101 protein-coding genes (1 of these 101 running past the window's edge) are annotated in these 115,343 nt (G+C 57.7%); 72 read left to right on the top strand and 29 right to left on the bottom strand.

Annotated features, from left to right (window positions below):
- Positions 1-205: 205 nt before the first annotated feature.
- Positions 206-658 (top strand): DUF4385 domain-containing protein, encoded by a 453-nt coding sequence (locus IM291_RS06250; protein ID WP_041908646.1) that lies wholly within the window; start codon positions 206-208, stop codon positions 656-658.
- Between the two features lie 151 nt (positions 659-809).
- On the top strand, positions 810-2,117 hold the full coding sequence (locus IM291_RS06255; RefSeq protein WP_041908648.1) for an MFS transporter: 1,308 nt from the start codon (positions 810-812) through the stop codon (positions 2,115-2,117).
- Here IM291_RS06255 and IM291_RS06260 read toward each other — a convergent pair.
- From IM291_RS06260 to trxC, 5 genes are all read right to left on the bottom strand, one after another.
- On the bottom strand, positions 2,114-2,437 hold the full coding sequence (locus IM291_RS06260) for a YfiM family lipoprotein (protein ID WP_192986386.1): 324 nt from the start codon (positions 2,435-2,437) through the stop codon (positions 2,114-2,116). The genes IM291_RS06255 and IM291_RS06260 overlap by 4 nt on opposite strands.
- A gap of 45 nt (positions 2,438-2,482) precedes the next feature.
- On the bottom strand, positions 2,483-3,838 hold the full coding sequence (pssA, locus tag IM291_RS06265; protein ID WP_023331103.1) for a CDP-diacylglycerol--serine O-phosphatidyltransferase: 1,356 nt from the start codon (positions 3,836-3,838) through the stop codon (positions 2,483-2,485).
- A 110-nt stretch (positions 3,839-3,948) separates the two neighbouring features.
- A complete protein-coding gene (pat, locus tag IM291_RS06270) occupies positions 3,949-6,612 on the bottom strand; it encodes a protein lysine acetyltransferase (RefSeq protein ID WP_041908654.1) in 2,664 nt (887 codons plus the stop codon).
- Between the two features lie 35 nt (positions 6,613-6,647).
- Entirely contained in the window at positions 6,648-7,346 is a 699-nt protein-coding gene (gene tapT, locus IM291_RS06275) for a tRNA-uridine aminocarboxypropyltransferase (protein WP_045260163.1), read from the bottom strand.
- 69 nt (positions 7,347-7,415) lie between these two features.
- Complete coding sequence (gene trxC, locus IM291_RS06280) at positions 7,416-7,835, bottom strand: thioredoxin TrxC (RefSeq protein WP_192986388.1); 420 nt, start codon at positions 7,833-7,835, stop codon at positions 7,416-7,418.
- Between the two features lie 204 nt (positions 7,836-8,039).
- On the opposite strand from trxC, the gene IM291_RS06285 reads away from it, so the two are divergent.
- On the top strand, positions 8,040-9,140 hold the full coding sequence (locus tag IM291_RS06285) for a tRNA/rRNA methyltransferase (RefSeq protein WP_041908658.1): 1,101 nt from the start codon (positions 8,040-8,042) through the stop codon (positions 9,138-9,140).
- A 39-nt stretch (positions 9,141-9,179) separates the two neighbouring features.
- Here the strand turns inward: IM291_RS06285 and ung are convergent, their stop codons facing one another.
- Positions 9,180-9,869: a uracil-DNA glycosylase gene (gene ung / locus IM291_RS06290; protein WP_023333064.1), complete on the bottom strand. Its 690-nt coding sequence runs from the start codon at positions 9,867-9,869 to the stop codon at positions 9,180-9,182.
- A gap of 314 nt (positions 9,870-10,183) precedes the next feature.
- Between ung and grcA the strand changes: the two genes are divergently transcribed.
- Positions 10,184-10,567 (top strand): autonomous glycyl radical cofactor GrcA, encoded by a 384-nt coding sequence (gene grcA / locus IM291_RS06295; protein ID WP_006176733.1) that lies wholly within the window; start codon positions 10,184-10,186, stop codon positions 10,565-10,567.
- Between the two features lie 52 nt (positions 10,568-10,619).
- Here the strand turns inward: grcA and srmB are convergent, their stop codons facing one another.
- Positions 10,620-11,948, bottom strand: a complete 1,329-nt coding sequence (srmB, locus tag IM291_RS06300) for an ATP-dependent RNA helicase SrmB (RefSeq protein WP_192986390.1) — start codon at positions 11,946-11,948, stop codon at positions 10,620-10,622.
- Between the two features lie 132 nt (positions 11,949-12,080).
- On the opposite strand from srmB, the gene IM291_RS06305 reads away from it, so the two are divergent.
- Positions 12,081-12,818 carry a tRNA1(Val) (adenine(37)-N6)-methyltransferase gene (locus IM291_RS06305; RefSeq protein ID WP_192986392.1) on the top strand — a complete coding sequence of 246 codons (738 nt, stop codon included), beginning with the start codon at positions 12,081-12,083 and terminating at the stop codon, positions 12,816-12,818.
- Here the strand turns inward: IM291_RS06305 and nadB are convergent.
- A complete protein-coding gene (gene nadB, locus IM291_RS06310) occupies positions 12,803-14,422 on the bottom strand; it encodes an L-aspartate oxidase (protein ID WP_045260165.1) in 1,620 nt (539 codons plus the stop codon). The genes IM291_RS06305 and nadB overlap by 16 nt on opposite strands.
- A gap of 343 nt (positions 14,423-14,765) precedes the next feature.
- Here nadB and rseD point away from each other — a divergent pair, with 343 nt between their 5' ends.
- From rseD to acpS, 12 genes are all read left to right on the top strand, one after another.
- Positions 14,766-14,849, top strand: coding sequence for a rpoE leader peptide RseD (gene rseD / locus IM291_RS22085; protein WP_231940818.1), 84 nt, complete (start codon positions 14,766-14,768; stop codon positions 14,847-14,849).
- On the top strand, positions 14,846-15,421 hold the full coding sequence (gene rpoE, locus IM291_RS06320) for an RNA polymerase sigma factor RpoE (RefSeq protein WP_028014102.1): 576 nt from the start codon (positions 14,846-14,848) through the stop codon (positions 15,419-15,421). Before rseD ends, rpoE begins: the two co-directional genes overlap by 4 nt.
- 31 nt (positions 15,422-15,452) lie before the next feature.
- On the top strand, positions 15,453-16,103 hold the full coding sequence (gene rseA / locus IM291_RS06325; RefSeq protein ID WP_048960043.1) for an anti-sigma-E factor RseA: 651 nt from the start codon (positions 15,453-15,455) through the stop codon (positions 16,101-16,103).
- Positions 16,103-17,056, top strand: a complete 954-nt coding sequence (gene rseB / locus IM291_RS06330) for a sigma-E factor regulatory protein RseB (RefSeq protein WP_048999422.1) — start codon at positions 16,103-16,105, stop codon at positions 17,054-17,056. The genes rseA and rseB overlap by 1 nt, the downstream gene beginning before the upstream one ends.
- Positions 17,053-17,529, top strand: coding sequence for a SoxR-reducing system protein RseC (rseC, locus tag IM291_RS06335; RefSeq protein ID WP_045260167.1), 477 nt, complete (start codon positions 17,053-17,055; stop codon positions 17,527-17,529). Before rseB ends, rseC begins: the two co-directional genes overlap by 4 nt.
- Before the next feature lie 185 nt (positions 17,530-17,714).
- Complete coding sequence (gene lepA / locus IM291_RS06340; protein ID WP_028014099.1) at positions 17,715-19,514, top strand: translation elongation factor 4; 1,800 nt, start codon at positions 17,715-17,717, stop codon at positions 19,512-19,514.
- A 16-nt stretch (positions 19,515-19,530) separates the two neighbouring features.
- The gene (gene lepB, locus IM291_RS06345) at positions 19,531-20,505 is read left to right on the top strand and encodes a signal peptidase I (RefSeq protein WP_047364182.1); all 975 of its coding nucleotides are present in this window, start codon (positions 19,531-19,533) and stop codon (positions 20,503-20,505) included.
- A gap of 222 nt (positions 20,506-20,727) precedes the next feature.
- On the top strand, positions 20,728-21,408 hold the full coding sequence (gene rnc / locus IM291_RS06350; protein WP_003860711.1) for a ribonuclease III: 681 nt from the start codon (positions 20,728-20,730) through the stop codon (positions 21,406-21,408).
- The gene (gene era / locus IM291_RS06355; RefSeq protein ID WP_028014097.1) at positions 21,405-22,310 is read left to right on the top strand and encodes a GTPase Era; all 906 of its coding nucleotides are present in this window, start codon (positions 21,405-21,407) and stop codon (positions 22,308-22,310) included. The genes rnc and era overlap by 4 nt, the downstream gene beginning before the upstream one ends.
- Positions 22,311-22,328: 18 nt before the next feature.
- Positions 22,329-23,036 carry a DNA repair protein RecO gene (recO, locus tag IM291_RS06360; protein ID WP_048999421.1) on the top strand — a complete coding sequence of 236 codons (708 nt, stop codon included), beginning with the start codon at positions 22,329-22,331 and terminating at the stop codon, positions 23,034-23,036.
- A gap of 33 nt (positions 23,037-23,069) precedes the next feature.
- Positions 23,070-23,801, top strand: a complete 732-nt coding sequence (pdxJ, locus tag IM291_RS06365; RefSeq protein ID WP_041908673.1) for a pyridoxine 5'-phosphate synthase — start codon at positions 23,070-23,072, stop codon at positions 23,799-23,801.
- Entirely contained in the window at positions 23,801-24,181 is a 381-nt protein-coding gene (gene acpS, locus IM291_RS06370; protein WP_129995175.1) for a holo-ACP synthase, read from the top strand. Before pdxJ ends, acpS begins: the two co-directional genes overlap by 1 nt.
- On the opposite strand, the gene IM291_RS06375 is transcribed toward acpS, so the two are convergent.
- Positions 24,178-24,438 carry a YfhL family 4Fe-4S dicluster ferredoxin gene (locus tag IM291_RS06375; RefSeq protein ID WP_028014093.1) on the bottom strand — a complete coding sequence of 87 codons (261 nt, stop codon included), beginning with the start codon at positions 24,436-24,438 and terminating at the stop codon, positions 24,178-24,180. The two genes, acpS and IM291_RS06375, sit on opposite strands and share 4 nt — an antisense overlap.
- Before the next feature lie 46 nt (positions 24,439-24,484).
- On the bottom strand, positions 24,485-25,333 hold the full coding sequence (locus IM291_RS06380) for a MurR/RpiR family transcriptional regulator (RefSeq protein WP_028014092.1): 849 nt from the start codon (positions 25,331-25,333) through the stop codon (positions 24,485-24,487).
- A 118-nt stretch (positions 25,334-25,451) separates the two neighbouring features.
- On the opposite strand from IM291_RS06380, the gene murQ reads away from it, so the two are divergent.
- The 4 genes from murQ to tadA are packed head-to-tail and all read left to right on the top strand — an operon-like array spanning position 25,452 to position 28,921.
- A complete protein-coding gene (gene murQ / locus IM291_RS06385; RefSeq protein ID WP_192986394.1) occupies positions 25,452-26,345 on the top strand; it encodes an N-acetylmuramic acid 6-phosphate etherase in 894 nt (297 codons plus the stop codon).
- Positions 26,346-26,356: 11 nt separating this feature from the next.
- On the top strand, positions 26,357-27,718 hold the full coding sequence (locus IM291_RS06390) for a PTS transporter subunit EIIC (protein ID WP_192986396.1): 1,362 nt from the start codon (positions 26,357-26,359) through the stop codon (positions 27,716-27,718).
- Positions 27,719-27,721: 3 nt separating this feature from the next.
- The gene (yfhb, locus tag IM291_RS06395; RefSeq protein WP_192986398.1) at positions 27,722-28,357 is read left to right on the top strand and encodes a phosphatidylglycerophosphatase C; all 636 of its coding nucleotides are present in this window, start codon (positions 27,722-27,724) and stop codon (positions 28,355-28,357) included.
- A gap of 24 nt (positions 28,358-28,381) precedes the next feature.
- A complete protein-coding gene (gene tadA / locus IM291_RS06400; protein ID WP_048338854.1) occupies positions 28,382-28,921 on the top strand; it encodes a tRNA adenosine(34) deaminase TadA in 540 nt (179 codons plus the stop codon).
- On the opposite strand, the gene mltF is transcribed toward tadA, so the two are convergent.
- Positions 28,809-30,359, bottom strand: a complete 1,551-nt coding sequence (mltF, locus tag IM291_RS06405; RefSeq protein ID WP_028014088.1) for a membrane-bound lytic murein transglycosylase MltF — start codon at positions 30,357-30,359, stop codon at positions 28,809-28,811. The two genes, tadA and mltF, sit on opposite strands and share 113 nt — an antisense overlap.
- 267 nt (positions 30,360-30,626) lie before the next feature.
- On the opposite strand from mltF, the gene purL reads away from it, so the two are divergent.
- From purL to glnB, 5 genes are all read left to right on the top strand, one after another.
- Complete coding sequence (gene purL, locus IM291_RS06410) at positions 30,627-34,514, top strand: phosphoribosylformylglycinamidine synthase (protein ID WP_048999415.1); 3,888 nt, start codon at positions 30,627-30,629, stop codon at positions 34,512-34,514.
- Between the two features lie 533 nt (positions 34,515-35,047).
- Positions 35,048-36,472, top strand: coding sequence for a two component system sensor histidine kinase QseE/GlrK (gene qseE / locus IM291_RS06415; protein WP_127334645.1), 1,425 nt, complete (start codon positions 35,048-35,050; stop codon positions 36,470-36,472).
- 4 nt (positions 36,473-36,476) lie between these two features.
- Complete coding sequence (qseG, locus tag IM291_RS06420) at positions 36,477-37,214, top strand: two-component system QseEF-associated lipoprotein QseG (protein ID WP_028014085.1); 738 nt, start codon at positions 36,477-36,479, stop codon at positions 37,212-37,214.
- Complete coding sequence (gene glrR, locus IM291_RS06425) at positions 37,201-38,538, top strand: two-component system response regulator GlrR (RefSeq protein ID WP_028014084.1); 1,338 nt, start codon at positions 37,201-37,203, stop codon at positions 38,536-38,538. The genes qseG and glrR overlap by 14 nt, the downstream gene beginning before the upstream one ends.
- Positions 38,539-38,603: 65 nt before the next feature.
- Positions 38,604-38,942 (top strand): nitrogen regulatory protein P-II, encoded by a 339-nt coding sequence (glnB, locus tag IM291_RS06430; RefSeq protein ID WP_003860685.1) that lies wholly within the window; start codon positions 38,604-38,606, stop codon positions 38,940-38,942.
- A 50-nt stretch (positions 38,943-38,992) separates the two neighbouring features.
- On the opposite strand, the gene hmpA is transcribed toward glnB, so the two are convergent.
- Complete coding sequence (gene hmpA, locus IM291_RS06435; protein WP_192986400.1) at positions 38,993-40,183, bottom strand: NO-inducible flavohemoprotein; 1,191 nt, start codon at positions 40,181-40,183, stop codon at positions 38,993-38,995.
- 303 nt (positions 40,184-40,486) lie between these two features.
- Here hmpA and glyA point away from each other — a divergent pair, with 303 nt between their 5' ends.
- The gene (gene glyA, locus IM291_RS06440; RefSeq protein WP_025757663.1) at positions 40,487-41,740 is read left to right on the top strand and encodes a serine hydroxymethyltransferase; all 1,254 of its coding nucleotides are present in this window, start codon (positions 40,487-40,489) and stop codon (positions 41,738-41,740) included.
- A 53-nt stretch (positions 41,741-41,793) separates the two neighbouring features.
- On the opposite strand, the gene IM291_RS06445 is transcribed toward glyA, so the two are convergent.
- The gene (locus IM291_RS06445) at positions 41,794-42,216 is read right to left on the bottom strand and encodes a DoxX family protein (RefSeq protein WP_028014082.1); all 423 of its coding nucleotides are present in this window, start codon (positions 42,214-42,216) and stop codon (positions 41,794-41,796) included.
- A gap of 172 nt (positions 42,217-42,388) precedes the next feature.
- Here IM291_RS06445 and IM291_RS06450 point away from each other — a divergent pair, with 172 nt between their 5' ends.
- Complete coding sequence (locus tag IM291_RS06450; protein WP_048960048.1) at positions 42,389-43,528, top strand: 3-phenylpropionate MFS transporter; 1,140 nt, start codon at positions 42,389-42,391, stop codon at positions 43,526-43,528.
- Here IM291_RS06450 and csiE read toward each other — a convergent pair whose 3' ends face one another.
- Positions 43,529-44,806, bottom strand: a complete 1,278-nt coding sequence (gene csiE, locus IM291_RS06455; protein ID WP_192986402.1) for a stationary phase inducible protein CsiE — start codon at positions 44,804-44,806, stop codon at positions 43,529-43,531. It lies immediately after the preceding gene.
- 125 nt (positions 44,807-44,931) lie between these two features.
- On the opposite strand from csiE, the gene IM291_RS06460 reads away from it, so the two are divergent.
- Both IM291_RS06460 and IM291_RS06465 read left to right on the top strand, forming a co-directional pair.
- Positions 44,932-45,570: a DUF1007 family protein gene (locus IM291_RS06460; RefSeq protein WP_192986403.1), complete on the top strand. Its 639-nt coding sequence runs from the start codon at positions 44,932-44,934 to the stop codon at positions 45,568-45,570.
- Positions 45,561-46,553 carry a nickel/cobalt transporter gene (locus tag IM291_RS06465; protein ID WP_028014078.1) on the top strand — a complete coding sequence of 331 codons (993 nt, stop codon included), beginning with the start codon at positions 45,561-45,563 and terminating at the stop codon, positions 46,551-46,553. The genes IM291_RS06460 and IM291_RS06465 overlap by 10 nt, the downstream gene beginning before the upstream one ends.
- Before the next feature lie 5 nt (positions 46,554-46,558).
- Here IM291_RS06465 and suhB read toward each other — a convergent pair whose 3' ends face one another.
- Complete coding sequence (gene suhB / locus IM291_RS06470) at positions 46,559-47,362, bottom strand: inositol-1-monophosphatase (protein ID WP_028014077.1); 804 nt, start codon at positions 47,360-47,362, stop codon at positions 46,559-46,561.
- 132 nt (positions 47,363-47,494) lie between these two features.
- On the opposite strand from suhB, the gene trmJ reads away from it, so the two are divergent.
- The 11 genes from trmJ (at position 47,495) to sseB (ending at position 56,217) form a co-directional block, all read left to right on the top strand.
- On the top strand, positions 47,495-48,220 hold the full coding sequence (trmJ, locus tag IM291_RS06475) for a tRNA (cytosine(32)/uridine(32)-2'-O)-methyltransferase TrmJ (protein ID WP_028014076.1): 726 nt from the start codon (positions 47,495-47,497) through the stop codon (positions 48,218-48,220).
- Positions 48,221-48,436: 216 nt separating this feature from the next.
- Positions 48,437-48,928 carry a Fe-S cluster assembly transcriptional regulator IscR gene (iscR, locus tag IM291_RS06480; protein WP_008502158.1) on the top strand — a complete coding sequence of 164 codons (492 nt, stop codon included), beginning with the start codon at positions 48,437-48,439 and terminating at the stop codon, positions 48,926-48,928.
- A gap of 117 nt (positions 48,929-49,045) precedes the next feature.
- Entirely contained in the window at positions 49,046-50,260 is a 1,215-nt protein-coding gene (gene iscS / locus IM291_RS06485; RefSeq protein ID WP_003860663.1) for a cysteine desulfurase, read from the top strand.
- A gap of 24 nt (positions 50,261-50,284) precedes the next feature.
- Positions 50,285-50,671: a Fe-S cluster assembly scaffold IscU gene (gene iscU / locus IM291_RS06490; protein WP_003860661.1), complete on the top strand. Its 387-nt coding sequence runs from the start codon at positions 50,285-50,287 to the stop codon at positions 50,669-50,671.
- Positions 50,672-50,684: 13 nt separating this feature from the next.
- A complete protein-coding gene (gene iscA, locus IM291_RS06495) occupies positions 50,685-51,008 on the top strand; it encodes an iron-sulfur cluster assembly protein IscA (protein WP_003860659.1) in 324 nt (107 codons plus the stop codon).
- 76 nt (positions 51,009-51,084) lie between these two features.
- Complete coding sequence (gene hscB, locus IM291_RS06500; protein ID WP_045260178.1) at positions 51,085-51,600, top strand: co-chaperone HscB; 516 nt, start codon at positions 51,085-51,087, stop codon at positions 51,598-51,600.
- A 14-nt stretch (positions 51,601-51,614) separates the two neighbouring features.
- The gene (hscA, locus tag IM291_RS06505; RefSeq protein ID WP_192986405.1) at positions 51,615-53,465 is read left to right on the top strand and encodes a Fe-S protein assembly chaperone HscA; all 1,851 of its coding nucleotides are present in this window, start codon (positions 51,615-51,617) and stop codon (positions 53,463-53,465) included.
- 1 nt (position 53,466) lies between these two features.
- Positions 53,467-53,802, top strand: coding sequence for an ISC system 2Fe-2S type ferredoxin (fdx, locus tag IM291_RS06510; protein ID WP_003860652.1), 336 nt, complete (start codon positions 53,467-53,469; stop codon positions 53,800-53,802).
- A gap of 1 nt (position 53,803) precedes the next feature.
- On the top strand, positions 53,804-54,004 hold the full coding sequence (gene iscX, locus IM291_RS06515; RefSeq protein WP_003860650.1) for a Fe-S cluster assembly protein IscX: 201 nt from the start codon (positions 53,804-53,806) through the stop codon (positions 54,002-54,004).
- Between the two features lie 53 nt (positions 54,005-54,057).
- Complete coding sequence (gene pepB, locus IM291_RS06520) at positions 54,058-55,344, top strand: aminopeptidase PepB (RefSeq protein WP_048960050.1); 1,287 nt, start codon at positions 54,058-54,060, stop codon at positions 55,342-55,344.
- 96 nt (positions 55,345-55,440) lie between these two features.
- Positions 55,441-56,217 (top strand): enhanced serine sensitivity protein SseB, encoded by a 777-nt coding sequence (sseB, locus tag IM291_RS06525; protein WP_032648693.1) that lies wholly within the window; start codon positions 55,441-55,443, stop codon positions 56,215-56,217.
- Between the two features lie 17 nt (positions 56,218-56,234).
- Here the strand turns inward: sseB and IM291_RS06530 are convergent, their stop codons facing one another.
- From IM291_RS06530 to IM291_RS06545, 4 genes are all read right to left on the bottom strand, one after another.
- Complete coding sequence (locus IM291_RS06530) at positions 56,235-57,005, bottom strand: MurR/RpiR family transcriptional regulator (protein WP_126327205.1); 771 nt, start codon at positions 57,003-57,005, stop codon at positions 56,235-56,237.
- A complete protein-coding gene (gene sseA, locus IM291_RS06535; protein WP_049001515.1) occupies positions 57,005-57,850 on the bottom strand; it encodes a 3-mercaptopyruvate sulfurtransferase in 846 nt (281 codons plus the stop codon). Before sseA ends, IM291_RS06530 begins: the two co-directional genes overlap by 1 nt.
- Before the next feature lie 90 nt (positions 57,851-57,940).
- Positions 57,941-59,308 carry a 6-phospho-alpha-glucosidase gene (locus IM291_RS06540; RefSeq protein ID WP_049001512.1) on the bottom strand — a complete coding sequence of 456 codons (1,368 nt, stop codon included), beginning with the start codon at positions 59,306-59,308 and terminating at the stop codon, positions 57,941-57,943.
- A 12-nt stretch (positions 59,309-59,320) separates the two neighbouring features.
- Positions 59,321-60,865 (bottom strand): PTS transporter subunit EIIC, encoded by a 1,545-nt coding sequence (locus IM291_RS06545; RefSeq protein WP_192986407.1) that lies wholly within the window; start codon positions 60,863-60,865, stop codon positions 59,321-59,323.
- Between the two features lie 287 nt (positions 60,866-61,152).
- On the opposite strand from IM291_RS06545, the gene IM291_RS06550 reads away from it, so the two are divergent.
- The 17 genes from IM291_RS06550 to IM291_RS06630 all read left to right on the top strand — a co-directional run bounded on the left by IM291_RS06550 (position 61,153) and on the right by IM291_RS06630 (position 85,468).
- Positions 61,153-66,105 (top strand): alpha-2-macroglobulin, encoded by a 4,953-nt coding sequence (locus IM291_RS06550; protein ID WP_192986409.1) that lies wholly within the window; start codon positions 61,153-61,155, stop codon positions 66,103-66,105.
- Between the two features lies 1 nt (position 66,106).
- Complete coding sequence (gene pbpC / locus IM291_RS06555; protein WP_192971204.1) at positions 66,107-68,434, top strand: peptidoglycan glycosyltransferase PbpC; 2,328 nt, start codon at positions 66,107-66,109, stop codon at positions 68,432-68,434.
- Positions 68,435-68,522: 88 nt separating this feature from the next.
- On the top strand, positions 68,523-70,901 hold the full coding sequence (locus tag IM291_RS06560; protein WP_192986411.1) for a DMSO/selenate family reductase complex A subunit: 2,379 nt from the start codon (positions 68,523-68,525) through the stop codon (positions 70,899-70,901).
- Positions 70,898-71,527 carry a DMSO/selenate family reductase complex B subunit gene (locus IM291_RS06565; RefSeq protein WP_003860631.1) on the top strand — a complete coding sequence of 210 codons (630 nt, stop codon included), beginning with the start codon at positions 70,898-70,900 and terminating at the stop codon, positions 71,525-71,527. Before IM291_RS06560 ends, IM291_RS06565 begins: the two co-directional genes overlap by 4 nt.
- Positions 71,520-72,308: a DmsC/YnfH family molybdoenzyme membrane anchor subunit gene (locus IM291_RS06570; RefSeq protein WP_192986413.1), complete on the top strand. Its 789-nt coding sequence runs from the start codon at positions 71,520-71,522 to the stop codon at positions 72,306-72,308. Before IM291_RS06565 ends, IM291_RS06570 begins: the two co-directional genes overlap by 8 nt.
- Positions 72,308-73,183 carry a 4Fe-4S dicluster domain-containing protein gene (locus tag IM291_RS06575; RefSeq protein WP_028014063.1) on the top strand — a complete coding sequence of 292 codons (876 nt, stop codon included), beginning with the start codon at positions 72,308-72,310 and terminating at the stop codon, positions 73,181-73,183. The genes IM291_RS06570 and IM291_RS06575 overlap by 1 nt, the downstream gene beginning before the upstream one ends.
- 123 nt (positions 73,184-73,306) lie before the next feature.
- Positions 73,307-73,738, top strand: coding sequence for a nucleoside-diphosphate kinase (gene ndk, locus IM291_RS06580; RefSeq protein ID WP_003860625.1), 432 nt, complete (start codon positions 73,307-73,309; stop codon positions 73,736-73,738).
- A 147-nt stretch (positions 73,739-73,885) separates the two neighbouring features.
- Positions 73,886-75,052 (top strand): bifunctional tRNA (adenosine(37)-C2)-methyltransferase TrmG/ribosomal RNA large subunit methyltransferase RlmN, encoded by a 1,167-nt coding sequence (locus tag IM291_RS06585; RefSeq protein ID WP_028014062.1) that lies wholly within the window; start codon positions 73,886-73,888, stop codon positions 75,050-75,052.
- 291 nt (positions 75,053-75,343) lie between these two features.
- Positions 75,344-76,351, top strand: a complete 1,008-nt coding sequence (gene rodZ, locus IM291_RS06590; protein WP_192986415.1) for a cytoskeleton protein RodZ — start codon at positions 75,344-75,346, stop codon at positions 76,349-76,351.
- Between the two features lie 26 nt (positions 76,352-76,377).
- Positions 76,378-77,496 carry a flavodoxin-dependent (E)-4-hydroxy-3-methylbut-2-enyl-diphosphate synthase gene (ispG, locus tag IM291_RS06595; protein WP_025757688.1) on the top strand — a complete coding sequence of 373 codons (1,119 nt, stop codon included), beginning with the start codon at positions 76,378-76,380 and terminating at the stop codon, positions 77,494-77,496.
- Positions 77,497-77,576: 80 nt separating this feature from the next.
- Positions 77,577-78,851, top strand: coding sequence for a histidine--tRNA ligase (hisS, locus tag IM291_RS06600; protein ID WP_028014060.1), 1,275 nt, complete (start codon positions 77,577-77,579; stop codon positions 78,849-78,851).
- Between the two features lie 13 nt (positions 78,852-78,864).
- Entirely contained in the window at positions 78,865-79,485 is a 621-nt protein-coding gene (locus IM291_RS06605) for a YfgM family protein (protein ID WP_192979381.1), read from the top strand.
- Positions 79,486-79,495: 10 nt separating this feature from the next.
- Positions 79,496-80,674, top strand: coding sequence for an outer membrane protein assembly factor BamB (bamB, locus tag IM291_RS06610; protein ID WP_028014058.1), 1,179 nt, complete (start codon positions 79,496-79,498; stop codon positions 80,672-80,674).
- Positions 80,675-80,786: 112 nt separating this feature from the next.
- Entirely contained in the window at positions 80,787-82,262 is a 1,476-nt protein-coding gene (gene der / locus IM291_RS06615; RefSeq protein WP_028014057.1) for a ribosome biogenesis GTPase Der, read from the top strand.
- Between the two features lie 299 nt (positions 82,263-82,561).
- Positions 82,562-84,106, top strand: coding sequence for a peptide MFS transporter (locus tag IM291_RS06620; RefSeq protein WP_045630992.1), 1,545 nt, complete (start codon positions 82,562-82,564; stop codon positions 84,104-84,106).
- 58 nt (positions 84,107-84,164) lie between these two features.
- Positions 84,165-85,199 carry an oxidoreductase gene (locus IM291_RS06625; protein ID WP_192986417.1) on the top strand — a complete coding sequence of 345 codons (1,035 nt, stop codon included), beginning with the start codon at positions 84,165-84,167 and terminating at the stop codon, positions 85,197-85,199.
- Between the two features lie 47 nt (positions 85,200-85,246).
- On the top strand, positions 85,247-85,468 hold the full coding sequence (locus tag IM291_RS06630; protein WP_028014054.1) for a zinc ribbon domain-containing protein: 222 nt from the start codon (positions 85,247-85,249) through the stop codon (positions 85,466-85,468).
- Here the strand turns inward: IM291_RS06630 and IM291_RS06635 are convergent.
- Genes IM291_RS06635 through xseA form a run of 3 tightly spaced genes read right to left on the bottom strand, consistent with a single transcriptional unit; the run spans position 85,465 to position 88,267 of the window.
- The gene (locus tag IM291_RS06635) at positions 85,465-85,815 is read right to left on the bottom strand and encodes a protealysin inhibitor emfourin (protein WP_028014053.1); all 351 of its coding nucleotides are present in this window, start codon (positions 85,813-85,815) and stop codon (positions 85,465-85,467) included. The two genes, IM291_RS06630 and IM291_RS06635, sit on opposite strands and share 4 nt — an antisense overlap.
- The gene (locus tag IM291_RS06640) at positions 85,816-86,835 is read right to left on the bottom strand and encodes a M4 family metallopeptidase (RefSeq protein ID WP_028014052.1); all 1,020 of its coding nucleotides are present in this window, start codon (positions 86,833-86,835) and stop codon (positions 85,816-85,818) included.
- A gap of 58 nt (positions 86,836-86,893) precedes the next feature.
- Positions 86,894-88,267 carry an exodeoxyribonuclease VII large subunit gene (xseA, locus tag IM291_RS06645; RefSeq protein ID WP_048999669.1) on the bottom strand — a complete coding sequence of 458 codons (1,374 nt, stop codon included), beginning with the start codon at positions 88,265-88,267 and terminating at the stop codon, positions 86,894-86,896.
- A gap of 158 nt (positions 88,268-88,425) precedes the next feature.
- Here xseA and guaB point away from each other — a divergent pair, with 158 nt between their 5' ends.
- Both guaB and guaA read left to right on the top strand, forming a co-directional pair.
- Positions 88,426-89,892, top strand: coding sequence for an IMP dehydrogenase (gene guaB / locus IM291_RS06650; protein ID WP_014884799.1), 1,467 nt, complete (start codon positions 88,426-88,428; stop codon positions 89,890-89,892).
- A 66-nt stretch (positions 89,893-89,958) separates the two neighbouring features.
- Positions 89,959-91,536 (top strand): glutamine-hydrolyzing GMP synthase, encoded by a 1,578-nt coding sequence (gene guaA / locus IM291_RS06655; RefSeq protein ID WP_003860599.1) that lies wholly within the window; start codon positions 89,959-89,961, stop codon positions 91,534-91,536.
- Between the two features lie 56 nt (positions 91,537-91,592).
- Here the strand turns inward: guaA and IM291_RS06660 are convergent, their stop codons facing one another.
- The gene (locus IM291_RS06660) at positions 91,593-92,423 is read right to left on the bottom strand and encodes a MurR/RpiR family transcriptional regulator (RefSeq protein WP_045371069.1); all 831 of its coding nucleotides are present in this window, start codon (positions 92,421-92,423) and stop codon (positions 91,593-91,595) included.
- Positions 92,424-92,715: 292 nt separating this feature from the next.
- Between IM291_RS06660 and IM291_RS06665 the strand changes: the two genes are divergently transcribed.
- The 10 genes from IM291_RS06665 (at position 92,716) to iolB (ending at position 105,837) form a co-directional block, all read left to right on the top strand.
- Complete coding sequence (locus tag IM291_RS06665) at positions 92,716-94,221, top strand: CoA-acylating methylmalonate-semialdehyde dehydrogenase (RefSeq protein WP_045630997.1); 1,506 nt, start codon at positions 92,716-92,718, stop codon at positions 94,219-94,221.
- Between the two features lie 11 nt (positions 94,222-94,232).
- Positions 94,233-96,158: a 3D-(3,5/4)-trihydroxycyclohexane-1,2-dione acylhydrolase (decyclizing) gene (gene iolD / locus IM291_RS06670; protein ID WP_192986419.1), complete on the top strand. Its 1,926-nt coding sequence runs from the start codon at positions 94,233-94,235 to the stop codon at positions 96,156-96,158.
- Between the two features lie 300 nt (positions 96,159-96,458).
- Positions 96,459-97,445, top strand: coding sequence for an inositol 2-dehydrogenase (iolG, locus tag IM291_RS06675; protein WP_192986421.1), 987 nt, complete (start codon positions 96,459-96,461; stop codon positions 97,443-97,445).
- Positions 97,446-97,476: 31 nt separating this feature from the next.
- Entirely contained in the window at positions 97,477-98,406 is a 930-nt protein-coding gene (locus IM291_RS06680) for a sugar ABC transporter substrate-binding protein (protein ID WP_041908742.1), read from the top strand.
- 48 nt (positions 98,407-98,454) lie between these two features.
- Positions 98,455-100,002: a sugar ABC transporter ATP-binding protein gene (locus IM291_RS06685; RefSeq protein WP_126818698.1), complete on the top strand. Its 1,548-nt coding sequence runs from the start codon at positions 98,455-98,457 to the stop codon at positions 100,000-100,002.
- 11 nt (positions 100,003-100,013) lie between these two features.
- On the top strand, positions 100,014-101,042 hold the full coding sequence (locus IM291_RS06690) for an ABC transporter permease (RefSeq protein ID WP_028014045.1): 1,029 nt from the start codon (positions 100,014-100,016) through the stop codon (positions 101,040-101,042).
- An 8-nt stretch (positions 101,043-101,050) separates the two neighbouring features.
- Positions 101,051-102,184: a Gfo/Idh/MocA family protein gene (locus IM291_RS06695; protein WP_192986423.1), complete on the top strand. Its 1,134-nt coding sequence runs from the start codon at positions 101,051-101,053 to the stop codon at positions 102,182-102,184.
- Positions 102,185-102,196: 12 nt separating this feature from the next.
- Positions 102,197-104,101, top strand: a complete 1,905-nt coding sequence (iolC, locus tag IM291_RS06700) for a 5-dehydro-2-deoxygluconokinase (protein WP_192986424.1) — start codon at positions 102,197-102,199, stop codon at positions 104,099-104,101.
- A gap of 11 nt (positions 104,102-104,112) precedes the next feature.
- Positions 104,113-105,003: a myo-inosose-2 dehydratase gene (gene iolE / locus IM291_RS06705; RefSeq protein ID WP_192986426.1), complete on the top strand. Its 891-nt coding sequence runs from the start codon at positions 104,113-104,115 to the stop codon at positions 105,001-105,003.
- A gap of 9 nt (positions 105,004-105,012) precedes the next feature.
- Positions 105,013-105,837 (top strand): 5-deoxy-glucuronate isomerase, encoded by an 825-nt coding sequence (gene iolB, locus IM291_RS06710; protein ID WP_192986428.1) that lies wholly within the window; start codon positions 105,013-105,015, stop codon positions 105,835-105,837.
- 89 nt (positions 105,838-105,926) lie between these two features.
- On the opposite strand, the gene IM291_RS06715 is transcribed toward iolB, so the two are convergent.
- The 3 genes from IM291_RS06715 to IM291_RS06725 are packed head-to-tail and all read right to left on the bottom strand — an operon-like array spanning position 105,927 to position 108,428.
- On the bottom strand, positions 105,927-106,670 hold the full coding sequence (locus IM291_RS06715) for an alpha/beta fold hydrolase (RefSeq protein ID WP_192986430.1): 744 nt from the start codon (positions 106,668-106,670) through the stop codon (positions 105,927-105,929).
- 11 nt (positions 106,671-106,681) lie between these two features.
- Positions 106,682-107,149, bottom strand: a complete 468-nt coding sequence (locus tag IM291_RS06720; RefSeq protein ID WP_047368080.1) for a DUF6130 family protein — start codon at positions 107,147-107,149, stop codon at positions 106,682-106,684.
- 49 nt (positions 107,150-107,198) lie between these two features.
- Positions 107,199-108,428 carry an MFS transporter gene (locus tag IM291_RS06725; protein ID WP_192986432.1) on the bottom strand — a complete coding sequence of 410 codons (1,230 nt, stop codon included), beginning with the start codon at positions 108,426-108,428 and terminating at the stop codon, positions 107,199-107,201.
- A 97-nt stretch (positions 108,429-108,525) separates the two neighbouring features.
- On the opposite strand from IM291_RS06725, the gene IM291_RS06730 reads away from it, so the two are divergent.
- The gene (locus IM291_RS06730; protein ID WP_063943523.1) at positions 108,526-109,416 is read left to right on the top strand and encodes a LysR family transcriptional regulator; all 891 of its coding nucleotides are present in this window, start codon (positions 108,526-108,528) and stop codon (positions 109,414-109,416) included.
- On the opposite strand, the gene IM291_RS06735 is transcribed toward IM291_RS06730, so the two are convergent.
- On the bottom strand, positions 109,413-109,583 hold the full coding sequence (locus tag IM291_RS06735; protein ID WP_023337595.1) for a YfgG family protein: 171 nt from the start codon (positions 109,581-109,583) through the stop codon (positions 109,413-109,415). The two genes, IM291_RS06730 and IM291_RS06735, sit on opposite strands and share 4 nt — an antisense overlap.
- Before the next feature lie 371 nt (positions 109,584-109,954).
- Here IM291_RS06735 and IM291_RS06740 point away from each other — a divergent pair, with 371 nt between their 5' ends.
- The gene (locus tag IM291_RS06740; protein ID WP_192986434.1) at positions 109,955-112,195 is read left to right on the top strand and encodes an EAL domain-containing protein; all 2,241 of its coding nucleotides are present in this window, start codon (positions 109,955-109,957) and stop codon (positions 112,193-112,195) included.
- 4 nt (positions 112,196-112,199) lie between these two features.
- Here the strand turns inward: IM291_RS06740 and ppx are convergent, their stop codons facing one another.
- Positions 112,200-113,738, bottom strand: a complete 1,539-nt coding sequence (ppx, locus tag IM291_RS06745) for an exopolyphosphatase (protein ID WP_028014034.1) — start codon at positions 113,736-113,738, stop codon at positions 112,200-112,202.
- Positions 113,739-113,741: 3 nt separating this feature from the next.
- Positions 113,742-115,343: the 3' portion of a polyphosphate kinase 1 gene (ppk1, locus tag IM291_RS06750; RefSeq protein WP_028014033.1), read on the bottom strand. 459 nt of this gene lie beyond the right edge of the window; only the last 1,602 of its 2,061 coding nucleotides appear in the window; its start codon lies off the right edge, out of view; the stop codon is at positions 113,742-113,744.

Here is a 115,343-nt window from a genome sequence, read left to right on the forward strand (position 1 = left end):
TGCCGAACTCAGAAGTGAAACGCCGTAGCGCCGATGGTAGTGTGGGGTCTCCCCATGTGAGAGTAGGGAACTGCCAGGCATCAATCAAGAAGAACCCCGTACCGTAAGGTGCGGGGTTTTTTGCTTTGTGCGCCGGAAATACCAGGTGGCGGCTTCGCCTGACCGTGCCTACAATTGTTAAAACGATTTTAACAATGGTGCCGCTTTGACACGTCCCTTTGATTACCAAAAAGATTTTGCCAACATTAATTTCCGTGACCATGCAGAGCTGTATCAGGTGGGGCGGGGAGAGCAGGGTGTGCTCATGGTGGAACCTTATAAAAGCGAGATCCTTCCGCACTGGCGATACAAAGATGCTGAAGTTGCAGCGCGATCGGCAAAAGAAATTTACGCCCTGTTTGAAGAATATCGTCAGCAAAACGACTTTGTGGGTATGGATATGGCGCGTAAATTCATTCAGATGGGCTATACGCGCGCCAGGCGATACGCCAATCATAAAGGCGGTAAAAAGTACGATGAGAAGCGCCAGGTAAAACCGCTGGATTGCGATCCCGTAAAAGCCGAAGCCGCCGCGGTCTTCAAAAAATGGTGGGATAAAATTCGTGCAGATGAAGATTATTTGCAGCGAAAAAAGGCGCATCAGCAGAAGTGGGGATAATTACTACGTCCGCTAATAATTCGATACCTGATCGAGTTCACAAAACGTAATGAAACATATTGGAAACATTTTATTTACCTAACGATTCGTTTTAAATCCGGTTTTACTGTTTGTGGGCAATGGCCCGCAATGTGAGACAGAGGATTTTAAAATGACAGAAACCGTAGCCAGTGCAGATACGGATAACACCAATTTGGCAGGTAAGGATACCCGTCGTCGGGTTTGGGCAATCGTTGGGGCCTCCTCGGGGAACCTCGTAGAGTGGTTTGACTTTTACGTCTATTCATTCTGTTCACTCTACTTTGCGCATATCTTTTTCCCGTCCGGGAATACCACCACTCAGCTTCTGCAAACCGCAGGCGTTTTTGCCGCCGGGTTCCTGATGCGCCCTATCGGTGGATGGCTGTTCGGCAGGATCGCAGACAGAAAAGGGCGCAAGACCTCCATGCTCATCTCCGTATGCATGATGTGCGTCGGCTCGCTGGTGATTGCCTGCCTGCCCGGATATGACACTATCGGAACATGGGCACCCGCGTTGCTGCTGCTGGCACGTCTGTTCCAGGGGCTGTCGGTCGGTGGGGAATACGGCACCAGTGCGACATACATGAGCGAAGTGGCGGTTGAAGGCCGAAAAGGTTTCTATGCATCATTCCAGTATGTGACCCTCATTGGCGGACAGCTGCTGGCATTACTGGTTGTGGTGATCCTGCAACAAATCCTTAGCGATGAAGATCTGCACGCCTGGGGCTGGCGCATCCCGTTTGCTATGGGCGCTGCCCTGGCGGTTGTCGCCCTGTGGCTACGCCGTCAGCTTGATGAAACCTCTCAACAGGAGGTCAGGGCGCTGAAAGAGGCGGGCTCGATGAAGGGGCTCTGGCGAAACCGCAAAGCATTTTTGATGGTGTTAGGTTTTACCGCCGCGGGCTCGCTAAGTTTCTATACCTTTACCACCTACATGCAAAAATATCTGGTTAACACCACGGGCATGCATGCAAACGTTGCGAGCGTCGTCATGACGGTGGCGTTACTCGTCTTTATGCTTATCCAGCCGATTGTCGGCGCGCTGTCGGACAAAATAGGTCGCCGCACCTCCATGCTGATCTTTGGCGGCATGCTCACCCTGGGTACCGTTCCGCTTTTGACTGCGCTACAGCAGACAACGTCGCCGTATGCCGCTTTCGCGCTGATCATGGTGGCACTCATTATTATCAGTTTTTACACGGCAATCAGCGGCATTTTGAAGGCGGAAATGTTTCCCGCACAGGTGAGGGCGCTGGGTGTTGGCCTCTCTTATGCGGTCGCGAATGCCTTGTTTGGCGGTTCGGCAGAGTATGTCGCGCTATCGCTTAAGTCGTGGGGCAGTGAAACGACCTTCTTCTGGTATGTCACCGTAATGGGAGCGCTGGCGTTTATTGTCTCGCTGATGCTGCATCGCAAAGGAAAAGGTATCCGCCTTTAATAATGTGCCATCTGCCAGACGGCGTAGCCGGTTGTTGCGCCGGCTACGTCCCAGGCGAAATCTTTCCAGCTCCAGCCGCTCCCTGCGGGGCGGCTATCCCAAAGTTCTTTTGATGCCCCAAGGCCCACTGAGAATATCAACCCTATCGCCGCGCTACGGTCCCGGCTGTATCCCTGATGCTGCGCGTACTCATTACCGGCTGCAGACAGCATAGCGGAAGCGAGGAAGTGTTGTGCTTTGTCCTGACCGGACCAGCTATCATTGGCCATATGACTGCAGCCAGTCAGAAAGAAAACGCTCAGTAACAGAGGAATACGCATCAACGGGCTCCATAAAAAAGCCCTGCGGGTAACAGGGCCTGGACATTACAGAATTCGGCTAATAAGTCGGTCAATACGGATACGACGCAAGCGGCGAATCAGCTTGCGAACTTTCACCGGATAATCGGCAATGCTCTGCAGCTCGCGATAATGATTAACCACCGTGGTGTGCGTGCGAATCAACTCCAGTTCACGCTCACGCTGTGCGGCTAACTCATGCTGCGGGTCATGGATCAGGATTGCGTTTTCCAGATCCAGTCTCCACGCGCGCGGGTTCAGGTTGTTACCGGTCAGCAGCATCCACTCATCGTCGACCCACATACCTTTCAGATGGTAACTGTTGTCTTCATCTTTCCACAGACGCACAACCAGCTGGTCAGTGTTGACGTAATACTGTAAACGGCTGAGGAAGCGGCGCAGGTTAATTTCATAAAGATAAGGCAGCGCACCGATGATTTTGAACGGCTGATCTTCAGGAATGAAGAAGTCGTTCGCCGTTTTATCCCCGACGATAATTTCCACTTTTTTACCATCGCGCAGCAGCTGAATGATATTACGCACCAGTACGGCAGGAAGGTTAAAGTACGGCGTGCAGATGGTGAGCTTTTGCTCCGCGCACGGCATCAGATGGAAGATCGTTTTATTCAGCAGGCTTGATTTGCCAAGCCCAACCAGCGGGGTAACGGATAACTCTTCGTTGTTAGCGTCGCCCTGAAAATGGTAAACAGCATCGCGCAGCTCCTGGCGGAAGGCGCGAACATCGTTTTTGATTTCCGGGCTCTTAGGGCGCTCGGGATCGTCAAGGCGATTAACGCCACGGCCATGTACCAGGTTTTTATCAACCCAGTTAAACATGATATCGGCCATCTGAGGATTACGAATCAGATGGTAACGGTCGTAGCGATATTTATCGAGCTGATGAAGGTAGACATCATTGAGGCTTGCGCCGCTGTAAAGCACGCTGTCATCGATGATGAATCCTTTAAAATGAAGGACGCCGAGCGCTTCGCGGGTATTCACCGGGACGCCATAAACAGGTACATCGACGCCAGGATTTTCCTGCGCCGTGCGGCAATACCAGTCTGCATTGGTGTTTGAAGCGGCCGCGCCAATACGGCCACGCTGGGCGCGATGCCAGTCAACCAGCACGCGAACATCCAGTTCCGGACGCTGACGCTTGGCTTCATAGAGCGCGTTCAGGATCGCGCGCCCGCCTTCATCTTGTTCAAGATACAGGGCCACAATGCAAATGCGTCGCGTGGCACTGGCAATCTTTTCCAGAAGCGTCTCCCGAAAATGAGCGGGAGCGTAAAAGAACTCTACATCATCAACTGACTGAGAAATCTTCGGTAGTTGAGCAAGGTGTTGTTGATGTTTATTACGCTTAAATTTTGACAACATCACAGTGCGTTTCTTCTCTGTTCATTGAAGGGTTGTCTGTACCATGCAAACAACATAAGCGGACAATGATACCACCAGTCCCGTCCAAAGTGGGTAACATTTCCAGTAGCTTACTCGGGTTTGTCTGCCGGTGTCAGGCCGAGGGATAAGGCGACAATACCTTCGTCCAGCTGAATATCAACCTCAAATCCGAGTTTTCGCGCCAGGGTCACCATACCGCGATTGTTCGGCATAGTAATGCCATTCAGGCGTAACAATCCGTGATCTCGCGTATAACTGATGAGTTTTTCCAGCAGTCGTCTGCCCAGACCCAGGCCTTTAAGATCGGAGCGCACCAGCACAGCAAATTCCGCGTCAATGTTATCCGGATCAGAAATTGCGCGCGTCACGCCGAGGATCTCATCGCCCCGATCGGAACGTCGAACGGCGACAAACGCCATCTCTCGATCGTAGTCGATCTGGGTCATATTGGCTAAATCATCGTGGGTAAATTCGTTGATTTCGCTAAAGTAGCGATAATAGAGATCTTCTTTCGTAACCTGAGAAATAAAGGCACGCAGCTGCGGTTCATCTTCCGGCAGAATAGGGCGGAACAGGGCGCGCTCCCCATTCTTCATCTCGACCCACTCCTCCAGCTGCAGAGGATACGGACGGATCGCCAGGCGGCTCTCTCTGTCCCCTTCAAATGGCGCGATATCCAGCGTTACGTCCAGCGCCGTAAACTCAGTGCCGGAGGCGAGCAGCGGATGGATATCCAGCCGCTGGATCTCCGCACAATCTACAACCAGGTTAGACACCTGCACCAGGAACTGACTCAACCCGGCAATATCGAGCGGACGCAGGGCGCTGCGGCCCCGGATCTTTTTGCTTTTAATCGCCTGAATGATCAGATAGCGCGCCAGATTCATGTTCAGCGGCGGTAGCGCCACCGCGGCCTGTTCCTCTGGACGCCACTCAACGCCGCCTTCCCCCAGCATAATGAGCGGGCCGAAGACGGGATCGTGTTCAACCACCACCCGCAGTTCCTGGGCGCCCGCGCGGTGAGCCATGCTTTGCACCAGCAGTCCGTGGATCCGAGCCTGCGGCCAGGCCATTTTGACACGATCGAAAATGGCATCGGCTGCCTGCTGCACCTCCGTTGCCGTACGCAGGTACAACATGACCCCCTGAACGTCAGACTTATGCGGGATATCGGGGGAACGAAGCTTAAGGGCGACCGGGTAGCCAATCTGTTCGGCTATATGTACGGCCTCAGCGCTGTCGCTGGCGATCCAGGTTGGCAGAGTTTGCATCCCGTAGCTGCCCAGTATGGGCTGCACTTCATGCGTATCAAGCGAGGTCGCGCCTTCTTCAATGGCCTGCTGTAACAGCCGATGAACGTCGACGGTGTTCGCCGTCAGGTTTCCGGGCAAAGCCGGTGTCTCACGCAGCTGTTTCTGGTTGCGGCGATATTCCACCATATGCATAAATGCCGTGATGGTGCCTTCCGGCGTGCGGTAGGTGGGCAGTCCGGCTTCACTGAACAAGCGTCGCGCCTCCTGAGAGGAAAACTCACCGCACCAGTTGGTCAGCAGGGTGACATATTTGCCGCGCGGATGATTTCGTACCGCCTCAATCAGCGCCCGCGCGCTTTCACTGCCCGGCGCGGCCGCACTGGGGGAGTGGATAATCATCAGCGCATCGAAATCCTGGCTGTCCAGCAAAATGGAGATTGCCCTGATATAGCGATCGCTGCTGGCATCATCGCGCAAATCAAGCGGATTGCCGGGCGTCACGCTTGCCGGAAGCGCCTCTCTGAGGCGTTGCAGCGTCTCTTCACCCAGCGTGGCCAGCTTGCCGTTACGCAGCCAAAGCTCATCCAGCGCCAGCGCGGCAGGGGCCGCGCCATTGCTGACAATCATTAACTTCTCGCCGCGCAGCGGACGCATGTGGCTCAACGTCTCAACGGCGGAAAAAAGCTCGTGTGTATCCTGCACCCGCAGCAACCCCGCGCGCTGAATGGCAGCATCCCAGGCCGGATCCATACCGGAATGAGACTGCAGCAGACGCTGCGCCGCAGGGCTACGACCGCTTTTGATAACGAGGATCGGTTTATTGCGCGATGCGCTACGCGAAGCGGAAACAAAACGACGGGCGTCGCTCAGGTGCTCAAGATAAAGGAGGATTGCGCTAGTTTTGCTGTCTCGCGCCAGGAAATCCAGCAGTTCGTCAACGTCAATATCCAGGCTGTCGCCCAGAGCAATGAAGTAGGAGAATCCCATTTCACGCTGCTGCGCCCAGTCAAGGATGGTGTTTGAGACCGCAGCCGACTGCGAGATAAATGCCAGCTTGCCTTTACGGATCGGCACCGGGGAGAAGCTGGCGTTCAGCCCCTGCCAGGGCGCGAGCAGACCCAGGCTGTTCGGCCCGAGAATACGCATCTGATAGCGGCTGGCGCAGGCCAGCAGTTCGGGCTGCTGTTCAGGCGGAGACGAGAGAATAATGCAGGTTTTACACCCTTTCTTGCCGAGTGACTCCAGCAGTTCCGGATTGCGTTTGGCGTTTGTACACAGAACGGCGAGATCCGGTACGAAAGGCAGGCTCTCCACGTCCGGCCAGGCAAGCACGCCCTGAACGGCCTTATAAGACGGCGTGACGGGCATAACGGGACCGTTAAATCCTCCGGCCAGCAGGTTGCGCATCATCAGATAGCCTGCACGATCCGGTTTCATTGATGCGCCGATGACGGCAATGGATTTAGGACGGAGTAGCGCTTCTAACCCTCTCTGGCTCATGCAGGCCTCCTGTGAATGCAAGCGACCTGATGATTTTAAACGCTTTCTGTCTCCGTTGCTGTGATGCTGCCCTTATGAACGGTTTTTCCCGCCAGATAGCGCTCCCGGAAGCATGAGAAATGGTTGCCCAGGGCACCAGCTGCAGCGGTATCTCCTGCTAAATCCAGTAGCGCAATAGCTACTTCGGCAGTGCAGTATTGCCCGTCAGCATGCGCTTCGCGCAGGCGGTAGGCCGAGACGCGGGAAAGATCGACAGAAATAACCGGCAGAGCGTCGAGGTAAGGGCTTTTGCGAAACATTTTCCGCGCTTCGGTCCAGGTACCGTCCAGCATAATAAACAGCGGTGGTTTCCCTGATGGCGGCGCGGTAAGGACCTGACGCTGTTCTCCCGCATAAGATGCCGGGAAAACCACCATCGGCTGGTAGTCCGGGCTTGCCACCAGGTCGAGCAGAGCCTGAGGTGGCTCAGTGCGCGACCACTGAAACGCGGCGGTATCCGGCAGAATATCGGCAATAAGACGCCCCGTATTGCTGGGCTTCATCGGTTCGGTATCGAACATGACCAGACAAAAGCGGCTCTCCGCAGTACTTGGGGCCAGCGTCTCGCACAGACACACCTTCAGCGGCAGCAGGCAGCGCTGACAGCGACGTATGCGATTGCCACGTGCAAGAAAGGGGCGAGTCGCGCGCGCAAGGCGTTCGGCGCGTAATTTAAGGACAGCGTTATCAGTCATGGGCGAAATGGAGGAAAAACCCTATTTTCGCAGAGGCGGGAACGGGGCACAAGGTGTGCCCCGGGAATGTTACAGCGATTCGTTTAACCAGCTATCAAAAGGTGCTTTTGGAACCGCACCGTTGAGCATATCGATCACTTCACCATTTTTGAAAATCATGATGGTCGGGATACTGCGAATACGAAAACGTGCGCTTAACTCACGTTCGGTCTCGGTATTAACCTTAACGAACCGCATTTTTCCGCTGCGCTCTTCGGCCACATCTTCGAAGATTGGCGCGAAGCTGCGGCACGGACCGCACCATGGCGCCCAGAAATCGACCACCACCGGGAGATCGTCCTTGAGGAGTTTGTCCAGCGTAGCACCCGTCGCGTTAATGACATCGCCATCAAACAATTCATGGCCACAACGTCCGCATTTCGCACCGTCATCCATCCGATTGTCCGGAATGCGGTTTAAAGCCTGACAGTTGGCACATACGGTATTCATAACTAACCTCTGATAGAGCCGTGGGACAGCGGCAGAACGCCGATAATGTTTCTGATATGTTACATATTATCAGTGAGCCTGTATGAAACGACAATGCGTTTTATTCAATGGGAACAATAGTCACAGGCTTTTGTACGAAATTATGGCTATGCGCTGGCACATCGGGTAATCTGCGCGCTTCGCGCAGCGCTGGTGGAGAAAAGCATGAACGACGAAATGAAAAACAAAAGCGGCAAGGTCAAAGTGATGTATGTCCGCAGTGATGATGACTCTGATAAACGCACCCAAAATCCGCGTACCGGAAAAGGTGGCGGGCGTCCAGCGTCCTCTCGTGCAGACGGTGGCCGTCGCCCCGCCCGCGATGACAGAAATAACCGCGGTGATGACCGCAAACGTGATGACCGCAAGCGTGACGATCGCAAGCGCGATGACCGTCCGCGTGATGACTTCTCACGTGATAACGCCTCTCCGTGGCGCACCGTTTCTCGCGCCCCAGGCGATGAGACGCCGGAAAAAGCCGATCACGGCGGTATCAGCGGTAAAAGCTTTATCGACCCGGAAGTGCTGCGTCGTCAGCGCGCGGAAGAGACCCGCGTATATGGCGAGAATGCCTGCCAGGCGCTGTTCCAGAGCCGTCCTGAGTGTATCGTCCGTGCCTGGTTTATCCAGAGCGTGACCCCGCGCTTTAAAGAAGCGCTGCGCTGGATGGCGGCGAACCGCAAAGCCTACCACGTGGTTGATGATGCTGAACTGACAAAAGCGTCCGGTACCGAGCACCACGGCGGCGTCTGCTTCCTGATTAAAAAACGTAACGGCACGACAGTTCAGCAGTGGGTCAGCCAGGCAGATGCCGATGACTGCGTGCTGGCGCTGGAAGACGTGGGCAACCCGCACAACCTGGGCGCAATGATGCGCAGCTGCGCGCATTTTGGCGTGAAGGGCGTGCTGCTGCAGGATGCCGCGCTGCTGGAATCCGGCGCCGCGATCCGTACTGCGGAAGGCGGAGCCGAGCACGTACAGCCGATCACCGGCGACAGCGTTCTGGATGCCCTCGAGCAGTTCCGTAAAGCGGGCTATTCCATCGTGACCACATCCAGCCATGCCGGTACGCCGCTGTTTAAAGCGACGCTGCCGCGCAAGATGGTGCTGGTGTTGGGTCAGGAACGCGATGGTCTGTCTGATGCGGCGCTCTCCAGTTCGGATCTGAGCGTCTCCATCGACGGGACGGGCAATGTGGAAAGTCTGAACGTATCCGTTGCGACCGGCGTGCTGCTGGCCGAGTGGTGGCGTCAGAATAAGGCATAAGTCTCTTATGTGCCGGGCCTGACCCGGCACATTCAAACCCTACTCGCTCTCTGCCGGTAACACAGGCATCCAGTCAATTGGCGTTTCGCCACGTTTTTCCAGCCATTCATTTGCCAGAACAAAATGATTACTGCCAAAGAAACCGCGATGGGCAGAAAGCGGTGACGGGTGCGGTGCCTTCAACACGTGATGACGCTGACGATCGATAATTGCCCCTTTCTTCTGCGCGTGAGAACCCCAGAGTAAAAACACGACCCCTTCACGATGCTCGTTGATAAGGCTGATAACTTTATCGGTAAAGGTTTCCCACCCTAGGCTGGCGTGCGAGTGCGCCTGGCCCGCCCGTACGGTGAGCACCGTGTTCAATAACAGCACGCCCTGGCGCGCCCAGCTTTCCAGATATCCGTGGTTGGGGCGGGTAAACCCGGGCACGGTTCCCTCAAGCTCTTTATACATGTTGAGCAGAGAAGGGGGGATCGCCACGCCTGGGCGTACGGAAAATGCCAGCCCGTGCGCCTGCCCAGGGCCGTGATAGGGATCCTGGCCCAGAATGACGACTTTCACATCGCTCAACTCGGTATAGCGAAACGCGTTGAATACATCTTTTTGCGGCGGATAAATCGTTTGCCCGGACTGACGCTCAGCGGCAACGGTACTGAGCGTATTGATAAAATAAGGCTGCTGCTTTTCTTCTGCCAGCACGTCATGCCAGGTTAAAGGTGTCGTCATGTCGCTCTCCTGCGAATCTCAATCTGTCATTAGCTTACCTGTTTAACGCTTGTGAGCAAAATTGCGCGCTGAAATGCGTGCTAAGTCGTTAAATTTATTTTGAAATGATGCAGGTTAAGTTGAGTTGATCGGGGTATGAAATTGATCTAAAGCAATAAATTCAAACCACACACTTTATGTGGTTGGTGTTTTTGTTGATTTAAATCAATAAATCGCCGTGGTGTGAATGATATATATACACACAAGAAACAATGGTTTTACCAATTGGCCGCGTAAGGCCAGCATCAGTTAATGTAGCCTAAGGGAGGCAACACATGATTACAGGTATCCAGATTACCAAAGCGGCAAATGACGATCTGCTCAACTCTTTCTGGCTGCTGGACAGCGAGAAAAATGAAGCGCGCTGTGTGGTTGCGAAAGCGGGTTTTGCTGAAGATGAAATCGTACCGGTGAATAAACTGGGCGAAATCGAATACCGTGAAATCCCAATGGAAGTGCAGCCGGAAGTGCGCGTTGAAGGGGGTCAGCACCTGAACGTTAACGTGCTGCGCCGCGAAACGCTGATGGATGCCGTTGAGCACCCGGAAAAATACCCACAGCTGACTATCCGCGTGTCTGGTTATGCGGTTCGCTTTAACTCACTGACTCCAGAACAGCAGCGCGACGTTATCGCCCGTACCTTTACTGAAAGCCTGTAAGGCTTCAGCCACGGGGGGGAACAAAAAAGCCGGGGATTACCCCGGCTTTTTCTTACTCTTCAGTCTTCATTTCCTGCGCGGCAGCGCTTGGCTTACGACGCTTACCAATGTTTTTGGTATCGCGGTGGCGCTGCTTCACGCGCGGCTTCTCTTTTTCTTTCTCTTTTCTCTCAGCACGTTTCGCGAGCGCTTTCTTGGACGGTTTACCCGTCATTTTTTCACTCGGCGCACGTGTGGTTGGGCGCAAGCCATCAATAACGCGCGCTTTCAACGGCTCGTCAACATAGCGGCCAATTTTCTGCAGCAGCAGGTAGTCATGCGCTTCAACCAGTGAAATTGCAATCCCTTTGCGGCCCGCGCGACCGGTACGGCCAATGCGGTGCAGGTAGGTATCTCCGCTGCGCGGCATATCGAAGTTAATGACGTGGCTCACGTCAGGGATGTCGATCCCGCGGGCGGCAACGTCTGTTGCGACCAGCACGTTAACGCGGCCATCGGTCAGGCGCTTAATGCCTTCGGTACGCTTGATCTGCGCCATCTCGCCTTCAAGATAGCAGTTGTTGATCCCGGCGTTGCGCAGCATTTCAGCCAGCTCGTGCACGCGCTCGCGCTTACGCACAAACACGATAGTGCGGGTGGCGTCTTCCTGCTTCAGCAGGTGCTTGAGCAGCTCAACCTTATGCTCAAGGTTGTCCGCACGGTAATACCACTGGTGGATCTTTTTACGCTCTCGCGTGGATGGCGTCGCAGAGACTTCCACCGGATCTTCCAGCAGACGCTCTGCGAAGTCTTTAATCGCATCCCCTTCAAGGGTGGCAGAAAACAGCATCGTCTGGTTACGCCAGCGCGTTTCACCTGCAATATGCTCGATATCCTGCGCAAAGCCCATGTCCAGCATGCGGTCCGCTTCGTCGAGGATCAGCGTTTCTACCGCGCGGCAGTCGAAGTTCTCTTCTTTAATATACTGCAGCAGGCGGCCCGTCGTCGCGACGACGATGTCCTGGTTTTCGCTGAACACTTCGGCGTGGTTCATATACGCAACGCCGCCGGTGATGGTGGCGATATCCAGATGCGTATTCGCCGCGAGTTCACGCGCGTGATCGGCAACCTGCATGGCCAGCTCGCGCGTAGGCGTCAGGATCAAAATACGCGGCGGGCCAGATTTTTTACGTGGAAAGTCGAGCAGGTGCTGCAACACAGGCAGCAAATAGGCTGCTGTCTTCCCCGTGCCGGTTGGCGCAGAACCGAGCACATCGCGGCCCTCAAGCGCAGGCGGAATGGCCGCTGCCTGAATGGCGGTCGGGCGTGTAAAGCCTTTGCTCTCAAGAGCATCGAGCAGGCTTTCATCGAGTTCAAGTTCGGAAAAAGTCGTTACAGTCATGTTCTACCTCTGTGTGGGGCGCTGATTATAGACGTTACGGCTGTAATCTTCATCTGTTTGTATGGATATCGCTTTGCGGCCACTTCGCTTTCCCCTATGCTACTCCAGTTTCACTTAGAAGGTTGCCCTGACATGTCTCAACTCAAAGCGCAGCTGCGCCGCGATGGTTTTACGTTTAAACAATTTTTTGTCGCTCACGATCGCTGTGCCATGAAAGTCGGTACAGACGGCATTTTACTGGGAGCATGGGCACCTGTCGCAGGTGTTAAGCGTATTCTTGATATCGGTACCGGCAGCGGGCTGGTGGCCTTGATGCTGGCGCAGCGTACTGAAGAGCATGTCACGATTGATGCCGTGGAGCTGGATGCGCAGGCCGCAGGGCAGGCGGGTGAAAACGCGGCCGAGTCCCCCTGGGCTGACCGGATAACCGTTAAGTGCGCGGACGTGCTGGCCTGGGCGCCAGAGCAGACGGCGCGTTACGATCTGATCGTCAGCAACCCCCCTTACTACGAACCCGGCGTGGAGTGCGGTACACCGGAGCGTGAACAGGCGCGCTATACCGGTTCACTCGATCACAAAGCGCTGCTCGTCAACGCGGCTGAACTTATCTCAGAAGAGGGCTTTTTCTGCGTGGTGCTGCCAGAAAGTACGGGCAACACGTTTATCGCTACCGCGCAGGAGATCGGCTGGACGTTACGTTTGCGAACTGACATCTCTGATACGGAAGGCCGATTGCCGCACCGCGTGCTGCTGGCGCTGTCGCCAAAAAAGGGTGAGTGTTTTAATGACCGTATGGTGATCCGTGGGCCAGACCAGCGTTATTCCGAAGATTACACGGCTCTGACCCAGGCGTTTTATTTATTTATGTAAACCTGCGGGGCGAGTATCGACGGGCCGGACTCAGCAAGCCGATCCGGGTAGTCGAGTGTGTAGTGCAAACCGCGGCTCTCTTTACGCATCATCGCGCAGCGAACAATCAGCTCGGCAACCTGCACCAGATTGCGCAGCTCCAGCAGATTGTTGGAGACGCGGAAATGGGCATAATATTCATCAATTTCCTGCTGCAGCATCGTAATGCGGCGCAACGCGCGTTCCAGACGTTTCGTGGTGCGCACAATCCCAACGTAGTCCCACATAAACAGCCGCAGCTCGTGCCAGTTGTGCTGGATCACCACCAGCTCGTCCGGGTTCTCCACGCGGCTTTCATCCCAGGCCGGTAAACGCTCTGTTTCACGGGCGTAAGGCATGCGCTTCGCGATGTCCTCCGCCGCTGACCAGCCGTACACCAGACATTCAAGCAGCGAGTTAGACGCCATACGGTTCGCGCCGTGTAGCCCGGTATAGCTTACCTCACCAATAGCATACAGACCGTCTACATCAGTGCGTCCGTGATCGTCAACCATCACGCCGCCGCAGGTATAGTGGGCGGCCGGGACAATGGGCACCGGATCGCGGGTTAAATCAATGCCAAGATTGAGCAGCTTTTCGTAAATCATCGGGAAATGCTGGCGAATGAATTCTGCCGGCTTATGGCTGATATCGAGATACATGCAGTCCACGCCAAGGCGCTTCATTTCGTGGTCGATGGCGCGGGCAACAATATCACGCGGTGCCAGTTCACCGCGGGCGTCAAAGTCCGGCATAAAGCGGGTACCGTCAGGGCGTTTCAGATAAGCCCCTTCGCCGCGCAGGGCTTCCGTCAGCAGGAAATTTCGCGCCTGAGGGTGGAACAGGGCGGTGGGGTGAAACTGATTAAATTCGAGATTCGCCACGCGGCAGCCGGCGCGCCAGGCCATAGCGATACCGTCCCCGGAAGCGATATCCGGATTCGTGGTGTACTGATACACCTTAGAGGCGCCACCTGTAGCCAACACCACAGCCTTCGCCTGACAGGTTTCCACCTTCTCTTTATTACGGTTCCAGACCCACGCTCCCACCACGCGACGCGTACCGGGCAGGCCTATCTTGTCGGAAATGATCAGATCAACCGCGTTGCTCCGCTCAAGGACCCGGATGTTAGGATGGTTCAGCGCTTTGCTGACCAGCGTGGTTTCCACTTCTTTTCCGGTAGCATCCGCGGCGTGCAGGATGCGGCGGTGGCTATGGCCGCCTTCACGCGTTAAGTGGTAGCTCTCTTCACCGTTGGGCTGAACCTGAGTATCGAATAAAACACCCTGATCGATAAGCCACTGAACGCAATGGCGGGCATTGCTGGCGACAAACTCTGCCGCGTGCGCATCCACGATCCCGGCCCCGGCAATCAGCGTATCTTCCACATGTGACGCAATGCTGTCGGTCTCGTCAAATACCGCGGCAATGCCGCCCTGAGCATAAAATGTGGAGCCTTCACTTATCGGGCCTTTGCTCAGAACGATAACGTTCTGATGTTCAGCCAGACGCAGCGCCAGAGAGAGACCGGCAGCGCCGCTGCCGATGATCAGTACATCACAATGAAGTTCAGGTGTTGTGTTCATGATTGTTGTTTAATTTACTAAACAGTGTTGGGGCAGAATAGCACCTGAATGCGAGATATCGCACGTTTTTTTTAATGGAAGTTGCAATGACTAAACGCACAGGCAGGGGTAAACGAAGGGTAAATAAATGAAATTATTTTGCGAAGCAGATCGTTAGCGTCAGATTTTGTGGTGAAATAAAGCCTGTGTTGCGTTACTCTTCTGGCGGGAAAAAGATGTTTCTTGTCAGAAAGTGGTGCGTATCGTGAACAGACTTATAATGAGAGAAAATGAACGGTCTGCGGCGCGATGAACAAAAACAAAGGCGTTACGGAACTTATTGAAGATCAGACACTCTAAGCTGGTGCTTGCTCAAAGTGCGGTAGTTATAGAGTGGCGTTTCGATAACGCGTGGAATTTAGGTTTGGGGAGACATTACCTCGGATGAGCGAGCAGTTAACGGACCAGGTCCTGGTTGAACGGGTCCAGAAGGGAGATCAGAAAGCCTTTAACCTACTGGTGGTACGCTACCAGCATAAGGTGGCGAGTCTGGTTTCCCGCTATGTACCGTCAGGTGATGTACCTGATGTGGTGCAAGAGTCTTTTATTAAGGCCTATCGCGCGCTGGAATCTTTCCGGGGAGATAGTGCTTTTTATACCTGGCTGTACCGTATTGCTGTCAATACGGCAAAGAATTACCTGGTTGCTCAGGGTCGTCGTCCGCCGTCCAGTGATGTAGACGCTATCGACGCCGAAAACTTCGAAAGTGGCGGTGCGCTGAAAGAAATTTCGAACCCTGAGAACTTAATGTTGTCAGAAGAACTGAGACAAATTGTTTTTCGCACGATCGAGTCACTCCCGGAAGATTTACGCATGGCAATTACGTTACGGGAGCTTGATGGTCTGAGCTATGAAGAGATAGCCGCTATCATGGATTGTCCGGTCGGCACGGTTCGTTCACGAATTTTCCGTGCGCGAGAAGCTATTGATAATAAAGTTCAACCGCTTATCAGGCGTTGACGATAGCGGGATACTGGAAAAGGTATTAGGCATGCAGAAAGAAAAACTTTCCGCTTTAATGGATGGTGAGACGCTGGATAGTGAGCTGCTCAACGAGCTGTCTCATTCTCCCGAAATGCAAGAGACCTGGGAGAGTTACCATCTCATCCGTGACACGCTGCGCGGTGATACCGGAGAGGTTCTCCATTTCGATATCTCAGCCCGCGTGATGGCGGCCATCGAGAATGAGCCTGTTCATCAGACCACTCCGCTGATTCCTGAAGCGCAACCCGCACCGCACCAGTGGCAGAAAATGCCGTTCTGGAAAAAAGTGCGTCCGTGGGCCAGCCAGCTCACCCAAATGGGGGTGGCTGCATGCGTATCGCTTGCAGTTATCGTTGGCGTCCAGCACTATAATACTCAGTCTGAAACTAATCAGCAGCCAGAAGCGCCAGTGTTTAACACACTGCCGATGATGGGCAAAGCCAGCCCGGTAAGTCTGGGCGTACCGGCTGATGCCTCCGCCAGCGGCGGTCAGCAACAGCAGGTTCAGGAGCAGCGCCGTCGCATTAATGCGATGTTGCAGGATTATGAGTTGCAGCGTCGTCTGCACTCTGAACAGCTTCAGTTTGAGCAGGCCCAAACTCAGCAAGCTGCTGTGCAGGTGCCCGGAAACCAAACTTTAGGAACGCAATCGCAGTAATGAAGCAACTTTGGTTCGCCATGTCTCTGATGGCGGGTAGCCTGTTCTTCTCTGCTAACGCCTCGGCTGATGTTTCATCCGGGGCGTTGTTGCAGCAAATGAATCTGGCCAGCCAGTCACTCAATTACGAGTTGGCATTTATCAGCATCAACAAGCAGGGCGTCGAGTCGTTACGCTATCGCCATGCCCGTCTTGATAACCAGCCGCTCGCCCAGCTTTTACAGATGGATGGCCCGCGTCGGGAAGTTGTCCAGCGTGGCAACGAAATCAGCTATTTCGAGCCCGGTCTGGAGCCTTTCACGCTGAATGGCGACTATATCGTTGATTCTCTACCGTCGCTTATCTATACCGACTTCAAACGACTTGCCCCTTACTATGATTTTATTTCGGTAGGGCGTACCCGTATTGCAGACAGGCTGTGTGAAGTGATCCGCGTGGTTGCGCGCGATGGTACGCGCTACAGCTATATCGTCTGGATTGATGCGGAAACCAAGCTGCCGATGCGCGTGGACCTGCTCGACCGCGACGGCGAGACGCTTGAACAGTTCCGCGTCATCTCCTTTAGCGTGAACAATCAGGTTGGTAACAGCATGCAGAATCTGGCGAAGGCCAGCCTGCCGCCGCTGCTTTCTGTTCCTGCAGGGGACTCCGCTAATTTCAACTGGGTTCCTTCCTGGATACCGCAAGGCTTTAGCGAAGTGTCCAGCAGCCGTCGTCAGTTGCCCACCATTGATACGCCGGTTGAATCACGCCTCTATTCCGATGGCTTGTTCAGCTTCTCGGTGAATATCAACCGCGCAACGGCAAACAGCGCTGAACAAATGCTTCGTACCGGGCGTCGTACGGTCAGCACCATGGTTCGCGATAACGCAGAAATCACGATTGTGGGGGAATTACCTCCGCAGACGGCGAAGCGCATTTCAGACAGCATTAAATTCAGGGCCGCACAATGATTAAAGAGTGGGCGACCGTCGTCTCGTGGCAGAATGGTATTGCGCTGGTCAGCTGTGATGTTAAAGCCTCATGCAATAGCTGCGCATCCCGAGCCGGTTGTGGCAGTCGCGTGCTGAATAAGTTAGGGCCACAGACATCGCATACGATCTCCGTGCCGAGCGAACAGCCGCTGGTGGCGGGTCAGAAGGTGGAACTGGGCATTACGGAAGGCAGTCTGCTGAGTTCCGCGATGCTGGTCTATCTCTCCCCGCTGGTGGGGCTGTTTGTCATGGGCGGCCTTTTTCAGATGCTGTTTGGTACCGACGTGGCCGCCATGTGCGGTGCAGCTTTGGGTGGCGTAGGGGGATTCTGGCTTGCTAAAGGCATCTCACCGAAGCTCGCCGCGCGCGATGAGTGGCAGCCCGTTATTCTGAGCGTTGCGCTGGCGCCTGACCAACTTCGCGTCGAGACGCTCTCTTCTGAGGCCCGGTGATCCACCGGGCTTTATCATTATTTACATCTCAAAAAAGAAAACGCCATTTCTTCGCGCTATGCTTGGCTCTAAGTGCATTTCCAGGTTGCGGGTATGTAGTGTAGAATGCTGCGTTTTCGCACTGAAAAACGTCAGGCTAAGAACAGCGGCCTCCAGGAATTCGTAAGGCATAATTATTTAACTATATGAAGAACATACGTAACTTTTCGATCATTGCTCACATTGACCACGGTAAGTCGACGCTGTCTGACCGTATTATCCAGATTTGCGGTGGCCTGTCTGATCGTGAAATGGCAGCCCAGGTACTGGACTCCATGGACCTGGAACGCGAACGCGGTATCACCATCAAAGCGCAGAGCGTGACGCTCGACTATAAAGCTTCTGATGGCGAAACTTATCAACTGAACTTTATCGACACCCCAGGCCACGTTGACTTCTCCTATGAAGTATCACGCTCGCTGGCGGCCTGTGAAGGTGCGCTGCTGGTGGTCGATGCCGGGCAGGGCGTTGAAGCCCAGACCCTGGCGAACTGTTACACCGCGATGGAAATGGATCTCGAGGTTGTGCCGGTTCTGAACAAAATCGACCTGCCAGCCGCCGATCCTGAGCGCGTGGCGGAAGAGATTGAAGACATTGTCGGCATTGACGCGACCGACGCCGTACGCTGCTCCGCGAAAACCGGTGTAGGTGTGACCGACGTGCTGGAACGCCTGGTACGTGATATTCCGGCCCCGGAAGGCGACCCGGATGGTCCATTGCAGGCGCTGATCATCGACTCCTGGTTCGATAACTACCTGGGCGTGGTCTCACTGGTGCGTATCAAAAACGGCACCATGCGTAAAGGCGACAAAATCAAGGTTATGAGTACCGGACAGGTCTACAACGCAGACCGTCTGGGTATCTTCACGCCAAAACAGGTTGACCGTACCGAGCTGAAATGCGGCGAGGTGGGCTGGCTGGTCTGCGCGATTAAAGACATCCTCGGCGCGCCAGTGGGCGATACCCTGACCGGCGCGCGTAACCCGGCAGACAAAGCGCTGCCTGGCTTCAAAAAGGTGAAACCGCAGGTTTACGCGGGTCTGTTCCCGGTCAGCTCTGACGACTACGAAAACTTCCGCGATGCGCTCGGCAAGCTGAGCCTGAACGATGCCTCCCTGTTCTACGAGCCAGAAAGTTCAACGGCGCTGGGCTTCGGCTTCCGCTGCGGCTTCCTCGGCCTGCTGCACATGGAGATTATTCAGGAGCGTCTGGAGCGTGAATACGATCTGGATCTGATCACCACCGCACCAACGGTAGTCTACGAAGTAGAAACCACCTCGAAAGAAGTGATCTACGTCGACAGCCCGTCCAAGCTGCCGCCGCTGAACAACATTCACGAGCTGCGCGAGCCTATTGCAGAATGTCACATGCTGCTGCCGCAGGAGTTCCTGGGGAACGTTATTACGCTCTGTATTGAGAAGCGTGGCGTGCAGACCAACATGGTTTACCACGGTAACCAGGTGGCGCTGACCTATGAAATCCCTATGGCGGAAGTGGTACTCGACTTCTTCGACCGTCTGAAGTCTACCTCCCGTGGCTATGCGTCACTGGATTACAACTTCAAGCGTTTCCAGGCCTCCAACATGGTGCGCGTGGACGTGCTGATCAACGGCGAGCGTGTGGATGCGCTGGCGCTCATCACCCACAACGACAATGCGCCGTACCGTGGCCGCGAGCTGGTTGAGAAGATGAAAGATCTGATCCCGCGTCAGCAGTTTGACATTGCGATTCAGGCGGCCATCGGTAACCACATCATTGCCCGCTCAACCGTGAAGCAGCTGCGTAAAAACGTTCTGGCGAAGTGCTATGGCGGTGACGTCAGCCGTAAGAAAAAGCTGCTGCAGAAGCAGAAAGAAGGTAAGAAGCGTATGAAGCAGGTCGGTAACGTTGAGCTGCCGCAGGAAGCATTCCTTGCCATTCTTCATGTCGGTAAAGACGGCAAATAACTTTTAAGGAGTTGGCATGGCGAACATGTTTGCCCTGATCCTGGTCATCGCTACGCTGGTGACAGGCCTGCTGTGGTGCCTGGATAAGTTTATCTTCGCCCCAAAACGCCGTGAACGTCAGGCTGCCGCGCAGGCAGCGACTGGCGATGCGCTTGACGCGAAAACCCTGAAGAAAGTTGGCCCGAAACCGGGCTGGCTGGAAACGGGCGCGTCGGTGTTCCCGGTGCTGGCGATTGTGCTGGTGGTACGTTCGTTTATTTATGAGCCGTTCCAGATCCCATCGGGATCAATGATGCCAACGCTGCTGATCGGTGATTTTATTCTGGTTGAGAAGTTTGCCTACGGCATTAAAGATCCGATTTACCAGAAAACGCTGATCGAAACGGGGCATCCGAAACGTGGCGACATCGTGGTGTTTAAATATCCGGACGATCCGCGTCTGGATTACATTAAGCGCGCGGTGGGGCTGCCGGGTGATAAAGTGACCTACGATCCGGTTGCGAAGGAAGTCACCGTTCAGCCGGGCTGCAGCTCCGGTACCGCGTGTGAAAACGCGCTGCCAATCACCTACTCAAACGTTGAGCCAAGTGATTTCGTGCAGACTTTCGCCCGTCGTAACGGCGGTGAAGCGACCAGCGGATTCTTCCAGGTGCCAAAAGGTGAAACCAAAGAGAACGGCATTCGTCTGGTTGAGCGCAAAGAGACGCTGGGCGATGTCACTCACCGCATTCTGACCGTGCCAATCGCGCAGGACCAAGTGGGGATGTATTACAAACAGCCGGGTCAGCAGCTGGCCAGCTGGATCGTACCGCCGGGACACTACTTCATGATGGGCGATAACCGCGATAACTCCGCGGACAGCCGTTACTGGGGCTTTGTGCCGGAAGCGAATCTGGTGGGTAAAGCAACCGCGATCTGGATGAGTTTTGAGAAGCAGGAAGGCGAGTGGCCGACCGGGGTGCGCCTGAATCGTATTGGCGGAATCCATTAATTCTCAGGAAAAGAACACGTAGCCGCGTTATTTCGCGGCTACGTGAATTATTTCCTCGATAAATCTCTTTGAACTAACGACATCCCCTGTCGTTGTGTATAGAATATTCCCCCGAAGTTTAAGGTTGGCCCTGCAAGGGTGCCACGGCACACGAAACCGCGTTGGTTTTCTCAGGTCGGTTTCGTGTGCTGCATTTTTGACGCATTCATTTATTGGTATCGCATGAACCCCATCGTAATTAATCGGCTTCAACGGAAGCTGGGCTACACTTTTCATCATCAGGAGTTGTTGCAACAGGCATTAACCCATCGCAGTGCCAGCAGCAAACATAATGAGCGTCTCGAGTTTCTGGGTGACTCTATTTTAAGTTTCGTGATTGCGAATGCGCTTTATCATCGTTTCCCGCGCGTGGACGAAGGTGATATGAGCCGCATGCGCGCCACGCTGGTGCGCGGCAACACCCTCGCTGAAATCGCGCGCGAATTTGAACTGGGCGAATGTCTGCGTCTTGGGCCGGGTGAACTGAAAAGCGGCGGCTTCCGTCGTGAATCTATTCTTGCCGATACGGTCGAAGCATTAATTGGTGGCGTGTTCCTGGACAGCGATATCCAGACCGTAGAAAAGCTGATCCTTAACTGGTATCAGACCCGTCTGGACGAAATTAGCCCGGGCGATAAACAAAAAGATCCGAAAACGCGCCTGCAGGAATATTTGCAGGGCCGTCATCTGCCGCTGCCATCCTATCTGGTGGTGCAGGTTCGTGGCGAAGCGCACGATCAGGAATTTACCATCCATTGCCAGGTCAGTGGCCTGAGTGAACCGGTGGTGGGCACAGGTTCGAGCCGCCGTAAGGCTGAACAGGCTGCCGCCGAACAGGCGTTAAAAATGCTGGAGCTGGAATGAGCGAAGAAAAAACCTATTGCGGATTTATTGCCATCGTCGGACGTCCGAACGTCGGCAAATCCACCCTGCTGAATAATCTGCTTGGGCAGAAGATTTCCATCACCTCGCGTAAGGCGCAGACCACGCGTCACCGCATCGTCGGCATCCATACTGAAGGCGCATATCAGGCAATCTACGTCGATACCCCTGGCCTGCACATGGAAGAGAAGCGTGCCATTAACCGTCTGATGAACAAGGCGGCGAGCAGCTCCATCGGCGACGTAGAACTGGTGATTTTCGTTGTGGAGGGCACCCGCTGGACGCCGGACGACGAAATGGTACTGAACAAGCTGCGTGACGGCAAAACGCCGGTGATCCTCGCGGTCAACAAAGTTGACAACGTGCAGGAAAAAGCTGACCTGCTGCCGCACCTGCAGTGGCTGGGCAGCCAGATGAACTTCCTCGATATCGTTCCGCTGTCTGCTGAGACCGGCCTGAACGTCGATACCATCGCGGGCATCGTACGTAAGCACTTGCCGGAAGCGATTCACCACTTCCCGGAAGATTACATCACCGATCGCTCTCAGCGCTTTATGGCGTCTGAAATCATCCGTGAAAAGCTGATGCGTTTCCTGGGCGCCGAGCTGCCGTACTCTGTGACGGTGGAGATCGAGCGTTTCCAGAGCAACGAGCGCGGTGGCTACGACATTAACGGCCTGATCCTCGTCGAGCGTGAAGGGCAGAAGAAGATGGTGATCGGCAACAAAGGCGCCAAGATCAAAACCATCGGTATCGAAGCCCGTAAGGACATGCAGGAGATGTTCGAAGCGCCAGTTCATCTGGAACTGTGGGTGAAGGTGAAATCTGGCTGGGCCGATGATGAGCGTGCTCTGCGCAGCCTCGGTTACGGCGAAGATCAGTAACTCAAGACGACGAGTATAATGGAAGGTTGGCAGCGCGCCTTCGTTCTCCATAGTCGTCCCTGGAGCGAAACCAGCCTGATGCTGGACGTCTTCACGGAAGAGTCGGGCCGCGTGCGCCTTGTTGCGAAAGGCGCACGATCCAAACGTTCTAATCTGAAGGGTGCCCTACAGCCTTTTACGCCGCTGCTGGTTCGCTTTGGCGGGCGAGGGGAAGTCAAAACCTTGCGCAGCGCTGAAGCCGTCTCTCTGGCGCTTCCCCTTTCTGGCATCACGCTCTACAGCGGTCTGTATGTCAACGAGCTCATCTCCCGCGTCCTTGAACATGAGACTCGCTTCTCGGAACTTTTCTTCGATTATCTGCACTGTATCCAGGCACTGGCGGGTGCGACCGGCACGCCCGAACCCGCCCTGCGTCGTTTCGAACTGGCGCTGCTGGGCCACCTCGGGTACGGCGTGGATTTTCTGCACTGCGCAGGCAGCGGTGATGAGGTGGAAGACACCATGACCTACCGCTACCGCGAAGAAAAAGGCTTTATTGCCAGCGTCGTCGTTGATAACAGTACTTTTACCGGACGCCAGCTCAAAGCGCTTTATGAACGCGAGTTTCCGGACGCCGATACCCTGCGCGCAGCAAAACGCTTTACCCGGATTGCCCTCAAGCCGTATCTTGGCGGCAAGCCCTTAAAGAGCCGCGAATTATTCAGGCAGTTTATGCCCAAACGTTAGACCACAGCATCAGAAAGAAAACCGAGGATTGTCATGGCTGAATTACTGTTAGGCGTCAACATCGACCACATCGCCACCCTGCGTAACGCGCGCGGCACGGCGTATCCCGATCCGGTTCAGGCGGCGTTTATCGCTGAACAGGCTGGTGCCGACGGCATTACCGTTCACCTGCGTGAAGACCGCCGCCACATTACCGACCGCGACGTGCGCATTCTTCGTCAGACGCTGGACACCCGTATGAATCTGGAGATGGCGGTCACCGAAGAGATGCTGACCATTGCCTGCGAGACCAAACCGCACTTCTGCTGCCTGGTGCCGGAAAAACGCCAGGAAGTGACCACCGAAGGTGGACTGGACGTGGCGGGGCAGCAGGACAAAATGCGCGATGCCTGCAAGCGCCTGGCGGATGCCGGTATCCTGGTTTCTCTGTTTATCGACGCCGATTTCGCGCAGATTAAAGCGGCAGCCGACGTGGGCGCGCCGTATATCGAAATTCACACCGGCTGCTATGCCGATGCTAAAAACGATGCCGAGCAGGCCAAAGAGCTGGAGCGTATCGCCAAAGCGGCCACCTACGCCGCGAGCCTGGGACTGAAGGTTAATGCCGGTCACGGCCTGACCTACCACAACGTGAAGGCCATTGCTGCTCTGCCGGAAATGCATGAGCTGAACATCGGCCACGCCATTATTGGCCGCGCGGTGATGAGCGGCCTGAAAGAGGCGGTTTCAGAGATGAAACGCCTGATGCTGGAAGCGCGTCAGTAATGGCCATTCTGGGCTTAGGCACCGATATCGTCGAAATAGCTCGCATTGAAGCGGTGATCGCCCGGAGCGGCGATCGCCTGGCAAGGCGCGTGCTGAGCGATAACGAATGGGCCATCTGGGAAGCGCACCAGCAGCCGGTGCGTTTTCTGGCAAAGCGCTTTGCGGTAAAAGAGGCGGCAGCCAAAGCGTTCGGGACCGGCATTCGTAACGGCCTGGCATTTAACCAGTTCGAAGTTTTTAATGATGAGCTGGGCAAACCGCGCCTGCGTCTGTGGGGTGAAGCGCAAAAGCTGGCGGAGAGGCTGGGGGTGAATCATATGCACGTGACGATCGCAGATGAACGCCACTATGCCAGCGCGACGGTGATTATCGAAAGCTAAATTTTGTCCGCGTGGTGCATCAGGACAAATTTATCCCACAGCTGCTCTTCGCTCTCGACGTGTGTCGGATCCTTCAGAATAGTGTTGGGGATCGGGCACACCTTCTGGCAGGTCGGTGTCTCATAGTGGCCGACGCATTCCGTGCAGCGGTCGCTGTTAATCTCGTAAATGCTGTCGCCCATCGAAATCGCCTGGTTCGGGCATTCGGGTTCGCACATATCGCAATTGATGCATTTTTTGGTAATTAACAGCGCCATCAGGAAATTCTCAGAAACAACACAAACTGGGCGGGCATTATACGCGTCAAACCAGTTTCTTTACCAGTTCTTCGCTGTGACGAATGCGCTCGGGCGCGCGCTCCAGATCCTGCTGTACCAGCGCCATAAACAGCAGGTCCGTCAGCATCATTTGTGCGCTGGTGGACGAAATTGCCGCGCTGCGCGTGGCCTGCTCTTCGGCAATGGTATACAAACAGCGCGTTGCCCGCTGCTGCAGCGCATTTGGCGTAAAGCCGGTGATCGCCAGAATTTTGCCGCCGACGCGCAGGGCTTCGTCGGTCGCCATGTTGATCTCGCGGCGCTCGCCGGAGTAGGAGATGGCCAGCAGCAGATCGTCAGGATCCATCGCCTGCACGGTCGCCAGCAGGGCGTGCATATCCTGCTCGACGATGGCGTTAAAACCGATTTTAGTCAGCTTCCAGCCAAAATTACGCGCCACCAGACCGGACGCGCCAATACCGGTCAAAATAATACGCCGCGCCGCCCGCAGCATCGCCACGCTTTCCAGTAATTTCTCTTCGGTATTCACGTCCAGCGTGGCGTGCATGGCCGCCACGTTCTCCTTGATCAGCTTTTCCCCAACCAGACGCATCGGGTCATCGCCGCGGATCTGGTTATGCACCGGCATGGACTGCGGATTCGGGTTACTCACCAGCGCTTCGCTGATTGCCAGCTTAAGAGCGGGAAAACCCTTAAACCCGATCTTCTGGGCAAATTTCACCACGCTTGACTGGCTCACTCCAGCTTCGCTTGCCAGCTGCTGTGAGCTGAGGTGGCGGGCGCGATCGGGCTGAGAAAGCAGAAAATCCGCCAGCTTTTTGTCGCTTTGAGCAAAGCCGGCGTAGCGCTGGCGAATGCGAATTAAACAGTTCATGAGTACTCCCGGCGGAAATGTGATTGTCTGCGCAAAAACGAATTCTGCTCGCCTGAATGAATTTTATATTCCATTATAGTGTGATTATTATGAATTAAAAATTCTTGAGGTACAAAAAATGAATCTTGGCTCACTTGTTTCTGAAACGCGTAACCCGCAAACCATGGATCTGGATGCGCTCTCCACCCTGGAGCTGGTTAACCGCTTTAATCAACAGGATACGCTGGTAGCGCAGGCAGTGAAAGAGACATTGCCAGAGGTGGCGAAAGCGGTCGATGCGGCGGCGGAAGCTCTTAAGGTCGGTGGTCGCATTATCTATATGGGGGCCGGTACCAGCGGGCGTCTCGGGGTGCTGGATGCCTCGGAATGTCCGCCCACCTTTGGCGTTCCGCACGGCCTGGTGGTTGGCCTGATTGCAGGTGGTCCCGGCGCGCTGCTGAAGGCCGTTGAAGGGGCGGAGGACAATAAACAGCTGGGTGAGGATGACCTGAAGGATCTGAACCTGACGGCGAACGATCTGGTGGTCGGCCTGGCGGCATCCGGGCGCACGCCGTACGTCATTGGCGGCCTGGAATACGCCAACCGGACCGGCTGCACGACGGTCGCCATCTCCTGCAACCCCGGCTCGCCGATTGCGCAGGTGGCCGCTATCGCCATCTCTCCGGTCGTTGGGCCGGAAGCGCTCACCGGCTCCACGCGCCTGAAATCCGGGACCGCGCAAAAGCTGGTGCTCAATATGATCTCCACCGGTGCGATGGTGAAGTTCGGCAAGGTCTACCAGAACCTGATGGTCGATATGCAGGCCACCAACGTCAAGCTGGTGGACAGAGCCTGCCGCATGGTGATGGAGGCGACAGGCGCGGGCCGTGAAGAGGCAGAAGCGGTGCTCAGGCAGACCGATCACGACGTAAAACCAGCCATTTTGATGATCTTAAGCGGGCTGGACGCGGCGGCTGCGCGAGCCAAACTCGACGCGCACAACGGCTTCTTACGGGCGGCTTTAGAAAACTAGCAGAGGCGTTTATGGACAAAACAGCAGCGCTCGCCAGCGATATCCTGCAGGGGATAGGCGGGGAGAAAAATATTCAGCGTCTGGAAAACTGCATGACGCGCGTGCGCGTCGAGGTGCATAACGACGATCAGCTTGACGTGCCGGGCCTGAAGAAGCTGTCCGGCGTCAGTGGCTACGTGAAACAGGGGCAGCAACACCAGTTGATCGTCGGGCCGGGCAAGGCGGCGCAGGTTGTCGACGCCATGCGCGCGCTGATGGTCGGCGGTACAAGCGTGACGGTTGACGACGCTGAACGCACCAAAGCGCAGGCGAAGGCCAAATACAAAGCTCCCATGAGCGATGCGCTGCGACAGCTGGCAAACGTCTTTATCCCGCTGATCCCGGCGTTTATAGCTTCCGGCTTGATCACCGGGATCATCAACATCCTCAAGCGGCCAGATATTGTCGGGGATTTTGCCACGCAGTATCCGAACCTGCTGGGCATTCTCGGGATCTTCGGCAGCGCGGTGTTTGCCATTATGAACATCCTGGTCGGGGTCAATACTGCGAAGGTGTTTGGCGGCTCGCTGGCAATGGGCGGCGTGATGGCAGGGATCTTGTCCAGCCCGCAGCTGGCGCAAATCACGCTGTTTGGCGAGGCGCTCCAGCCTGGTCGCGGCGGGGTGATTGCCGTGCTGCTGGTGGTTATTCTTATGTGCTGGATCGAGAAAAAGCTACGCACGGTTCTGCCTGGCTCGATTGAGCTGATCCTCAACCCGCTGCTGACCACGTTAATTACCGGTAGCGTCGCGATTGTGGTCCTTCAGCCACTAGGCGGGTGGATCTCTGACGCCATCGCCCACGGCGCGTCTCTGGCTATCGACCGCGGCGGCCTGCTGGTGGGGGCGGTGCTGTCAGGTACCTTCCTGCCGCTGGTGCTGACCGGCCTGCATCAGGGGCTGGTGCCGATCCACGTCGAGCTGGTGCAGGCGCACGGCTATAACGCGCTGCTGCCTATTCTCTCGATGGCGGGCGTCGGGCAGGTGGGGGCAGCGATTGCCGTCCTGATGAAAACCCGCAACGCGCGCCTGAAAAAAGTGATTAAAGGGGCGCTGCCGGTCGGGCTGCTCGGCATTGGCGAGCCGCTGATATTCGGCGTCACGCTGCCGCTGGGTAAACCGTTCCTTGCGGCCTGTCTGGGGGGCGCTGTAGGCGGGGCACTCATTAGCTACTGGAAAGTCGCCACCGTTATCACCTTTGGTCTCTCCGGTTTACCGCTGGCATTAACCATCGTGACCGGAAAAGTCATGCTCTATCTGTTAGGCTATTTAGTAGCGGTGATCGCCGGGTTCCTGTTTACCTGGCTGTTAGGATTCAACGACCCAGAGGAGTAAGGTTTGGCCAATCACGAGCGTCGCGTTGTCTTTTTCGATCTGGATGGAACGCTGCATCAGCAGGATATGTTTGGTACGTTTATGCGCTACCTGCTGCGGCGTCAGCCTCTGAACGCGCTGCTCGTCTTACCGCTCTTACCCCTCATTGGCATCGCGCTGCTGGTAAAAGGCCGGGCGGCGCGCTGGCCAATGAGCCTGCTGCTGTGGGGATGTACGTTTGGCCACAGCGAAGCGCGGCTCAAACAGCTCGAAAAGGAGTTCGCTCTCTGGTTCCGCGGCCACGTTGCCGCGTTTCCCGTGGTGCAGGCGCGCCTGACCAGCTATCTTGACGCCAACGATGCCGATATCTGGCTGATTACCGGCTCCCCGCAGACGCTGGTGGAGCTGGTCTACTTTGATACCCCCTGGCTGCCGCGCGTAAATCTTATCGCCACGCAAATTTCCCGCGGCTACGGCGGCTGGGTCCTGACGATGCGCTGTCTGGGGCATGAAAAAGTGATCCAGCTGGAAAAACGCATCGGCACGCCGCTGCGCCTTTACAGCGGCTACAGCGACAGCAAGCAGGACAACCCGCTGCTCTATTTTTGCCAGCATCGCTGGCGCGTTACTCCCCTCGGTGAACTTCAGCAACTCGAATAGTCTTATCTATAAGGGCTGTGTATAATGCCGCCCGCTTTTAGACTGGAGTATCAGCCCTTGTCCACCTCAGAACACAATCATGAATACTGGATGCGCCACGCGCTGGCGCTGGCTCAACGGGCCTGGGACGAGGGTGAAGTGCCCGTGGGCGCGGTGCTGGTTCATAACAACCGGGTGATTGGGGAAGGGTGGAACCGTCCTATTGGCCGCCACGATCCTACCGCGCACGCCGAAATTATGGCGCTTCGTCAGGGCGGGCTGGTGCTGCAAAACTATCGTCTGCTTGATACCACCCTGTACGTCACCCTTGAACCCTGCGTGATGTGCTCCGGGGCGATGGTGCACAGCCGAATCGGTACCCTGGTGTTTGGAGCGCGGGATGAAAAAACCGGTGCGGCCGGTTCACTGATGGACGTGCTGGGTCATCCAGGAATGAATCATCAGGTGCAGACTATCGGTGGGGTACTTGCACCAGAGTGTTCGGGGCTATTAAGCGATTTCTTTCGAATGCGCCGTCAGCAGAAAAAGCAACAAAAGGCAGAATTGAAGTTGTCGGATGATTAAGCTCGTCCGGTGCCACAACCGGATAACTTTCCGCCAGCTGTTTTGCCTCTGTTGCCTCTTTCTCTTTCTCCAGCAGATAGCCGACCAGGCTAATCTGATACTTACGTATATTTTCCACGTAGGCGTAGGCTTCATGTCCGCGCGCGTAGCCATACGTCAGCTTGTTGTACCATGGCTTCTGGCTCAGCAGCGGCAGGCGCTGTTTTACGTCTGACCAGCTGTCCGGGTTTCCCTTCGTTTTCGCCGTCAGAGCCCGCGCGTCAAGCATGTGCGCGTAGCCCATGTTGTAGGCCGCCAGCGCAAACCAGATCCGTTCCTCTTCCGGCACGGTTTCCGGGACTTTAGCCATCATATCCTGCAGGTAGCGCGCCCCGCCGCTGATGCTCTGTTCCGCATCGGTACGGTCGTTAACGCCCAGGCTCAGCGCGGTATTTTTGGTTAACATCATCAGTCCGCGTACGCCCGTTGGCGACGTGGCCTGGGTGTCCCAGTGGGACTCCTGGTACGAGATAGCCGCCAGCAGTTTCCAGTCAATCTCCTGGGCATATTTTTCGAAAAGCGGCTGCAGGTCAGGCAGGACGCTGTCAACCGCGCGCAGGAAGCTGCGGGTGTCAACGTAGTCAAAGTCATCCCCGTGGCCGAGGTACTTCTCCTCAAGTCGCGCCAGCGTGCCGTCTTCATTGATGGTGTTATAAAAATCCAGCATGGCCGCCGAGAGGGTCTGGTCATCGTCCAGATGGGTAAACCAGGTCACCGGCTGTTCGTCCGTCACGTCCAGCGCCACGGCGATTTCAGGATGCACCCGCTGGAACAGGCTGATCGCCACCGAATCGGCGATGGTGTAGGGCAGTTTCTGATCTTTGACCTGCTCCAGCAGCTCCGTCGTGCCGAGTTTAGGGTCAACCGTCCAGCTCAGATCCGGGTATTTTTTCTCCTTTAACTCACGCAGGTCGTCAATCACTACGTGGCCGGGAGCAATCGTCAGCTGTTGCGCGTTGATCGAGGCAAGCGTACGCGGGCGCAGGCTCCCGACGCGATAAACCAGCTGCTGGGAAACGGAGTAGTAGGTCGGGCCCGGCTGGTAGTTCTTGCTGCGCTCGCTGTTATAGACCAGCCCGGCAGCGAGGATATCGGCGTTGTTGTTGTCCAGGTCGTCAAACAGCTGGTTGATGTTCTGGCGGACGGTAATTTTAAGCTTCACGCCCAGATAATCGGCAAACTGCTGCGCCAGCTCATAATCCAGACCAATAATTTTGCCGTTGATGTCGCTGTAAATCAGCGGAGAGTTGAGGGTACTGACGCGCAGTTCCCCCCGCTCCTGAATGGCGGCGATACGATTTTCGGCTTTGCCGAACCAGGGGATGGAAGGCCAGAGGGCCACTGCCAGCAGCAACGTTACAATGCCGATGAGCAGATAATTAATCTTTAATTTTTTCAATTAGTTAATTCTCTGCGACGCCGGTTGCCTCAGTCTGCTGTAGCCATGTTAATCATAAGGTTTGTCATTGAATGAGCGGCATTTTGCGTAAACTTGCGCCACTTGGCAACCAATTAGAGAGACAGGTCACATCTATTGTTAAACGCTGAAGTCGATTTTATTTCGACGCAAACGGTTTCGTCGGCGCTCAGGATTCTCTATAATGACGCCCGTTTTCCCCCCTTGCGCACACTGTAAGCGCCCCGGCGCTTCGAAGACGAGAGACTTATGATGGAAATTCTGCGTGGTTCGCCTGCACTGTCTGCCTTCCGTATTACCAAACTGCTGGCACGTTTTCAGGCGGCCGACCTTCCGGTAAGCAATATTTACGCTGAGTATGTCCATTTTGCTGACCTGAATGCCCCCCTGAATGCAGAGGAGCGCGTACAGCTGGAACGCCTGCTCAAGTATGGCCCAAATCTGAGCAGCCATACGCCAACCGGCAAACTGATCCTTGCGACGCCGCGTCCGGGCACCATCTCCCCCTGGTCTTCCAAAGCCACCGACATTGCCCACAACTGCGGCCTGAGCCAGATTAACCGTCTGGAGCGCGGCGTAGCGTACTACGTCGAAGCCTCTACCCTGAGCGACGCGCAGTGGCAGGCGGTTGCGGCTGAATTGCACGACCGCATGATGGAGAGCGTGTTTGCCTCTCTTGATGACGCACAGAAGCTTTTCTCCCATCATCAGCCTGCGCCGGTACAGAGCGTGGACCTGCTGGGGCAGGGCCGCCAGGCGCTGATTGACGCCAACCTGCGTCTCGGCCTGGCGCTGGCAGAAGACGAAATTGACTACCTGCAGGACGCGTTCGTTAAGCTCAACCGCAACCCGAACGACATCGAACTCTACATGTTCGCGCAGGCCAACTCTGAGCACTGCCGCCATAAGATTTTCAATGCCGACTGGATTATCGACGGCGAACAGCAGCCGAAGTCGCTGTTCAAAATGATCAAAAACACCATGGAACAAACCCCTGACCACGTGCTGTCTGCCTATAAAGACAACGCCGCGGTGATGGAAGGTTCCGAGGTGGGCCGCTTCTTCGCCGATCGCGAAGCAGGGCGCTATGACTTCCATCAGGAGCCTGCGCATATTCTGATGAAAGTGGAAACCCACAACCACCCGACGGCCATTTCTCCGTGGCCGGGTGCGGCGACCGGCTCCGGCGGCGAAATCCGTGACGAAGGGGCGACCGGTCGTGGGGCGAAACCAAAAGCGGGTCTGGTCGGCTTTTCCGTTTCTAACCTGCGCATCCCTGGCTTTGAACAGCCGTGGGAAGAAGATTTCGGCAAGCCAGAGCGCATCGTGACCGCGCTGGATATCATGACCGAAGGTCCGCTGGGCGGCGCGGCGTTTAACAACGAATTTGGCCGTCCGGCGCTGAACGGTTACTTCCGTACCTACGAAGAGAAGGTGGACAGCCACAACGGCGAAGAGCTGCGTGGCTACCACAAACCGATCATGCTGGCGGGCGGGATCGGCAACATCCGTGCCGATCACGTGCAAAAAGGCGAGATCGTCGTCGGCGCGAAGCTGATCGTGCTGGGCGGCCCGGCGATGAACATCGGTCTGGGCGGCGGTGCGGCCTCCTCTATGGCCTCCGGCCAGTCTGATGCGGATCTCGACTTCGCGTCCGTGCAGCGTGACAACCCTGAGATGGAGCGTCGCTGCCAGGAAGTGATCGACCGCTGCTGGCAGCTGGGCGATGCTAACCCGATTCTGTTCATCCACGACGTGGGCGCGGGCGGTCTGTCCAACGCTATGCCGGAGCTGGTGAGCGACGGCGGTCGCGGTGGCCGTTTCAACCTGCGCGATATCCTGAGCGATGAGCCGGGCATGAGCCCGCTCGAAATCTGGTGTAACGAATCCCAGGAGCGCTATGTGCTGGCGGTTGCGGCCGACCAGCTGCCGCTGTTTGACGAGCTGTGCCGCCGCGAGCGCGCGCCGTATGCCGTCATCGGTGAAGCGACCGAAGAGCAGCACCTGACTCTGAGCGACACCCATTTCGACAACCAGCCTATCGATCTGCCGCTGGACGTGCTGCTCGGCAAAACGCCGAAGATGACCCGCGATGTGCAGACCCGTAAAGCGGCGGGCAAAGCGCTGGATCGCCAGGGCATCACCGTGGCAGAAGCCGTTAATCGCGTGCTGCACCTGCCGGCTGTCGCTGAGAAAACCTTCCTGGTGACCATCGGCGATCGTACCGTGACCGGTATGGTGTCGCGCGATCAGATGGTTGGCCCGTGGCAGATCCCGGTGGCGAACTGCGCCGTGACCACCGCGAGCCTCGACAGCTACTACGGCGAAGCGATGGCGCTGGGTGAACGCACCCCGGTCGCGCTGCTGGACTTCGCCGCCTCTGCACGACTGGCGGTTGGTGAAGCGCTGACCAACATCGCGGCGACGCAGATTGGCGACATCAAACGTATCAAACTTTCCGCGAACTGGATGGCGGCAGCCGGTCACCCTGGTGAAGACGCTGGCCTGTATGAAGCCGTGAAAGCGGTGGGTGAGGAACTGTGCCCAGCCCTCGGCCTGACCATTCCGGTGGGTAAAGACTCCATGTCGATGAAAACCCGCTGGCAGGAGGGTAACGAGCAGCGCGAGATGACGTCTCCGCTGTCGCTGGTGATCACCGCGTTTGCCCGCGTGGAAGACGTGCGCCATACCGTTACGCCGCAGCTGGCGACCGAAGATAACGCCCTGCTGTTGATTGACCTGGGTAAGGGCCACAACGCGCTGGGCGCCACCGCACTGGCGCAGGTTTACCGTCAACTTGGCGACAAGCCAGCCGACGTGCGCGACGTGGCGCAGCTAAAAGGTTTCTACGACGCAATTCAGGCGCTGGTGGCACAGCGCAAGCTGCTGGCCTACCATGACCGTTCCGACGGCGGCCTGCTGGTGACCCTGGCAGAGATGGCCTTCACCGGCCACTGCGGCGTGGAAGCGAACATTGCAACGCTTGGCGAAGACCGCCTGGCGGCGCTGTTTAACGAAGAGCTGGGTGCGGTGATTCAGGTTCGCGCCGCAGACCGCGAGGCGGTGGAAGCGATTCTGGCGAAGCACGGTCTGGCAGACTGCGTCCACTATCTGGGGAAAGCCGTTCAGGGCGACCGCTTCGTCATTGAGGCCGACGGTCACGCCGTGTTCAGCGAAAGCCGCACCACGCTGCGCATGTGGTGGGCAGAAACTACATGGCAGATGCAGCGCCTGCGCGATAACCCGGAATGCGCCGATCAGGAGCATAACGCGAAAGCGAATGACCAGGATCCTGGCCTGAACGTGAAGCTCTCCTTCGACATCAACGAAGACATCGCTGCGCCGTACATTGCGACCGGCGCGCGTCCGAAAGTGGCCGTGCTGCGCGAGCAGGGCGTTAACTCCCACGTTGAGATGGCGGCAGCCTTCCACCGCGCGGGCTTTGACGCTATCGACGTCCACATGAGCGACCTGCTGGCCGGGCGTATCGGTCTGGAAGATTTCCATGCGCTGGTGGCGTGCGGCGGTTTCTCCTACGGCGACGTGCTGGGCGCAGGCGAAGGCTGGGCGAAGTCCATTCTGTTTAACAGCCGCGTGCGCGACGAGTTCGAGACCTTCTTCCATCGTCCGCAAACCCTGGCGCTGGGCGTGTGCAACGGCTGCCAGATGATGTCTAACCTGCGCGAGCTGATCCCGGGCAGCGAATCCTGGCCACGCTTTGTGCGCAACCAGTCCGACCGCTTCGAAGCGCGCTTCAGTCTGGTTGAAGTGACTCAGAGCCCGTCTCTGCTGCTGCAGGGGATGGTTGGCTCTCAGATGCCAATCGCCGTTTCCCACGGCGAAGGTCAGGTAGAAGTGCGCGATGCGGCCCATCTGGCGCAGCTCGAGAGCAAAGGCCTGGTGGCGCTGCGCTTTGTCGATAACTTCGGCAAGGTCACGGAAACCTATCCGGCGAACCCGAACGGCTCCGTCAATGGTATTACGGCGGTGACCAGCGAAAGCGGTCGCGCGACCATCATGATGCCGCACCCTGAACGCGTGTTCCGTACCGTGAGCAACTCCTGGCACCCGGAAAACTGGGGCGAGGACAGCCCGTGGATGCGTATCTTCCGCAACGCGCGTAAACAGCTGGGTTAAGATGTAAAGCAGGTACTTTGTAGGCCCGGTGAGCGTAGCGCCACCGGGTTTTTTTATGCGTGTCGCAAAATTGCGACAAAGATGGTATAGGGCTGTCTCCAATTGGAGACACTTAACCCATTGATTTATATATGGCCGGACAGGTTCCCGTTAAGGTGTTGCTTAATAGCGACACTTAGCCTGGAAATCATTCAGCGCACAATAAATAGATTAAACGAATAAAAGATATATATTTCAAAGTGTTAATATTTTGTTTTGCATTCTGGCATGGGTGTTGCATAATATCAACCAGTGGCTCATTCACCTTCTTATGTCAGCCCCTTCGGGACGTGCTACATAAACTTCGAATGACGCACAAAAAGGTGCCTGCCGTCCAACTACTGATCATAGCGATGCTTTATCAGGCCAGGGCGAAACGTCGAGTTAGGCACCGCCTTATTCCATAACAAAGCCGGGTTTTTACCCGGCTTTGTTGTATCTGAAGGGCAGACTCAGTTACGCTCTCCGTAAACCCCCATGAAGAGAGTAATGCGTTGAAACGCTGGCCCGTTTTTCCCCGCTCCCTGCGACAGCTCGTGATGATGGCCTTTCTGCTGATCCTGCTGCCGCTGCTGATCCTCGCCTGGCAGGCATGGCAGAGCCTCAACGCGCTGAGTGCCCAGGCGGCACTGACGAACCGCACCACGCTTATCGATGCCAGACGCAGTGAAGCGATGACCAACGCCGCGCTGGAGATGGAGCGTAGCTATCGTCAGTACTGCGTGCTCGACGATCGGACGCTGGAGAAGGTCTACCAGAGCCAGCGCAAGCGCTACAGCGAAATGCTGGATGCCCACGCGGGCGTGCTGCCGGACGACAGACTGTATCAGGCGTTACGTCAGGATCTGAACGATCTCGCGCAGCTGCAGTGCCAGAACAGCGGCCCGGATGCGGCTGCCGCCGCGCGCCTTGAGGCATTCGCCGCCGCCAATACCGAAATGGTGCAGTCAACGCGCACGGTCATTTTCTCTCGCGGCCAGCAACTGCAGCAGGAGATTGCCGAGCGCGGCCAGTTCTTCGGCTGGCAGGCGCTGGTGCTGTTCCTGGTGAGCCTCGGGCTGGTGCTGCTCTTTACCCGCATGATCATCGGCCCGGTGAAGGGTATTCAGCGTATGATCAACCGCCTGGGGGAGGGGAAATCGCTCGGGGATACGGTTGCCTTTAAAGGCCCGCGCGAGCTGCGATCCGTCGGGCAGCGCATTATCTGGCTATCCGAGCGCCTGGCGTGGCTGGAATCCCAGCGTCATCAGTTCCTGCGCCATATTTCCCATGAGCTGAAAACCCCGCTGGCCAGCATGCGTGAAGGAACGGAGCTGCTGGCGGACGAGGTGGCAGGGTCGCTTACTCCGGAGCAGAAAGAGATTGTCGAAATTCTGGACGCCAGCAGCCGCAACCTGCAAAAGCTGATCGAGCAGCTTCTGGATTACAACCGCAAGCTGGCTGACGGGACGGTGGTACTGGAAGAGGTGGAGATTGAGCCACTGGTGGATATGGTGATCTCCGCCCATAGCTTGCCGGCAAGAGCTAAAATGATGCATACCGGGGTGGAGCTGAATGCGCCGACATGCCTGGCTGAACCCATGCTATTAATGAGCGTTCTGGATAATCTTTACTCCAATGCGGTGCACTATGGTACTGAATCCGGTAACATTTATATCCGAAGTTATACGAAGGGCTCCCGGGTGTTTATTGACGTCGCAAACACCGGCACCCCGATCCCCGATGACGAAAAAACCATGATCTTCGAACCCTTTTTCCAGGGGAGTCATCAGCGGAAAGGCGCGGTAAAAGGAAGCGGTCTGGGATTAAGCATTGCTCGGGACTGCATACGACGCATGCAGGGTGAGCTAAACATTGCCACGGACGAACGTTCAGATGTTTGCTTCCGTATTGAACTGCCCCTGAGCCGGAAAAATTAATAAAATGAATCTATATCTGGTGAGTATGTCACACGTCTTTTTCCGCGCCATACGCGCGGTGTTTTCCAGCAAAGCGGGTCGCCTGAGTCTGCCCTGTTTAGTTCTGGCGGGGTGCGTTTCCCATGCGCCGCAAAGTGCGATAAGCGGTAAACAGGAAGACAAATGGCCCGATAACCAGCTGGCGGATTTCCTCTCTACCCGCTGTGAGGATATCTGGAATCTGTCAGGGCATGATGTCGAAAATAATCCGCTGTTCTGGCTGCGCGGAATAGATTGCGCCCAGCGGCTTGCGCCGGTAGACGCCCGCATGAAGGCGGCGATGCTGGATGAAGACACCTGGCAGGACGCTTTCAAGCGTGGGATTTTACTGGCCGATGCGAAAATTACACCCGTTGAACGTCGGGCCAACGTGACCCGTCTGGACACGTTTGTGATCAATCTTCCCGCACAGGTGCGCCCGGTATACCAGCTCTGGCGGGATGGGCAGACGTTACAGCTGCAGTTGTCTGAAGAGCGCTCCCGCTACAGCAAGCTACAGCAGTCAACTGACAGCGAGCTGGATACGCTGCGCCAACAGCAACAGCATTTACGTACTCAGCTGGATACCACGACGCGAAAGCTGGAAAACCTGACCGATATCGAAAGACAGCTCTCGTCGCGTAAATATCAGCCGGGTAGTTCATCTGCTGCACCGGACAGCGATATGCCGAAACAAGAGGATGTGAAGCATGACGAGCCGTAAACCAGCCCATCTCTTACTGGTGGATGACGATCCCGGCCTGTTAAAGCTGCTGGGGATGCGTCTGGTCAGTGAAGGCTACACCGTGGTGACCGCGGAAAGCGGGCAGGAGGGGCTTAAAGTCCTCAGCCGCGAAAAGATTGACCTGGTGATCAGCGACCTGCGGATGGACGAAATGGATGGCATGCAGCTGTTCGCCGAAATCCAGAAGCAGCAACCTGGCATGCCGGTCATTATCCTGACGGCGCACGGGTCAATCCCGGATGCCGTCGCCGCAACCCAGCAGGGCGTGTTCAGCTTCCTCACCAAGCCGGTAGATAAAGACGCGCTCTACAAAGCCATCGACAGCGCGCTGGAGCACGCCGCGCCCTCCGGAGACGACGCATGGCGTGAATCTATCGTCACCCGGAGTCCGATAATGCTGCGTCTGCTTGAGCAGGCGCGAATGGTCGCACAGTCAGACGTCAGCGTGTTGATTAACGGCCAGAGCGGAACCGGGAAAGAGATCCTGGCGCAGGCGATCCACAACGCCAGCCCGCGCAGTAAAAATGCCTTTATCGCCATTAACTGCGGTGCCTTGCCAGAGCAGCTTCTTGAGTCTGAACTTTTTGGCCATGCCCGCGGCGCATTTACCGGCGCGGTAAGCAGCCGGGAAGGGCTGTTCCAGGCCGCGGAAGGCGGCACGCTGTTCCTCGACGAAATTGGCGACATGCCTGCGCCGCTGCAGGTCAAACTGTTGCGCGTACTTCAGGAGCGCAAAGTGCGCCCGTTGGGTAGCAACCGCGATATTGATATTAACGTGCGAATCATTTCCGCTACCCACCGCGACTTGCCCAAAGTGATGGCCCGCAACGAGTTCCGTGAAGATCTCTACTACCGTCTGAACGTGGTGAACCTGAAGATCCCGGCGCTGGCGGAGCGTGCGGAAGATATTCCGCTGCTGGCGAATCACCTCCTGCGCCAGGCGGCAGATCGGCATAAACCGTTCGTGCGCGCCTTTTCGACTGATGCGATGAAACGGCTGATGGCCGCCAGCTGGCCGGGTAACGTGCGCCAGCTGGTGAACGTGATTGAGCAGTGCGTGGCGCTAACGTCCTCGCCCGTTATCAGCGACGCGCTGGTGGAACAGGCGCTGGAAGGGGAGAACACGGCCTTGCCGACGTTTGCGGAAGCGCGTAACCAGTTCGAGCTGAACTATCTGCGCAAGCTGCTGCAGATCACCAAAGGCAACGTGACCCACGCGGCGCGGATGGCCGGACGCAACCGCACCGAGTTCTATAAGCTGCTCTCACGCCACGAGCTGGAAGCAAACGATTTTAAAGAGTAATGCCGTATGGTACTGTGAGCAATCGATTACGAGGCAGCTTACAGGCAAGAGTTTAAGGACCCACCATGAAAAAGATTGATGCGATTATTAAACCTTTCAAACTGGATGATGTACGTGAAGCGCTGGCGGAAGTAGGCATCACCGGAATGACCGTGACGGAAGTGAAAGGTTTTGGTCGTCAGAAGGGCCACACCGAGCTTTATCGTGGCGCAGAGTACATGGTCGACTTTCTGCCGAAAGTGAAAATTGAAATCGTGGTCAGCGACGATATCGTCGATACCTGCGTGGATACCATTATCCGCACGGCGCAGACGGGCAAAATTGGCGACGGGAAAATCTTCGTCTTTGACGTGGCGCGCGTGATCCGTATCCGTACCGGCGAAGAAGACGACGCCGCGATTTAACCATTCGCCACCCGGCGAAAAAAAGCCCCTCGAACGAGGGGCTTTTTGCGTTACAGCACCTTATGCGGCCCGAAACATTCGTAATGAATGTTGTCTTTATTCACGCCCAGCTCAACCAGCTGCTTCGCGGCATACTGCATAAACGCCACCGGTCCACAGACGTAGAACTGCATTTCCGGCGCGCTAAACGCCCCTTCCATCTGGCTTAAATTCATCAGTCCTTCGCTGTCAAAGCGTGCGGCAGTGCGGTCTGCCTCCGTCGGCAGGCGATACCAGGTATGCGCGGTGAAACGCGGCAGGGTCGCTCCCAGCGCTTTCACTTCATCCGCAAAGGCGTGCACGTCGCCGTTCTCCGCTGCGTGGAACCAGTTAACCTGCGCGCTGTGGTTTGCTTTCGCCAGCGTATCCAGCATCGCCAGCATTGGCGTTTGGCCCACGCCCGCGGAGATCAGCGTGACCGGGGTATTGGTTTCAATGGCCATAAAGAAGTCGCCCGCCGGCGCGGCCAGATGGACCACGTAGCCCACGCTCGCTTCGTTATACAGCCAGTTGGATACCTGACCGCCTTCCTCGCGCTTCACCGCAATGCGGTAGCCTTTGCCGTTTGGTTTGCGGGTCAGAGAGTACTGGCGGATCTCCTGGTGCGGGAAGCCTTCAGGCTTCAGCCATATGCCCAGATACTGGCCCGGCTGGTAATCGGCCACCGGCTGGCCGTCAACCGGCTCAAATTCAAAACTGGTGATAAGCGCGCTGCGCGGCGTTTTCTCGACGATACGGAAGGCGCGCGTTCCTTCCCAGCCGCCGTTCTTGCTGGCGTTTTCGCTGTAGATCTGCGCTTCACGGTTGATAAACACGTTTGCCAGCACGCCGTAGGCTTTACCCCAGGCGTCCAGCACCTCCTGGCCCGGGCTGAACATTTCGTCCAGCGTTGCCAGCAGGTGAGTGCCGACGATGTTGTACTGCTCGGGTTGGATCTGGAAGCTGGTGTGCTTCTGCGCGATTTTTTCCACCGCAGGCAGCAACGCCGCCAGGTTTTCGATATTGCTGGCGTAGGCCGCGATGGCGTTGAAAAGCGCTTCACGCTGATCGCCGTTACGCTGGTTGCTCATATTGAAAATCTCTTTGAGCTCCGGATTGTGCGTGAACATGCGATCGTAGAAATGGGCGGTAAGTTTAGGGCCGGTTTCCACCAGCAGGGGAATGGTGGCTTTAACGGTAGCGATGGTTTGAGCGTCGAGCATGGCAGCTTCCTTCTGATATTACCTAATGATGTATTTTAAATGCATCTTATAAAAAATACCCATGCTTTGTAAATGGTTCTTTGCAAGATGAAAAATACGCATCACAAACCTGAAAAGAAATCCGCTGGAAATAGTGAGATCTTTATTCCTCAAACCCTTGCGTGGCGTGAAGGAAAACGTTTGCGTAAAATCGTTTGTCAAGACCTGTTATCACAGAACTATTCAGTTATACTGTTGCCCGTCGTCCAACAGGACTGCCTTTTCAGGCCAAAATTTACTTGTTAGCTGAGTCAGGAGATGCGGATGTTAAAGCGTGAAATGAACATTGCCGATTATGATGCCGAACTGTGGCAGGCTATGGAGCAGGAAAAAGTACGTCAGGAAGAGCACATCGAACTGATCGCCTCCGAAAACTACACCAGCCCGCGCGTGATGCAGGCGCAGGGCTCTCAGCTGACCAACAAATACGCTGAAGGTTACCCGGGCAAGCGCTACTACGGCGGTTGCGAGTACGTTGATATCGTTGAGCAGCTGGCTATCGACCGTGCGAAAGCACTCTTCGGCGCTGACTACGCGAACGTTCAGCCGCACTCCGGCTCTCAGGCTAACTTCGCTGTTTACACCGCGCTGCTGCAGCCGGGCGATACCGTTCTGGGTATGAACCTGGCGCAGGGCGGCCACCTGACTCACGGCTCCCCGGTTAACTTCTCCGGCAAACTGTACAACATCATTCCTTACGGTATTGATGAGTCCGGTAAAATTGACTACGAAGACATGGCGAAGCAGGCTAAAGAGCACAAGCCGAAGATGATCATCGGTGGCTTCTCTGCTTACTCCGGTATCGTTGACTGGGCAAAAATGCGTGAAATCGCAGACAGCATCGGCGCGTACCTGTTCGTTGACATGGCGCACGTTGCGGGCCTTATTGCCGCAGGCGTTTACCCGAACCCGGTTCCTCACGCTCACGTTGTGACCACCACTACTCACAAAACCCTGGCGGGTCCACGCGGTGGCCTGATCCTGGCGAAAGGCGGTGACGAAGAGCTGTACAAAAAACTGAACTCTGCCGTGTTCCCAAGCGCGCAGGGCGGCCCGCTGATGCACGTTATCGCCGCAAAAGCGGTCGCGCTGAAAGAAGCGATGGAGCCAGAGTTCAAGGTGTATCAGCAGCAGGTTGCTAAGAACGCCAAAGCGATGGTGGAAGTGTTCCTGAACCGTGGCTACAAAGTGGTATCCGGCGGGACTGAAAACCACCTGTTCCTGCTGGACCTTGTTGATAAGAACCTGACCGGTAAAGAAGCTGACGCTGCCCTGGGCCGCGCCAACATCACCGTGAACAAAAACAGCGTGCCAAACGATCCGAAGAGCCCGTTCGTGACCTCCGGTATCCGTATCGGTTCTCCGGCCGTGACGCGTCGCGGCTTTAAAGAAGCGGAAGTGAAAGAGCTGGCTGGCTGGATGTGTGACGTTCTGGACAACATCAATGACGAAGCGGTTATCGAGCGCGTCAAAGGTAAAGTTCTGGATATCTGCGCACGCTTCCCGGTATACGCATAATTCCTCTGCTTTGCAGAAATAAAAAAGGCCGCGCTTGCGGCCTTTTTTATGGCTTAACGTCGGTCCAGGGAAATGGCCCCCGGTCCCACAATCGCCAGCAAAATAAACGCGCCAGCAATACTGACGTTCTTGTAGAAATTAATCATATTCGGCACAACCGCATCTCCGGTCATATCCCAGTAGTGGTGACCAATAATCGCCGTGCCCAGCGTATAGAAGACAAAGAGCACCGCGAGGGGGCGGGTGAAAAAGCCAAGCACGATCAGGATAGCGGCGGGAACCTCCATTACTACGGCGATAATGGCCGCCAGCATCGGCATGGGGGCGCCAAGCGACGTCATATACTGAACGGTGCCGCTAAACCCCGTCAGCTTGGGATAGCCAAAAATAATAAACAGGACAACGATGGCAATACGGGCAATCAATAGCAGGAAGGAGCGTGAGGAGCCGAAATCGAAATAACGTAAGCTGTTCATGGCAAACGACCTCTTCAGGCGATGTCTTTTAAACGTAATACAATTTTGCCGCTCACGCCATACGCCGACCGGCTGTCCAGGACGTTAATTTATCGTTAATTTATAGCGCGCTAACGACTTGCTAAAGTGCAGGATAAACGCCAGACTATCGCCTCCATTTCGGGAGGGATTCATGGTCTTGCATTCCACGCGCTGGCTGGCGCTCAGCTACTTCACCTACTTCTTTAGCTACGGTATTTTTCTGCCTTTCTGGAGCGTCTGGCTCAAGGGAATTGGTTTGACGCCAGAAACCATCGGCATCCTGCTGGGCGCGGGGCTGGTGGCGCGTTTCCTCGGAAGCCTGCTGATTGCCCCCCGCGTCAGCGATCCCTCCTTACTGATTAAAGCGGTGCGCATTCTGGCCCTGCTGACGCTGGTCTTCGCGGCCTGCTTCTGGGTCAGCCATCAGTTTGCCTGGCTGATGGTGGTGATGGTTGGCTTTAATCTGTTCTTCTCCCCGCTGGTACCCCTGACGGATGCCCTGGCGAACACCTGGCAAAAGCAGATCACCATGGACTATGGTCGCGTGCGCCTCTGGGGCTCGATTGCGTTTGTGATTGGCTCTGCGCTGGTGGGGAAACTGGTCAGCCTTTACGACTACCGCGCGATTCTGGCGCTGCTGAGTATCGGTATTGCCTCGATGCTGCTGGGCATGCTGCTGCGCCCGTCGGTGATGCCGCAAGGGGAGAGTCGCCATCAGGAGAGCGCCGGCTGGCCCGCCTGGCGGAGCTTGGTGGCCCAGAGTTGGCGTTTTCTGGCGTGCGTCTGTCTGCTTCAGGGGGCGCATGCAGCGTACTATGGCTTCAGCGCCATCTACTGGCAGGGGGCGGGCTACTCGGCCTCTGCGGTCGGTTACCTGTGGTCGCTGGGGGTGGTGGCAGAAGTCATTATTTTCGCCCTGAGCAAAAAGCTGTTCCGCCGCTTCGGCGCGCGCGATCTGCTGCTGCTTTCCGCGGTCTGCGGCGTGGCGCGCTGGGGGATTATGGGCTGGACGACCGAACTGCCGTGGCTGATTGTGGCGCAGATCCTTCACTGCGGCACCTTCACCGTGTGCCACCTGGCGGCGATGCGCTATATCGCGGCGCGCGAGGGCGGGGACGTGATCCGTCTGCAGGCGGTCTACTCTGCGGTGGCGATGGGCGGCAGCATTGCGGTGATGACGGTCTTTGCGGGCTTTCTGTATCAGCATCTGGGACACGGCGTGTTCTGGGTCATGGCGCTGGTGGCGCTCCCGGCGATGTTTGTTCGACCGAAAGTGGCCGCACGGGCGTAGCTACGATTCCAGCATGGCGCGAATATGTTCCTGCTGCTGCGTGTTAAGTGATTCAACCGCGTGGATCAGCGGCGGCGAGAACAGCGGCAGCACGGTAGGATAGGGGGTGATAACCAGCGCGGCTTCGCGCGGTGCCCCCTCTTTCTGGAACGCCTGCAGCGTCAGATAGCGAATGTTGAGCGGCAGCAGGGTTAATTCGCGCAGCTGCTGTTCAATCACCTCCTCACAGGATTTATCCTCCCCGGTCAGCAGCACTACCTGTTTTTCATGCAGATCGGTCTCCTGCATCAGCCAGGCGCCGAAAATAACCGCTACCAGCGCCATCTCTTCATCGGAGAACCGCAGCCCAAATTCGGCTTCCAGCTCAAAGAGTGCCTCTTTCGTGGTGCGTAACAGCCGGGGATAGAGACGGTGAATTTCCTCGGGCAGGCTATTGTCGATGCCGATCTCAAACAGCGAGCGGTCCAGCGCCTGAGCCAGATGGATATACAGCTGATCGGTCAGCCCCTGCTCATCGCTGAAGTTCATCCCGGTCTGGGAGCGGAAACGGGCCACCATGCGCACAATGGCGCGGCGCAGGCGCTGATCCTGCTGGTGTTTATCGAGCACCGGATCGGGCGTGCGGAGCATCATAAACAGCAGCGCCAGAAACAGCTGCTCGTCCACGTGCGCGCCCTGCGGCACGCGCCGCTTCCAGTGACGAACAATCTCCTGCGCCGTAAAATACTCTCCCCGCGACTGGGTCCAGTTGCGCTGCGCGTGGGAAAACTGCGGCGTATTCCCTAAGTGGTGCTGGATGAGGCAGTATTGCAAGTAGAGCTGTAAGAACTGGACGTCCCGGCATTCAAACTGACGCTGCAGCTTGCGTGAGCAGAAGCCGATCAGCGCCCGCAGATTAGCATCGTCGTAAAGCGGCCGCGCGATGCCGTGCTGTTTAAGCGCGGTTTTTAAGGCTGGGGTAAACTGGTGCGAGACAAACTGCGGACAAAGGCGGAGCGCCCTGCGCAGCCAGTGCAGCAGACATAAACGCTGATTCAGGGCAGTGCCTTCAATTCGGTAGCTGCCGTCATGGTGCGTGACGATATCCAGCCGGTGATAGCGCTGGATTTCATCGCGCGTCTCGGCTATATCTTGCCGTGCCATGACCTCGTCCACGCCATTGGCAGCGATTATGCTCTGTGCGGTGACGGCAGCATCGGGCAGGTAAAGCATCAAAAGCACCTGGCAGCGGCGCTGCGAACTGGAAAGCACAGATGGAATTTCAAGCGTCGTCATCATCTGTCGGGTATCCAGTGTGAATGTTTGATAAGAATAGCTAAAGGATGGGCGCTGAAAAGCGCGCCGGCAGGCCTTTCACTCAGGATTGCTGGGGAACATCACAGAATTTTTGACGTGAGGAATTGATGCAGACAGTTAAACAAAATGCGATGGCGTTATTTTTGGCGGTTATCACCTTTACCGCCAGCGCACATCCTCACAGTTTTATCAGCCTGAAAACCGAGCTGGTCACCGACGGCACGCAGCTGAGCGGCCTGAAAATGCGCTGGACGATGGATGAAATCACCTCGGCGGATCTGCTTTATGATGCGGGTAACGCGAAGCCGGGCGACGAAATCTGGAAAAAGCTGGCGGCAGAAGTGATGGCCAACGTGCTCGGGCAGCACTACTTCACCGAGTTCTGGCATAACGGACAAAAGGTGAAGTTCCTCAATCGCCCGACAGAATACGGCATGTCCCGCGACGGACATCAGGCGGTGCTGACGTTCGTGCTTCCACTGGCGCATCCGCAGCCGCTGGCAGGACAAACCTATACGTTTTCTACCTTTGACCCAACGTACTACGTCGATATGAGCTACGCCGAGGACAGCGACGTGCAGCTTCCTGCGTCGTTGCAAAAAACCTGCAACATTACGGTTCACACCCCGAAGCCCAGCGAAGAGACGCTGAATTTTGCTGTCTCTCTTGATAAACAGGATGCCCCACCGGAGGACATGGAACTGGGTAAACAGTTTGCGCAGAAGGTAACGTTACAATGTCAGTGATCTCCTCTCCGGTACGAAAGCCGCGCCGCTGGCTGCACCTCTGGCCGCTGGCGCTTTTTCTACTGCTCGCCGTTTGCGGTTCGCTCTGGCTGTGGCAGGCCTGGCCGCAGGTGATGATGAAAAGCATCATCTGGCAGCGTGAGGTCAACCAGCAGATGAGCGGGCTGCTGAAGGCGGTGGCAGAGAACCCGACCAAAGCGGGCGGTTCCCTGCTGGCGTTCAGCTTTATCTATGGCGTGCTGCACGCGCTGGGGCCGGGGCACGGCAAAATCGTTATTACCACCTGGCTTGCCACCCATCCGTCGAAGCTGAAATCAAGCATTGGCCTGACGCTGGCCTCTTCGCTGCTTCAGGGGGGCGTGGCGATTGCGCTGGTGGTGGTTGTGCTTTCGCTATTACAGCTTCCCGCGCGCCAGCTGCACCTGAGCAGCTTCTGGCTGGAGAAGGGCAGCTATGCGCTGGTCGGCGTGCTGGGGCTGATCCTCTGCTGGCGGGCGCTGAAAAAGCTGCGCGCGCTGCTGCAAAAGCCCAAATTCAAAACCTTTACGCCGCACCACGTTCATGATGAACACTGCGGCTGCGGGCATCAGCATCTGCCGACGCAGGAACAATTACAGAGCGGTGACGACTGGCGCGCGCGGCTGATGATAGTTCTCTCTATGGGGATGCGCCCGTGCTCGGGGGCAATCATGGTGCTGCTGTTCAGTAAAGTGATTGGCGTGTTCGGCTGGGGCATGCTCTCGGCGCTGGCGATGGCGGCAGGAACCTCTCTCACCATTTCGTCTTTGGCGTTGCTGGTTCACAGCTTCCGTCAGCTTGCGGTAAAACTCAGCGGCAATAAAACGCCGGTACTGTGGCGGCAGGTAGGATGGACAACGCTCGCGCTGGCGGGGGGAGTGATTCTGCTGGTGGCGGCGGTAACGATGTGGATGAGCGCGGCGCCGTTTAGCACCCTCTCCCCTTTGGGGAGAGGGCTGAGATGAGGAGATTAACGCTTCAGCGCATCGCTCAGCTCGTCACGCATGTTGGCCAGCATGGCTTTAACAACGCGTGGGTTACCCGCAACGATGTTGCCGGTGGTCATGTAGTTGTGGCCGCCGGTGAAGTCGCAAACAATCGCGCCTGCTTCACGTGCGATCAGCTCGCCCGCAGCGAAGTCCCACGGCTTCAGTGACAGTTCGAAGTAACCGTCAACGCGGCCGGTTGCCACGTAGGCCAGATCCAGTGCAGCAGAGCCGGTGCGACGGAAGTCAGCGCATTCGGTGAACAGCTTGCCCAGGATATTCATATAGGTAGTTGCGTGCTGCTTCGCCTTGAACGGGAAGCCGGTCGCCAGGATGGTGCCGTCCAGGTCGCGTGCGTTGCTGCAGCGCAGACGGTAGCCGTTCAGCTGCGCGCCCTGACCGCGGGTCGCGGTGAACAGTTCGTTACGCATTGGATCGTAAACAACGGCGACTTCAGTACGGCCTTTAATGCGTACTGCGATTGACACAGAGAAGTGTGGCAGGCGTTTAACGAAGTTGGTGGTGCCATCCAGTGGATCGATAACCCATTGAACATCCTGATCGGTACCTTCATGTTCACCGCTTTCTTCGGTGATGATGGTGTGCTGCGGGTAAGATTTGCGGATCGTTTCGATAATAATCGCTTCTGCGGCTTTATCGACGTTAGTCACGAAATCATTGCTGCCTTTCTGGCTGGTTTCTACGGAGTCTGGCGTTTCGTAGTGTTTGGCAATTACATTACCCGCCTTGCGCGCTGCGCGCACGGCGATGGTCAGCATCGGATGCATCGGTCTCTCTCACTGGATGTTAAAGAACAGGAAAATCGGCGCAGAGTATAGCAGCGGGATCGGATTATGTCTCCCGTTTATGATAATATGCCCGAATATTCTTCAGACACTGAACCCAGACATCTAAAAATTATGCTGCAAAACATTCGAATCGTGCTGGTCGAAACATCGCACACCGGCAACATGGGCTCTGTGGCCCGCGCTATGAAAACCATGGGCTTAACGAACCTGTGGCTGGTTAATCCGCTGGTGAAACCCGACTCCCAGGCCATCGCCCTGGCGGCCGGGGCCAGCGACGTGATCGGCAACGCGCAGATCGTTGATACCCTCGACGAAGCGCTGGCCGGCTGCAGCCTCGTTGTCGGCACCAGCGCGCGCTCACGCACGCTGCCGTGGCCGATGCTGGATCCGCGCGAATGCGGCCTGAAAAGCGTCTCAGAAGCAGAGCAGGCACCGGTTGCGCTGGTGTTTGGCCGCGAGCGCGTTGGCCTGACCAACGACGAACTGCAGAAGTGCCACTACCACGTGGCAATTGCCGCCAACCCGGAATACAGCTCGCTGAACCTGGCAATGGCGGTGCAGGTAATCGCCTACGAAGTGCGCATGGCGTGGCTGGCGACGCAGGAGAAGCAGGCAGAACCGAAAGAAGAGACGGCCTACCCGCTGGTGGACGACCTTGAGCGTTTCTACGGTCACCTGGAGCAGACGCTGCTCGCTACCGGCTTCATCCGTGAAGGCCACCCTGGCCAGGTGATGAATAAGCTGCGCCGCATGTTTACCCGAGCGCGTCCGGAAAGCCAGGAGCTGAACATCCTGCGCGGAATTCTGGCGTCGATTGAGCAGAAGAATAAAGAGTAGTGCCGATTTCCCCCTCTCCCCGTGGGAGAGGGTTGGGGTGAAGGCATCAGGCCGCACCTATATTATGAAGGCACAGAAGGTTAAATACCTGACTAAAACAGTCAAGTAAATAGTTGACCATTTTAGTCAGGAATGTCAGACTTGGCCCTGCTATGCAATACCCCCATTTTACAATAAAAAACCCCGGGCAGGGGCGAGTTTGAGGTTAAGTAAGACATGAGACTGACATCTAAAGGGCGTTATGCCGTGACCGCGATGCTGGACGTTGCGCTCAACTCCGAAGCGGGCCCGGTTCCGTTGGCTGATATTTCTGAACGACAAGGGATCTCCCTCTCTTACCTGGAACAGCTGTTCTCCAGACTGCGTAAAAATGGACTGGTGTCCAGCGTTCGTGGCCCGGGCGGCGGTTATCTGCTGGGTAAAGACGCGGGCAGTATTGCGGTTGGTGAAGTGATTAGCGCGGTGGATGAATCCGTTGACGCAACCCGTTGCCAGGGTAAAGGCGGCTGCCAGGGCGGCGATAAGTGCCTGACCCACGCGCTGTGGCGCGATCTGAGCGACCGTCTGACCGGCTTCCTGAACAACATCACCCTCGGTGAACTGGTCAATAACCAGGAAGTTCTGGACGTATCAGGCCGTCAGCACAGCCATGATTCACAACGCAGCACCCGCGCGCAGGACGCTATCGACGTCAAATTACGCGCGTAATAAAACGATAAGTATTTCAGAATCAGGCCGGGGTGGTCACACCCCGCGTACTCGGTCGTACATCCAGCCGGTTGCCTGATTCCTTGCATTGAAGCGATGTACGGAGTTTATAGAGCAATGAAATTACCGATTTATCTCGACTACTCCGCAACTACGCCGGTGGACCCGCGTGTTGCCGAGAAAATGATGCAGTGTCTGACCCTGGACGGAAACTTTGGTAACCCAGCTTCCCGTTCACACCGTTTTGGCTGGCATGCTGAAGAGGCGGTGGATATCGCCCGTAATCAGATTGCTGACCTGGTGGGTGCCGACCCGCGTGAGATTGTTTTCACCTCCGGTGCGACCGAATCCGACAACCTGGCGATCAAAGGTGCAGCCAACTTTTATCAGAAAAAAGGCAAGCACATCATCACCAGCAAAACCGAACACAAAGCCGTGCTGGACACCTGCCGCCAGCTGGAGCGTGAAGGGTTCGAAGTGACCTATCTGGCGCCGCAGAGCAACGGTATTATTGACCTGAAAGAGCTCGAAGCGGCGATGCGTGACGACACCATCCTGGTCTCCATCATGCACGTTAACAACGAAATCGGCGTCGTTCAGGACATCGCCACCATCGGCGAAATGTGCCGCGCGCGCGGTATCATCTACCACGTGGATGCGACCCAGAGCGTGGGCAAACTGCCTATCGACCTGAGCCAGCTGAAAGTAGACCTGATGTCCTTCTCCGGCCACAAAATCTATGGCCCGAAAGGGATCGGCGCGCTGTACGTTCGTCGTAAGCCACGTATCCGCATCGAAGCACAGATGCACGGCGGCGGTCACGAGCGCGGCATGCGTTCCGGTACGCTGCCTGTTCACCAGATCGTGGGCATGGGCGAAGCGTACCGCATTGCGAAAGAAGAGATGGAAACCGAGATGGCGCGCCTGCGCACGCTGCGTAACCGTCTGTGGGACGGCGTGAAAGATATGGAAGAAGTGTATCTGAACGGCGATCTCGAGCAGGGCGCGCCGAACATCCTCAACGTCAGCTTCAACTATGTTGAAGGCGAATCGCTGATCATGGCGCTGAAAGACCTGGCCGTTTCTTCCGGTTCTGCCTGTACGTCTGCAAGCCTGGAGCCATCCTACGTGCTGCGCGCGCTGGGTATGACTGACGAGCTGGCACACAGCTCTATCCGTTTCTCTTTAGGTCGTTTCACTACCGAAGAAGAGATTGACTACACCATCAAGCTGGTTCGTAACTCCATTGGCCGTCTGCGCGACCTTTCTCCACTGTGGGAAATGTTCAAGCAGGGCGTGGATCTGAACAGCATTGAATGGTCACATCACTAATCGGTATATAAGGAGAATTCAATCATGGCATACAGCGAAAAAGTTATCGATCATTACGAGAACCCGCGCAACGTTGGCTCTTTTGACAACAGCGATGAATCTGTCGGTAGCGGCATGGTTGGCGCGCCGGCGTGTGGCGACGTAATGAAGTTGCAGATTAAAGTCAACAATGAAGGTATCATTGAAGACGCGCGCTTCAAGACCTACGGCTGCGGTTCTGCAATTGCGTCCAGCTCCCTGGTCACCGAGTGGGTGAAGGGCAAGTCTCTGGACGAAGCACAGGCAATCAAGAACACGGATATTGCTGAAGAACTCGAACTGCCGCCGGTGAAAATTCACTGTTCAATTCTGGCAGAAGACGCGATCAAAGCCGCCATTGCGGATTACAAAAGCAAACGTGAAGCAAAATAATTGAGGTTTGAGTATGTCGATTACCCTTAGCGACAGCGCTGCCGCGCGAGTAAGCTCTTTTCTGGCGAACCGTGGTAAAGGCTTTGGCCTGCGACTGGGCGTACGTACCTCCGGCTGTTCTGGTATGGCTTACGTACTGGAGTTTGTTGACGAGCCGGCGTCTGATGACACCGTGTTTGAAGACAAGGGCGTGAAGGTGGTGGTCGATGGCAAAAGCCTGCAATTTCTCAACGGCACTCAGCTGGACTTCGTAAAAGAAGGCCTGAACGAAGGGTTCAAATTCACGAACCCGAACGTCAAAGACGAGTGTGGTTGCGGCGAAAGCTTCCACGTTTAACCGCGCGTCATCCGAAACCCCACCGTGGCTTTGCTGCGCGTGGGGTTTGTTCTAACAGGCTACCCCTGAGATTGTTATGGATTACTTCACTCTCTTCGGACTACCCGCTCAATACCCGATCGATCTTCAGGCGCTGACGGTCCGTTTTCAGGATCTGCAGCGTCAGTATCATCCGGATAAATTCGCCAGCGGGACGCAGGCAGAGCAGCTGGCTGCGGTATCGCACTCCGCGACCATCAACCAGGCCTGGCAGACGCTGCGCCATCCGCTGGCGCGTGCAGAATATCTGCTCTCGCTCCACGGCTTTGATCTGGCGAGCGAACAGCACACCGTGCGCGACACCGCGTTTCTGATGGAACAGCTGGAGCTGCGCGAAGAGCTGGATGAGATTGAACAGGCCAAAGACGAAGCGCGTCTGGAACGTTTTATTACGCGCGTGAAGGGCATGTTCGATACCCGCCATCAGCAGATGGTGGAGCAACTGAACAACGAGACCTGGGACGTGGCGGCAGACACTGTGCGCAAACTCCGTTTTCTCGATAAACTGCGAAGCAGCGCTGAACAACTCGAAGAAAAGCTGCTCGATTTTTAATTTCGGAAGCAATTATGGCCTTATTACAAATTAGTGAGCCTGGCTTAAGCGTCGCACCGCACCAGCGTCGTCTGGCGGTCGGTATTGACCTGGGCACCACCAATTCCCTCGTGGCGACCGTGCGCAGCGGCCAGGCGGAAACGCTGGCCGACGAGCAGGGCCGCCATCTGCTGCCTTCCGTGGTCCACTACCAGCAGCAGGGTCACGCGGTCGGCTATGACGCCCGCGCCAACGCCGCGCGCGATCCGGCCAACACCATCAGCTCCGTAAAGCGCATGATGGGCCGCTCGCTGGCTGATATCCAGACCCGCTACCCGCACCTGCCGTATCAGCTGCAGGCCAGTGAAAACGGTCTGCCGATGATTGCCACGGCGGCCGGTTTGCTGAACCCAATTCGCGTGTCTGCTGACATCCTCAAAGCGCTGGCGGCGCGCGCGACGGCGACGCTCAGCGGCGATCTGGACGGCGTAGTGATCACCGTTCCGGCCTATTTTGACGACGCACAGCGTCAGGGCACCAAAGACGCCGCGCGTCTGGCGGGCCTGCACGTGCTGCGCCTGCTGAACGAACCGACGGCGGCGGCGATTGCCTACGGCCTCGACTCCGGTCAGGAAGGGGTGATTGCGGTTTACGACCTCGGCGGCGGTACCTTTGATATTTCTATCCTGCGCCTGAGCCGCGGCGTGTTTGAAGTGCTGGCGACCGGCGGGGATTCCGCGCTCGGCGGCGATGATTTCGACCATCTGCTGGCGGACTACATCCGCGATCAGGCTGGCATCAGCGACCGCAGCGATGCGCGCGTTCAGCGCGAACTGCTGGATGCGGCCATCGACGCCAAAATTGCGCTGAGCGATGCGCAGTCGGTCAGCGTTAATGTCGCAGGCTGGCAGGGTGAAATCACCCGCGACCAGTTCAGCGAGCTGATTGCGCCTCTGGTTAAACGCACCCTGCTGGCCTGCCGTCGCGCATTGAAGGATGCGGGCGTGGAGGCTGACGAGGTGCTGGAAGTGGTCATGGTGGGCGGCTCAACGCGCGTGCCGCTGGTGCGCGAGCGCGTGGGCGAATTCTTTGGCCGCACGCCGCTGACCTCCATCGACCCGGACAAAGTGGTTGCCGTCGGCGCCGCTATCCAGGCCGATATTCTGGTTGGCAACAAGCCGGACAGCGAAATGCTGCTGCTGGACGTCATCCCGCTGTCTCTCGGTTTAGAAACTATGGGCGGCCTGGTGGAGAAAGTGATCCCGCGTAACACCACCATTCCGGTGGCGCGTGCGCAGGAGTTCACCACCTTCAAAGACGGCCAGACCGCGATGTCCATCCATGTGATGCAGGGCGAGCGCGAACTGGTGCAGGACTGCCGCTCTCTGGCCCGCTTTGCGCTGCGCGGCATCCCGGCGCTGCCAGCTGGCGGGGCGCATATTCGCGTGACCTTCCAGGTAGATGCGGACGGCCTGCTGAGCGTCACGGCGATGGAAAAATCGACCGGCGTGGAGTCGTCCATCCAGGTGAAGCCGTCCTACGGCCTGACCGATGGCGAAATCGCCTCCATGATCCAGGATTCAATGAGCTACGCCGAGCAGGATGTGAAGGCGCGTATGCTGGCTGAACAGAAAGTTGAAGCCGCACGTGTGCTGGAAAGTCTGAACGGGGCGCTCGCTGCCGATGCCGCGCTGTTAAGCGCCGCCGAGCGTCAGGTGATTGACGAGGCTGCCGCGCGCTTACGCGCAGTCGCCGAAGGCAATGACGCTGACGCAATAGAAGAAGCCATTAAAAACGTTGATAAACAAACCCAGGACTTCGCTGCTCGCCGCATGGACAAATCTGTCCGCGTCGCGCTGAAAGGCCAGTCCGTGGACGAGGTTTAATATGCCAAAGATTGTTATTTTGCCTCATGCGGACCTCTGTCCGGATGGCGCTGTTCTGGAAGCGAAGACCGGTGAAACCATTCTCGATGTTGCCCTGCGTGCAGGTATCGAAGTGGAACACGCCTGTGAAAAATCCTGTGCCTGCACCACCTGCCACTGCATCGTGCGTGAAGGTTTTGACTCTCTCGCCGAGAGCACCGAAGACGAAGACGACATGCTGGATAAAGCATGGGGTCTGGAGCCAGACAGCCGCCTGAGCTGCCAGGCCGCGGTGACCGATGAAGATCTGGTCGTGGAATTCCCACGCTACACCATCAACCACGCACGCGAGCATTAATATGGGACTGAAGTGGACAGACAGCCGTGAAATCGGTGAAGCGCTCTACGACGCGAACCCGGATCTCGATCCCAAAACCGTACGATTCACCGACATGCACCAGTGGATCTGCGATTTAGAGGATTTCGACGACGATCCAAACGCATCCAATGAAAAAATTCTGGAGGCGATTCTGTTAGTCTGGTTAGATGAAGCAGAGTAAATCACTTAACGGGCTGCCTTCAGGCGGCCCGTTTGCTAATAAGGATAAATAAAATGACCGAAGCGATGAAGATTACGCTCTCTACGCAGCCCGCCGACGCGCGCTGGGGCGAGAAAGCCAGCTACAGCATCAACAACGACGGTATCACCCTGCACCTGACGGGCAAAGATGATTTAGGTCTGATCCAGCGCGCCGCGCGTAAAATTGACGGCCTGGGCATTAAGCATGTCTCGCTGGAAGGCGAAGGTTGGGATACTGACCGCAGCTGGGCGTTCTGGGCGGGCTACAAAGGCCCGAAAGGCACCCGTAAAATTGAGTGGGCGAACCTCGATGAAGCCGGTCAGAAAGAACTGGAAAGCCGCCTGAAAATTATCGACTGGGTGCGCGATACCATTAACGCCCCTGCGGAGGAGTTAGGCCCTGAGCAACTGGCGCAGCGCGCCGTTGACCTGCTGTGCGGCGTGGCGGGGGATAACATGTCCTACCGCATCACCAAGGGTGAAGATCTGCGCGAGCAGAACTACATGGGCATCCACACCGTGGGCCGTGGTTCTGAGCGTCCTCCGGTCCTGCTGGCGCTGGATTACAACCCAACCGGCGATAAAGACGCGCCGGTCTTTGCCTGCCTGGTCGGTAAAGGCATTACCTTCGACACCGGCGGCTACAGCCTGAAGCAGAGCGCGTTCATGGATTCCATGAAGTCCGACATGGGCGGCGCGGCAACCATCACCGGCGCGCTGGCGTTCGCCATCACCCGCGGTCTGAACAAGCGCGTGAAGCTCTACCTGTGCTGCGCGGATAACATGGTGAGCGGCAACGCCTTCAAGCTGGGCGACATCATTCGCTACCGCAACGGTAAAAATGTCGAAGTGATGAACACCGATGCCGAAGGCCGTCTGGTGCTGGCCGATGGCCTGATCGACGCCTCTGCCCAGAAGCCAGAGCTGATTATCGACATGGCGACCCTGACCGGCGCGGCGAAAACCGCCCTGGGCAACGACTACCACGCGCTGTTCAGCTTTGACGACAAGCTGGCCGCTCGCCTGCTGGCAAGCGCGGCTGCGGAAAACGAACCGTTCTGGCGTCTGCCGCTGGCCGAGTTCCACCGCAGCCAGCTGCCGTCTAACTTTGCCGAGCTGAATAACACCGCGAGCGCGGCGTACCCAGCGGGGGCAAGTACCGCAGCAGGCTTCCTGTCGCACTTCGTTGAGAACTATCACGAAGGCTGGCTGCACATCGACTGCTCCGCAACCTACCGTAAGGCGGCAGTTGAGCAGTGGTCCGCGGGCGCGACCGGTCTGGGCGTGCGTACCGTGGCGAACCTGCTGACGGCTGAGTGATCTTTTTTGCCCGGCGGCGCTGCGCTTGCACGGGCCTGTGGTTTTGTAGGCCGGGTAAGCAAAGCGCCACCCGGCGTTTATTGAAGTAGCCAAACTATGTCAGATACCAAAAACGAATTAGAAACCCTGCTGGAACAGGCGGCGACCGAGCCAGCCCATCGTCCGGCATTTTTCCGCACGCTGCTGGAATCCACCGTCTGGGTGCCGGGCACCGCGGCGGAAGGTGAGCAGGTAGTGGAAGACAGCGCGCTGGATCTGCTGCACTGGGAGAAAGATGACGGCACGTCGGTTATCCCGTTCTTCACTTCATTGGAAGCGTTGCAGGAAGCGGTAGAAGATGAACAGGCGTTCGTGGTGATGCCGGTGCGCACGCTTTTCGAAATGACGCTGGGCCAGACGCTGTTCCTTAACGCTAAGCTGCCAACCGGGAAAGAGTTTACCCCGCGCGAGATCAGCCACCTGATTGGTGAAGAGGGTAACCCGCTTAGCACCCAGGAGGTGCTGGAAGGGGGCGAAACGCTGCTGCTGTCTGAGGTGGCCGAGCCGCCTGCGCAGATGATCGATTCGCTGACGACGCTGTTCAAAACGCTCAAGCCCGTCAGGCGCGCGTTTCTCTGCTCCATTAAAGAGCGCGCGGACGAAAAGCCGGTGCTGTTGATCGGTATTGAAGCCGATGGCGATTTCGACGAGATCGTTCAGGCGGCGGGCAGCGTGGCCACCGACACGCTGCCGGGCGATGAGCCGATTGATATCTGTCAGGTGAAAAACGGTGAGAAGGGCATCAGCCACTTCATCACCGAGCACATCACGCCGTTCTATGAGCGTCGCTGGGGCGGCTTCCTGCGCGATCTCAAGACCAACCGCATCATCTGATTACGGCGGGGTGAATGTCACCCCGTTGCCTCCAGCAGCAGTAAATCCATCAGCAGCACCAGATTCGACTCAAACGACGTCACGCCCGCGGCTTCGGCAGCGAAGTGCACCGCCTCGTCATACAGCGCAAAGTGCACGTCCGCCATGCCCGCCAGCGTATTGGCCGAGGCGCGGGTAAAGGCGACGACCGTCATGCCGACGTTTTTGGCAATTCGCGCCTTATCCAGCACCTGTTCCGTTTCGCCGCTTCGCGAAACGGCGATAAATACCTGATAACGCGCGGCGTTACTGAGAAAAATGTTTCGGCTGTCCCCCGGCCCGGAGATGAACGCCGTTTTGCCCAGCACCTGCAGCTTCTTGGTCAGGTATTCGGCAAAGAGATAGGAAAACCCGGCTCCGTAGAGAAAAAAGCTCTCTTTCTGCCGCAGCAAGGCGGCGAACTGCTGGCGCTTCTCCTGCGTGATCCACTGGAAGGTGTGCTGATAGTTAGCGATAAACTGATTAAACAGCGCCGGGAGCTCAGGAAGGGATTGCGCCTGAGCGGCAATATGCGGCGTGTCGGAGAGCAGCTGCTTGCAGTGCCAGATAAACTCGCTAAAGCCGCTAAACCCCAGCTTCTGACACAGCCGCATAATGGTGGCGGTAGAAACAAATGTCGCCTGCGCCAGCTCGCGCACCGTGATGTTGCCCACCAGCAGCGGATGCTCCGTCAGGTGGGCGAGGACGCGATACTCCGCGCGGGTCAGGGACGCCCCGCGCGTTAACAGCGTGGCCAGGCGGTTATCCATTATTTCGCCGGTTCAACTGGCAGATCGTCACGCGCCCCCCATTCGCTCCAGGCGCCGTCGTAGAGCGTAACGTCGTTGACGCCGAGGGTGGAGAGCGCCAGGATCACCACGCAGGCCGTCACGCCGGAGCCGCAGCTGGCAATAATCGGGCGATGTAAATCCACGCCCGCGCGGTCAAAAATGGCACGCAGCTCGTCGGTAGTTTTCAGCTCGCCCTCAAACACCAGGTCGCCCCACGGCACGTTCAGCGCACCTGGAATATGGCCTCGTCTCAGCCCTGGACGTGGTTCATCCGCTTCAGCGTTAAAGCGTGGTGCTGGGCGCGCATCGACGATTTGCGCCGTCTTTTCATGGCTCGCGACCAGTACGTCGGTCAGGCGCTTCACCACGTTAGCGTCGAACGTCGCGTCGAACTCGCCTTCCGGCAGCGTCACGTCGCCTTGCTGGAGCGGCAGCTCGTCACGCTTCCAGCCCGCCAGCCCGCCCGCCAGAATCGAGACTTTTTCCACGCCAAACTGTTTCAGCATCCACCATGCGCGCGGCGCGGAGAACAGATTGCCTTCATCGTAAACAACAAGATGTTTGTCTTTGCTGACGCCCAGCTCGCGCATCGCCACGGAAAACGCTTCCGGGCGCGGCAGCATGTGCGGCAGGGGAGAAGTATGATCGGAGAGGGCTTCGATATCAAAAAATACCGCGCCAGGCAGATGCCCTGCGCGGTATTCACCGGGAACGTCACGATGTTCCTGGCCCGGCGGGGCCATACGCGCGTCAATAATCTGGACTTCCGGATCGTCGCCGTGCTCAATCAGCCAGTCGGCGGCGACAAAATATGAGGTGGACATGGGTTGCCTCCATTCTTTTCCGTAAAAAAGGATTGTCGGTGTTTTTTCTGACACCGACAAGCAAACCACGTTCAACTCGCGAGCAAGCCCCTATTTTTTCACCGTTTCGCCGTCCTGCCAGGCTTTTTGCAGCGCAGGCCAGTAGTCGCGGTTGGCTTCTATCATCTCATCCAAAATCGCTTTTGCGTGCTCCATGGTGGGCACGGTGCGGTTGAGGGTGAACGCCTGAAGCGCTTTCTCATAGCTACCTTCGATGGTCGCCTCTACCAGCAGCTGTTCAGACGCCAGCTGCTGTTGCAGCAGGGTCTGGTGGAACAGCGGTACCAGCCCCACGCGCACAGGCTCCGGCCCTTCGGAGGTGATGTAGGCGGGTACTTCCACCACCGCATCATAAGGCAGGTTGGTAATCGCCCCGCGGTTCTCCACCATAACCAGATGGCGTTGGCGCAGGTTAAAGGCCAGCGAGCAGGCGACATCGACGATAAACTCGCCGTGAACGCCCACGTGGAAGGCATCCGGTAAAATCCCGGTGTGCTTGTACTCTTCGGCGGCGGCGAACAGCTTTTTCTCACGCCCGTTCATCACTTCGTTGGCGCGGGTATAGTCCGGGTTCTGATGCTCCACAATCTGGTTCGGCATCAGGTAGTACTGCAGGTACGGGTTCGGCAGGTACTCCGGGAAGTTATCCATAATCGGCTTGATGTTGCGCCAGGTTTTAATCCACGAAGGATCCGAGTGCTGCGGATCGGTTTTGGCCGCATCTTCCGTCAGCAGGCCAAACTTCGCGATATGTTTACGCAGCTCCGGTAATTTGTCCTCGCCGTCCACCAGCACGCGGGTAAACCAGCCGAAGTGGTTCAGGCCAAAGTAGTCCACCTCCAGTTTGCGACGATCGACACCCAGAATGGCTCCCATATTACGCATCGCCGCGACCGGCATATCGCAGATGTTCAGCACGCGAGCATTTGGTCGCAGGCGTCGCACGCCCTCCGCGACGATCGCCGCCGGGTTGGAGTAGTTCACGATCCAGGCTTTCTCATGCGCGTAGCGATCCACCAGATCGATAAGCTCTACCATCGGCAGGATCGTGCGCAGTCCGTAGGCCAGCCCGCCGGGGCCGCAGGTCTCCTGGCCGACCACGCCGTGACGCAGCGGGATCTTCTCATCCTGCTCGCGCATTTTGTACTGGCCGACGCGCATCTGGGCGAAAACGAAATGCGCGCCGCTGAAGGCCACTTCCGGGTCACTGGTGACGGTAAATTTGATGCTCTGGCTGTGGTCGCGAATCACTTTCTCAACCACCGGCGCAATGGTGTTCTGACGCGCCTCGTCGATGTCATAGAGGCGGATTTCAGCCAGCGGGAAATCCTGCAGGCGCACCATCAGGCTTTTCACTATACCCGGCGTGTAGGTACTGCCGCCGCCGGCAATCGACAGAATGAATGGGGGTGTAAACATCTTTAGCTCCTTTCAGAGAAACGTCTCAACGGCTTCTCGCATTTTTTTGACGTGCAGCCCGTAGACCACCTGAACGTTGTTACCTTGTTTGATAATCCCTTTCGCGCCGGTCGCCTTCAGGCGCGGCTCGTCGATGATGGCGACATCCTTCACCGTGACGCGTAAGCGGGTGTAGCAGTTATCCACAACCTCAATATTTTCCCGGCCGCCCAGGCCCACCACGATGGACTCGCCCAGCCCGTCGTTATTGCCCTTCGCCTGGTACTCCTGCTTGCTGTAGAGACGCGTCTCCTGGTCCTCATCTTCACGGCCAGGTGTTTTCATGTTGAAGCGCAGGATCAGGAAGCGGAACACCATAAAGTAGAGGGCAAACATGATCAGCCCAACCACGATGTACATCGGCCAGTTGGATTTCTCGGTGCCGAGCGGCAGGTTGTAAAGAATGAAATCGATAATCCCATTGGCACCGATGGCATGAACGCCCAGCAGCGAGAACAGCATCATGCCAATACCGGTCAGGACCGCATGCACCACGAACAGTAGCGGGGCGACGAACAGGAAGGAGAATTCAATCGGTTCGGTCACGCCGACCAGCAGCGAGGTCAGCGCCGCCGGGATCAGAATGGCTTTCGCAACGGCTTTACGCTCCGGCTTCGCGGTCATGTACATGGCCAGCGCGGCGGCAGGCAGGCCGAACATCTTGCTGATCCCGCGCGCGTCCCACACTACCGTGCTGCTGAGCTGTTTCACTTCCGGGCAGGCCATCTCGGCGAAGTAGATATTGCGCGCCCCCTGGTAAGCCGTGCCGCACACCTCCTGCGTGCCCCCCAGTTCGGTATACAGGAACGGCGTATAAACCAGATGGTGCAGGCCGGTCGGCACCAGAATGCGCTCAAGGAAACCGTAGATCGCCACCCCGAACGGGCCAGAGCCTTTAATTGCCAGCGCCAGGGCGCTAATCCCATGCTGCGCGTACGGCCAGAGTTCGCTCATTACCACGCCGAGCAGCATAGAGACGGGCAACATGACAATGGCGACAAAACAGTGGCCGGAGTAAATCGCCATCGCGCCGTTAAACTGTACGCCGGAGTATTTGTTGTACAGGTAACCGGAGAGCGCCCCGGTCAGGATCCCGGCGAAAACGCCCATCTCCAGCACCTGAACGCCCAGCACCATGCTTTGCCCGGCGGCTTTAATCTGCTCAGCAGGGGCCAGCTCGCCCTGCAGCTGCAGCGTCACGTTCATGGCGTTGATAAACACCACGAAAGTCACCAGACCAATCAGCGCCGCGTAGCCTTTATCGCGCGTCGCCAGACCAATCGGGATCCCGACGGCAAACACCAGCGCCAGGTTGACCAGCACCGACACGGCAGATTTGGCGATCAGCTGGCCGATACTCTGGATAAGCGGATGGCCAAGGAACGGCAGGTATTCGGCCAGGTTACCGTTGCCCAGCACATTGCCAAAGGCGATAAACAGACCGACAATCGGTAAGATAAGTACCGGTCCGTATAATGATTTTCCGAAATTTTGTAGGGCGTTCACGGCTCGTTTCATGGCTTTCTCTCTTTTTGAACCGCGCACTCGGGGTGCGTCATGGTCATAAAACTAGCAGGCCCTGAGCGAACATATCCAGCTATCTTCTTGTTTTAAAAACAAATGACGTAAAAGGTAACATGTGACGTTATGCGCTGTGATCGCGGTTCCATCACGGTGTAGCGGCGTGATGCCATTATGCGAGGCGCTTTCCAGATTCTTAAATTGGACTTTTTGTATTAACGAAACTTGCGGATAATACTTATCCGGACGACGACCAACAGGCCCCCTCAGGCCAGGGACACAGGATGAAACCGTTTCGCTTAGCCGCGATCTCTCTCGCGCTGCTCACCACCTTTACGCTTGTCGCCTGTGATAACAGCGACGATAAACCTCAGGCTGCGGCTGCCGCAGCATCCACCGCATCAACACCGAAAGCCGCGGAAAAGCCCGACGCTGAAAAGCTGGCTAAAATGGCCGCCCAGAGTCAGGGAAAAGCGCTGACTCTGCTTGATGCGTCTGAAGTGCAACTGGACGGCGCCGCTACGCTGGTGCTGACCTTCTCTGTCCCGATGGATCCGGAACAGGATTTCGCGAAAACAGTGCATGTTGTGGATAAGAAAAGCGGCAAAGTTGACGGGGCGTGGGAACTTGCGCCTAACCTGAAAGAGCTTCGCCTGCGCCATCTGGAGCCAAACCGTAATCTGGTTATCACCGTGGATCGTGGCCTGGTGGCGCTGAACAAAGCGACCTTTGGCATTGATTATGAAAAAGCCCTGACCACGCGAGATATAGAGCCGTCGGTCGGTTTCGCCAGCCGCGGCTCGCTGCTGCCGGGCAAGGTGGTGGAAGGGCTGCCGGTGATGGCGCTTAACGTCAACAATGTGGACGTCAATTTCTACCGCGTGAAGCCGGAATCGCTGGCCTCGTTTGTCAGTCAGTGGGAGTACCGCAACTCGCTGACCAACTGGGAATCTGACAATCTGCTGAAGATGGCGGAACTGGTCTATACCGGTCGTTTTGACCTCAACCCGGCGCGCAACACGCGTGAAAAACTGCTCCTGCCGCTTAAAGATATCAAGCCGCTTCAGCAGTCCGGCGTTTATATCGCCGTCATGAACCAGGCAGGGCACTACAACTACAGCAATGCCGCAACGCTCTTTACCCTGAGCGATATCGGTTTGTCTGCTCACCGCTATCATAACCGGCTGGACATTTTCACCCAGAGCCTGGAAAACGGTGCGGCGCAGTCCGGCGTCACCGTCACGCTGCTGAATGACAAAGGTCAGACGCTCGCCGAAGCCAGCAGCGACGCCGACGGCCATGCGAAGCTTGAAACAGACAAAGAAGCCGCGCTGATCCTCGCCAGCAAAGACGGCCAGACTACGCTGCTCGATCTCAAGCTGCCAGCGCTCGACCTGGCAGAGTTCGACATCGCCGGTAGCCCCGGCTTCAGCAAGCAATTCTTTATGTTTGGCCCGCGCGATCTTTATCGTCCGGGTGAAACTGTGATCCTTAACGGCCTGCTGCGCGACAGCGACGGAAAACCGCTTCCCGATCAGCCCGTGAAGCTTGACGTGCTGCGCCCGGACGGCCAGGTGGCACGCACGATCGTTGTTCAGCCTGAGAACGGCCTCTACCGCTTCAATTACCCGCTGGATAGCGGCGCGCAGACCGGCATGTGGCATATTCGCGCGAATACCGGTGATAACCAGCAGCGCCTGTGGGATTTCCACGTCGAAGATTTTATGCCCGAGCGTATGGCGCTCAATCTGACGGGACAAAAAGCACCGGTTTCCCCACAGGATGAGGTGGACTTCAACATTGTGGGCTATTACCTGTATGGCGCTCCGGCCAACGGCAATTCTCTTCAGGGCCAGCTTTTCCTGCGTCCGCTGCGCGACGCCGTCCCTGCGCTGCCTGGCTTCCAGTTTGGTGATATTGCGGAAGAAAACCTGAGCCGCAGTCTGGATGAAGTGCAGCTTACGCTGGATGAGCAGGGGCGCGGGCAGGTGACCACCGAAAGCCAGTGGAAAGAGGTACACTCGCCGCTGCAGCTGATCCTGCAGGCCAGCCTGCTGGAATCAGGCGGTCGTCCGGTGACGCGCCGCGCGGAGCAGGCTATCTGGCCGGCGGCGCAACTGCCGGGTATCCGTCCGCAGTTCGCCAGTAAGGCGGTCTACGACTACCGTACCGATACCACCGTCAACCAACCGATCGTCGACGAGAACGGCAACGCCAGCTTTGACATCGTCTATGCCGATGCCAGCGGGGCGAAAAAAGCGGTATCCGGTTTGCAGGTTCGTTTGATCCGCGAGCGTCGCGACTACTTCTGGAACTGGTCCGAGAGCGAAGGCTGGCAGTCTCAATTCGATCAAAAAGATCTCGTTGAGGGCGAGCAGGAGCTTAGCCTTAAGGCCGATGAAACCGGCAAAGTCACCTTCCCGGTGGAGTGGGGCTCATACCGACTGGAAGTGAAAGCGCCTGATGATGTGGTCAGCAGCGTGCGCTTCTGGGCAGGTTACAGCTGGCAGGATAACAGCGACGGCACGGGTGCGGCGCGCCCTGACCGCGTGACCCTGAAACTGGATAAACCGGCCTATCAGCCAGGCGATACCATCCAGCTGCACATTGCAGCGCCAGCCGCAGGTAAGGGCTATGCCATGATCGAATCCAGCGAAGGACCGCTGTGGTGGAAAGAGATCGACGTACCGGCAAACGGGCTCGATCTTTCCATTCCGGTGGATAAAGCCTGGAAACGTCACGATCTCTATCTCAGTACGCTGGTGGTGCGTCCTGGCGATAAATCCAAATCCGCCACGCCGAAGCGCGCGGTCGGTCTGCTGCATCTGCCGATGGGCGACGAAAATCGCCGCCTGAACATCGCGCTGGATAACCCGCAGAAAATGCGTCCAAACCAGACGCTCTCCGTGAAGGTGAATGCCAGCGTGAAAGAGGGGGCGGTTCCGCAGAAAGTGAACGTGCTGGTGTCGGCGGTGGACAGCGGCGTGCTGAACATTACCGATTACGTTACGCCGGATCCGTGGCAGGCCTTCTTCGGCCAGAAGCGTTACGGCGCCGATATCTATGATATCTACGGCCAGGTCATTGAAGGGCAGGGCCGCATGGCCGCGCTGCGTTTCGGTGGTGACGGCGATGAACTCAAGCGCGGCGGTAAACCGCCGGTGAACCACGTCACCATTATTGCCCAGCAGGCTCAGCCGGTTACGCTGGATGCCAACGGAGAAGGCACCGTTACGCTGCCGATTGGTGATTTCAACGGCGAACTGCGTCTGATGGCGCAGGCGTGGACGGAAGATGATTTCGGCAGCAGCGAAAGCAAGGTTGTGGTGGCCGCGCCGGTTATTACCGAGCTTAATACTCCGCGCTTCCTGGCAAGTGGAGATACCTCACGGCTGACGCTGGATCTCACTAACCTGACCGACAAACCGCAATCGCTGAACGTCGCCCTGAGCGCGACAGGCAAACTGTCTCTGGAAGGTGCACAGCCGCAGCCGGTTCAGTTGCCGCCGGGCGCGCGCAGTACCCTGTTTATTCCGGTGCGCGCACTGGAGGGTTATGGCGACGGTGAAGTGACCGCGCAGGTGACCGGCCTGCAGCTTCCGGGCGAAACCTTCGCACCGCAGCAGAAAAGCTGGAAAATTGGCGTACGTCCGGCATTCCCGGCGCAGACGGTCAATACCGGTGCCATGCTGAACCCCGGCGAGTCCTGGACCGCACCGGCGCAGCACAGCAACGGTTTCTCTCCTGCCACCCTGCAGGGGCAACTGCTGCTGAGCGGCAAACCACCGCTCAACCTGGCGCGCTATATTCGTGAACTGCAGGCGTATCCGTATGGCTGCCTGGAGCAGACCACCAGCGGCCTGTTCCCGTCACTCTATACCAACGCCGCGCAGCTTACCGCGCTTGGTATAAAAGGAGATACCGATGACAAGCGCCGTGCTGCCATTGATATTGGGATCTCCCGTCTGCTGCAGATGCAGCGTGATGATGGCGGTTTTGCCTTGTGGGATAAAAACGGGCCAGAAGAGTACTGGCTGACCGCCTATGTGACTGACTTCCTGGTGCGCGCGGGCGAGCAGGGTTATAGCGTACCTGCCGATGCGGTGAACAACGCCAACAACCGTCTGCTGCGCTACCTGCAGGATCCGGGCATGATGTCTATCCGCTACAGCGACGACACCCAGGCCAGCAAATTTGCCGTGCAGGCGTATGCCTCGCTGGTGCTGGCGCGTCAGCAAAAAGCCCCGCTCGGCGCGCTGCGTGAAATCTGGGAGCGCCACGGGCAGGCGGCTTCCGGGCTGCCGCTGATGCAGCTGGGCATGGCGCTCAAACTGATGGGCGATGCGCCGCGCAGCCAACAGGCGCTGGATCTGGCGCTCAAAACGCCGCGTAACGACAGAAAAACATGGATGGCCGATTACGGCAGCCCGCTTCGCGATAACGCACTAATGCTCTCCCTTCTGGAGGAGTATAAATTGCTGCCGGATGCGCAAAATACGCTGCTGAATGCTCTTTCTGAACAGGCATTCAGCCAGCGCTGGCTATCCACCCAGGAGAGCAATGCGCTGTTCCTGGCCGGACGTTCGCTGCAAACCCTGTCAGGCGAGTGGCAGGCGAAAACCACGTTGTCTGATACCGCATCAGGCGGCGATAAGGCGCAGGTACAAAACGTAAGCGGCGACCAGCTTGGTGCGCTTCAGGTAACCAATACCGGCACGGCACCGCTGTGGGTACGTCTGGACAGCACCGGCTATCCGGAATATGCGCCTCAGCCGAGTTCCAACGTGCTGCAGGTTGAACGTCATATCCTGGCAACCGATGGCAGCAGCAAATCGCTCTCTTCGCTGAAGAGCGGTGAGCTGGTGCTGGTCTTGCTTGAAGTGAAAGCCAGCCAGAACGTGCCGGATGCGCTGGTTGTGGATCTCCTCCCTGCTGGTCTGGAGCTGGAAAACCAGAACCTGGCGAGCAGCAGCGCAAGCCTGCAGGACAGCGGCAGCGAAGTGCAGAACCTGCTCAGCCAGATGCAGCAGGCGGACATTCAGCACATGGAGTTCCGCGACGACCGCTTTGTGGCCGCCGTGCCGGTAAACGAAGGTCAGCCGGTTACGCTGGTTTATCTGGCCCGTGCCGTAACGCCGGGCACCTACCAGGTGCCGGTTCCGATGGTGGAGTCTATGTACGTTCCGCAGTGGCGGGCAACGGGTGCGGCCAGCGGCCCGCTGATTGTTGTTCCGTAATATGTTGATAGCGCGTCTGACACGCTCCCGCTGGCTTTGGCTGGCGGGAGCGCTTCTCGTTTTAGGGGGGCTGATTGTCGCCGCCGACCGCCTGTGGCCGCTGCCTCTGAAAGAGGTTAACCCCGCACGAGTTGTGGTGGACGAGAAGGGCGCGCCGCTCTGGCGTTTTGCCGACAGCGAAGGCATCTGGCGCTACCCGGTGACCATTGAAGAGGTTTCTCCCCGTTATCTTGAGGCTCTGATCCAGTACGAAGATCGCTGGTTCTGGGAGCATCCGGGCGTAAACCCGCTCTCTGTCCTGCGCGCCGCCTGGCAGGATCTCAGTTCCGGAAGAGTGGTTTCGGGAGGAAGCACGCTTACCATGCAGGTGGCACGCCTGCTGGATCCGCATCCGCGCACCTTTGGCGGCAAAATTCGCCAGCTCTGGCGGGCGATGCAGCTGGAATGGCACCTCTCTAAGCGTGACATTCTTACGCTCTATCTCAATCGTGCTCCGTTTGGCGGCACGCTGCAGGGCGTGGGAGCAGCAAGTTGGACCTACCTTGGGAAACCCCCGTCGCAGCTGAGCTACTCCGACGCGGCGTTGCTGGCGGTACTGCCGCAGGCACCCAGCCGTCTGCGCCCGGATCGCTGGCCCGAGCGGGCCGAAGCGGCACGCAACAAAGTGCTCGATCGCATGATGATTCAGGGCGTCTGGTCAGCAAAGCAGGTGAAAGAGTCCCGTGAAGAGCCGGTATGGCTGGCTCCCCGGCAGATGCCGCAGCTGGCCCCGCTCTTTGCACGCATGATGCTCGGCAAAAGCCGCGACACAAAGATTGTCACTACGCTGGATGCCGGACTGCAACGGCAGCTGGAAGAGCTGGCGATGAACTGGAAATCCCGCCTGCCGGCACGCAGTTCGCTGGCGATGATCGTGGTCGATCATACCGACATGAAGGTGCGCGGCTGGGTCGGCTCGGTGGATATCAATGATGACACGCGTTTCAGCCATGTGGATATGGTTAACGCGATCCGATCCCCGGGCTCGGTATTGAAACCGTTTATCTACGGTATGGCGCTGGATGATGGCCTGATCCATCCCGCCTCGCTGCTTCAGGACGTGCCCAGAAAAACCGGTGATTATCGCCCGGGAAATTTTGACAGCGGGTTCCACGGGCCGGTCAGCATGAGTGAAGCGCTGGTGCGCTCGCTCAACCTGCCAGCCGTCCAGGTGCTGGAAGCCTACGGTCCCAAACGGTTTGCCGGGATGCTGAGTAACGCAGGCCTGCCGCTGATCCTGCCTGCCGGAGCGCAGCCGAATCTGTCGCTGATCCTGGGTGGCGCAGGCGCGAGGCTGGCGGATATCGCCGCCGCGTACAGCGCCTTTGCAAGGCATGGCAAGGCGGGCCGGCTGCGCTTACAGCCGGGCGATCCGTTCACTGAACGTCCGCTGTTATCGCCAGGCTCGGCGTGGATTATTCGCCGTATTCTGGCGAATGAAGCGCAGCCGCTGCCGGACAGTGCGCTACCGCAAATCGCCCCGCTGGCATGGAAAACCGGCACCAGCTACGGCTACCGTGATGCCTGGGCCATCGGTCTGAATGCCCGCTACGTGATAGGCATCTGGACCGGACGACCGGACGGCACGCCAGTGGCGGGGCAGTTTGGTTTCGCCAGTGCAGTGCCGCTATTAAACCAGGTCAATAACCTGCTTCAGTCGCGCTCAACGGTAGACGAAGCCCGTCTGCCGCGCGATCCGCGTCCGGAGAGCGTCGGGCGGGGCGTGATCTGCTGGCCGGGCGGCCAGTCGCTGCCGGAAGGCAGTGAAAACTGTCGGCGTCGTCTTTCGACCTGGCTGCTGGAAGGGAGTGAACCACCCACGCTGCTGCTGCCGGAGCAGGAAGGTATTCGCGGCATTCGTTTCCCGGTCTGGGTGGATAAAAAGGGCAAACGTGTGGCCGCAGATTGCCCCGATGCTACAGAGAAAGTCCTGGACGTCTGGCCGCTGCCGCTGGAGCCTTGGTTGCCCGCTGCTGAAAAAAGGGCTGCGCGTCTCCCTGCCCGATCAACTGACTGTCCGCCTCTGGACAATAACAATGTAGCGCCGCTTATGATTTCGGGTATCAGAGAGGGGGCTGTTATTAAGCGACTTCCCGGTGAAGGTAATGTCACGCTTTCTGTTATTTCAACAGGAGGGGAAGGGGAGCGCTGGTGGTTTTTAAATGGAGAGCCTTTAGCGGGGCGGAATTATAATTATTCATTAAAATTATATTTACCGGGTGAATATCAATTACTGGTAATGGATAAATCAGGCCAAACGGCGACGGTCAATTTTGAATTAGACCGTTAAGTATTACCTCTGAAGAGTTAGCTTGATAATTATCAATATGCGTTCCTGAAAAAAAACGAGAATGCGTTTTTATTTGTAGGAACGAGCAATGAAAGAGAATAAAAATCAGGAAGAGGGTCTTATTCCTGCCCTGTCCCGGCGGCATTTTATTCAGGCAGGATCGGCTCTGGCCGCACTCCCGTTTGTGGTGACAACCAGCAAAGCACGGGCACAGAGCACGGTGGCAGCAGACGTGACGCCTGAAGAAAAAGTCGTGCAGACCTGTAGCACGTTTGACTGTGGCGGGAAGTGTGATATTCGTGCTCACGTTAGTGAGGGCGTTGTAACCCGAATTTCTACCCGCCCGGACAATGCGTTAGATCCGGAGATGCCGATAATGCGCGCCTGCGTTCGTGGCCGCGCTTATCGGAAATTTGTTTATCATCCCGATCGGCTTAAATATCCAATGAAACGCGTGGGTAAACGTGGCGAAGGAAAATTCGAGCGTATTACCTGGGATGAAGCCACCACGCTTATTGCGAATCAATTAAAAACGATTACACAAAAATACGGCGCTGCCTCACGCTATGTGCATGTGGGCACTGCGGTATCCGGCGGAACGTTTTCCGGCGATAAAATGGTTCGTCGTCTGCTTAACTTAACCGGCGGCTATCTTGAAAGCTATCACTCGGTCAGTATGGGCAACACGGCGGCAGCCACGCCGTATACCTACGGTACTGCCGCCAGCGGCAGCTCTCTGGACACGCTGCTGGACACCAAACTGGTCATTCTCTGGGGACATAACCCGACGGAGACGATCTTTGGTCACAGCAACTACTTCTATCAGAAGATGAAGCAAAACGGCACGCGCTTTATCGTTGTCGATCCGCGCTATTCCGATACGGTTTCCTCCCTGGCTGACCAGTGGATCCCGCTGCTTCCCACAACAGACAACGCCCTGATGGACGCGATGATGTACACGATCGTCACGGAGAATCTGCACGATCTCGACTTCATCCAGCGCTATACCCTGGGCTTTGACGAAGCATCCATGCCGGAAGGCGTTCCGGCCAATGAATCCCTGATGGCTTATCTGAGCGGCGCAAAAGATGGCGTGGCGAAAACGCCCGAGTGGGCAGAGAAAATCACCCACGTGCCTGCGCAGACCATTCGTCAGCTGGCGCGCGACTACGCAACCACCAAACCCGCCGCGCTGATCCAGGGCTGGGGACCGCAGCGCCATAACTGCGGCGAGCGCACCGCGCGCGGCTCGACGTTACTGGCAACGCTGACGGGTAACGTTGGGGTGAAGGGCGGCTGGGCGGCAGGCTATGGCGGCTGCGCTAATCGTAAATTTGCTGCCGGGCCGGAGATGCCGGATAACCCGGTAAAAGCCAAAATATCGGTGATGAACTGGGTGCAGGCCGCCGATGATGCTTCTAAGGTAACGGCGGAAGACGGCCTGAAGGATGCAGAGAAGCTGGACAGTAATATCCGTATCCTGTTTTCGCTGGCGGGAAATTATCTGGCTAACCAGAACCCGGATCTGCATCAGGCGACGCGCGTGCTGGAAGACGAGTCGAAAATTGAGTTTATCGTCGCAAGCGATCTGTTTATGACGCCGAGCGCCAGATACGCCGATCTTCTCCTGCCGGAAACCAGCTTTATGGAACGCTGGAATATCGGCGAAACCTGGGGCACGGCAAGCTATCTGATCCTGTCGGAAAAGCTGATTGAACCTGAATTCGAACGCCGTTCAGACTACGACTGGCTGCGGGAAGTTGCTGCTAAGCTTGGCGTCGAACCTGCATTCAGCGAGGGCCGTGACGAAAAAGCGTGGATTGAGCACATCTGGGAGCAGACGCGGCTCTCCATGCCAGATGAAAACCTGCCGGACTTCGCGACGTTACAAAAGACGCGCCAGCATCTTTTCAAAAGCGCGCCGTTCGTCGCTTTTGAAGACAATATTCGCGATCCGCAAAATCATCCGTTCCCGACGCCCTCAGGGAAAATTGAGATCTTCTCGAAGCGTCTGTACGACATGCAGCACCCGGAGATTCCGGCGCTGTCGCACTACGTGCCCGCCCACGAAGGGCCGGAAGACGAACTGGCGAAAACTTTCCCGCTGCAGCTGATCACCTGGAAAGGGAAAAACCGTGCTAACTCAACCCAGTACGCCAACCCGTGGCTGATTGAGGCGCAGCAGCAAAAGCTGTGGATCAACCCGCAGGACGCGCAAAAGCGCGGCATTTCCCAGGGGGATACCGTGCGCATTCATAACGCGCGCGGCATTTGTGAAATTCCGGCTGAAGTCACGCCGCGCATCATTCCGGGCGTTGTTGCCATGCAGGCAGGCGCCTGGTGGCAGCCGGACGAACAGGGCGTCGATAAAGGCGGCTGCGCGAACGTGCTCAGCTCTGCCCGTATTACCGCGCTTGCGAAAGGGAATTCCCATCAAACCATGCTGGTGGAGGTAGCTAAAGCATGAGTCAGTTTAAACACTACGCGCCGGTGAGCGATAAACAGCTGGGTTTCTATATTGACTCTTCCCGCTGCTCGGGCTGCAAGGCATGCCAGGTGGCGTGCAAAGACAAAAACAACCTTGAGGTCGGACGTCGTTTCCGTCGCGTATACGAAGTCAACGGCGGGAATTTCATCCCAACCGGGCAGGGCGGCGTTAGCAACAACGTTTTTGCCTACACGCTCTCTATTTCCTGTAACCACTGTGCGGACCCGATCTGCACCAAAAACTGCCCGACCACCGCAATGCACAAGCGTCCGGGCGACGGCATCGTGCGCGTCGATACGGACAAGTGCGTTGGCTGCGGCTACTGCGCGTGGTCTTGCCCTTACGGCGCGCCACAGCTCAACGAGCAGACCGGGCAGATGTCCAAATGCGATTTTTGCGTGGATCTGCAGGCGAAGGGCGAGCAGCCCGTCTGCGTGGCAACCTGTCCGCTTGAGGCGATCAAATTTGGGCCTATTGATGAACTTCGGGCGAAATATGGTGCGGTATGCGATGTGAAGGGCTTGCCTGATTCCTCGATTACAAAACCGAACCTGGTTATCAAAGCGCATCAGGGCGCAGAGAAAGAGGGGAAACGTCATGCATGAGTTACCGCTGCTGATTTTTACGCTGTTCCTGCAGGGATCGGTTGGCGTGACGCTCTGGCTGGCGTTCGGGGGAGCGCAAACTACACCGCGTAGCGCGCTGCTGCCTGCCGCTGGGGCGTTTGTGCTGGCGAGCCTGGGGCTGCTCGCCTCAGCGCTGCATATGGGCTATCCGCTCAACGCCCTGAACGCGCTACGCCACGTCTCCAGCTCGTGGCTGAGCCGTGAGATTATCTTTGCCAGTCTTTACCTGGCGGCGCTTGGCCTCGCCGTGCTGCTGATGTTTTCCAATAAGCCAGGCTGGAAGCTGCTTTTGGCCGTGGCGGGTCTTGTCGGGCTGGTGGACGTGTTCTGCATGGCACAAATCTACATGCACGCGTCCGTGGTGACCTGGCAGCACATTAACACGCTGGTACTGTTTATCGGCTCGGTGGGTATCATCGGTTCAGCCTGCATGGCAGTTGGGATGCGTTCCCAGACCACCTTGCGTGCGGCGGTTGTCATTATCACGCTGGTGGTGCTTGTGCGTCTGGTGATGCAGCCCGTCTGGCTGGCAGACATCACTGCCATGGACAATACCGTGGTGACGTTCCCTCACGCTCCGCTACGGATGCTCGAACAGCTGCGCGCGGTACATCTGCTGAGCTGGTGCGTGTCCGTTGCAGGTATGCTCTGCTTTGCTGCGGGCGGCCTGAAAGCGGCGCGCGGCACGCTGCTGCTGGGCAGCGCCTTGCTGATTGTGGGTGAGCTGATGCTGCGCTTCGTTTTCTTCAGTATTGGCTGATGGGCAGATTGACGTTTGCCCCGGCGATGGACGTGACGCATGCATGCGTCCGTCGCCGTTTTCGCCACGCTTCTTGCTGCGCCTGCGCGGACGTTTGTCCAGCGCAGGCTTTTTCTTTTACGGAAACCGGCGTCTCGGTTGATGAAAATCGCTGTATTGAATGCGGTGACTGCCTGTTCGTCTGCCCCTCCGGGGCCATTACCGGCATCGCGCCGCGAAAGCGATTTCTGCGTGGAGATACCCTTGTTGGGCCTTTTACTGAACGCGCACCTGGGGTGAATGAGCTGCTGCTGTGGCACGCGCAACGCCAGGTTCGTTTTATCAGTATCGACGCAGAGCAATACCCTGACTGGCTGCTGGCGCTTGCCCGGCTTAATCTTGCGCTTCGTCGCCGTGGTGAAGCGGAGTGGGGGTTTAAGCTCATACCGATCGGCGAGGTGAATATCGCTCGTCGTGCGCTGATGCACGTTCCCCGCGAGGATGTAAAAGCCTGTCGCGTTTCCCCGGGGCCGCGGGAGCTGCGCAGGGCATTCTCGACGTTTAGCGAGTCAGATATCGCACTCGATATTAATAAGTGCGTGCTGTGCGGTGCGTGCTGGCGAAGCTGCCCGGAAAACGCGATTCGGTTTGAGAACGCCGCGCTGGTGGTGGAGACCGGGCGCTGTACCGGCTGCGGTGGCTGTGAAGCAGTATGTCAGCACGAGGCGATAAACGTCGCAGAAACAGATGGACCGGCAAAAAACGTGGCCACTCCCGCATATAAAGCAGTTTGCCTGACGTGCCAGCGCCAGTTCTGGTCATTTACGCCTGATGAAAAGCAATGCCCGCTCTGTTTACGCCATCAACACGGTATGCGAAATCCGGCCTGTTGCTAATCTTCGTCTCATTTTAAAAAAATGTTATGCAGAACCATAGGCAATGGCGCTATTGCTCTTTATAATCCGCGCCACACCATACTCAGGTATGCAAAACAACAGAACATTTTACAGAGGTTATCAATGGCTATTGAACGTACTTTTTCCATCATCAAACCAAACGCGGTGGCAAAAAACGTTATTGGCAGCATCTTCGCTCGCTTTGAATCAGCAGGGTTTAAGATCGTTGGCACCAAAATGCTGCACCTGACCGTTGAGCAGGCTCGCGGCTTCTACGCTGAGCACGAAGGTCGTCCATTCTTTGACGGCCTGGTGGAGTTCATGACCTCCGGTCCAATCGTGGTCTCCGTGCTGGAAGGCGAAAACGCGGTACAGCGTCACCGCGATCTGCTGGGTGCAACCAACCCGGACAACGCGCTGGCAGGTACCCTGCGCGCTGACTACGCGGACAGCTTCACCGAGAACGGCACTCACGGTTCCGACTCCGTTGAGTCTGCCGCGCGCGAAATCGCGTTCTTCTTCGCTGAAGGCGAAGTGTGCCCGCGCACTCGCTAATAATTTCGTAAATGCCGCGTGCAAACGTGGCATCCCTGCGCCAGACTTTGTACAATGCAACGCCCCGGACGAGCAGACCGCTTTCCGGGGCGTTTCTTTTCAACCCACCAAGGGCCACAACGTGTAACAACGAGGCCGGAAAAAATTATGTCTGAACTAGTGAATACCTCCGAAGTCGCCATTCCTGCGGTTCCCAATAAAAATGGAAAAATTAACCTGCTGGACCTGAACCGTCAGCAGATGCGCGAGTTCTTTAAAGATATGGGTGAGAAGCCGTTTCGTGCCGATCAGGTAATGAAATGGATGTACCACTACTGCAGCGACAACTTTGATGAGATGACCGACATCAACAAAGTGCTGCGCAACAAGCTCAAAGAAGTGGCTGAAATCCGCGCGCCGGAAGTGGTGGAAGAGCAGCGCTCGGCAGACGGCACCATCAAATGGGCGATTGCCGTAGGCGATCAGCGCGTTGAAACCGTCTACATCCCGGAAGACGATCGTGCCACGCTGTGCGTCTCTTCTCAGGTGGGCTGTGCGCTGGAGTGCAAATTCTGCTCTACGGCTCAGCAAGGTTTTAACCGTAACCTTCGCGTGTCTGAAATCATCGGTCAGGTCTGGCGCGCCGCGAAAATCGTGGGTGCAGCAAAAGTGACCGGCACGCGTCCGATCACCAACGTGGTAATGATGGGGATGGGCGAACCGCTGCTGAACCTGACCAACGTGGTGCCGGCGATGGAAATCATGCTGGATGACTTCGGTTTTGGCCTGTCCAAGCGCCGCGTGACGCTGTCTACCTCAGGCGTTGTGCCTGCGCTGGATAAGCTCGGCGACATGATTGACGTTGCGCTGGCTATCTCCCTGCACGCGCCAAACGATGAAATTCGTGACGAAATTGTACCGATTAACAAAAAGTACAATATCGAAACCTTCCTCGCTGCCGTGCGTCGCTACCTGGAGAAATCCAACGCAAACCAGGGCCGCGTCACCATCGAGTACGTGATGCTGGACCACGTCAACGACGGTACTGAGCACGCGCATCAGCTGGCTGAACTGCTGAAGGATACGCCATGCAAAATCAACCTGATCCCATGGAACCCGTTCCCGGGCGCGCCGTATGGCCGTAGCTCGAACAGCCGTATCGACCGTTTCTCCAAGGTGCTGATGGAGTATGGTTTCACCACCATCGTGCGTAAAACCCGCGGTGATGATATTGATGCTGCATGCGGACAGTTGGCTGGTGACGTCATTGACCGTACCAAACGTACCCTGCGTAAACGCATGCAGGGCGAGACCATTGCGGTTAAAGCTGTTTGATTATTATGCATCACGGCGCATTATCTACGCTGTGATGCATAATCTGACTGAATAATCAGTCAGATTCGTGACGTTTGATTAATAATTACGGTGCGTTTCATATGAGTTTCGGGCAGTATGTAACGACGTAACAACAGTTTAGCCACGCGGGCAGAGCTGCACTGTCATCTACCGGCTGACAGTCTTATACTGTCTGTTCAAGGTTAACTGACCTGAAGTTTCGCGGTGCGGGCGGCATTGTGACTCACCGGCACCTGAACCCTTTTTTTCACGTACCAGTAGTTGTAGCGAATGAATACTGAAGCCACTCACGACCAACATGAAGCACTCTCCACTGGCGTTCGTCTTCGCAACGCCCGTGAACAACTCGGACTCAGCCAGCAAGCTGTTGCAGAACGCTTGTGCCTGAAAGTTTCCACGGTTCGCGATATTGAAGAAGATAAGGCGCCTGCCGATCTGGCTTCAACATTTCTGCGCGGCTATATCCGCTCTTACGCAAAACTGGTGCACATCCCCGAAAACGAATTACTGCCAATGATGGAGAAGCAGGCACCGGTTCGTGCAGCAAAAGTTGCCCCGATGCAAACTTTCTCCCTGGGGAAACGTCGTAAAAAACGTGATGGCTGGCTGATGAGCTTTACCTGGCTGGTGCTGTTTGTTGTTGTCGGCCTGACCGGCGCATGGTGGTGGCAAAACCATAAGGCGCAGCAGGAAGAGATCACCACTATGGCCGATCAGTCCTCCGCTGAACTCAATCAGGCGAGCAATGGTGGTGCCCAGAGCGTTCCGCTGAACACCGACGGTGCGGCGGCCTCAAGCGAGCCGCAAACAACGGCTCCGGCAACCGATGCAGCACAGGCTCCGGCCGCAACGGCGAACACCGCTGCGCCTCAGGCTCAGGATCAAAACGCGGTCGTCGCCCCTTCTCAGGCAAATGTCGATACTGCGGCGAACGCCCCTGCAACGACTCAGCCAGCGAACAACGCCGCGGCGTCCCTGCCGACCGACCCGGCGGCAACCGCCGCGCCAGCCGCCGATCCAAACGCGCTGGTGATGAACTTCACGGCTGACTGTTGGCTGGAAGTGACTGACGCGACAGGTAAAAAATTGTTCAGCGGCCTGCAGCGGAAAGATGGCACGTTAAACCTAACGGGTCAGGCACCTTACAAACTTAAAATCGGCGCTCCGGCAGCGGTACAGATCCAGTATCAAGGAAAACCTGTCGACCTGAGCCGCTTTATCAGAACTAACCAGGTTGCACGTCTTACCGTTAATGCCGAACAATCAGCAGCACAGTAACAGACGGGCAACGCGGGAGATTTTTCATGCATAACCAGGCTCCGATTCAACGTAGAAAATCGAAACGGATTTACGTTGGGAATGTGCCAGTCGGCGATGGGGCACCTATCGCCGTCCAGTCGATGACCAATACGCGCACCACGGATGTGGAAGCAACGGTCAACCAAATCAAAGCATTAGAGCGTGTAGGCGCGGACATTGTTCGCGTCTCAGTGCCCACGATGGATGCCGCTGAGGCGTTCAAGCTGATCAAACAGCAGGTCAGCGTGCCGCTGGTTGCAGATATCCACTTCGACTACCGTATCGCGCTGAAAGTTGCTGAATACGGCGTTGATTGCCTGCGTATTAACCCGGGCAACATCGGCAATGAAGAACGCATTCGCATGGTGGTTGACTGCGCCCGCGACAAAAACATTCCAATCCGTATCGGCGTAAACGCCGGCTCTCTGGAAAAAGATCTGCAGGAAAAGTATGGCGAGCCAACGCCGCAGGCGCTGCTCGAATCCGCCATGCGTCACGTCGATCATCTGGATCGTCTTAACTTCGATCAGTTCAAGGTCAGCGTAAAAGCCTCTGACGTTTTCCTGGCCGTTGAATCGTATCGTCTGCTGGCAAAACAGATCGACCAGCCTCTGCATCTCGGGATCACCGAAGCGGGTGGCCTGCGTAGCGGTTCGGTGAAGTCTGCGATCGGCCTGGGCCTGCTGCTCTCCGAAGGGATCGGCGACACCCTGCGCGTCTCGCTGGCGGCGGATCCGGTAGAAGAGATCAAGGTCGGTTTCGATATTCTGAAATCGCTGCGTATCCGCTCGCGTGGGATCAACTTCATTGCCTGCCCAACCTGTTCGCGTCAGGAATTTGACGTGATCGGCACGGTGAATGCCCTGGAGCAGCGTCTGGAAGACATCATCACCCCGATGGACGTCTCCATCATCGGCTGTGTCGTGAACGGTCCGGGTGAAGCGCTGGTCTCAACCCTGGGCGTAACCGGCGGTAACAAGAAAAGTGGTCTCTATGAAGATGGCGTTCGTAAAGATCGTCTGGATAATAGCGACATGATTGACCAGCTTGAAGCCCGCATCCGCGCCAAAGCCGCGATGATGGACGAGACACAGCGAATCAGCGTTCAGCAGGTTGAAAAATAACGTGATGGGAAGCGTGCCGCTTCCCATGTATGATTGAACCCATTCTTTGGGTTTTTTTTGTATATAGAAAGAGAATAAACGTGGCAAAAAACATTCAAGCCATCCGCGGCATGAACGATTACCTGCCTGGCGAAACCGCCATCTGGCAGCGCATTGAAGGCACGCTGAAGCAGGTGCTCGGCAGCTACGGTTACAGCGAAATCCGTTTGCCGATTGTAGAGCAGACCCCGTTATTCAAACGCGCGATCGGTGAAGTAACCGACGTGGTTGAAAAAGAGATGTACACCTTTGAGGACCGCAACGGCGACAGCCTGACCCTGCGTCCGGAAGGTACGGCGGGCTGCGTACGCGCCGGCATCGAACATGGTCTTCTGTACAATCAGGAGCAGCGCCTTTGGTATATCGGCCCGATGTTCCGCCACGAACGTCCGCAGAAAGGTCGTTATCGCCAGTTTAACCAGCTGGGTGTGGAAGTCTTTGGCCTACAGGGCCCGGACATCGATGCCGAACTGATTATGCTGACCGCCCGCTGGTGGCGCGCCCTCGGTATCTCTGAGCACGTTTCGCTGGAACTGAACTCAATCGGTTCTCTGGAAGCGCGCGCTAACTACCGCGATGCGCTGGTGGCGTTCCTGGAGCAGCATAAAGAGAAGCTGGACGAAGACTGCAAACGTCGCATGTACAGCAACCCGCTGCGCGTGCTGGATTCCAAAAACCCTGATGTTCAGGCGCTGCTGAACGATGCCCCTGCGCTGGGTGACTACCTGGACGACGAGTCTCGCGAACACTTTACCGGCCTGTGCAAGCTGCTCGAAGCGGCGGGCATTGCCTACACCGTGAACCAGCGTCTGGTGCGCGGTCTGGACTACTACAACCGCACCGTGTTTGAGTGGGTAACCACCAGCCTCGGTTCTCAAGGCACCGTGTGTGCCGGCGGCCGTTATGACGGTCTGGTTGAGCAACTGGGTGGTCGTGCGGCGCCTGCGGTTGGCTTCGCGATGGGTCTTGAGCGACTTGTTTTGCTGGTGCAGGCAGTTAATCCGGAATTTAAAGCAGATTCCGTTGTCGATATATACCTGGTGGCTTCAGGCGCGGAAACGCAGTCTGCGGCGATGCAGCTTGCCGAACGCGTGCGCGATGCGCTGCCGGGCGTTAAGCTGATGACCAACCATGGCGGCGGCAACTTCAAAAAACAGTTTGCTCGTGCCGATAAGTGGGGCGCAAGTATTGCACTGGTGCTGGGCGAGTCCGAAGTGGCTAACGGCGAAGTGGTAGTAAAAGACCTGCGCTCTGGTGAGCAGACAACGGTAACGCAGGACGGCGTTGCGGCGCACTTGCGCACTCTATTGGGCTAAGGAGAAAGACGGCGTGGAAATGTACGAGAACGAACACGATCAGGTCGACGCGATTAAACGCTTCTTTGCTGAAAACGGCAAAGCGCTGGTTGTTGGGGTTATTTTAGGTGTGGGTGCGCTGGTGGGCTGGCGTTACTGGAACAACCATCAGGCGGATTCCGCGCGCGGCGCGTCCCTGTCCTATGAAAATACCGTTAGCGCGATTCGTGCCGACCAGCCGCAAACGCTGGCTGCGGCAGAGAAATTTGCCGCTGACAACAAAAACACCTACGGTGCACTGGCAGCGCTGGAAGTGGCTCAGCAGTACGTTGATAAAAACGAACTGGATAAAGCCGCTGCTCAGCTGTCTCAGGGCCTTGCTGCTGCCAGCGATGAAAACCTGAAAGCGGTGATCAATCTGCGCCTGGCACGTATTCAGGTTCAGCAGAAAAAAGCTGACGACGCGCTGAAAACGCTCGATACCATCAAAGGCGAAGGTTTTGTTGCCATCGTTGCCGATCTGCGCGGTGAAGCACTGCTGAGCAAAGGTGACAAAGCGGGCGCGCGTAAAGCGTGGCAAGCTGGCGTAGAGAGCAAAGCGTCACCTGCGCTGAGCGAAATGATGCAGATGAAAATAAATAATTTGTCCGTCTGAGAGGGACCCGATGCAATTGCGTAAATTACTTCTGCCAGGACTGCTTTCTGTTACGTTATTAAGTGGTTGTTCACTGTTCAGTGGCGAAGAAGACGTTGTGAAAATGTCCCCACTGCCGACGGTTGAAAACCAGTTTACCCCATCCACCGCGTGGGATGTCTCCGTGGGCAGTGGGATTGGTGATTTCTATTCCAACCTTCATCCTGCGTATGCAGACAGCGTTGTCTATGCCGCTGACCGCAAAGGTACCGTGAAAGCGGTGAACGCCGATGACGGGAAAGAAGTGTGGTCCGTTAACCTGGCGGAAAAAGACGGCTGGTTCTCCCGTAAACCTGCACTGCTGTCTGGCGGCCTGACCGTTTCCGGTGGTCACGTGTACGTGGGCAGCGAAAAAGCGCAGGTTTACGCGCTGAATGCCAGCGATGGTTCTGTTGCATGGCAGACCGCTGTAGCCGGTGAATCCTTGTCACGTCCGGTCGTGAGCGACGGGCTGGTGCTGATCCATACCAGCAACGGCCAGCTGCAGGCGCTGAACGAAGCGGACGGTCTGGTGAAATGGACCGTTAACCTGGATATGCCTGCGCTCTCTCTGCGCGGTGAATCCGCACCTGCAACCGCATTTGGCGCTGCCATTGTGGGCGGTGACAACGGTCGCGTGAGTGCCGTGCTGATGCAGCAGGGCCAGATGATCTGGCAGCAGCGTATCTCGCAGGCCACTGGCTCAACTGAAATCGACCGCCTGAGCGACGTAGACACTACTCCGGTTATCGTTGACGGTGTGGTTTACGCCCTGGCCTATAACGGCAACCTGACCGCGCTGGACCTGCGCAGCGGCCAGATCATGTGGAAACGTGAGCTGGGCTCTGTGAATGATTTCATCGTTGACGGTAACCGCATCTATATGGTTGACCAGAACGATCGCCTGCTGGCGCTGAGCACCGAAGGCGGCGTGACGCTGTGGACGCAAAGCGATCTGCTGCACCGTCTGCTGACCGCGCCAGTGCTGTACAACGGTAGCCTGGTGGTTGGCGACAGCGAAGGCTATATGCACTGGGTTGATCCAGAGAATGGCCGCTTCGTGGCGCAGCAGAAAGTGGACGGTTCAGGCTTCCTGACCGACCCGGTTGTGGCTGACGGCAAACTGCTGATTCAGGCAAAAGACGGCACGCTGTACGCGATCACGCGTTAATTACCCGGCGGTTGTAGTATACTAAACGGCTCCTGTTCACTCAGGAGCCGTTTTGACATTTTTAAAAACGCCGCGAATGCGACGTTTATTTGAATTTTATGAGGCTTCAAACATGGTACCTGTGGTCGCGCTTGTCGGGCGCCCTAACGTTGGAAAATCCACTCTTTTTAACCGTTTAACACGCACCCGTGATGCGCTGGTTGCGGATTTCCCGGGGCTGACGCGTGACCGTAAGTACGGTCGTGCAGAGGTGGAAGGACGCGAGTTCATCTGTATTGATACCGGCGGTATTGATGGCACAGAAGACGGCGTTGAAACCCGCATGGCGGAACAGTCCTTGCTGGCGATTGAAGAAGCGGATGTCGTGCTGTTCATGGTAGATGCGCGCGCTGGCCTGATGCCGGCGGACTCCGCAATCGCTAAGCACCTGCGTTCTCGCGAAAAGCCAACTTTCCTGGTGGCGAACAAAACTGACGGCATCGATGCCGATCAGGCTATCGCGGACTTCTGGTCTCTGGGCATGGGGGATATCCACCCGATTGCGGCATCGCATGGCCGCGGTGTGACCAGCCTGCTGGAAACCGTTCTGCTGCCGTGGGTGGACGAAGTGAACCCGCCGGAAGAGGTGGACGAAGACGCTGCATACTGGGCGCAGTTCGAAGACGGTGAAGAGGGCGAAGAAGAAGAGCCTGAGGATGACTTCAACCCGCAGGATCTGCCGATCAAGCTGGCTATCGTCGGTCGTCCAAACGTTGGTAAGTCTACGCTTACTAACCGTATTCTGGGTGAAGAGCGCGTGGTGGTTTACGACATGCCGGGCACTACGCGTGACAGCATCTACATCCCGATGCAGCGTGATGAACGTGAGTATGTCCTTATCGACACCGCCGGTGTACGTAAGCGCGGAAAAATCACCGACGTGGTGGAAAAATTCTCCGTTATCAAAACCCTGCAGGCGATTGAAGATGCCAACGTGGTGCTGCTGGTCATCGACGCGCGTGAAGGTATCTCCGATCAGGATCTCTCTCTGCTCGGCTTTATCCTCAATAGTGGGCGCTCACTGGTCATCGTCGTCAACAAGTGGGACGGCCTGAGCAATGAAGTGCGTGAGCAGGTGAAAGAGACCCTGGACTTCCGTCTGGGCTTTATCGACTTTGCCCGCGTGCACTTTATCTCTGCGCTGCACGGCAGCGGCGTCGGTAACCTGTTCGAATCCGTGCGTGAAGCCTACGACAGCTCCACCCGTCGTCAGAGCACCGCCATGCTGACCCGTATCATGAATATGGCAGCGGAAGATCACCAGCCGCCGCTGGTGCGCGGTCGTCGCGTGAAGCTGAAATATGCCCATGCCGGTGGCTATAACCCGCCAATCGTGGTGATTCACGGCAACCAGGTGAAAGACCTGCCGGATTCCTACAAGCGCTACCTGATGAACTACTTCCGTAAATCGCTGGACGTGATGGGCACGCCTATTCGTATCCAGTTTAAGGAAGGGGAAAACCCGTTCGCCAACAAGCGCAACACCCTGACGCCGAACCAGATGCGTAAGCGTAAGCGTTTGATTAAGCACATTAAGAAAAGCAAATAATCATTGCCGATCTCACAAAGGCCCGCGTTTATCGCGGGCTTTTTTTGGCCCAATCATACCGGCGGTTCTCTCTGTGTGATGTCAATCACTATTCACTCCCAACCATCTTTAAATCCAGAAAAGTAGACAATCGTCGAATTTTCATCTTAAAGTCCCTGGTCCGGTACTAGACAAAACTAGCGACTGGTTATCAAATGGTTAACTAACTTTTCGCCGCATGTAAAAAATCGGTCAGATACGTAACTGGCCGGCGTACCTGCTGGTGTTTACAAGCACGACACATACCTTTCGGGAGAATTATGCAATCCTCTGTTAATCACAAAGAGAGCCGAACCTTCTTCGGCCATCCTTATCCGCTCGGTTCGCTGTTCTTTACCGAGATGTGGGAGCGTTTCTCGTTCTACGGCATTCGCCCGCTGCTGATCCTGTTTATGGCCGCCACCGTCTATGACGGCGGGATGGGGCTGGCGCGCGAAAACGCCTCGGCGATTGTCGGTATTTTTGCCGGTACCATGTACCTGGCCGCGCTGCCGGGCGGCTGGCTGGCGGATAACTGGCTCGGCCAGCAGAGAGCCGTCTGGTACGGTTCGATTCTGATCGCGCTCGGCCACCTGTCGATTGCGCTGTCGGCTATCATGGGCAACAACCTGTTCTTTATCGGCCTGATGTTCATCGTACTCGGCTCTGGCCTGTTCAAAACCTGTATCTCGGTGATGGTCGGCACCCTGTATAAAAAAGGCGATGCACGTCGTGACGGCGGTTTCTCGCTGTTCTACATGGGCATTAATATGGGCTCGTTCATCGCCCCGCTGATTTCCGGCTGGCTGATCAAAACCCACGGCTGGCACTGGGGCTTTGGTATTGGCGGCATCGGGATGCTGGTGGCGCTGATTATCTTCCGCGTGTTTGCGGTTCCGGCGATGAAGCGCTACGACAGCGAAGTCGGTCTGGACTCCACATGGAACAGCCCGGTGGTGAAGCGCAACGGCGTGGGCGTCTGGCTGCTGGCGCTGGCGGCAGGCGTGGCAACGCTCGTGACGCTGATCGCGCAGGGCGTGATTGTCATTAACCCGGTCGCGGTAGCCAGCGTGCTGGTCTACGTAATTGCGGCGTCCGTTGCCCTCTACTTCATCTACCTGTTCATCTTCGCGGGCCTGAACCGTAAAGAGCGCGCCAGGCTGCTGGTCTGCTTTATTCTGCTGGTCTCCGCCGCGTTCTTCTGGTCCGCGTTTGAGCAGAAGCCAACCTCGTTCAACCTGTTTGCCAACGACTACACTAACCGCATGATCGGTGATTTTGAAATTCCGGCGGTGTGGTTCCAGTCGATCAACGCCCTGTTCATCATCCTGCTGGCCCCGGTGTTCAGCTGGGCATGGCCAAAGCTCGCGAGCATGAACATTCGCCCGAGCAGCATCACCAAGTTTGTTATCGGTATTCTGTGTGCGGCAGCGGGCTTTGGCCTGATGATGCTGGCGGCACAGAACGTGCTGAGCAACGGCGGGGCGGGCGTGTCGCCGTTCTGGCTGGTGGGCAGTATCTTAATGCTGACGCTGGGTGAGCTGTGCCTGAGCCCGATCGGTCTGGCGACCATGACCCTGCTGGCGCCGGAGAGAATGCGCGGCCAGATGATGGGGCTGTGGTTCTGCGCCAGCGCGCTGGGTAACCTGGCGGCGGGCCTGATTGGCGGTCACGTGAAGGCCGACCAGCTGGATATGCTGCCGGATCTCTTCGCGCGCTGCTCCATCGCGCTGCTGATTTGTGCCGCAGTGCTGATCGTCCTCATTGTTCCGGTGCGCCGCATGCTGGAAAATGCGCAAACTAAACCGGCAGCTAGCGCCTCATAAACCTCAGTGTGCCGGGGCAGGCGTTATGCCCCGGCACTGTACTTCCTGAGGTGAAACCATGCAGTTAGGATTTGTTGGTCTTGGTGCGGTAGTGGAAACAGCGTATCTGCCCGCACTACGTAATCTGTTCGATGGCGCTGTTCGTTGTTTCGGTTTTGATGTTCTCCCCGCAAAGCACCCTGAAGGCGTTACGCGCAGCGCCTCGCTTGCGGCGCTTTTAGCCACCCCGCTGGATACCCTTTTTATTACCACCGCATCGCTGCACCACCTTGAGGTGCTTGAGCTGGCGATTGCCTCGCCGGTTCCGCGGATTGTGATTGAAAAACCGATTGTCGCCACGCTTCCTCAAATCGAAAAACTCAACGCGCTGCTGGCAACGCCCGGCGTGGCGTCCCGCGTGCTGGCGCTCGACCACTGGATGGCGCGCATCGAAACGGTGAAGCGGTCGCTGGTCGGCCATGTATCTGACATTGCCAGAATCGAAGGTTTTTTGCAGGAGCCGAGCGGATATAACGCCGCAGGGGAACCCATCGCGCTCAATTTCGCGACCGGAGAACCGGATACCAGAACGCTTCGCCACCCGGACGGCGTGATTCTGGATATCGGAACGCACGTGCTGGCGATGCTGCGTGAAACGCTGCGTTATCTGGGCGGTCAGGACGATATGACGCTGCAGGTGGTAACGGCTAAAGACCGCCTGGGCCACGATATTGCAAAGGGTGACCAGACCACCGCGGAAGGCGAGGCGCACTTGCAGGGAACCATCAGCGGCGTGCCGGTGGGCATCTGGCTTAATAAATACGCGGGACCCGCGGGCGGGCAAAAGGGCCTGCGTCTCTATTTACGCGACGGCCGCATTATCAACTACGACCGACGCGGCGCGGAAGATGTGCTGGAGCTAGTTAAAGGTAAGAATATTCAGCGCTGGTATATCCCCGGCACGATCTACGAACGCTGTCTTGCCGGTCATATTCTTGGCGCAAACAGTCTGTTTGAGCGCGATCCGCAGGAGGTGAGCCGCACAACGCGCCGCAGGATAGATGAGGTGGCGCTGCTGCTGACCTTGCAGCAACAGTTGCGTGGCCCGCACTGAAGACGTGGTAAAATTATCGCAGACCTGAACGCCCTGAAGGAGACACCATGACCATTACCTGCCCGGATTGCCAGGCACAGCTTGAACCCCTGAACGGGGCGGCGCACTGCGACAGCTGTAATAAAGATATTGCGCTCGAAGCCCGCTGCCCGGAGTGCCATCAGCCACTCCAGGTCTTAAAGGCCTGCGGGGCGGTGGACTATTTCTGCCAGAACGGCCACGGCTTAATTTCTAAAAAGCGCGTGGAGTTTGTTCCGGCCGAAGATTAATCGCACACGCAGTCTTCGCCTTTTTTCCACAGCTCGACCAGCGACTCTGGCGCTTCCTGCTCAGGTACCAGCACGATGATATCGGCGTAGTGCGCCTGATTTTGGCCGGTCCAGATAATCTGGATGCGGAAATAGCGCTGGTCACCGCTGCCGGGTGACGACGTCTGACCCGGCGGCTGACCGCGTGGAAAGGCCTGCTCCAGGATGCTCACCAGGCGCTGGCGCTGGGCCTCATTAAGCGAGGAGAGCGCGATGGTACGCTGGCCGCTCAGCTTAGGAATAAAAGCGACGCCGCCTTCCCGGGCCAGCTCAACCACGGCGTCATCCGTCAGTTCCGGAACCTGCATTTACAGCACTCCCACCTGTTCCCAGGCCTGTTTTATCGCCGCCCCAACGTCGCTACCGGAGCGTTTCTCTCCGTGCGCTATCGTCAGTTTTGCGAAGGCATCAAAATCCGCATCCTGCGCCAGATTGCGATCGCAAACCGTGTCGTACCAGGCATAACCGGCTTTTTCCCAGGCGTAACCGCCGATCGCCGTCGCGGCCAGGTAAAACGCCCGGTTGGGGATGCCGGAGTTAAGATGGACGCCGCCGTTATCCTCGCGCGTTTTGATGAAATCTTTCATGTGCGCGGGCTGCGGGTCTTTGCCGAGCAGGGGATCGTCGTAGGCGGTGCCGGGTTCAGACATGGAGCGCAGCCCTTTGCCGTTAATGCCCGCGGCCAGCAGCCCTTCACCAATCAACCAGTCTGCTTTATCGGCGGTTTGCTTGAGATGGTACTGTTTCACCAGCGAACCAAACACGTCTGACAGGGACTCATTCAGCGCGCCTGACTGTTCGAAATAGATTAGCCCGGCTTCGGTCTCGGTGACGCCGTGGCTCAGCTCATGCGCCACCACGTCGATGGCAATCGTAAAGCGGTTAAAGATCTCCCCGTCGCCGTCGCCAAACACCATCTGCTGACCGTTCCAGAAGGCGTTCTGATATTCCCGACCGTAATGCACGGTGCCGGTCAAAATCAGCCCCTTATTATCGAGCGAATCGCGCTGATATTCTTTCCAGAAGAAATCATGGGTGATACCCAAATAATCGTACGCCTCGTCCACGGCCACATCGCCATTCGACGGCTGGCCTTCGTAACGCACCTGGGTACCCGGCAGCTCCTGGGTCTGTTTCGCATCGTAGATATCGCGCTCAAGCTGACCGGCTTTATTCACGTGCGGCGCGGCGGGTTTGCCCGGCATATGCGCCATCAGCGTCTGGACGTGGGTTAAGGTCTGACGGGCATAGCGCTGCTGCGGTTCGGAACCGCTTTCGATAATACGACGAAGAATATAAGGGGGAATAACGCTACGAAGATGGGACATGCTGCTCTCCTTATTAAAAAAGGGAATAGCAGCAGTATAGTAAGTAACCGGCGAAGAATTATCCGGTTTTGCGCTGACGCGTCTTTTTCACCGGTTTAATTGATTTCACTTCGCTTTCCACCCAGCCGTCAGACAGGCGGGTGGTAAGAACGTCACCGGTGTTCACCTGCTTGGTTTGCTTCAGCACTTTGCCGTCCGCTGCTGTCGTTACGCTATAGCCGCGCGCCAGCGTGGAGAGGGGGCTGACGGCTTCCAGATGGGTCACCGCGTTGCCAAAACGCTCACGTGTGGTGCTCAGGCGAGCCCGGAGAGTCTCCGCCAGACGATATTCCAGCTGCTGAATGCGCGTTTGCGCACGATAGATTTTCGGCTGCGGATTCTGCTGGTTCAGGCGCTGGGTCACACGCTGCTGGCGCGTCACCGCGCGCTTAAGCTGATTATCAAGCGCAAAGTTCATGCGCTGACGCAGGCGTTCCAGCACGGTCTGCTGACGCGCCAGACGAAGCTGCGGGTGCTGCTGCTGAAGACGGTGATGAAGCTGGGTAAAGCGGCGGTTACGATTGGCAAGGAAGTAGTCCATCGCCATCTCAAGACGCTGCTGGCCGTTCTGAAGCTGACGCAGCAGCTCCAGCTGGTTACGGCTCACCACTTCCGCCGCCGCGGACGGCGTAGGCGCACGCAGATCCGCAACAAAATCCGCGATTGTCACGTCCGTTTCATGCCCGACGGCGCTCACCACGGGGATCTCGCTTGCAAAGATTGCCCGCGCCACGCGCTCGTCGTTAAAGCTCCACAGGTCTTCCAGCGAGCCGCCGCCGCGCCCGACGATCAACACGTCACACTCCTTACGCGCATTTGCCAGTTCAATGGCGCGTACAATCTGGCCCGGCGCATCGTCGCCCTGAACGGCGGTCGGGTAGATGATGACGGGCAGGGAAGGGTCGCGACGCTTCAGCACATGCAAAATATCGTGCAGGGCCGCACCGGTTTTCGAGGTAATCACCCCAACGCAGTGGGCAGGAGAGGGCAGCGGTTTTTTGAACTGCTGGTCGAACAAACCTTCCTCGGAGAGTTTGGCTTTAAGCTGTTCGTACTTCTGCTGCAACAGCCCTTCCCCCGCAGGCTGCATGCTCTCGACGATAATCTGATAATCGCCGCGCGGCTCATACAGGGTGATATTGGCGCGAACCAGAACCTGCTGGCCGTGCTGCGGACGGAACGTCACGCGGCGGTTGCTGTTACGGAACATCGCGCAGCGCACCTGGGCGGTATCGTCTTTTAAGGTAAAATACCAGTGTCCGGAAGACGGTTGCGTGAAGTTTGAGATTTCACCGCTGATCCAGACCTGCCCCATTTCCTGCTCAAGCAGCAAACGCACCGTCTGATTAAGGCGGCTGACAGTATAAATTGAGGGGGATTGAGAGGATAACATGTGAGCGGGATCAAATTCTAAATCAGCAAGTTATTCAGTCGATAGTAACCTGCTGAGAGGCATTCGCAAGCATTTTTTCAAAAAAGTGTAGATGCAATCGGTTACGCTCTGTATAATGCCACGGCAATATTTAACCACCCAGGTCAGAGATATTGCCCATGCTACGTATCGCTAAAGAAGCACTGACGTTTGACGACGTCCTCCTCGTTCCCGCTCATTCCACCGTTCTGCCGAATACTGCCGACCTCAGCACGCAGTTGACGAAAACCATTCGTCTGAACATTCCTATGCTCTCCGCGGCAATGGACACCGTGACTGAAGCGCGCCTGGCTATCGCCCTGGCACAGGAAGGCGGCATTGGCTTTATCCACAAAAACATGTCTATCGAGCGTCAGGCGGAAGAAGTTCGCCGCGTGAAGAAGCATGAGTCCGGCATCGTGTCCGACCCTCAGACCGTTCTGCCAACCACTACCCTGCACGAAGTGAAAGCCCTGACCGAACGTAACGGCTTTGCCGGCTACCCGGTAGTGACCGAAGACAATGAACTGGTGGGCATCATCACCGGTCGTGACGTGCGCTTCGTGACTGACCTGAACCAGCCTGTCAGCGTCTACATGACGCCAAAAGAGCGTCTGGTGACCGTCCGCGAAGGCGAAACTCGCGACGTGGTGCTGGCGAAAATGCACGAAAAACGCGTTGAGAAAGCGCTGGTTGTGGATGCGAACTTCCACCTGCGCGGCATGATCACCGTTAAAGATTTCCAGAAAGCAGAACGTAAACCGAACGCCTGTAAAGACGAGCATGGCCGTCTGCGCGTCGGCGCTGCCGTAGGCGCGGGTGCAGGTAACGAAGAGCGCGTTGACGCGCTGGTGGCGGCGGGCGTTGACGTCCTGCTGATTGACTCCTCTCACGGCCACTCCGAAGGCGTGCTGCAGCGTATTCGCGACACCCGTGCAAAATACCCGGATCTCCAGATCATCGGCGGTAACGTGGCGACGGGCGCAGGCGCTCGCGCGCTGGCTGACGCCGGCTGCAGCGCGGTGAAAGTGGGTATCGGCCCTGGCTCTATCTGTACCACTCGTATCGTGACCGGCGTGGGCGTTCCGCAGATCACCGCGGTTTCTGACGCGGTTGAAGCGCTGGAAGGCACCGGTATTCCGGTTATCGCTGACGGCGGTATCCGCTTCTCTGGCGACATCGCTAAAGCCATCGCCGCGGGCGCTGCTGCCGTAATGGTTGGCTCCATGCTTGCTGGTACCGAAGAATCCCCGGGCGAAATCGAACTCTACCAGGGCCGTTCTTACAAATCTTACCGTGGGATGGGCTCCCTGGGCGCGATGTCCAAAGGTTCCTCTGACCGTTACTTCCAGACCGATAACGCTGCTGACAAACTGGTACCGGAAGGTATCGAAGGCCGCGTGGCCTATAAAGGCCGTCTGAAAGAGATCATTCACCAGCAGATGGGCGGCCTGCGTTCCTGTATGGGTCTGACCGGCTGTGGTACCATTGACCTGCTGCGTACCAAAGCGGAATTCGTACGTATCAGCGGTGCGGGTATCCAGGAGAGCCACGTTCACGACGTGACGATCACCAAAGAGTCCCCGAACTACCGTCTGGGCTCCTGATAAGTTTCCGCGCCCGGCTTCTGCCGGGCGCTTTGTTTTGTTTCACTTGCCTCGGAATTAGCGTCAATGACGGAAAACATTCATAAACATCGCATTCTCATCCTGGACTTCGGTTCTCAGTACACTCAGCTGGTCGCGCGCCGCGTGCGTGAACTGGGCGTTTACTGTGAGCTGTGGGCGTGGGATGTCACGGAAGCACAGATTCGCGAATTCAATCCAAGCGGCATCATCCTGTCCGGCGGCCCGGAAAGCACCACCGAAGAGAACAGCCCGCGCGCGCCGCAGTACGTGTTTGAAGCGGGCGTACCGGTATTCGGCGTCTGCTACGGCATGCAGACCATGGCGATGCAGCTGGGCGGCCACGTAGAAGGCTCTAACGAGCGCGAGTTCGGCTACGCGCAGGTTGAAGTTGTCACCGACAGCGCGCTGGTGCGCGGTATCGAAGACTCCCTGACCGCAGACGGCAAGCCGCTGCTGGACGTGTGGATGAGCCACGGCGACAAAGTCACCGCCATCCCGTCCGACTTCGTGACCGTTGCCAGCACCGAAAGCTGCCCGTTCGCCATCATGGCGAACGAAGAAAAACGCTTCTACGGCGTGCAGTTCCACCCGGAAGTGACCCACACCCGTCAGGGTATGCGCATGCTGGAGCGCTTCGTGCGTGACATCTGCCAGTGTGAAGCCCTGTGGACCCCGGCAAAAATCATCGACGACGCCGTTGAGCGTATCCGCCAGCAGGTTGGCGATGACAAAGTGATCCTCGGCCTCTCCGGCGGCGTGGACTCCTCCGTCACCGCGATGCTGCTGCACCGTGCCATCGGCAAAAACCTGACCTGCGTCTTCGTGGACAACGGTCTGCTGCGTCTGAACGAAGCGAAGCAGGTCATGGACATGTTCGGCGACCACTTCGGTCTGAACATCGTTCACGTGGAAGGCGAGCAGCGCTTCCTGGACGCGCTGAAAGGCGAAAACGATCCGGAAGCGAAACGTAAGATCATCGGCCGCGTGTTCGTGGAAGTGTTCGACGAAGAAGCGCTGAAGCTGGAAGACGTGAAGTGGCTGGCGCAGGGCACCATCTACCCGGACGTGATCGAGTCTGCGGCCTCCGCCACCGGCAAAGCGCACGTCATCAAATCTCACCACAACGTGGGCGGCCTGCCGAAAGAGATGAAGATGGGTCTGGTTGAACCGCTGCGCGAGCTGTTCAAAGACGAAGTGCGCAAGATCGGTCTGGAACTGGGTCTGCCGTACGACATGCTCTACCGTCACCCGTTCCCGGGTCCGGGTCTGGGCGTGCGCGTGCTGGGCGAAGTGAAGAAAGAGTACTGCGACCTGCTGCGTCGCGCGGACGCAATCTTCATCGAAGAGCTGCACAAAGCTGACCTGTACAACAAAGTGAGCCAGGCGTTCACCGTGTTCCTGCCGGTTCGCTCCGTCGGCGTAATGGGCGATGGCCGTAAGTACGACTGGGTTGTTTCCCTGCGTGCGGTGGAAACCATCGACTTCATGACCGCGCACTGGGCGCACCTGCCGTATGACTTCTTAGGCCGCGTGTCTAACAGAATAATCAACGAAGTCAATGGGATATCGCGAGTCGTATATGACATCAGCGGTAAGCCACCGGCTACGATTGAGTGGGAATGATTTCCCTCTGAATTAACACCCAAACCCTCTGCCTGCGCAGGGGGTTTTTTATTGCCTTATTTCCCTCCACCCAACCGATACGCCAGCGCCACCACCAGCGACTGCACCAGGCACAGCGTTGCCGACTGAGACCGGAACGCATCCACTTGCGCCTCCTTCACCACAAAGCAGAGATCGCTAAACGTCGCCAGGGGGCTTATCTGGCTGTCCGTAATCACGATCTGCCGCGCGCCGACGCTGGCGGCGGTTTCGCTGACCATCACCGTCTCTTCCGCGTACGGCGAGAAGCTGATCGACACCACGATGTCGCGCGCCTTAATGCGGCTGATCTGCTCGCGCAGCATCCCGCCCATGCCGTCGAGCAGGATAGGGCGGCACTCCAGGTGGCTCAGGGCGTAGGTGAGGTAGGCTGCGACGCTAAACGAGCGGCGCAGTCCGGCGATATAGATAGTGTCGGCGTCGGCCAGCAGCTGTACTGCGCGCTCCAGCATTTCCGGCTCGGCGCGGGCGGCCAGCTGCTGCAGCGCCTGCGCGTTCGAGCGGGCGAACTCCTGCAGAATATCGAGCGGCGTTTCCGGCACGGCCTCGCTCTCCATTTCGCGGAACAGCCGCGCGCGATCACTGTAGCTGGCAGTCTCCTCCACCAGGTTCATGCGAAACAGCTGTTTCATTTCGTTGAAGCCGGTGAAGTCAAAGGCGTTGGCAAAGCGGATCAGCGTCGAAGGCGGCACGTCGGCGCGCTCGGCAATGACGGCAACCGTATCAAAGGCCACGCTGTTGGTGTTATCCAGCACGTAGCGGGAGACCTGCTGCAGCCTCTTGCTCAGGCTATCGTAGCGATCGCGGATTTGCTGCTGCAGTTCGTTCAGGCTGGTTGCTGTCGTCATGTTATCCCCCAAATACAGTCTGATGATTCTAAACGCAAAACCGCGTCTTTTAAATGTCGGCCATCCATCTGGCAGCAAAAATGAAACAGAAGCTTCAGTCATTTCCTCGCCCGAAATCCCTTAATAGCGCACGCAGCGTCAGTGTTGCTGGCTGTTAACATAAAAATCCATCCTTGATCACAATAATCATCATTTATTTTATTTCAACTTAAAATGGAATATTTGTTTCATATATAGTGTCCTGTACACAGCGTTCAGGTAACAGTCACGTATCAACAGCGAGAGGTTAAGGATGGAGACGGTAGCGAATTTTATTCACGGCGAATGTGTCACCGGTTCAGGCCAGCGCGTTCAGGCGATCTTCAACCCGGCCACCGGCGAGCAGATCCGCCAGGTGGTGATGAGTACGGCGCAGGAAACGGAGCAGGCGATTGCCGCCGCGCAGCAGGCGTTTCCCGCGTGGGCGCGCCAGGCTCCGCTTAAGCGCGCGCGCGTGATGTTCCGCTTCAAGGCGCTGCTGGAAGAGAACATGACGCGCCTGGCCCGCATCATCAGCGAAGAGCACGGCAAGGTCTTCTCCGACGCGGTGGGCGAACTGACCCGCGGTCTGGAAGTGGTGGAATTTGCCTGCGGTATCCCGCATCTGCAAAAGGGTGAACACTCTGCGAACGTCGGTACCGGCGTCGACAGCCACTCCCTGATGCAGCCGCTCGGCGTCTGCGCCGGGATCACGCCGTTTAACTTCCCGGCGATGGTGCCGATGTGGATGTTTCCCATTGCGCTGGCGACCGGGAATACCTTCGTGCTGAAGCCGTCGGAAAAAGACCCTTCTCTCGCGCTCGCGCTGGCGCAGCTGCTAAAAGAGGCAGGCTTGCCGGACGGCGTCTTCAACGTGGTGCAGGGGGATAAAGAGTCCGTTGACGTGCTCCTGACCGACCCGCGCGTGCAGGCGGTGAGCTTTGTCGGCTCCACGCCGATTGCCGAATACATTTACCAGACCGCCTCCGCCCACGGTAAGCGCTGTCAGGCGCTGGGCGGCGCGAAAAACCACTGCATTTTAATGCCGGATGCCGACATGGAGATGGCGACCAACGCCATCATGGGCGCGGCCTACGGCGCGGCGGGGGAACGCTGCATGGCGCTCTCGGTGGTGCTGGCGGTGGGAGATAAAACCGCCGATGACCTCTGCACCCGGCTGGAAAAACAGATTGAAGCGCTGCGCGTCGGACCGGGGCTGGACCAGACACCGGAAAACGAAATGGGGCCGCTTATCTCCTCCGCGCACCGCAGCAAGGTGCTGGGCTATATCGACAGCGGGGAAGCGCAGGGGGCGAAACTGCGCGTGGACGGGCGTGGCTTCAGCGTGAAGGGCCACGAGCAGGGCTACTTCGTCGGGCCGACGCTGTTTGATAACGTCACACCGGAGATGACCATCTATAAAGAAGAGATTTTTGGCCCGGTGCTTTCTGTGGTGCGGGTAGCAGATTACGCCAGCGCGGTGGACCTCATTAACCGCCATGAATATGGTAATGGCTCGGCGATCTTCACCCGTGACGGCGGCTGCGCGCGCCGCTTCTGCGAAGAGGTGCAGGCGGGCATGGTGGGGGTCAACGTGCCGATCCCGGTGCCGATGGCATTCCACAGTTTCGGTGGCTGGAAGCGTTCCATCTTTGGCGCGCTCAACGTACACGGCAACGACGGCGTGCGTTTCTACACCCGAATGAAAACCATCACCGCGCGCTGGCCGGAAATGCAGCAGGAGACAGGCGCTGCGTTCTCCATGCCGACGCTGGGCTGACAGGAGGCATTATGCAAACCGAACGTATGACCATGGCCCAGGCGCTGGTCCGGTTCCTGAATCAACAGTACGTCAGCCTTGACGGCAACGAAACGCCCTTCGTGGAGGGCGTGGCGACGATCTTTGGGCACGGCAACGTGCTGGGTATTGGCCAGGCGCTGGAGCAGGATCCCGGTCATCTGAAAATCATGCAGGGGTGCAACGAGCAGGGCATTGCCCACATGGCGACGGGCTTCGCCAAACAGCACCGCCGCCAGCGCATTTTTGCCGTCACCTCCTCGGTCGGGCCGGGCGCCGCCAATATGGTCACGGCGGCGGCCACCGCCACGGCGAACCGCATCCCGCTTTTACTGCTGCCGAGCGATATCTACGCCAGCCGCCAGCCGGACCCGGTGCTGCAGCAGATTGAGCAGTATCACGATCTCAGCATCAGCACCAACGACTGCTTCCGTCCAATTTCCCGCTACTGGGACCGCATCAACCGCCCCGAGCAGCTCATGAGCGCCATGCTAAGCGCGATGCGAACGCTTACTGACCCCGCAGATACCGGAGCGGTGACCCTCTGTCTGCCGCAGGACGTGCAAGGGGAAGCGTGGGACTACCCGCTAAGCTTCTTCGCGCGTCGGGTGCACCACATCGAACGCCGTCCGCCCGATCCGCAGCGACTGGCGCAGGCGCGGACGCTGATCGCCCGCAAGCGCCGTCCGCTGGTGGTGTGCGGCGGCGGCGTGCGTTACTCCGGCGCGCATGAGGCGTTTCGCGAATTTGTCGAGACGCTGCAGCTGCCGTTTGCCGAAACGCAGGCCGGGAAGGGGGCGCTGGTAAGTGACCACCCACTTAACCTCGGCGGCGTAGGAGTGACGGGCGGAATGGCCGCCAACCAGCTCGCGCCACAGGCTGACTTAGTGATTGGCGTCGGCACGCGCCTGACCGACTTTACCACCGGCTCCAAGGCGCTCTTTTCCCACCCGGACGTCGAATTCCTGCTGCTGAACGTGGCCGAGTTTGACGCCCTGAAGCTGGACGCCACCGCGCTGATTGCCGATGCCCAAACCGGGCTCCAGGCCTTAACCCACGAGCTCGGCGATTACCGCAGCGGCTGGGGAGAGGCGATCGCCCAGGCGAAATCCGCGTGGCGCGATGAGTGCCGCCGCCTGTGGGATCGCCAGTGGCATCCGGACGACGCGCCCGAAGTGGCGGGGCATTTGGACGCGCAGCTGGCGGAATACGGCGAGACGCTCAACACCCGCCTGACCCAGACGCGGGTGCTGGGGCTGATCAATCAGCATGTGGAAGATAACGCCATCGTGTTGGGCGCGGCCGGTTCGCTGCCGGGAGATTTACAGCGCCTCTGGCAGGTCAAAACGCCGGACAGCTATCACCTGGAGTACGGCTACTCCTGCATGGGCTACGAGATTGCGGCGGCCATCGGCGCGAAGCTCGCCCGCCCCGGGCAGCCGGTTTACGCCATGGTGGGGGATGGCTCCTACATGATGCTGCACTCCGAGCTGCAAACCGCCGTACAGGAGGGCATTAAGGTCACCGTTCTGCTGTTTGATAACGCCAGCTTCGGCTGCATTAACAACCTGCAGATGGGTCACGGGATGGGCAGCTTCGGCACGGAAAATCGCCATCGCAACCCGGAAACCGGGCGGCTTGACGGGCCGCTGGTGAAAGTCGATTTTGCGCAAAACGCGGAAAGCTACGGTTGCCACGCGTGGCGGGTGAACGACGAGCAGAGCCTGCTGGCGGCGCTTGAGGCGTCACGCGCCCATCCGGGCCCGACGCTGCTGGACATCAAGGTATTGCCGAAGACCATGACCCATGACTACGGCTCGTGGTGGCGAACCGGTGACGCGCAGGTGGCGGAGTCGTCTGCCGTGCGTGAGGCCGCGGAGCAAACGCAGGCGCAGGTGAAAAAAGCCCGTCAGTATTGAGTTTTACTGTCTTAACGAAATTTTCATTTCATTTTCCCCTCACCCTAACCCTCTCCCAAAAGTGGAGAGGGGATGGGGTAGTGCACGCTTTTCTCCCTCGCTCCTTTGGGGAGAGGGCCGGGGTGAGGGGTGAGCAGTACCTTCTTTCATGTTGTGAGATTGATAACAAAAATTATCCCATACATCTCAAAAGTGTTAACCCGCACTCAAAAACATAATTTTCACTATTTATAAAAATGAAATAAATGTTTTATTTATAGGGTCGTTAGTTCACAGCATTCACCAACACCGGGAGCCGTTATGTTTAACATTGCTTTACTGGGCGCTGGCCGAATTGGCCAGGTACATGCAGCTAACATCGCCAGCCACGGCGCGACCACGCTCTGGTCCGTGGTTGACCCGAATCAGGAATTTGCCACCCGTCTCGCCGCACAGTATCAGGTCCGCCAGCAGAGCGTGAATGAGGCGATGACCGACCCTAACGTTCACGCCGTGCTGATCGCCTCCGCCACCGACACCCACGCGGATCTGATTGAAATGGCCGCCCGCCACGGCAAGGCTATCTTCTGCGAAAAGCCGGTACACCTCGACCTCGCCCGCGTGCGCGACTGCCTGAAAGTGGTTAAAGAGTACGACGTGCCGCTGTTCATCGGCTTTAACCGCCGCTTTGACCCACAGTTCCGCCGCGTGAAAACCGATGCCCAGGCCGGGCGCATCGGCAAGCCGGAATCGTTGCTGATCATCTCCCGCGACCCGTCTCCGCCGCCCACCGAGTACGTGCGCGTCTCCGGCGGCATGTTCCGCGATATGACCATTCACGACTTCGACATGGCCCGTTTCATCATGGGCGAAGAGCCGGTGTCGGTGTATGCCCAGGGCAGTAACCTGGTGGATCCGGCGATTGGCGAGGCGGGGGATATCGATACCGCGTTTATCGTTCTGAAATATGCCTCCGGCGCGATGGCGACCATCGTCAACAGCCGCCGCTCCTCTTACGGCTACGACCAGCGCCTGGAGCTGCACGGCTCCGAAGGGCTGCTGTGCGCCGGCAATATTCTGGAAAACCAGGTGCAGCACTACGGCAAACAGGGCTGCACCAGCGCGCTGCCGGAACACTTCTTCCTGCAGCGCTACAAATCCGCTTACGCCGCGGAATGGGAACACTTTGTTGCGGTCCTGCGCGGCGAAGCGGTGCCTGACTGCAGCGGCGATGATGGTGAACGTGCGCTGTACCTCGCGGATAAAGCGCTGGAGTCGCTGCGTAGCCAGCGCGAGATCGTCCTCTAAACACAACAACCCTACACAGAGAGACATAATAATGAAAAAACTGATCTTAGCCGCCCTCATCGCAATGACGTCCGGGGCCGCCCTCGCCGAAAACGAGCAGATTGTTTTCAGTACGCCAAACCTGGCCATGCCGTTTGAGGTTCACATGCAGCGTACGGCGGTGAAAGCCGCGAAAGAGATGGGCGTGAAGCTTCAGGTACTGGACGGGCAGGGCAGTTCACCGAAGCAGGTGGCTGACCTGGAAAACGCCATCACCCGCGGGGCGCAGGGCTTTATCGTCTCCCCGAACGACGTGAACGCGGTCTCCAGCGCGGTGGATGAAATTCAGGATGCGAAGCTGCCGGTGGTCACCCTAGACCGCTCCGTCGACAGCCAGAAGAAAGTGCCCCACTTTGGCGCCAACAACTACAAAGGCGGCCAGGCGATTGGCGACTTCGTCAAAACCAAATTCCCCGACGGGGCAGAGATCATCCTGCTCACCGGCCAGCCGGGCTCCTCCTCCAACATCGAACGCACCAAAGGGATCCGCGACAGCCTGAAGGCGGGCGGGGATAAATACAAGATCGTCGCCGATCAGACCGGCAACTGGATGCGTTCTGAAGGGATGCGCATCGTCGAAAGCGTTCTGCCTTCGCTACCGAAACGCCCGCAGGTGATCCTCTCCGCCAACGACGATATGGCGCTGGGCGCGATTGAAGCCCTGCAGAGCCAGGGCGTGAAGCCGGGTGAAATCCTCGTGACCGGCTTTGATGCGGTACCGGAAGCGCTGGCCCGCGTGCGCGACGGCTGGCTGGCGGTAACCGCCGATCAGCGTCCGGGCTTTGCGGTGCAGACGGCGATGAGCCAGCTGGTGGCCAACGTGCGCGAGAAGAAAGCCATCACCGGGGCCGACTACCCGCCAACGCTTATCACCAAAGAGAACCTGCAGCAGGCTGAGCGTATCGGTGAGGCCGGTAACTGATATGTCCCGAGCCGCCTCTGGCGGCTCAACATGAGGAGGAGCAGACCGATGTCGCAACCCTTACTGAAAGTGACCGACCTGGCAAAAAGCTTTTCCGGCGTCTGGGCGCTAAGCAGCGCCCAGCTGACCGTCGGCGCGGGGGAGATCCACGCCCTGCTGGGGGAAAACGGAGCGGGAAAATCCACGCTGCTGAAGGCGCTTGCGGGCGCGCAGCCGCAAACCCGCGGGGATATCTGGTTCAACGGCGAAATGCTGCCGGTGGACGACTCTCCGGTGGAACGGCAGAACAAGGGCATTATCACCATCTATCAGGAATTCAACCTGCTGCCCAACATGACCGTCGCGGAAAACATGTTTCTCGGGCGCGAGCCGCGTAAACGTAATCTGATCGTCGACGAAAGGGCGGTAAATCAGGAGGCGCAGGTCATTCTCGATTACCTGCAGCTAAACGTTGCGCCGACCACGCCTGTCGCTCGTCTGAGCGTCGCCCAGCAGCAGATGGTGGAGATCGCCCGGGCGCTGACCCTCAACGCTCGCCTGATCATCATGGACGAACCTTCCGCCGCGCTGAGCGACAGCGAGGTGGAAAGCCTGCACCGCGTGGTGCGGGAGCTTAAAAACCGCGGCGTGAGCATTATTTACGTTACCCACCGCCTGCACGAAGTTTTCCAGCTCTGCGATCGCTTCACCGTATTTCAGGACGGCCGCTTCACCGGCACCGGCGCGGTGGCGGAGACCAACGTCGAACAGCTGATCCGCCTGATGGTCGGGCGCGACGTGGCCTTTAACCGTCGCCCCGCCAGCGAAACCCATCATCAAGACAAACCTGTCCGCCTGACGGTGAAGGGGCTGAGCCGCGAAAAGCCGCCGTTGGATCCGCACGGCATCGCCCTGCACGACATCAGCTTCCACGTCCACGCCGGGGAAGTTCTGGGCATTGCCGGGCTGGTGGGCGCGGGACGCACCGAGGTGGCCCGCTGCCTGTTTGGCGCAGACGCCTTTACCTCCGGGAGCTTTGAGCTGGACGGCGTGCCGTACCAGCCGCGCGACCCGCTGTATGCCCTCGACCAGGGCGTGGCGCTGGTGCCCGAAGACCGTAAAAAAGAGGGGGCGGTGCTCGGGCTGTCGATTCGCGACAACCTGTCGCTCTCGTGTCTCTCCTCGCTGCTGCAGTGGCGCTGGTTCGTGAACACCCGCAAAGAGGACGATCTGATTGAGTCCTATCGCCAGGCCCTGCAGATCAAAATGGTCAACAGCGCGCAGGAGGTGCGCAAGCTCTCCGGCGGTAACCAGCAGAAGGTGATCCTCGCGCGCTGCATGGCGCTCAACCCGCGGGTGCTGATCGTCGATGAGCCGACGCGCGGCATCGACGTGGGGACCAAATCGGAAGTGCACCAGGTGCTGTTTGACATGGCGAAAAAGGGCGTGGCGGTGATCGTGATCTCCTCCGATCTGCCTGAAGTGATGGCGGTGTCTGACCGGATCATCACCCTCAGCGAAGGCCGGGTGACCGGCGAGATCCACGGTGACGACGCTAACGAAGAACGGCTGATGACGATGATGGCCATCAACCACAACGCCCTGAACGCGGCATAACGGAGTTTCTCATGACGCAGATGATTTCTAAAACGCAGGCCCCGGTCAAACGCGCCGGACGCATCGATCCCATCGCCTTCTTCGAGCGCTTCGGGGTGCTGATTTTCATGATCCTGCTGCTGATCTTCTTCCAGTCGCAGAACAGCAACTTTTTCTCTGAACGCAATATTTTCAACATTCTGACCGAAGTCTCCATCTACGGGATCATGGCCGTGGGGATGACCTTCGTCATTCTGACCGCCGGGATCGACCTCTCCGTGGGCTCCATTCTGGCGGTGTGCGCCATGACCGCGGCGTACGTCATTAAGGGCGACAACTTCACCACCGTCGACCCGAACGCCTGGGGCGGCATGAGCTGGCTGATCGGGCTGGGGATTTGTCTGGCGATGGGCACGGCGATTGGCTTCCTGCACGGCCTGGGTGTCACCCGCCTGCGTCTGCCGCCATTTATCGTCACCCTCGGCGGGATGACCATCTGGCGCGGCCTGACGCTGGTGATCAACGACGGCGCGCCGATTGCCGGTTTTGACCCTGGCTACCGTTGGTGGGGGCGCGGGGAGCTGCTCGGCATCTCCATTCCGATCTGGATCTTCGCCATCGTCGCCGTCGGCGGCTATCTGGCGCTGCATAAAACCCGCTGGGGCCGCTTCGTCTACGCCATCGGCGGCAACCCGGAGGCGGCGCGCCTGGCGGGGGTGAACGTCAAGCGCGTGCTCGTCAGCGTCTACGTGCTGATTGGCTGTCTGGCCGGGCTGGCGGGCTTCATCCTGAGCGCGCGTCTGGGGAGCGCCGAGGCGGTGGCCGGCATCTCCTTTGAGCTGCGCGTCATCGCCTCGGTGGTGATTGGCGGCACCTCGCTGATGGGCGGCTACGGGCGCATCGGCGGCACCATTATCGGCTCCATCATTATGGGCATTCTGATTAACGGCCTGGTGCTGATGAACGTCTCGGCCTACTACCAGCAGATTATCACCGGGTTAATTATCGTTCTGGCGGTGGCGTTTGATACCTACGCCAAGAGCCGTCGCGGCGCACTGTGAGGATCGTGATGAAAGAGGTTCGTATTGGATTGATTGGCACCGGGTATATCGGCAAGGCGCACGCTATCGCCTATGCCCAGGCCCCGACGGTGTTCAACCTGCGCGGCAGGCTGGTGCGCGAGATGGTGGCGGAAGTCACGCCGGAGCTGGCGGCAGAGCGCGCCCGGGCGTTTGGCTTTAACCGTTCAACGGGAGACTGGCGGGCGCTGGTGGCCGACCCGGCCATTGACGTGGTGGATATTTGCTCACCTAACCACCTGCATAAAGAGATGGCGCTGGAGGCGATCCGCCACGGCAAGCACGTCTACTCGGAGAAGCCTCTGGCGCTCAACGCCCACGATGCGCGCGAGATGGTCGACGCCGCGAAGCGGGCCGGGGTGAAAACGCTGGTGGGGTTCAACTACATGAAGAACCCGACGGCGCAGCTGGCGAAGGAGATTATCGCCCGCGGCGAGATTGGCGATGTGATCCACTTCTACGGCACCCACAACGAAGACTACATGGCCGACCCGCTGTCGGCCATCCACTGGCACTGCTTTAAAGAGACCGCCGGGCTGGGCGCGCTGGGCGACCTCGCGGCGCATATCGTCAATATGGCTCAGTACCTGGTGGGCGATATCGAGCAGGTCTGCGGCGATCTGAAGATCGTGGTCCCGGCGCGCCCGGCGAAGGCCGGATCGTCAGAGATGATTGCGGTGGAAAACGAGGATCAGGCCCACGCGATGGTGCGCTTCGCGGGCGGGGCGCAGGGTGTCATTGAAACCTCCCGCGTCGCCTGCGGCCGCAAGATGGGGCTCTCGTACGTGATCACCGGGACGAAGGGCGCCATCAGCTTCACCCAGGAGCGCATGGCGGAGCTAAAGCTCTATCTGCATGACGATCCGGTGAACCGTCAGGGGTTCCGCACGCTGCTCGTCGGCCCGGCGCACCCGGACTACGCCGCGTTCTGCATGGGCGCAGGCCACGGAATTGGCTTTAACGATCAAAAAACGGTGGAAGTACGCGACCTGGTGGACGGGATTGCCGCCGACGCGCCGATGTGGCCGGACTTCGAAGAGGGCTGGAAGGTGTCGCGCGTGCTGGACGCGATTGCGCTCTCGCACCGGGAAGGCCGCTGGCTGAACGTGAACGACATTGTCTGATGAGGTATCAACGTGGAAAAGCAGTTTGATGTGATATGCATGGGCCGCGTGGCGGTAGACCTCTATAGTCAGCAGATTGGTGCCCGCCTGGAGGACGTGTCGAGCTTCGCCAAATACCTTGGCGGATCCTCCGGCAACGTGGCGTACGGCACCGCGCGCCAGGGCCTGCGCTCGTCGATGCTGGCGCGCGTCGGCGATGAACATATGGGCCGCTTCCTGCGCGAAGAGCTCAACCAGGTAGGCTGCGATACCAGCCATCTGATTACCGATAAAGAGCGCCTCACGGCGCTGGTGCTACTCGGCATTAAAGACCGGGACACCTTTCCTCTGATTTTTTATCGCGATAACTGCGCGGATATGGCGATTACCGCCAGCGATGTGGATGAAAGCTACATTGCCTCCGCACGTTGTCTTGCCATCACCGGGACCCACCTTTCTCATCCGCAGACCCGCGAGGCGGTGCTGACGGCGCTGGGCTATGCCCGCCGTCACGGCGTGCGCACGGTGCTGGACATCGACTACCGTCCGGTGCTGTGGGGGCTCACCTCCTTAGGCGACGGCGAAACGCGCTTTATCGCCGCCGACCAGGTCACCCGCGAGCTGCAGGAGGTATTGCACCTCTTCGACGTCATTGTCGGCACCGAAGAGGAGTTCCACATTGCGGGCGGCAGCACGGATACCCTGCAGGCGCTGGGGCAGGTGCGCGCCGTCAGTGAAGCAACGCTGGTCTGCAAGCGCGGCGCGCTGGGCTGCTCGGTCTATACCGACGCCATTCCGTCCCGGCTGGACGACGGCCTGACGGTGACCGGCGTGCGCGTGGAGGTGCTGAACGTTCTCGGGGCGGGGGACGCGTTTATGTCCGGCCTGCTGCGCGGCTATCTGAACGACGAGGGCTGGGAGCAGGCGTGCCGCTACGCCAATGCCTGCGGCGCGCTGGTGGTCTCGCGCCACGGCTGCGCCCCGGCGATGCCGAGCAAAATCGAGCTGGATGACTATCTCTCCCGCGCTGCGGTTGTGCCGCGCCCGGATCTTGACCCGCGTCTTAATCATCTGCACCGGGTCACGACGCGCCGCCGCGAGTGGCCGGAGCTGTGCGTGATGGCCTTCGATCACCGCAGCCAGCTTGAGGATATGGCGATGCAGTGCGGTGCGTCGCTTAAGCGCATTCCGGCGCTGAAGCAGCTGATCCTGCAGGCCAGCCGCGAGGCGGCGAGCCGCGCCGGGCTTGAGGGCAAAGCCGGCCTGCTGTGCGACGGCACCTTTGGTCAGGACGCGCTGAACGCGATCACCGGGGAAGGGTGGTGGATTGGTCGCCCCATTGAGCTGCCGGGCTCCCGCCCGCTGGAGATGGAGCACGGCAATATCGGCACCCAGCTTATCAGCTGGCCGCAGGAGCACGTGGTGAAGTGCCTGGTCTTCTTCCACCCGGAAGACGCCCACGGCCTGCGCCTGGAGCAGGAGCAGAAAATCGCTGAGGTGTACCACGCCTGCTGCCGGTCCGGGCACGAGCTGCTGCTGGAGGTGATCCTGCCCGCCAGCATGCCGCGCAGCGACGAGCTCTACCTGCGCGCCATTTCCCGCTTCTACAACCTGGGCATTTACCCGGACTGGTGGAAGCTGCCGCCGCTTTCCACCGACGGCTGGACGGCGCTCGGCGAGATTATCGAACGCCGGGACCCGCACTGCCGCGGGGTAGTGATCCTCGGTCTGGACGCTCCGGCGGAACAGCTGCGCGCGGGCTTCAAGGCCGCAGCGGGGCAGCCGCTGGTTAAAGGCTTCGCCGTGGGGCGCACGCTGTTTGGCGACGCCTCCCGCGCGTGGCTGAAGCACGATATTAACGATGCGCAGCTGGTGGCGCGCATCCGGGACAACTATCTGCAGCTTATCGCCTGGTGGCGCGAGCGCGGACACGCATAATGGAGATAACAATGAGTGTGCAATTAGGCATTAACCCGCTGACGTGGACGAACGACGATCTGCCTTCCCTCGGCGCGGAAACCTCGCTGGAGACCTGCCTGAGCGAAGGGAAAGAGGCCGGTTTTGCCGGCTTCGAGCTGGGCAACAAATTTCCGCGCGAAGCGCGCCTGCTTGGCCCGATTTTGCAACGCCACGACCTGCAGCTGGTCTCCGGCTGGTACTCCGGCCGCCTGCTGGAGCGCAGCGTGGAGGAGGAGATCGCCGCCGTGCAGCCGCACCTGACGCTGCTGCGCGAGCTGGGGGCGAAGGTGCTGGTCTTTGCGGAAGTGAGCGGCTGCATTCACGGCGAGCAGCAGACCCCGGTGCATCTGCGTCCGCGCTTCCCTCAGGCGCGCTGGAAGGAGTACGGCGAGAAGCTCACCGAATTTGCCCGCTACACGCAGCAACAGGGAGTCCAGATTGCTTACCATCATCACATGGGTACGGTGATTGAGTCCGCCGACGACGTGGACAACCTGATGACCCACACCGGAGAGGCGGTGGGACTGCTGCTGGACACCGGTCACCTGACCTTTGCCGGGGCCGATCCGCTGTCGGTGGCGCAGCGCTGGGCGTCGCGCATCAACCACGTTCACTGCAAAGACGTGCGCGCCGACGTGCTGGCGGACGTGAAAAACCGCAAAACCAGCTTCCTCGATGCGGTGCTGAGCGGCGTGTTTACCGTGCCGGGCGACGGCTGCGTCGATTACCCGCCGATCATGAGTCTGCTGAAGGCGCAGGACTATCGTGGCTGGCTGGTGGTGGAGGCCGAGCAGGATCCGGCGATTGCCCATCCGCTGACCTACGCTCGTCTGGGGTATAACAACCTGAGCCGCCTGGCGCGCGACGCCGGGCTTATTTGAGGAGGTGACATGTCACGTCTGTTATCACGCTGGCAGCAGCCGAACGCGGAGGGGCGCACTCAGTCCGTCACCCCGGAAGGCGCAGGGTGGGGGTACGTCGGGTTTGAGGCGTATGAGCTGCAGGAGGGGCAGACGCTGACGCTGCCCGCCGTCAGGGAAGAGCGCTGCCTGGTGCTGGTCGCCGGGCGCGCCTCTATCACCACGCCTTCCGCGCAGTTTAACGATATCGGCGAGCGGATGAGCCCCTTCGAGCGCATCAAACCGTGGGCGGTATACGTCACCCCGCAGGAGACGGTGCAGGTGAAGGCGCTGACGGCGCTGGAGCTGGCGGTCTGCGCCGCGCCGGGCAAGGGCTCGTACCCGACGCGGCTGATTGCCCCGCAGGATATCGACGCTGAAGCGCGCGGCAAGGGGCACAACCAGCGCTACGTGCACAACATTCTGCCGGAAGACAAGCCCGCCGACAGCCTGCTGGTGGTGGAGGTCTGGACTAACGAGGGCTGTACCAGCTCGTACCCGAGCCACAAGCATGACACGGATAACCCGCCGCAGGAGACCTACCTGGAGGAGACCTACTATCATCGCCTCAACCCGGAGCAGGGGTTCTGCATGCAGCGCGTCTACACCGACGACAGAACACTGGATGAGTGTATGGCGGTCTACAACCGTGACGTGGTGATGGTGCCGAAGGGGTATCACCCGGTGGCGACGATGGCGGGGTATGACAGCTACTACCTCAACGTGATGGCCGGTCCGGTGCGCAAATGGATGTTCACCTGGGAAGAGGACCACGCGTGGATTAATCGCGATTATCCCGCAGAGAGGGGGGGCTGAGACGGCCTTTCTTGTCGGGTGGCGCTGCGCTTACCCGGCCTACGAAATCGTAGGTTCGTGCAAGCGTAGCGCCGCCGGGCGAATTGTCCTCAGTGCGTCCGCCTCGCCTGCTCAATCGTCCGGGCGATGGCTTCCGGCTGACTCACCATCGACACGTGGCTCGCGGCCACCTCGGTGGTTTTCGCATGTATCGCCTTCGCCATCGCACGTTCCAGGTCGGGGTTGATCATCCGGTCATGCTTGCTGACCACAAACCAGCTCGGTTTATCATGCCACGCCGCGTGAGTCACCTTTTCACCAAACGCATCGGCTTTGATCGGCCCCTGCGTGGCCGCGATAGCGTTTTGTTCACCCGGCTTCACGTCAGGCGCGAAGTCCTTCCTGACGACTTCCGTCGGCAGGTATAAATAGCCGTCCGCCGTTTTAGCGATGCCCGCGCTACCCGGCGGCGGAGGGAAGCTACCTGCCAGATCCGCCGTCGACTGGCCGGAATCCGGCGCGAACGCCGCCACATAGACCAGCGATTTTACCCGTGCATCGTTGCCCGCCTCGCTAATGACGGTTCCGCCCCAGGAGTGGCCTACCAGCACCACGTCGCCATGCGCCCGGGCGATGGCCCGTTTTGTGGCGGCAACATCATCATTAAGCGAGGTAAGCGGGAGCTGGACGGCAATGACCTCTGCGTGCTGTTTCTGCAGAAGGGTTATCACCTTATTCCAGCTGCTGCCGTCGGCAAACGCACCGTGCACCAGCACGACGCTGGTTTTATTTTCCGCGAAGGCGCTGGCAGAAAGCGCCAGCAGGCCCGCCGTCAGTACAGACAGTGCTTTCATGTTCAGACTCCTTAAAAATGGTGGATCGCCGCGTGGGGCGGGACGGTGAATTCAATGGTTTTGTGGTCGAGCGGCTTGTGCGTCGGGTCAGCCAGGATGATCGTTACCTTGTGCTTGCCGGCGGGCAGCCCCACCAGGATCACCGGCTCGCCGCTGGCGTCAGCCCAGTGCCACGGCGCACCGTCCACCACCACGTGAATGTGCCCGATGCGCGGGGTCACCTTGAGTGCCTCGGGGCCGAATACCGGCTCGATGCGCAGGTTTTCGGCCCGGTACTGAATAAACACCGCGCCTTTGCTCAGCGGCCCGGCAAGCGGCGGATCGACGATCAGTTTTGCAGGCGGTTGCGGCTGCGCCAGCGGGGCAACGGCGGCGGGGCCGTTAACGTCCGCGGCGCTCAGGTTGTCCAGCGGCGTGGCCTGGGCATGTGTTACAGAGGCCAGGACGAGCAGGGGTAAAATTGCGTAACGACGAATCATGGTTCTCTCCTCATCAGTTCTGAATGACGACAGGGAAAGAAAACCATTTTTATGTATCGGAGATATTTGCCGGAGGGGGCGTTTTGTACCCGTTTGTCAGCGCGTCGCGCGGGATACAGTGCGATACAGTTTGCCTACCGGGATGGCGCACGATCGCTATCGCCAGCCCGGCAATCACCAGCGTTAACCCCGTCGACACTCCCATTGCACCCGCGATCCCCAGCGTTTTGTTCAGCCACGCATAGGCAAACGGTGCGGCTGCGGCCATCAGCTGGCCCGGGATAAGCAGCATACCCGTGCGGCGGGCATAGCTTTCCGTGCAAAACAGCTCCAGTGGCAGCGTGGCTTTTACTATGGTGACCAGCCCGTTGATGGCGCCGTAGCCCAGCACAAACCCGGCCGCACACCACGCAAAGAGGGGGCTGCTCATCCCCAGAATAAAGCAGAGCGGCATGGCGAGGGCGGTGAAGAGCGTGAGTTTGAAGGGGGTTAAGCGGCCGCCTGCCAGCACCTCCAGCGAGCGCGCGCCCGTCTGGCCGATCCCCCACAGCATGCCGATGGCGACCGGCAGGCCAAAGTGGGCAATAAACTCCGGCAGATGGGTGGAGGTGCCGTTAGAGACAAAGGTGATAAGGGCGATGAAGGCCGCATAAAGCCAGGCGTTACGCCGCTCGTTGCGCAGGGGCGGCGCGATGGCCTTTGTGTTTTCCATCAGCCGCTGCCGGGGAAGCGTGCGGATCAGCGCTGCGCTCAGCAGGCCAAGCAGGGCATAAATGCGTAACGCGTCCTGCCAGCTCATGATGTGCAGCAGGCAATCGCCCAGCGGCCAGAAGACGGCAGACGCCAGCCCGCCCGCCAGCGTGACGCGTGAGATCGTTCTTCGCGCCTGCTGCCCGTAGAGGTTGACCAGCGCGGCGAACAGCGCATCATACAGCGACAGACGCATCCCGATGCCGCACAGTAGCCAGGCGCCGTACCAGCCAGACAGCGTCCGGGTATACGCCATACCGGCGCAGCTTGCGGCGATCAGCAGCGTTCCGACCATCACCACTTTCTGCCCGCCAAAGCGTGCCAGCAGGCGGGCGACAAAAGGTGATACCGCCGACATCACCAGCATCGCCAGCGTCAGGCCGAGGTAAATCTGCGGCGCTGACCATCCCCGGTCGGCTGAAATTGCCCGCGCAAAGGTGCCGGGCAGATAAAACGAGATCCCCCAGTTGATAAGCTGATTACATCCGGCAGTAAGGGCAAGGCTACGAGGCAGGGCAGGTGTTTCCATTGTTTTTCATTCCGTTATGCAGTTGTCCTGAGCATAGCGAGCGCGGTATTGTGCTGGCAGGCCTGCAACCTTATGCGCTGTATAAGAGAAACTTTGAATGACGACGCTTAACCTTGGCTATCTCGCGACGTTCCGTCTGGTGATCCAGCGCGGCAGCTTTTCGGCGGCGGCGGATCTGCTGGGCATTTCCCAACCCGCCGTTAGTCTGCAAATACGTCAGCTGGAGCAGTTTCTGCAAACGCGGCTGGTGGAGCGTACCGGGCGGGGCATTAAGGCCACGGCTGCCGGAGAGTCACTGCTGGTGCACGGAGAGCGCATTCAGCAGGTTGTGGACGAAACCCTGCGGTCCGTGAGCGCGTTCAGCCACGATGTCAGCGGGACCATTACTCTTGGTACGGGGGCGACGGCCTGTATCCATCTTCTGCCGCCCCTGCTGGAGCAGCTGCGCCGCGACTATCCGCTCCTGCGGGTGGGCGTAACAACGGGCAACACCCTCGACATCGTCAGGGCCATCGAAGAGAACCGTCTCGATATGGGGCTGGTGACGCTGCCGGTCAGCGGCAGAGCGCTGGACGTTATGCCGGTGATGGACGAGGAGTTTGTTTTTATCGCGTCGCGGGAACAGCAGGATGCTTTCAGGGAGTTAACCCCGGAGGCGCTCCATGCCCAGCCGCTGATCGCCTTTGAGTCTGGCAGCGGTACCCGGGCCCTCATTGATGGCTGGTTTGCGGCCAATGGGTTAGCGATCGCGCCGGTGATGCAGCTTGGCAGCATTGAGGCGATTAAGCGCATGGTTCGGGTGGGGCTCGGCTACAGTATCGTTCCGCGAATGGCGGTTGAGCATGATGCTGACCGTGAAGGGCTCTGCGTCATGTCGCTCACGCCCGTGCTGCAGCGCCAGCTCGCCATCGTGATGCGGCAGGACAAGATCCTCAGCAAAGGGATCGCGGGGATTATTCGGCTGGTACAAAACCCTCCGCAGGGCTAGCGGTCAGCGGCGTCGACGTTCAGGCTGGACTGCTGCGACTGGATTTTGTCCTGATGGTGATACCAGGCGCCGATGGAAGAGTAAACGAAGCGGCCAAAGAAAAACAGAAAGCTGATGAGCAGTATAATGCGGGTCATCCGGGTGTTAAAACGGTGTCGTTTGCGCATACGCGTGGCCTGACTCACTCTTCTTTTTCCTGGGCATGCCCTTCTGGGCGACGGGGATATTAAGGCACAGCGGAAAGAGAGGGTCAATTCCGTCATGTGTAAATAACCGTCAACGTTTACATTAATTATTGTTATTGAAATTAATATTTGCATTTACCATATTGATAATATGAAGAAAATTATTTCAAAAAAACGCTGTGCAAAGCTTATTTGCGTAAAATAGTTTGATTTATGTCAACGGATTCCCGGCCCTGATATTTAAAATCCCTCCTCCATACCGTTCGCCCCGCACGTCGCCGGGCGGCGCCAGGTCAGGTTGGATGCCTGTCATTATTTTCCTTCTGGAGAAAAAGGGGTTTAACCGGGCATCTATGAACATTTTTGCTTTCCTGAAAAAGAATCAACACCGCTGGTGGGTATTGCCGCTTATTTTACCGGTGGTTTTACTTCCCGTACTGAGCGTGGCGAATACGTTCACGCACCTGGGCGACGGGATAGCGGCACTTTATTATTTACCGCTCTCGTTTTTGCTTTCGCTGATGATGTTTTTTGGTCTGGAAGCCCTTCCCGGGATCGTGTTGTCGCTGTTTATCCGCTATTACCCGTCGGTCGGGATGTTTGAAACCGTCGCCGGCGTGCTCCATTTTATTGTCCCTATAGTGCTTAGCTGGGGCGGCTACCGGGTGTTTGCGCCCAGACGCAATATGACGGCGTACGGCGACGTACGGCTAATGGCGCAGCGCATCTTCTGGCAGGCCTTCTGCCCCGCGACGCTGTTTCTGCTGTTGTTCCAGTTTGCGGTGTATCTGGGCGTGTATGAGAGTCGCCAGAGCCTGGCAGGGCTTAACCCCCTCAACATTCGCACGCTGATCAACTATCAGGCCTTGCTGGTCAGCGGTCTGACGGGCGTGCCGTTAAGTTATCTGCTGATCCGCCTGATTCGTCATCCGCGCTATCTCAAAAGCCTCATCTCGCAGATCCGTACCCAGATAGACAAAAAGGTGACGCGCGCTGAGTTTCTGATTTGGGCCATTGCGCTTGCCGGGCTGCTTTCGCTCCTGCTGCTGCCGATGAATGAAAACAGTTCGATTTTCACCACTAACTACACCCTGTCGCTGCTGATGCCGGTGATGCTCTGGGGGGCGATGCGCTTTGGCTATAAGCTGATTTCGCTTATCTGGATCCCGATACTGCTGGTGTCTATTCACTATTTTTACCGCTATATCCCCGTGAACCAGGGGTACGACATTCAGCTGGCAATCACCTCTTCCAGCTATCTGGTCTTCTCGTTTGTGGTGATTTACATGTCGATGCTGGCGACCCGGCAGCGGGCGGTGAACAAACGCTCCCGCAGGCTGGCGCTGCTCGACCCGGTTCTGCATATGCCAAATCTGCGGGCGCTCTCGCGCGATCTGGCGAAAAACCCGTGGTCGGCGCTCTGTTTACTCCGCGTTCCTGAGCTTGAAATTCTGGGCCGTAACTATGGCGTGTTACTGCGCATTCAGTACAAACAGCAGCTGGCGCAATGGATTAACGGCACGCTCCAGCCCAATGAGCAGGTCTATCACCTGACGGGCTGTGACATGGCGGTTCGCCTAAATGCCGAATCGCACCAGCAGCGGATTGAAACCCTGGACGAGCACATCAAGCAGTTCCGCTTTGTCTGGGACGGCATGCCGCTGCAGCCGCAGGTGGGGGTGAGCTACTGCTATGTGCGTTCGCCGGTTAACCACCTCTATCTGGTGCTGGGTGAGCTGGGGGTGGTGGCCGATCTGTCGCTCTCCTCTAACCACCCGGAAAATCTTCAGCAGCGCGGCGCCGTCCATCTGCAGCGCAGCCTGAAGGATAAAGTCGCGGTGATGAGTCGCCTGCAGCGTGCGCTGGATAACAACGCATTCACGCTGCTCGTTCAGCCCGTACGCGGCCTGCGTGGCGATAGCTATCATGAGGTCTTGCTGCGGATGACTGATGCAAACGGGCTGTTGATCTCCCCTGAGCAATTCCTGCCGATAGCCCAGGAGTTTGGCCTCTCTTCGCGGGTGGATTTGTGGGTGCTGGAGCATACGCTGCGCTTCCTCGCCGCGCATCGCGAACGGCTGCCCGGCCAGCGCTTTGCCATTAATCTGGCCCCTTCAACGGTGTGTCGGGTGCAGTTCCCGCTTGAGGTGAGTCGCCTGCTGGCGAAATATGCCATTGAGCCGTGGCAGCTGATCTTTGAAGTGACGGAGTGCAGCACCTTCTGCAACGCGGAGCAGGGGCTCCACATCCTGCGGCAGCTGCAGAAAATGGGGGTACGCATTGCGATCGATGATTTTGGTACCGGCTATGCGAGCTATGCGCGGCTGAAAAGCGTGGATGCGGACATTCTCAAAATCGACGGCGATTTCATCCGCAATATCGTCAACAACAGTCTGGATTACCAGATTGTGGCCTCTATCTGTCATCTGGCGCGCATGAAGAAGATGCTGGTGGTGGCGGAATATGTCGAGACCGAAGAGATACGTAGCGCGGTGCACGCGCTAGGCATTGATTATGTGCAGGGCTATCTGATTGGCAGACCGGCACCGCTTGAGTCACTGCTGGAAGCAGAGGCGTCCACGGCGGACGCCTGAGCCGTTACGCGGCGACGTCGGCGCTATCTTCCTCGATTTTGAGCATCCAGCCGGTGACCGCTTCCCAGTACTGCTGCTCTTTTTCCAGGTCCAGCAGGACCAGCGCGTTCTGGCTGAACCAGTCGTGCGGGAAGCTCAGCGTCCAGTGGTGATCGTCGGTTTTCAGCTTCAGCGTTGGCGGTGTGGTGGTGGCCTGACGCTGATTGTTCAGCAGCACGCCCAGGCGCAGCAGCTGAATAAGCGGCAGGAACTGCTTTTTCTTAAACAGCGTGAAGCGCGGCAGATCGTCGAGCTTGATGGCTTTACGGTGATAGCGCACCAGGGTCGCCATCATGGTTTGCTGCTCCTGGTTGAAGCCGGGCAGATCGCTGTTTTGCAGAATATACGCTGAATGGCGGTGCATCCCGCTGTGGTTGATGTTCAGCCCTACCTCGTGCAGCATCGCGGCCCATTTCAGCAGCGCGGCAAGCTGCGGGTGCGCCAGCTTGGGGTTCTGCTCCTGCCACTGCTCGTACATCTGCACCGTGGTTTCCAGCACGCGCTTCGCCTGCTCGCGGTCGATGTTGTACTGGTTGGCCAGGCTCTGCGCGGTGCGGCTGCGAATGTCCTGATGGCGGAAGCGGCCCTCCATCTCATACAGCACCCCCTCACGCAGCGCGCCGTCGGAAAGGCGCAGCTCTTTAATCGCCAGGGCGTCAAATACGCCGCAGAGAATAGCCAGGCCCGGCACGAAGACTGCCTTACGCTCGTCGGAAAGCCCCGGCAGGCTTAGGGCGTCAAAACTTTTATGCTTCAGCACCTCTTCGGTCAGCAGGGTCAGGCGTTCAGGCGTGATAAAACCGTCTTTTTCACCCATCGCCAGCAGCACTTCATGCGCCGCCTTGATGGTGCCCGACGCGCCCAGCGCCACGTTCCAGCCCTGAATGCGGTACTGCCAGGCCAGATTCTCCAGCTTCTGGATCGCAGCCATTTTCGCCCGCTGGAAGTTTTCACGGGTAATGGTGCCGCCGGGGAAGTACATCTGCGCGAAGCTGACGCAGCCCATGCGACGGCTCTCCACCAGGCGCGGCTCAAAGTCTTCGCCGATCACCAGCTCCGTAGAACCACCGCCGATGTCGATCACCAGCTTGCGCCCTTTTTCCGGCTGGGTATGTTCAACGCCCATGAAAATCAGACGCGCCTCCTCGTTACCGGAGATGATCTCAATCGGGTAGGGGATCACTTTTTCGGCCCGCTTGAGGAACTCCGGCGCGTTCAGCGCCTGGCGCAGCGTGTGGGTGCCCACGATGCAAACGCTGGAGGGCGAGAAGCCCTGCAGGCGTTCGGCAAAAAGCGACAGGCAGTTTAAACCGCGCTCCATCGCCTCTTCGCTGAGCATGCTGCGCTCATCAAGCCCATCCGCCAGGTGTACGCGCTGCTTCAGACGACCGATGATCTGCAGCGCGCCATCCACCTCACGGGCGATGACCATGTGAAAACTGTTAGAGCCAAGATCGACCGCGGCGTATTCCTGCGGGCGTGGGGTCTTATCATTTATCGGCATAGGTTAATCGGGTTGCTCGAGTGATTTGATATAGTCGTAAATCGCCAGCTGTGACCGCACTTTACGGCGGTTGCCGCGCGGTACGTAGCGGTTACTGAGTTCTTTGTCGATATAGCGCGCCTTCACCGTATCGCTGAACAGGATCTCGATAATGTCGAGGATACGCTGTTTCAGACGCGGATCCAGCAGCGGCGTCGCGACTTCAATTCGATAGTCAATATTGCGCGTCATCCAGTCTGCCGAAGAGAGATAGACCTGCTTATCGCCCGCATTATCGAAAATATAGACCCGATCGTGCTCCAGGTAGCGGTCAACGATGCTGATAACGCGAATATTGTCGCTGATGCCTTCCAGTTCCGGAATAAGCGAGCACATGCCGCGGATCAGCAGGTTAACCGGCACGCCGGAGCTGGACGCCGCATACAGCCTGTCCACCAGCCCTTTATCGACCAGGTTGTTAAGCTTCAGCGTGATGCCGGACGACAAGCCTTTCTGCGCATTGGCGATCTCTTTATCGATCATATCGTACAGCAGGCGGCGCGAGTTCTGCGGTGAGACCAGCAGATAGTCGAAGCTCACCGGACGGTACGGGTTTTCGATAAAGTTAAAGACCCGGCGCACTTCGTTGGTAATGCGGGCGTCAGCGGTTAAGAGCGAGTAGTCGGTATAAATCCGCGCGGTTTTTTCGTTAAAGTTCCCGGTGCCGATGTGGGCATAGCGCACCACGTCATCACCCTCTTTACGCGAGATCAGGAACAGTTTGGCGTGAATTTTCAGACCCGGCGCGGAGAAGATCACGTGCACGCCCGCTTCCGTCAGGCGGCGCGCCCAGTGAATGTTCGCCTCTTCGTCGAAGCGCGCCTGCAGCTCAACCACCACGGTGACTTTTTTGCCGTTGTGTGCGGCATGGATCATCGCGTCGATGATGCGAGAATCTTTCGCCACGCGGTAGATGTTGATTTTGATCGCCAGCACGTTCGGGTCGAACGAGGCCTGACGCAGCAGCTCCAGCACGTGTTCAAAGGTGTGGTACGGGTAGTAGAGCAGCACGTCGCGCTCGCGGATGGCGTCGAATCCGTTGCGGAACTTATCGAACCAGATATGACGCAGGCGCGGCAGCGGTTTGTTCACCAGATTGGCTTTGCCAACGTTCGGGAAGCCAATGAAGTCTTTAAAGTTGTGGTAACGGCCACCCGGCACGATGGAGTCATAGCGCGAAATGGTCAGCTTTTCGCGCAGCATTTCCACCATGGCGTCCGGCATGTCGCGCTGATAGACAAAGCGCACCGGCTCGGCCGTCAGGCGCTGTTTCAGGCTGGAGGACATCAGCTCCATCAGGCTGGCTTCCATCTCGTGCACCAGGTCATATTCGGCGTCACGGGTCATCTTCATCGAGTAGGCGTTTAACGCATCGTAATCGAAGAAGCCTTTGAAAATGTCGTCCAGACAGTAGCGCAGGATGTTATCCAGCAGGATCATCGGCTTGCGTCTGCGCGGGGTTTCCGGCGGCAGGTTCACAAAGCGCGGCACCTTGTCGGACGGGATCTCCAGCAGGGCATAACGGATGGATTCACCGCGAATAATTTCCACCGCCAGGTAGGTGTA

The sequence above is a fragment of the Enterobacter cloacae complex sp. P27C genome (genome assembly GCF_014895705.1).
GTDB classification, from domain to species: domain Bacteria; phylum Pseudomonadota; class Gammaproteobacteria; order Enterobacterales; family Enterobacteriaceae; genus Enterobacter; species Enterobacter bugandensis.

What these genes read in the sequence shown, in the direction of transcription:
- IM291_RS06460 (WP_192986403.1), top strand. Translation starts at nt 44,932, where the DNA reads ATGCAGACAGTTAAACAAAATGCGATGGCGTTATTTTTGGCGGTTATC.
- srmB (WP_192986390.1), bottom strand. Translation starts at nt 11,948, where the DNA reads ATGACTGTAACGACTTTTTCCGAACTTGAACTCGATGAAAGCCTGCTC.
- IM291_RS06620 (WP_045630992.1), top strand. Translation starts at nt 82,562, where the DNA reads ATGCAATCCTCTGTTAATCACAAAGAGAGCCGAACCTTCTTCGGCCAT.
- IM291_RS06545 (WP_192986407.1), bottom strand. Translation starts at nt 60,865, where the DNA reads ATGAAACGAGCCGTGAACGCCCTACAAAATTTCGGAAAATCATTATAC.
- iolE (WP_192986426.1), top strand. Translation starts at nt 104,113, where the DNA reads ATGAGTGTGCAATTAGGCATTAACCCGCTGACGTGGACGAACGACGAT.
- IM291_RS06390 (WP_192986396.1), top strand. Translation starts at nt 26,357, where the DNA reads ATGGACAAAACAGCAGCGCTCGCCAGCGATATCCTGCAGGGGATAGGC.
- bamB (WP_028014058.1), top strand. Translation starts at nt 79,496, where the DNA reads ATGCAATTGCGTAAATTACTTCTGCCAGGACTGCTTTCTGTTACGTTA.
- IM291_RS06635 (WP_028014053.1), bottom strand. Translation starts at nt 85,815, where the DNA reads ATGCAGGTTCCGGAACTGACGGATGACGCCGTGGTTGAGCTGGCCCGG.
- IM291_RS06735 (WP_023337595.1), bottom strand. Translation starts at nt 109,583, where the DNA reads ATGCGCAAACGACACCGTTTTAACACCCGGATGACCCGCATTATACTG.
- iolG (WP_192986421.1), top strand. Translation starts at nt 96,459, where the DNA reads ATGTTTAACATTGCTTTACTGGGCGCTGGCCGAATTGGCCAGGTACAT.
- qseG (WP_028014085.1), top strand. Translation starts at nt 36,477, where the DNA reads ATGAATCTATATCTGGTGAGTATGTCACACGTCTTTTTCCGCGCCATA.
- IM291_RS06255 (WP_041908648.1), top strand. Translation starts at nt 810, where the DNA reads ATGACAGAAACCGTAGCCAGTGCAGATACGGATAACACCAATTTGGCA.
- trxC (WP_192986388.1), bottom strand. Translation starts at nt 7,835, where the DNA reads ATGAATACCGTATGTGCCAACTGTCAGGCTTTAAACCGCATTCCGGAC.
- iscS (WP_003860663.1), top strand. Translation starts at nt 49,046, where the DNA reads ATGAAATTACCGATTTATCTCGACTACTCCGCAACTACGCCGGTGGAC.
- glrR (WP_028014084.1), top strand. Translation starts at nt 37,201, where the DNA reads ATGACGAGCCGTAAACCAGCCCATCTCTTACTGGTGGATGACGATCCC.
- IM291_RS06715 (WP_192986430.1), bottom strand. Translation starts at nt 106,670, where the DNA reads ATGAAAGCACTGTCTGTACTGACGGCGGGCCTGCTGGCGCTTTCTGCC.
- iolD (WP_192986419.1), top strand. Translation starts at nt 94,233, where the DNA reads ATGCAAACCGAACGTATGACCATGGCCCAGGCGCTGGTCCGGTTCCTG.
- IM291_RS06660 (WP_045371069.1), bottom strand. Translation starts at nt 92,423, where the DNA reads ATGACGACAGCAACCAGCCTGAACGAACTGCAGCAGCAAATCCGCGAT.
- nadB (WP_045260165.1), bottom strand. Translation starts at nt 14,422, where the DNA reads ATGAACACAACACCTGAACTTCATTGTGATGTACTGATCATCGGCAGC.
- guaA (WP_003860599.1), top strand. Translation starts at nt 89,959, where the DNA reads ATGACGGAAAACATTCATAAACATCGCATTCTCATCCTGGACTTCGGT.
- IM291_RS06305 (WP_192986392.1), top strand. Translation starts at nt 12,081, where the DNA reads ATGTCTCAACTCAAAGCGCAGCTGCGCCGCGATGGTTTTACGTTTAAA.
- IM291_RS06565 (WP_003860631.1), top strand. Translation starts at nt 70,898, where the DNA reads ATGAGTCAGTTTAAACACTACGCGCCGGTGAGCGATAAACAGCTGGGT.
- ispG (WP_025757688.1), top strand. Translation starts at nt 76,378, where the DNA reads ATGCATAACCAGGCTCCGATTCAACGTAGAAAATCGAAACGGATTTAC.
- pepB (WP_048960050.1), top strand. Translation starts at nt 54,058, where the DNA reads ATGACCGAAGCGATGAAGATTACGCTCTCTACGCAGCCCGCCGACGCG.
- IM291_RS06540 (WP_049001512.1), bottom strand. Translation starts at nt 59,308, where the DNA reads ATGTTTACACCCCCATTCATTCTGTCGATTGCCGGCGGCGGCAGTACC.
- ndk (WP_003860625.1), top strand. Translation starts at nt 73,307, where the DNA reads ATGGCTATTGAACGTACTTTTTCCATCATCAAACCAAACGCGGTGGCA.
- rseC (WP_045260167.1), top strand. Translation starts at nt 17,053, where the DNA reads ATGATTAAAGAGTGGGCGACCGTCGTCTCGTGGCAGAATGGTATTGCG.
- rnc (WP_003860711.1), top strand. Translation starts at nt 20,728, where the DNA reads ATGAACCCCATCGTAATTAATCGGCTTCAACGGAAGCTGGGCTACACT.
- sseB (WP_032648693.1), top strand. Translation starts at nt 55,441, where the DNA reads ATGTCAGATACCAAAAACGAATTAGAAACCCTGCTGGAACAGGCGGCG.
- IM291_RS06375 (WP_028014093.1), bottom strand. Translation starts at nt 24,438, where the DNA reads ATGGCGCTGTTAATTACCAAAAAATGCATCAATTGCGATATGTGCGAA.
- iscX (WP_003860650.1), top strand. Translation starts at nt 53,804, where the DNA reads ATGGGACTGAAGTGGACAGACAGCCGTGAAATCGGTGAAGCGCTCTAC.
- IM291_RS06680 (WP_041908742.1), top strand. Translation starts at nt 97,477, where the DNA reads ATGAAAAAACTGATCTTAGCCGCCCTCATCGCAATGACGTCCGGGGCC.
- iscR (WP_008502158.1), top strand. Translation starts at nt 48,437, where the DNA reads ATGAGACTGACATCTAAAGGGCGTTATGCCGTGACCGCGATGCTGGAC.
- pat (WP_041908654.1), bottom strand. Translation starts at nt 6,612, where the DNA reads ATGAGCCAGAGAGGGTTAGAAGCGCTACTCCGTCCTAAATCCATTGCC.
- rseA (WP_048960043.1), top strand. Translation starts at nt 15,453, where the DNA reads ATGCAGAAAGAAAAACTTTCCGCTTTAATGGATGGTGAGACGCTGGAT.
- era (WP_028014097.1), top strand. Translation starts at nt 21,405, where the DNA reads ATGAGCGAAGAAAAAACCTATTGCGGATTTATTGCCATCGTCGGACGT.
- IM291_RS06530 (WP_126327205.1), bottom strand. Translation starts at nt 57,005, where the DNA reads ATGGATAACCGCCTGGCCACGCTGTTAACGCGCGGGGCGTCCCTGACC.
- iscA (WP_003860659.1), top strand. Translation starts at nt 50,685, where the DNA reads ATGTCGATTACCCTTAGCGACAGCGCTGCCGCGCGAGTAAGCTCTTTT.
- hmpA (WP_192986400.1), bottom strand. Translation starts at nt 40,183, where the DNA reads ATGCTCGACGCTCAAACCATCGCTACCGTTAAAGCCACCATTCCCCTG.
- lepB (WP_047364182.1), top strand. Translation starts at nt 19,531, where the DNA reads ATGGCGAACATGTTTGCCCTGATCCTGGTCATCGCTACGCTGGTGACA.
- lepA (WP_028014099.1), top strand. Translation starts at nt 17,715, where the DNA reads ATGAAGAACATACGTAACTTTTCGATCATTGCTCACATTGACCACGGT.
- iscU (WP_003860661.1), top strand. Translation starts at nt 50,285, where the DNA reads ATGGCATACAGCGAAAAAGTTATCGATCATTACGAGAACCCGCGCAAC.
- trmJ (WP_028014076.1), top strand. Translation starts at nt 47,495, where the DNA reads ATGCTGCAAAACATTCGAATCGTGCTGGTCGAAACATCGCACACCGGC.
- rodZ (WP_192986415.1), top strand. Translation starts at nt 75,344, where the DNA reads ATGAATACTGAAGCCACTCACGACCAACATGAAGCACTCTCCACTGGC.
- murQ (WP_192986394.1), top strand. Translation starts at nt 25,452, where the DNA reads ATGAATCTTGGCTCACTTGTTTCTGAAACGCGTAACCCGCAAACCATG.
- IM291_RS06630 (WP_028014054.1), top strand. Translation starts at nt 85,247, where the DNA reads ATGACCATTACCTGCCCGGATTGCCAGGCACAGCTTGAACCCCTGAAC.
- csiE (WP_192986402.1), bottom strand. Translation starts at nt 44,806, where the DNA reads ATGATGACGACGCTTGAAATTCCATCTGTGCTTTCCAGTTCGCAGCGC.
- IM291_RS06665 (WP_045630997.1), top strand. Translation starts at nt 92,716, where the DNA reads ATGGAGACGGTAGCGAATTTTATTCACGGCGAATGTGTCACCGGTTCA.
- iolB (WP_192986428.1), top strand. Translation starts at nt 105,013, where the DNA reads ATGTCACGTCTGTTATCACGCTGGCAGCAGCCGAACGCGGAGGGGCGC.
- IM291_RS06685 (WP_126818698.1), top strand. Translation starts at nt 98,455, where the DNA reads ATGTCGCAACCCTTACTGAAAGTGACCGACCTGGCAAAAAGCTTTTCC.
- ung (WP_023333064.1), bottom strand. Translation starts at nt 9,869, where the DNA reads ATGACGACACCTTTAACCTGGCATGACGTGCTGGCAGAAGAAAAGCAG.
- glyA (WP_025757663.1), top strand. Translation starts at nt 40,487, where the DNA reads ATGTTAAAGCGTGAAATGAACATTGCCGATTATGATGCCGAACTGTGG.
- glnB (WP_003860685.1), top strand. Translation starts at nt 38,604, where the DNA reads ATGAAAAAGATTGATGCGATTATTAAACCTTTCAAACTGGATGATGTA.
- IM291_RS06690 (WP_028014045.1), top strand. Translation starts at nt 100,014, where the DNA reads ATGACGCAGATGATTTCTAAAACGCAGGCCCCGGTCAAACGCGCCGGA.
- der (WP_028014057.1), top strand. Translation starts at nt 80,787, where the DNA reads ATGGTACCTGTGGTCGCGCTTGTCGGGCGCCCTAACGTTGGAAAATCC.
- xseA (WP_048999669.1), bottom strand. Translation starts at nt 88,267, where the DNA reads ATGTTATCCTCTCAATCCCCCTCAATTTATACTGTCAGCCGCCTTAAT.
- IM291_RS06465 (WP_028014078.1), top strand. Translation starts at nt 45,561, where the DNA reads ATGTCAGTGATCTCCTCTCCGGTACGAAAGCCGCGCCGCTGGCTGCAC.
- IM291_RS06570 (WP_192986413.1), top strand. Translation starts at nt 71,520, where the DNA reads ATGCATGAGTTACCGCTGCTGATTTTTACGCTGTTCCTGCAGGGATCG.
- IM291_RS06640 (WP_028014052.1), bottom strand. Translation starts at nt 86,835, where the DNA reads ATGTCCCATCTTCGTAGCGTTATTCCCCCTTATATTCTTCGTCGTATT.
- pssA (WP_023331103.1), bottom strand. Translation starts at nt 3,838, where the DNA reads ATGTTGTCAAAATTTAAGCGTAATAAACATCAACAACACCTTGCTCAA.
- IM291_RS06695 (WP_192986423.1), top strand. Translation starts at nt 101,051, where the DNA reads ATGAAAGAGGTTCGTATTGGATTGATTGGCACCGGGTATATCGGCAAG.
- pbpC (WP_192971204.1), top strand. Translation starts at nt 66,107, where the DNA reads ATGTTGATAGCGCGTCTGACACGCTCCCGCTGGCTTTGGCTGGCGGGA.
- IM291_RS06625 (WP_192986417.1), top strand. Translation starts at nt 84,165, where the DNA reads ATGCAGTTAGGATTTGTTGGTCTTGGTGCGGTAGTGGAAACAGCGTAT.
- hscB (WP_045260178.1), top strand. Translation starts at nt 51,085, where the DNA reads ATGGATTACTTCACTCTCTTCGGACTACCCGCTCAATACCCGATCGAT.
- IM291_RS06720 (WP_047368080.1), bottom strand. Translation starts at nt 107,149, where the DNA reads ATGATTCGTCGTTACGCAATTTTACCCCTGCTCGTCCTGGCCTCTGTA.
- tadA (WP_048338854.1), top strand. Translation starts at nt 28,382, where the DNA reads ATGCCGCCCGCTTTTAGACTGGAGTATCAGCCCTTGTCCACCTCAGAA.
- tapT (WP_045260163.1), bottom strand. Translation starts at nt 7,346, where the DNA reads ATGACTGATAACGCTGTCCTTAAATTACGCGCCGAACGCCTTGCGCGC.
- IM291_RS06445 (WP_028014082.1), bottom strand. Translation starts at nt 42,216, where the DNA reads ATGAACAGCTTACGTTATTTCGATTTCGGCTCCTCACGCTCCTTCCTG.
- rpoE (WP_028014102.1), top strand. Translation starts at nt 14,846, where the DNA reads ATGAGCGAGCAGTTAACGGACCAGGTCCTGGTTGAACGGGTCCAGAAG.
- acpS (WP_129995175.1), top strand. Translation starts at nt 23,801, where the DNA reads ATGGCCATTCTGGGCTTAGGCACCGATATCGTCGAAATAGCTCGCATT.
- sseA (WP_049001515.1), bottom strand. Translation starts at nt 57,850, where the DNA reads ATGTCCACCTCATATTTTGTCGCCGCCGACTGGCTGATTGAGCACGGC.
- grcA (WP_006176733.1), top strand. Translation starts at nt 10,184, where the DNA reads ATGATTACAGGTATCCAGATTACCAAAGCGGCAAATGACGATCTGCTC.
- IM291_RS06285 (WP_041908658.1), top strand. Translation starts at nt 8,040, where the DNA reads ATGAACGACGAAATGAAAAACAAAAGCGGCAAGGTCAAAGTGATGTAT.
- IM291_RS06260 (WP_192986386.1), bottom strand. Translation starts at nt 2,437, where the DNA reads ATGCGTATTCCTCTGTTACTGAGCGTTTTCTTTCTGACTGGCTGCAGT.
- IM291_RS06550 (WP_192986409.1), top strand. Translation starts at nt 61,153, where the DNA reads ATGAAACCGTTTCGCTTAGCCGCGATCTCTCTCGCGCTGCTCACCACC.
- hscA (WP_192986405.1), top strand. Translation starts at nt 51,615, where the DNA reads ATGGCCTTATTACAAATTAGTGAGCCTGGCTTAAGCGTCGCACCGCAC.
- pdxJ (WP_041908673.1), top strand. Translation starts at nt 23,070, where the DNA reads ATGGCTGAATTACTGTTAGGCGTCAACATCGACCACATCGCCACCCTG.
- IM291_RS06575 (WP_028014063.1), top strand. Translation starts at nt 72,308, where the DNA reads ATGGGCAGATTGACGTTTGCCCCGGCGATGGACGTGACGCATGCATGC.
- purL (WP_048999415.1), top strand. Translation starts at nt 30,627, where the DNA reads ATGATGGAAATTCTGCGTGGTTCGCCTGCACTGTCTGCCTTCCGTATT.
- IM291_RS06380 (WP_028014092.1), bottom strand. Translation starts at nt 25,333, where the DNA reads ATGAACTGTTTAATTCGCATTCGCCAGCGCTACGCCGGCTTTGCTCAA.
- IM291_RS06585 (WP_028014062.1), top strand. Translation starts at nt 73,886, where the DNA reads ATGTCTGAACTAGTGAATACCTCCGAAGTCGCCATTCCTGCGGTTCCC.
- IM291_RS06730 (WP_063943523.1), top strand. Translation starts at nt 108,526, where the DNA reads ATGACGACGCTTAACCTTGGCTATCTCGCGACGTTCCGTCTGGTGATC.
- guaB (WP_014884799.1), top strand. Translation starts at nt 88,426, where the DNA reads ATGCTACGTATCGCTAAAGAAGCACTGACGTTTGACGACGTCCTCCTC.
- IM291_RS06450 (WP_048960048.1), top strand. Translation starts at nt 42,389, where the DNA reads ATGGTCTTGCATTCCACGCGCTGGCTGGCGCTCAGCTACTTCACCTAC.
- ppx (WP_028014034.1), bottom strand. Translation starts at nt 113,738, where the DNA reads ATGCCGATAAATGATAAGACCCCACGCCCGCAGGAATACGCCGCGGTC.
- IM291_RS06725 (WP_192986432.1), bottom strand. Translation starts at nt 108,428, where the DNA reads ATGGAAACACCTGCCCTGCCTCGTAGCCTTGCCCTTACTGCCGGATGT.
- recO (WP_048999421.1), top strand. Translation starts at nt 22,329, where the DNA reads ATGGAAGGTTGGCAGCGCGCCTTCGTTCTCCATAGTCGTCCCTGGAGC.
- suhB (WP_028014077.1), bottom strand. Translation starts at nt 47,362, where the DNA reads ATGCATCCGATGCTGACCATCGCCGTGCGCGCAGCGCGCAAGGCGGGT.
- IM291_RS06560 (WP_192986411.1), top strand. Translation starts at nt 68,523, where the DNA reads ATGAAAGAGAATAAAAATCAGGAAGAGGGTCTTATTCCTGCCCTGTCC.
- rseB (WP_048999422.1), top strand. Translation starts at nt 16,103, where the DNA reads ATGAAGCAACTTTGGTTCGCCATGTCTCTGATGGCGGGTAGCCTGTTC.
- IM291_RS06740 (WP_192986434.1), top strand. Translation starts at nt 109,955, where the DNA reads ATGAACATTTTTGCTTTCCTGAAAAAGAATCAACACCGCTGGTGGGTA.
- fdx (WP_003860652.1), top strand. Translation starts at nt 53,467, where the DNA reads ATGCCAAAGATTGTTATTTTGCCTCATGCGGACCTCTGTCCGGATGGC.